Source organism: Lachnospira sp. CLA-JM-H23 (genome assembly GCF_040096425.1).
Classification (GTDB): domain Bacteria; phylum Bacillota; class Clostridia; order Lachnospirales; family Lachnospiraceae; genus Lachnospira; species Lachnospira rogosae.
On record NZ_JBBMET010000002.1, the window covers coordinates 346,028 to 441,001 of the forward strand.

The following is a 94,974-nucleotide window of genomic DNA, read 5'->3' on the forward strand; positions in this document are numbered from 1 at the left end:
CTTTTTCTGCCTCTTTATCCGGCTCTAATCTTGATAATATGTAGACTATTCTTGCAAAGTTAATTCTATCATCCTGATTTCTAATTAATTCAAGCAGATTATATAAGAAATTAATTCCCCTTTCTCCAGCATCGTCAAAAAATTCTCTGATACAGTTATATTTTTCTGCTATTACTTCGTCTACCAGCTCATTCCATCCAAATGTGCCATCGCTTATATTCATATAATATCCATCTTGTCCTAATTCTTTATGCTTAACACCATCTTCAAATAATGTTACAGCTGCTTTTCCGGCTTTACTCTTGGACATAGACTCCATATCAGCCACTTCTTCCGCTATTACACTTATTGGATAATTATGTCTGTATATTCCTATTCCTGCCGATAATGTTAATGTCCCTTCTGTATATAAAGCAAATTTTTTCTGGATATCTATTGCCAATTCAATAATCTCATTCCAAGCACCAACAATAAACAAATCATCACCACCCGAATAACATATCACAGCATTTCTTATTATTGTTTTTTTGCCTTCTGAATTATCTTCTATTGTATATTCACCCTCTCTTAGTATACTGTTAATATACAACTTAAAAAATAATGATAGCTGTCTTGATAACGTAGCAGTTCTTGATAATGTTACATATCTGTTGTTATTTGCCTCATTATTAAATCCTGATACGAAAGCTATTCCCAAATTATCTACATCGGCTCTTAACACACCTATTCTCTTTATTCCCTTTGAACAGTCCGCCATATCTTCAAATGTATTACAATCTGAGTGATAATTACCAACCCATAACTTATTAGACACTCTTTTGCCTGTATACATCTTATTCTTTCCATAAGTTCTTACAAATGTCTTATCGTTATTTAATAAACGTTCCGTAAGATTTTTTTCATCTTCTGCTATAAGATAATAATCCAATGGTAATTTTAACGCCCCTGGTTCTTTTTCTGATACAACCGTAAAAAATGCATATTTTTCATCAAGTATTTTAGATGACAGCAGTTTTAGTGCTGAACAAGTAGGACATAATCCATCATCATCTACTTTACTGACATTTTTACATATTCTACATTCTCTTGAATAATCTTTTTCACGTATTTTATTTAGATTAATTATCTGTTCTGCTGTATATCTTGAAGCCTTTTGTTCTGATATTTTTTTACTAATATTTTTAAATATTTCTGCGTAACTGCCTTCTGGGATATTTTTCAAGGAATTACTGCTACATTCGCTATATCCACTAGATATGTATAATGAAACTTTATAATTATCTAAAAACCATTGATTTATTTCAAAATTATATTTTTCTACAATTGTTCTTACTTCTTCAGTATTAGGAATTAAAATATAGCAGTGTCCACCACCTGAATATATTAAATTAGCTCTTGAAAGATGTAATCTGTCTAACAAACAGTCAATAATATGTTCCATCATTATCTCAAGATAAAACGACTTGGATCTTAATATTTTCATAGCATTTTCTGAATGTATAGTATAGATAAACTTCTGAATTCCAGATATATCCATCGAATAGAGCATAAATACATTCTTTTCATAAAAAGACTTTCCATCAATAAATAATTCCTGTTTATAGTTATCAATATTATTAGCTGTCAAATATTGATATATGCACGATGCAATAGCCGCTGTTAGCTTAACGTGGTCAAAAAGCGATATATCAGCAATTTCATTTTTTGATGTCGATGAAGGCACATACGATAAGTTAGCTTCCATAACTTCTATTAGTGAATTAATATAATCTTTATTATAATTCATTCCTTTAAGATTATTGGTTATATTAGCTTTTATTTTATTATAATAATGCCTATCAAACATTGTTTTAGTATTAGAAGGATAATTAATATCATCCTCAGGATTAAGAAATGAAGGCTTATAATACATATGTCCATCGTTATGGTTAAGTATATTAAAAACACTCTCAAGTGGTGCTGATATCTCAAATCCTTTTTCTTCTTCCATTCTTTCTCTTCTATCTGTTGCAGATGCTATATTATCAGCCATATAGACTATGTAGGATAATGAATTATCTTCAATGTCTGCATTTCTTAAGCTTTGTGCATGATGATATTTTACTGCATCAAGAATTTCTTTATCTGTTATTCCTGTTTCCTTTAAATAATCATATCCACTAATACTATGCTTTCTGACATCATTACCTTCTCTATATATTACTTTGCCAATATCGTGCAATATAGCTGCAATAATTAATTTTGTTTCTTTTTCGTTCATTATAATCCCCCTCTACTTTAAATCATTTAATAGTTTCAATGCTCCCATACCAATCGAAGATTTTATGCCAATTCCCGAATATTCTCCAAATGAAAATAATAATCTGGCATATCTTGATATTGTATCATTTCCATGAAGTCTTATAGATAAACTACCCTTATAAGAAGGTATCACTACTCCCTCTAATGGAAACACTGTACTTTGCAATCTATATCTGGTTATTTCACTACTTTCAATAAGCTGCTCCAGTGTATCCTCATCATACATATCCATATCTGTAGATGACGCACTATATTTTTTCATAAGACTTTTATACATAAGTCTCAAATCGGGAAATATCATATATCTGCCATTGCTTTTAAATGAAGTTGGCGTTATAAATTGTATATTATAATACTTATCACCTTTCACATTATAAAACTCTTCAAGAAACAAATTTTTACTTTTTTTCTGTATTCTTTTTTCTGTTATTTTAATAGGTGTTTCTCTATTTTTAATTGTAAATTCATTAAATTTATCATCTAATAACCTCTGTATTATCTTATCGTATGCTTTTTCGTCCAATGTATTAATACACCAGATAACCTTATTATCCTTTGTATATACATACTGACTATATGGATTATATCCCTGCGTATGTAAAATATCTGCATACTCATTATCTATATTTTCCATTATTACACCTTGTAAATTTGATGAATTCTTATAATCTATCTCTTTACTATCTAAAGTTAATTCTAATCTTCCGACCATATATTCCCCCATATTCACGAACTTTTTAATGATAATGTCATTATACATTACATTTGTCTAAAAAGAAAGAATTATCTGATAATTTTTATATTGCCACAATTCCGTATTACCTTATTTTAAACTGTTAACCATTTCATACTATACAAAAAACCGCCAGCAAAAATGTCATTTCCAACATTTCCACCAGCGGTTTTTATAATTTTAATTTACTCGATTACCCTGCAATTAATTCTGCTTATGAATAATCTTCTTAGGACACTTCTCAGCACACTTGCCACAGCCAACACACTTAGACTGGTCGATGTGTGCGATATTGTTCTCTACAGTGATAGCACCATACTCGCACTGCTTTGTACATAACATACAGCCGATACATCCAACTGAACATACCTGCATAACATCTTTACCCTTATTCTGTGAAGAACAGTTGACTGCATAAGATGCCTTGTATGGAATAAGTTCGATAAGGTGTCTTGGACATGTAGCAACACACTTGCCACAAGCCTTACACTTTTCCTTATCTACTACAGCTACACCGTTAACTACGTGAATAGCATCGAAAGGACAAGCTTTAACGCATGAGCCATAACCCATACATCCGTATGTACATCCCTTAGGACCACCATTAGGTGCTATATTCATCATAGTACAATCCTGTACACCAGAATATACATAGTTATTCTTAGCCTTGTCACAGTCTCCGCCACACTTAACGAATGCTGTCATACGCTCCTGGCTTCCTGCCTCAGCACCCATGATAGCTGCTATCTTTGCTGCTACCGGAGCACCACCAACTGGACATGCACCACAGTCAGCTTCACCTGCTGCAATAGCCTTTGCAAGTGCATCACAACCTGCGTATCCACAACCACCACAGTTGTTACCTGGAAGCTCTGCTCTTACATCTATTTCCTTCTGGTCAACCTCAACTGCAAACTTCTTTCCCATAAATCCAAGGAAGAGTCCAAGAAGAAGACCTGTTACACCTACGGCACAAGCCGCAATAATAATACCTGTCATTATTCAATATCCTCCTTAGATTATTCCTGAAAATCCGAAAAATGCAATTGACATAAGTCCTGCTGTTAAAAGAACGATAGGCATTCCCTTAAAACTTTCTGGAACATCATTGTCCTCTGTACGCTCACGTACACCAGCCATTATTACGATAGCTATTGTAAAACCAACAGCTGTACCAAGACCACTTACAAATGATTCGATTAAGTTGTATGAATTCTGTACATTTGTTAAAGCAATACCAAGTACGGCACAGTTAGTTGTGATAAGTGGAAGGTATACACCAAGTGCCTCATATAAAGGTGGCATACACTTCTTAAGTACCATTTCAACAAACTGAACTAATGTTGCTATTACAAGAATGAATACTACAGTATTCAGGTATGTAAGGTTAAGTGGTGTTAATATAAAATCATATATAAGGCTGCATATGATTGATGATATAGAGATAACACCAATAACAGCGCCACCCATTCCGGCAGCTGTGTTTATTTTCTTTGATACACCAAGGAAAGGACACAGACCTAAGAACTGGCTTAATACAACGTTGTTAACAAGCGCTGTGCTTATAGCGATAACTAATAAATTCATCTTTTACTCTCCTCCCTTAGTTCTCTTTTTCTTCATCTGAAACATAGTCTGGAACCTCAGCAGGCTTCATTCCATGCTTTCTCTTTACTCTGTTCATAACAGCTACACACATAGCAAGTACGAAGAATGCACCAGGTGCAAGGATAAATATACTAGCTGGTGTATAACCAAAGTTAGAAAGATCTACAAGTGCTGAACTACCTGTTGAAAGGATTGTTCCGCCACCAAGTAACTCTCTGATTGCACCAAGGATTGTGATAGCACATGTGAAACCAAGTCCCATTCCGATACCATCAAACATTGATGGAAGTGCTGGGTTCTTAGAAGCATATGACTCTGCACGTCCTAAGATAATACAGTTAACAACGATAAGTGGTATATAGATACCAAGTGCATCATATATAGATGGCACAAAGCCCTGTAATAAGAACTGTATTATTGTAACAAATGATGCAACGATCACGATATAAGCTGGCATTCTTACGCTGTCTGGAATAACCTTTCTAAGTAATGAAATGAAAAGGTTAGAAAGCATAAGAACTGCTGTTGTAGAAAGTCCCATTCCGATACCATTGATTGCTGATGTAGTAACCGCAAGTGTAGGACACATACCAAGTGTTAAAACCAGAGTAGGATTCTCTTTGATAATACCATTATAAAGTCTTTCAACACATTTATTCAACTGAAACACCTCCTACTGTCTTAACATTAGCCTTAGCAAGGTCTGCATATACAGCTAATGCTGCATTAACACCCTTTGTTATAGCCTTAGATGTAACTGTAGAACCACCGATTGCATCAATAGAGCTGTCTGATGATGAACCTGTTCCATCTGTTACTACCTTATATTCTGAAGTCTTAGTTCCGTTAAACTGTGCTAAGAATGAAGGATCCTGCTTAGCTCTCATACCAAGACCTGCTGTTTCACTTATTGTAAGAATAGATGTTCCAAGATATGTTCCATCTGTTGAAAGTCCAACAGAGAACTTGATATCTCCGCCGTAACCATCATGTGCAACAACTGTTACTACGAAACCTATAATCTTACCATTCTTAATACCAGCAACTACCTCTGATACATCATCCTTAGAGAAATCTGTTGCAGAAGCTGAAAGTACTGCCTTAGCTGTTTCTGCTACCTTATCAGAAGCATAACTTCCATCAAGTGCTTCAAACTTATCAGCATCAGCAATAACCTCCTGGTAAGCCTTCTGCTTAGCCTTCTCGTTCTGCTGTGCGATAGGGTCTTTAGTTACATTATATACAAGACCAAGAAGGATACCTGCAACAAGTGTAATTGCGAATAATATACATGCGTCTTTTATTATATTCTTCATCTTATGCAGCCTCCTTTGCCTTTTTTTCCGGCTTTTTCTTGCCAAATGACTTAGGTACTGTAACTCTTTCGATAAGAGGTACTAAGAGGTTACAGAAGATGATTGCGTATGAAACGCCTTCTGCTGAACCACCAAACATTCTGAATATGAATGTAAGTAAACCTAAGCAGACACCGAATACTAACTTACCATTAGGTGTGATAGGTGATGTAACATAATCAGTTGCCATAAAGAAAGCACCAAGAATAAGACCACCACCACAGATTTCCTGTAACATATACATAGCATCAAACTGATGTCCTGGTGCGAAAAGGAATATAAGCACTGCAAATGTTCCAATGTAAGAAAGTGGAATTCTTAAAGAAATAATCTTTCTTACAACAAGATATATAGCACCAATAAGAAGACATATAACTGATGTCTCACCGATAACACCGCTTGTCTTACCAATAAACATAGTAAGAAGTGTAGGAGCTGTCTGTCCTACAACCTCTGAACCTGGCTTTAATATAGCAAGAGGTGTAGCTCCGGAATATGCATCACATACGAAGTTAGTCATTGGACCTGTATATGCAATAAGAAGGAAACATCTTGCTGCAAGTGCAGGGTTCATAAAGTTTTGACCAATTCCGCCAAATAACTGCTTAACAATAATAATTGCAAATACACAGCCAACAATCTCAAAACCAATGTTTAGAGTTGATGGAATGTTAAGTGCAATAAGAAGACCTGTAACAGCAGCACTAAGGTCCATAACTGTTATCTTCTTATGCATAAAATACTCATATACTGCTTCAGAAGCCATACACACTACAATACCAACTATGATACGAATAAGTGCCTGAACTCCGAAGTTATAAATACCAAATATACTAGCAGGGGCTAACGCTATAAGTACGTCTCTCATAATAGTCTGAGTAGTATCCTTGCTACGTACATGTGGATTAGTTGATACGTTAAAAATCTCGCTCACTTTTAATCCTCCCTTATTTCTTTCTTCTGTTAGCCAGAACGATACTTCTCATAGCCTTAATCTGCTGTGTTAATGGTCTCTTAGCTGGACAGACATATGAACAGCTTCCGCACATTACACACTCCATACCATCAAACTTAACGAAACCAGCTTCATCGTTCTTAGCTGCAAATGAAGCAAGCTTAGCTGGAAGTAAATGGCTTGGACATCCTTCACCACATCTTCCACAACGGATACATGCTGTCTCTTCAAGCTTAGATACAACATCATTCTGGAATACAAGAAGTGATGAGCTTCCCTTTATAACTGGTACATCGAGACTATACATAGCAAATCCCATCATAGGACCACCCGATATGTACTTCTCTGGTTCGCCAACTACACCACCGACTGCTTCAAGAAGCTGTCTGTAGTTCATACCAAGCCATACATAGAAGTTGCCTGGTTCTTTAACACCATCACCTGTAACAGTAACGATTCTCTTAGTAAGTGGCTTTCCTTCAATAACAGCCATATATATGCTGTATATTGTATCTACGTTATGTACGATACATCCTGCATCTGCTGGAAGCATAGTTGAGTTGATGCTTCTGCCTGTTGTAGCATAGATAAGACTACGCTCACCACCCTGAGGATACTTGGTCTTTAAAACCTTAACCTCGATATCTGGCTCAGAGGCAACTGCTGCCTGCATAACTTTAATGGCTTCAGGCTTATTATCTTCAATACCAATAATACCCTTAGCGTGATCAAAGATGCTTAATGCAACCTTTAAGCCAAGTACAATCTTGTCTGACTCTTCAAGAAGTCTTCTGTAATCGGATGTAAGGTATGGTTCACATTCAGCACCATTTACTATAATATAATCAATTCCTTCTGGATTCTTAGGGCTTAACTTTACGTTAGTAGGGAAGCCTGCACCACCCATACCTACTACACCTGCATCCTTAATTCTTTGTAATACTTCTTCTTTAGAAAGTTCTTCTAACTTCTTCGGAGTATACTCAACTTCCTTAAATTCTCCATCATTCTCAATGATGATTGAATTGCACTTTCCACCTGTGGCTAGCGTTCTTGGCTCTATAGCCTTAACTGTACCAGAAACAGATGAATGGATATTAGCTGATACGAATCCACCAGCCTCAGCAATCAACTGTCCAGCAAGGACGTAATCACCTTTGGCAACTACTGGAACTGCCGGCGCACCGATGTGCTGTGAAAGTGGGAAAACCATCTCTCCTACAGCAGGGAACAACTCTTTTATAGGCTTATCCTTTGATAATTCCTTGCCGTCATATGGATGTATTCCACCTTTAAATGTACACTTTCCCATGACATATTTCTCCTTATAAAATAATATATGTTATCATCCAAAGCAATGCAAAAACAGATAGACAACCATAAAACCCAAGCTTAATGATTGTGTATCTGATTTATAATAATTATGAACGATAATTAATATATTAATATAATATATCATTTATCATTAAAAATCTACTTTTTTTTGTGTATATATTCGTATATAATAAACAAAAACTGACATTTTTTTAACGTATACTTTTTGTAATCAAAGGATTTATAATTAATGAAGACTATAACTAAAACATTTAATCTAAACGATATACACAACAACGACAGCAATACTAATAATACTGCTGATAATTTTATCAATAATTCTCTCTGCAGCGAGCATACAATATTTTTTGATATTGAAACAACCGGCTTTTCGCACAAGACAAGCTTCTGTTATTTAATCGGCACTGCTTATATAAAGAATTCCATACTTACCATAATACAGTGGCTTGCCCAGTCCAAGGCTGACGAAGTGCAGGTAATAGCAAGCTTTCTTAATGCTGCCGCTTCATTTGATACACTGGTGCATTTTAATGGAGACAATTTTGACATTCCATTTATTAAAGACAGAGCCGCACACCTTAACATTCCGTACACACTTGATAAGCTCTTAAGCTATGATTTATACAAATGTGTACGTCCATTAAAGGCATTACTAAAGCTTGAAAGCTGTAACCAGAAGTCTGTTGAGCAATTCCTTAACATAAGCCGTGATGATGAATTCTCTGGCGGCGAGCTTATCAAGGTATACAACGACTATGTTAAGACTGGAGAAGCTTCTTACGAAGAACTGCTTCTGCTTCATAATTATGATGATGTATACGGACTTATCCAGCTTTCATCTATAACTGCCTACAATGCTGTATTAGAAGAAAATGTAACCTATACTGGATATTCTGTCGAATATTCCGATGATACTAATAAAAATGGAGATTTAATAATTAACTATACCCTGCCCTGTGCAGTTCCCATACCCGTTATTCATCTTGATAATAATGGATATGCCATAAGAATCAATGGCAATACTATGAAAATCAAACTGCCATTAATAACTGATAATCTCAGATTATATTATAGTGATTATAAGAATTACTACTATCTTCCATACGAAGATACTGCCATTCACAAAAGTGTAGCTGCTTATGTTGATGCTGAATATAAAGTGAAAGCAACCAGAGAAACAGCATACACTAAAAAATTCGCTTCGTTTATCAAACTGCCTTGTTACAATACAGACAGTCTCCAGACTTCTGAATATATATTCAGATATGAGTATAATGATGCTAATATATACCTTTTATACGATAAAAAAGAACTGCCTGAAGACATAATTCTTCAGGCAGTACATATACTGATTACTTTTTTCTGTAGAAAAACAACTCACTAGATTCATAACCAAGGTCTTTATAATTGATAATCTGCTCTGTATTACCAACAAATAAACAGCCGCCCTTAACTAATGAATCATTGAATTTCTTATATATCTCTAACTTGGCATCTTCTGTAAAATAGATAAGTACATTTCGGCAAACTATAAGATGACAGCTCTGAGGATATGAGTCTTTTAAAAGATTAGACTTCTTGAACTCAACGCACTTCTTAATCTCATCTGAAATCTTATAGTACTTATCTCCCATTTTTTCAAAATATTTATTCTTATACTCATCAGGAAGTCCCTTTAAGCTGTTGGCTGAATACACGCCATCTTTGGCCTTTTCAAGAACCTGGTCATCTATATCGGTAGCATATATCTTTATATCTTTAAGTGGGACTTTCTTTGCAAGCACCATTGCAAGTGAATATGGCTCATCACCTGTTGAACAAGCAGCACTCCATATCTTAAGTCTTGGTCCAAACTTCTTAATCAGGTCTGGAAGGATAATCTCATCAAGCTTCTTCCATAACGCTGGATTTCTATAGAATTCTGACACATTAATTGTAAGATAATTAACGAATTCATCAAGCATCTGGGCATCATTCTTTATCGCATTGCAATAACTGTCATAACCTGTATGCTTATTCCTTGCTATAAGTGTATCTATTCTTCTCTTCATCTGCTTTTCTTTATAAGCATTAAGGTCAATTCCTGTAAGTCCTAACACAAATTTCTTAAAATCTTCATAATCTTTAACCATATTGATATCCTCTGTTCTTTCCTGTAACATATTCCGCAGTTGTTGCAATCCCTTAGCTTTATATGGATTTTATCACACAATATTAATTGTGTCAAAATTTTATCATTATATAAAAAATATAAAAACATTACATAAAATATCTAATTACCATATCCAATTAAGCTTACCATTATATTCAATTTTACAATATTCTGGATTTTACAACTCATTCTGCCAATATTGAATTTGCCAATATATTAAACATCGTATTAGACATATATAATTAATTACATTATAATAAACATTAATTTACTATATCAATTTAATCTAAGCACAATGAGCACATATCACCAATTTATAAAATAGAAGGAATTAACACAATGAACGAAGAACAGCTTTTAAAAAGAAAAATAATAGATACTGCCAATCAGGCTTTCAACCACAATATATATACTTACACTAATTTTTTAAGTATAAATGAACTGTCGTCTGTCAACAAAATGAGCAATGAATTATCATTTATACCATATGATGAATGGGGTGGCAATCCTGTATGTGAACGCAAAATAATACGTTTCGGCTCTGAGGAACTCTATGGCTATGATGCCGGTTACCCTATCTCAACTATCCGAATAAGCCCATTATCCGTCAAATTTGCTGAACAGCTTAACCACCGTGATTACCTTGGTGCAATTATGAACCTTGGAATTGAACGCGAACTAGTCGGTGACATTATAATTAAAGTGCCTGATGCTTATGTATACTGCCTTTCGCACATAGCTGATTATATATGTGATAATCTGGACTCTATTAAACACACACACATAAGATGTACAATATGCACTGATGAGATTGAAGCAATCAAACCAGAACTTGAAGAGATACGAATAATTGCTGCTTCTAAGCGGATTGATGCAGTTGTTGCTTCCCTCACCAGATTATCACGCAGTAATTCCAATGAGCTATTTACGTCAAAGAAAATATTCCTCAATGGAATATGTACCGAGAATAAAAGCCAGAACTTAAAGAAAGATGATGTACTTGTAATCCGTGGACATGGAAAGTATATCTTTATAGGTGATGAAGCCGAAACCCGCAAAGGACGAAGCTATCTGACACTTATGCAATATAAGTAATTATTCTTCTAATATAATTCGCACCCCAGATTTTGACAGAAAGCTTAAGGAAATTTAACAAGAGCTGTACACCAACATTGTATATATACTTTCTACCGGTTCTACCCGGCATAGAAAGTATATATCACACTAAGGTGTACAGCTCTTATATTATCAAATATTAAGTTACAGCCAATCATCAGAACATCTGACAATTAATTATTAAATTATTCTTCTGTAGCCTCTTCCTGTGGTTCTGCATCATCTAATAATGCTTTCATACTAAGGCTGATCTTCTTGTCAGCTTCGTTAAGGTCTACAACCTTAGCTTCAATTTCCTGACCAATCTTTAATACATCTTCTGGCTTGTTGATGTGTTCCTTAGAAATCTGTGATACGTGAAGTAAAGCATCAATGCCGTCTTCAAGCTGAACAAAAGCACCAAAGTCAGTCATTCTTGCTACCTTACCAGTAACAACATTACCTACAGCATACTTTGTTGAAGCATCATTCCAAGGGTTCTGGTCTGGATATTTAACTGAAAGTGCAATCTTGTCACCATTGATTTCCTTGATGAAGCACTTAACTGAATCGCCAACCTTATATACCTTCTTAGGGTTCTCTGTTCTTCCCCAAGACATCTCTGAAATATGAAGAAGTCCGTCTACACCACCAAGGTCAATGAATGCACCAAAATCTGTTACATTCTTAACTGTACCTTCGATTGTATCTCCTTCTTTAATCTTAGAAAGAAGTTCTTCCTGAGCTGCCTTCTTCTTAGCTACGATAAGCTGCTTGCAGTCACCAATCACCTTTCTGTTCTTTGGATCATATTCTGTTAATACAAATGTAATCTCCTTACCATTGTATTCTGAGAAATCCTTAACATAAGAATCTGATACAAGGCTTGCTGGAATGAAGATTCTTGTCTCATCAACAACAACTTCAAGACCACCCTTAATAACTCTTGATACATTAGCTGTTATAGCTTCTTTGTTATTAAATGCTTCTTCAAGTCTCTTGCTTCCACTCTCTGCAACAAGCTTTCTATATGTAAGAAGAACCTGTCCTTCTCCATCATTAAGCTTAAGCACCTTTGCCTTCATCTCATCTCCAACAGAAACAACTGTTGTTAAATCGATACCTGGTGTTGATGAATATTCACTTCTTGTGATAATTCCATCGTGCTTATAGCCTATGTTAAGAACGATATGGTCTTCTTTAACTGCTATTACAGTGCCATCAACAACTTCTCCTGTATGAATTTCCTTCCACTCTTCGTTAGCTAACATCTCTGCAAAATTCTCTGACATTAGTATAAACCTCCTCAATGATATTGTTCGGGGTCGATGCCCCAGCTGTAATACCTATGCTGTCTATGAATCTTAAATCGTTAAGATTAAGATCTCTTAGAGTTTGAATGTAAAATGTATCCTCACATTCGCCTTTACAAATCTCATACAGTTTTCTCGTATTGGAACTACTCTTGTCACCAATGACAATCATCGCACTAACTTTCCGTGCAATATCTCTTGCCTCTGTCTGACGTTCTTCCGTGGCATTACAAATAGTATTTTTAATGGTAATATTGTAACTCTTTTTGTTGATAATTTCAACTAATTCTTGAAATTTATTGTAATTAAATGTCGTTTGGGATACAACAACCACTTCTTTTGCCCTGTCAAGCTCAAGATTTTGTGCTTTTTCGATAGAATCCACTATATATACAGGACTTACTGACCACCCTTTAATGCCCTCAACTTCCGGGTGTTTCTCATTGCCTATTATTACAATCTGCTTTCCTGCCTTGCTCTCCTGCTCAACTATTCTGTGTATTTTAAGAACAAATGGACAGGTTGCATCTACAACTTCATAATTCTTTGTCTTTATGCTCTCATACACATTTTTAGATACACCATGCGACCTTATTATGACAGTAGCATTATCAATACCGTCAAGCTGTGCTACATCTGATATTGCCTTGACCCCTTTGCTTTCAAGGTCCTTTACAACTTCATCGTTATGTATGATAGGTCCGTATGTGTATACATTTTCCATTCCTGTTCTTTCATACACTGTATCCACTGCACGGTGAACTCCAAAGCAGAAACCAGCAGACCTGGCAAGTATAACTTCTGCCTCTTTCATATATCCTCCAAATCACTACTTTGCTTTATTAATAACTGTCTTGATGGCTTCCACCACCTCATCAATTCCCATATCAGAACTGTCTACAAGAACTGCATCATCTGCCTGCTTTAATGGTGAAATATCCCTGTGCATATCCTGATAATCTCTCTGTTCAATATCCTCTTTTATCTTCTGTAAATCACATTCTTCACCCTTTGCCTTAAGTTCGTCATATCTTCTTCTGGCTCTGGCATCAGAACTTGCAGTAAGATATATCTTTACATTGGCATCTGGAAGAACTGTTGTGCCAATATCACGTCCATCCATAACAACATTTTCTGCTGCCGCAAGCTCTCTTTGCAAATCAACAAGCTTGCTTCTTACAGCCTTATACTTAGATGTCTTTGAAGCCATATTGCCTGTTGCCTCAGTTCTTAAAAGACTGGTTACATTCTCGCCGTTAAGGATAACCTGCTGTTCGCCGTCTTTATATTCTATTGTTATCTTTACATTATCGACTGCCGCATTAATCGCAGCTTCATCTGCGGGGTCAATATTATTCTGGTTAAAATATACCGCCATTGCCCTGTACATAGCACCGGTATCTACATATATATAACCCATCTGCTTAGATATAAGCTTTGCTATTGTACTCTTGCCAGCTCCTGCCGGTCCATCAATTGCTACTGAATAAGACATAATAATCCTCTTTTCTGCCTGTGTTATAAAACACGCTGGCATTATTTAATTATTCAAATGCATTGCTGCAGCATACGCACTCGACCACGCTACCTGCAAGTTAAAACCGCCTGTAACCGCATCTACATCAAGCACCTCTCCTGCAAAATACACATTTTTAACTAACTTTGACTCCATAGTTGTCGGATTGATTTCTTTAACATCAACACCGCCCTGTGTAATTATAGCTTCATTAAAGCCTCTTGTACCGGTTATTGTCATTTCAAAATGCTTTAACAGATGTACAAGCCTTAATCTTTCTTCCCTTGTTATCTCATTAACCTGTTTATCTTTATTGATATCACTGAGCCTTACTATAACAGGGATAAGTTTCTTAGGAAGCAGCTTATCAAGTGAATTACGGAAGGTTTTATTCTTTTCCTCTGAGAAATCCCTAAGAACTCTCTCATCAAGCTGTTCCTCTGATAAAGCTGGCTTTAAATCTATCACAAGCTTAAGCGGTCTTTTTCTTAATATTGCTGTTGTATAACTGCTCGCACTAAGAATAACTGGCCCGCTCACACCAAAATGCGTAAATAGCATTTCACCAAAGTCACTATACAGCTCTTTACGGCTGTCACCCATACTGTCATATATGCTTATTGCTATATTCTTAAGGCTCAGTCCCATAAGCTCTGAAGCCCATTCTTCTCTTACTGTGAGAGGAACTAATGCCGGTATAATAGGTGTAACATTATGTGAAAGTGCCTTTGCAAATCTATAGCCATCGCCTGTTGAACCAGTGCTTGAATAAGAATTACCACCTGTTGCTATAATGCAGGAATCAGCTTTTATAACCTGCTTTCTGCCAGTAGATAACTCCTTAACTTCAACACTTACAAACTGCGATATATATTCTGGCTCTTTTTTCTTAGATTTAGGTTCTTTTTTCTTGGATTTATACTTTTTTTCAAGTTTTACACTATCATTTGCTATATTCTCTGATACTGCATTGCAAGATACTATTTTCCCTGACACTGCATTTTCTGATACTACATTCTCTGATAATTCCCTGGCTGTAACATCAACAACCTCTGTGCTAAGCATAATATCCACTTTGCATTTTCTTAATTCTCTTGCCAATGTGCCGATTACATCTGATGAATGGTCTGACTCTGGAAAACAGCGGTTACCTCGTTCTATTTTAAACTTAAGTCCAAGTTCATCAAAGAATCCCATTACATCATAATTAGAAAAGCCTTTAAATGAACTGTACATAAATTTAGGGTTGGTTACAACACTATTTTTAATGTCGTCCTCATCACCAGCATTAGTAAAATTACAGCGGCCTTTTCCTGTTATAAAAAGCTTCTTTCCAAGCTTATCATTCTTTTCTATAAGAGTTACTGTATGTCCATTTCTGGCGGCTATAATAGAAGCCATCATACCTGCCGCCCCGCCTCCAATAACTACAACTTTACTCATAGGAAACCTCTCTATCCTCTTTATTCCTGAACCAAAAGTTCTTTGAAATATGGTAACTCAAGTGCCCAGTCACAGAATGTATGCCATTCTGCAAGCTTATGGTTTCTTCTTGAATAATACATTCCTGCAAGATTTTCATAATTAAATGTGCAGGTACGCATCTGATTATAGCTTTCTGGAAGCAACTGAATCATACTATACCAAAGGTCTTTATCCTTAGTTTCTATGAACTTCTGGCGTATTGTTTCAAGAAAATCTATATTCTTCTGCATCATATCTAACGCCTCAGAAGTACAATGGTCAACGCTGAAATCTTCCATTTCAAATGACTTGCTGTGGATTTTATGCATTGTACTTGTTGAATTGGCAACTGTTCCAACCTTATATGTATCGTATTCCTTCCACCAGTAGATTGGTGCTGTTATATCTACTGTTACAAATATCTGTCTTATAAACTTTCTATGGTCTGAACCAGCCTTGCAGAGCCTTTTCGCTAAATCTAAATCATTAGGTCCAAATGTGAATACTCCATTTTCTGTCTTACTATCCATTCTAGCCCAGCTATTAAGCGGATTTCTCGCTCCTCTCATAGCATTTTCAAAATTCATAACTTCAAATCTTTCAAGCTTAATCATCTATTCAAATACCTTTCTGTGTTTATTAGTAAAGTATATTGTGACATTATTATAAATAACGCATACATATTTATATTACACTATTATTAATGCAAAGTATATAGTTGACTTAAAATAATAAAATTGACCTTTAGAAGCCATAATATACCTCCAAAGGTCAATCTTATTTTAGTTCATAATATTTATGTAATTAATTCTTACAATAATTACATTATCAATTCCTGCAATATAATATTAATAACACAATATTAATTAAAGAAGGCTCTTGCGTAATTCTGCTCCATCCTTAGCACTAAGATATGCAGGTGCAATATCAAATACTGTCTTACAACCGCTCTGACCTTCCTTATAAAGACGATAAGCTGCTCTTGCATATGCTACGATAACGCAAGATGTGAATTCTGGGTTAGAATCAAGCTTTAAGCTGTATTCTATAACGTGATTGTTCTCTTTGTTCCAGCCTGTCTTTCCTGTACGGATAACAAATCCTCCGTGAGGAATTCCACTGTGGTTTTTCTTTAATTCTTCTTCACTGATAAAGTGTACTGTTGTATCGTAATCAGCGAAATAGTTAGGCATATTCTTGATTGTTTCTTCTACCTTTGCAGCATCAGCACCTTCCTCTAATACTACAAAACATTCTCTTGTATGCTTCTGTCTTGTTGTAAGCTCTGGATTCTCGCCATTTCTTACAGCTTCTAAGGCTGCCTCAACTGGAATTGTATACTGCTTGCCATCCTTGACGCCCTCAACTCTTCTGATAGCGTCTGAATGTCCCTGACTTACGCCCTTACCCCAGAATGTATAATCTTTGCCTTCTGGTAAAATAGCATTGGCATACATACGGTTTAAAGAGAACATACCTGGATCCCAGCCTACTGATATAATTCCAACATGTCCGCTCTTCTTAGCCGCAGAATCAACATTTTCAAAATGTTCTGGAATTCTTGCGTGTGTATCAAAGCTGTCAACTACGTTAAACATCTCTGCAAACTTTGGTGTCTGTACTGGTAAATCTGTAGCACTTCCACCGCAAAGAATCATTACGTCTATCTTATCCTTCCACTGCTCTACCTCATCTACTGAGCATACTAAAGCACCCTCTGTCAATATAGATACGCTTTCTGGTGCACGTCTTGTAAATACTGCTACAAGCTCCATATCTGGATTTTGCCTGATAGCACACTCAACGCCTCTTCCAAGATTTCCGTATCCAATAATACCTATTCTCATATTCTGCCTCCATTTTATACATATTTACTGTATTTCACATATAATTAGTGTGAACAAACACTTCTTTAATATTACTTTTTGAAAATACATATGTCAACTCTCATTCAGGCAGTTTTTTATCAATAAATATTATTACTGTTCTTTCTTTAGCTTACCAGCCATTAAAATTGTAAATCCAATGCCCATTAATGATAATACTAATAAATATCCTGCCCAGTATATATGTGTCATATCTCCTGTCTGTGGTGTTTCAACTGTATTACCTGCGGCTTCTGTTACATTTTCTACTGATGTGCCTGGTAAACTTATATCTGATGAACTGCTTGTAATCTGCTGTTTTGTAATAAGATATGTTGAGCAGTGATCCTGTTCTACTGTCATATAACCATCATTATCAACTACAGCTGACATCATACTAATTATTGTTCCATCATCTAAGAGCTGGCTGTAATAAAGTGTCTGGCCTGCATATGCTTTTCCAACATTTAACTTAATACTTGCCGTTGCTGGAAGCACGCCGGAATAATTGTATACAATCTTAGATACGAATATATCCTCTGTTACATCTGCCGGCATATCTCCTGCTTCTTTTATATCAGAAGTAATTGCTGTTGAGAAGTCATATATTGCAACCTGTGATACTTCTGACATTGTTCCTTTTGCAAATGTAAATGTAACATCATTGTTAGATTTGATAACAACATCATTCACCTTGTTATCTTCAATAATCTTTCTGATTTCATCAGCCTTAATAGTTGTGCTGCCGTCTGATACATCTACTACTGTATTAGTGGTGCTTGACTCTGGTGTCGATGGCTTCTCATCTGCTGGTGTATCTGTTGTGTTGTCAGATGGATTATTGGTTGTGTCTCCTTTTGAATTATCTGTCGTATTATCACTAGATGATTTAGCTGTAAATGTAAGCCTATCTGCTACACATTCAACATTATAAAGACCTTCTATCTCTGTACCGTCATACTTGTATCCGTCTGGAAGATTATCACTTCCCACTACAGGATTGTATGTTGCTACAGGATTGTCATAATCAATAAGCCATAATTCATCATTGCTTCGTTCATCTACACCAAGCTTTTCAAGAAGCTTACATATTCTATAATATGATGTTTTATTTTCATAAACATATGCAGATACATACTTTTCATTTGTTGCTGTATTGATTATAACCTGACTTGTTCCGCCGCTTCCACTGTCTGACTCATAATATGAAATTGGATTGTCTAATGTGGTCTTGGTATATCCAGCAGGGATATTATCATATTCACCTACTTTGTCAGCATAATATACATCGCCCATAGCTTTCTTTGTAGTAAGCTTATATAATGTATAAGTCACTTTAGCAGGTTCAATATATGTCAGCTCTTTAATATAATATAATGAAGTATTATCTGTCTCGTTCTTATATACTATATTAGTTGTATAAGGGTCGTACTCATAATACCTGGCACATAATCTTGATATTTCCAGCGGATGTGAAACATTATATGTCACATTTTCCTTTAATGTTCCATTATCCTTAATTGGCTTGTTAGTGAGATTATCGCTTGTATACACTACTGCCTTTGAACCAGAATATATTGTAACATTACAGGTGTCTGCAACTGAAAGCACCGAATTAGTTCCCTCAGCAAAGAAAGCTATTCCATAATCATCTGATTTGTCTGCATTAATTACCAAAGAACCATTACCACTTATATTGATTGAACCGCCCCAGGCATCACCATATGAACCTATACTTCTGATTTCATTATCACCAACAAGGTTAATCTTGAAATCGTCACCCATCATATTAGTAACTATTACTGTTGTAGAGCTTTTATAATTATTTAATGTAAGTGTATTAGACTCTCTGTCATAAGACATTCCATCTATGGAATTAGTGCCTTCTGATGAGAATAGCAGATTACTTTCCTCTCCATTTCTTACATTAATATAAGCATAAGCCCAATCACCAGTATCACATGGTCCATTGGCAGCTTTTACTTGTGGTACTGCAAATGAAACTGCTGCCGATACAGCAAGCACAACAGCTGTAACTAATGCTGCCATTTTCTTACTATGACATTTTTTGTTTTTCACCATAAACTTTGTTCCTCCTGTTTCTTATATTTTTATGCTGCTATATTACTTTATTTATCCTTATAATTACAGTTGTCATATATCCCAATCTGCCAGAAAATGACAAAAATGGGCGTGGGACTAACGTCCCACGCCCATTTTTTCACTTAAAACCACCAGTTGTTGCGAGTTCTACGAAAAAACAAATCATACCGCTAGCTATTAAACTGGATATGCCTTATTCTCTGTATCAGCCTTAGCAGGGTCAACCTTCTTCTGCTGTGCTTCTCTATACTTGAAGAACTCAGTAGCAACTGCTGGGAATAATGCGTATGAAAGCACATCTTCATCCTGCTGCTTGTACTGCTGTACGACTGGGTCATTCTTGAACTTCTCAAGCTGTGGCTCAATAAGATCTGCCGGACGGCAGGTAATAGGTGTAGCATCACCTATAGCCTTCTTCTGTACTTCTGGGTTGAATGGCTTAATTGTCTGTCCGAATTCACCCATAAGAACCTTCTTAGATTCCTTAGTAATCATCTTATAACGCTCGCCCTGTAATACATTAAGAACAGCCTGTGTACCAACAATCTGTGATGATGGTGTAACAAGAGGTGGTTCACCAAAGTCCTTACGAACCTTAGGAATTTCCTCAAGAACTGCCTGATACTTATCTTCTGCACCAGCTTCCTTAAGCTGTGATACAAGGTTAGAAAGCATACCACCAGGTACCTGATATAATAATGTCTTAATATTAACACCAAGAACCTTAGTATTCATAAGACCTGACTTTAATGCTTCTTCTCTCATTGGCTGGAAGTAAGCAGCTATCTCTGCAAGAAGGTTCTGGTCAAGACCTGTATCGTACTCTGTACCCTTAAATGCCTCTACCATAACTTCTGTAGCCGGCTGTGATGTTCCCATTGAGAATGGTGACATAGCTGTATCGATAATATCAGCACCTGCTTCAACAGCCTTCATATATGTCATTGAAGCAACGCCTGATGTATAATGTGTATGCATCTGGATAGGAAGTGAAGAACCATCCTTTAATGCCTGTACAAGCTCTGTAGCCTTAGCAGGAACAAGTAAACCTGCCATATCCTTGATACAGATAGAATCTGCACCCATATCCTCAATTCTCTTAGCTGTTTCTTTCCAGTAATCAAGAGTATATGCATCACCAAGTGTATAGCAAAGTGCTATCTGTGCGTGAGCATTAGGATTTTCTTTCTTAACAAGCTTAACTGCCTCTACTGATGACTTAAGATTTCTTAAATCATTGAAACAGTCAAATATTCTGATTATATCAATACCATTAGCAATAGACTTCTGTACGAAATATTCTACAACGTCATCTGCATAATGATTGTATCCGAGGATATTCTGTCCTCTGAATAACATCTGTAACTTTGTATTCTTAAAACCATCTCTTAACTTACGAAGTCTTTCCCAAGGGTCTTCCTTAAGGAAACGAAGTGATGCATCAAATGTAGCACCGCCCCAGCACTCAACTGAATGATATCCAACCTTATCCATCTTGTCTATGATTGGAAGCATCTGCTCTGTAGTCATTCTTGTAGCAATAAGTGACTGATGAGCATCTCTTAATACAGTCTCAGTTATCTTTAATGGTTTCTTAACCTGATCTGCCATCTTAAACTCCTCCTATATATTCCTATATATAAAGTAAATAAACTCTAATTAAGCTGCGTAAGTAACTTCTATTCAGACTTAGAAGGTCTTATCATATATAGCCCTTCTTCCGTCCACAACGAAGTTGCGTAAGCAACTTCTATACAGACTTAGAGGGTCTTAGCTCGCGTATTGTGCGAGCTTAGAGCCTCTTAGTCTGTTTTACATAACACCAAACATCGCCATAAATGTACCAGCCGCAACCGCTGTACCAATAACACCGGCTACGTTAGGTCCCATAGCGTGCATCAAAAGGAAGTTAGAAGGATCTGCTTCTGAACCAACCTTCTGTGAAACTCTGGCTGCCATTGGAACTGCAGATACACCTGCTGAACCAATAAGTGGATTAACCTTACCGTGTGTAGCCTTACACATAATCTTACCAAATATAACACCTGCCGCTGTACCAAAGCAGAATGCAATAAGACCTAATGCAACAATCTTTAATGTATCAAGATTGAGGAAGGCTTCTGCACTTGTTGTAGCACCAACTGATGTACCAAGAATAATAACAACTATATACATAAGTGCATTGGATGCTGTTTCTGTAAGCTGCTTAACAACTCCTGACTCTCTAAAAAGGTTACCAAGCATAAGCATACCAACAAGTGGTGCTGTTGTAGGAAGAATTAATACTACAACGATTGTAACGATAATAGGGAAAAGAATTTTCTCAAGCTTAGATACAGGTCTTAGCTGTTCCATCTTAATCTTTCTTTCCTTTTCAGTTGTTAATAACTTCATAATAGGTGGCTGGATAATTGGTACAAGTGACATATATGAATATGCTGCAACCGCTATTGGTCCAAGGTAATTAGTCTGTCCTAATTTACCAGCAAGGAATATTGATGTAGGACCATCAGCACCACCAATAATAGATATTGCTGCTGCTGCCTTATCTGGGAATCCCATAAATATAGCCATAATGTAAGCAGCGAATATACCAAACTGTGCTGCTGCACCTAAAAGGAAACTCTTAGGATTAGCGATAAGTGGACCAAAGTCTGTCATCGCACCAACACCAAGGAAGATAAGTGATGGCAGAATACTCCATTCATCTAATAAATAAAAATAATGTAACAAACCACCTACGCCATTGCTTGAATCTTCAATAGATAACATAATATCCGGGAAAAGATTAACAAGTAACATACCAAATGAAATAGGTACTAAAAGCAGAGGTTCATATTCTTTTTTGATTGCCAAATACATGAAAAACAGCGCAACCAGAATCATCAGATAATTACCCCAAGTGAGGTTAAAGAATGCTGTCTGGTGAACGAGGTTTCCCAATGTTGATAAAATATATTCCATTTTTTACCTCCGTATATTATCTCTACACAACTAATTGATATATCAATTAGTTCATAGAAACTAATACTTTACCTGACTCTACTGAATCACCAGCTGCACACTCAACTGTAGCAACTGTACCATCCTGTGGTGCACAGATTTCATTTTCCATCTTCATAGCTTCAAGAACGAGTAATACATCACCCTTCTTAACTGCTGCGCCCGCATTAACGTTAACCTTAAGAATCTTACCAGGCATTGGTGCATTAACCTTTACTGCACCCTGTGCGCCTGCTGGTGCTGCAGCCTTTGGCGCTGCCTTAGGAGCTGCTGCTTTTGGTGCTGCTGCCTTAGCTGCACCTGCTGTGCTTCCTGTTCCTTCTTCTACAGTAACATCATATACATTTCCATTAACTGTTATTGTATAATTCTTCATAATTTATTTCCTCCTGCTATTAACCTTTCTAATTGAACGAACTACAAGTCCGTCTGTAGATGTATTCTCTGATGCAGCAATAGCTGCTGTTATAACTGCTATAAGTTCAAGATCATCAACTTCTTCATCCTGCTCTTCGCTTGAAACTATCTGAGCAATAGCATTATCAACACCCTGGGCATCATTAGATGCTTCATTCTTAGCCTTATTTTTGTTCTCAAACTTATTGATGTACTTAAATAATGAAATAATGAATGAAATAAATATAAGTACAACGAATACTGTTCCCATACCGATAAGAGTATTCATTACTGCTTTATACATCTTCTGTCCTGTAGTATATGATGGATTGATAGCACCATTTTCAAGTGTATAGTCATCATTAATTACGAATTCAAATGTACATTTATCATTCTTCTCATATGAAGTATCAACTGTAATAGTACATAACTCACCTGTCTTGCTGTTGAGTTCTACATTAATTTCATTGATACTCTTTAAAGCACCTAACTCACCTCTTGTGCTATTCCAGCTATTATAAAAAGCTATTGTCTTAACACTAATTCCACTCTGGTCAACAATGTATAACTTATTATTTACCATTGTAAGTGATTGAGCTGCCTCTGCATCCGCTGTTATCTTAGCAGAATCATTCTTATCAAGATATGTAATCATATCTTTAACCCAGTCTACAAGATAAGCCTCACTGGCATCAAGCTGCTGCTGTTTTAATTCTGTCTTGGCACTTGCTGTTGATATAGTGCCATTAGATGAACTGCAGGCTGTCATACAGAATACACAGATAAGTAATGAGAATAACACTAAGAACTTTTTAAACTTAATTTTCTTCATATTATCACCTCTTCAATTATACTGTGCCATGCTTCTTATCTGCACGAACCTCTCTTTTATCAAACAACATTTCAAATGCTGCAATAATGTACTTTCTTGTATCTTCTGGGTTAATAATTGTATCAACATAACCTCTTGCAGCTGCCTGCTCAACGCTTGACTGTAATGCTGCATATTCAGAAGCCTTTTCATTAATCTTAGCTGTAACATCATCTGCTGCTGCGATTTCATCAGCATACATAATCTTAGCAGCTAAAGAAGCATCCATCATACCGATGCTTGCCTGTGACCAGGCATATACCATATCTGCACCTACTGACTTAGAATTCATAGCTACATATGCACTTCCATAAGCTTCACCTGTAATTACATTAACCTTTGGCACATCTGCGTTAGAAAATGCATATACTAACTTAGCAGCTGCCTTGGCAATTGTCTTCTCAGCTCTTACATTAGCTTCAAAGCCCTTAACATTAGTAAGTGAAAGCACTGGTATTTCAAATGCGTTACAGAATGTTACGAATTCGGCTGCCTTATAAGCTCCATCTGTAGTTAATACAGCTGCAAACTCTTCTGCCTTTTCGCCATTCTCATCATATATTGCTGTTCTGTTAGCAACAGCACCAACTGTAACTCCATCAAGCTGAATGAAGCCAGTTACCATTTCCTTAGCATATTCAGCCTTAACTTCTACAAATAATCCATCATCTGAAATATCTGTAAGAGCAAGTGCAGCATCAGCTATCTCTGCTGACATATCAGCGCATACTCTGTTAAGGTCGTCCTGATTATCTGTGTATACAGCACCTTCCTCATTATTAGATGGAAGCATTGATACAAGCTGTCTTACTCCATTAGCGATTGTTTCTTCATCACCAATGAAATCTGCAACACCTGCTTTAGCCATAAATTCTGCACTTGATGTATCAAGCTTAGATTCATAGTTGCCATCTAATGCGTTAGGACTGTTAACAAATAACTTAGCCTTCTTTTCTTCCACAAATACGAAATCTGAAAGTTCTGCAAGAACAGCAAGACCTCCACCACATTCACCGTATACGGCTGTAATCTGTGGAACAATTCCAGAAGCTAATGACATATTCTTATAAATCTGTCCAAAGCCGTCAAGGGCGTCTGTTGCTTCCTGAAGTCTTAAACCTGCGCAGTCAATCAGACCAATCACAGGAGCTCCCATTTTCATTGCCTTCTCATAAAGATTAGCAATCTTCTTGGCATGCATCTCACCAATTGTTCCGCCTAACACAGCAGCATCCTGGCTATACACATACACAAGATTTCCATTGATAACTCCATATCCTGTGATTACACCATCAGATGGAGCCTTTTTTTCCTGCATGTTAAAATCTGTTGCTCTTGCTGTAACAGCCGCTCCGATTTCAACAAAACTGCTATCATCAAGAATTGCTTCGATTCTTGATAAAGCCTGTGTAGTATTACTCATCACCGAGACCTCCTCTTTGTTATATATTGCTTAATGCAAACAACTATTGTTTATTTTATAACAATGTAAGTTAAATTACAAGAGATTTGTTGTTGCTTTCCACGTTATTTTGTTAATTTTATACGCATTTTTCATTAATTTTGCACATAGGACATATATGTTATTAATCTTTTGTTTCAAGAACTATAATAAGTCCTTTATGAACCTTAATTATTCCCTGTTCATCTTCCACTTCGTTGCTCTGGCATATACTTAATCCCTGCTTTAATTCATAATTATCAAGCGTATATTTAAATCCCTCAAGGCTTAAACTGACATTTTCTGACATAGGAATAATTGACACATATCTTCCATACTGGCTGTCTTTACGAATTATATGTATTCCATCAGCCTCACTTAAAAGATATATATAATTGTGCTCATCAACTATATGGCAGTCCTTTCCACAATCAGCCGCCACCTTCATATTTCCTATATTGGTAATTGTGTGATCCATTCTTGTTCCTGTCGCACCAAGTATATATATGTCTGTTGCACCCTTTTTAAGTGCTGTCATAATCGCAAGATGTGTGTCGGTATAATCTTTTTCTTTAGGATATATCTCAAATTCAGTATTACTCTTATATCTGTCAAGCACATCTTTATCTACTGAATCGTAATCTCCAAGCAGAAAATCCACCTTCAATCCAAGCTTATCAGCATACTCAAGACCGCTGTCAGCCGCTATGCAATAATCAAATGTCTGATTATCAAGCCATTCTTTCGCCCACGCAACATTAATACTTCCACCTGTAACAATAAGAGTCTTGCTCATCTTCTATAACCTCCTTTTTAATTATCAATCTTTTAAATTTTCTGCCCATGTTCTTTAATTTTTCACATTTATACTTTATAATTAACCAAATAGTAATTAAGCGTATATATTTTAATAAGCAGACAGCATTTTCATTCTGCTTACATCTGGTAATAGTACCACATTTTACTGATTATATATAGTTTAATTTACGCAAAGCATTTTAATGCTACATATTACATATTATTCATATGCATAGAAAGGAGATTATTGTGAGCAGCTTAAATTCACAGTCAGACAATACAGTTGATGAACACATCATTGACGAAGTTAAGCAATCTGGCATTTCTGAAAAAGAAGCCAAAAATATTATCGAGGAAGAAGAAGGCATTGAGCTTTTACAGCACTCTGGCAATCTGTATGAGTCAACAGATGACAAATATAAAGATAACTTGTCGTCTGCAATAACTTTTTTTGTATGCGGTGCTGCTGGAATTATAATTCTTATTCTTAATGACATCGGAATATTAAAGTTTGTAACAAAAGGTAGTTCTAATTTCATACTTGTAAATGTTGTTCTTGGTCTTTTATTTGTTGGATTTATCGCAATAGGTTTCTGGTCATTAAAGTATTCCAAGAAAATCAAGTCAAACGCCTCTATCGAAAATGAAGCAACGGACACTATTATCAACTGGCTTAATGACAATGTAACCAAAGAAGACATTGAAGGTTCTTACAACAATGATATTGCAGAAGAAATGAAATATTTCAACAGAAGTGATTACATCAAAAATGCTATTATGAAACAGTTCCCTGACACGTCCGAAGGGTTATGTGACACTATCTCTGATAAATACATTGACAGCATTTTCAATATGTAAATCAACTTTACAAAAACAAAAAGAATATACAGGCTTCTATAAAAAGCATACAATCAGCTTTATAAAAATACTGGCTTCCATAGAACCATACAGTCTGCTATAAAATCACACAGCCTGTCAATGCTAAATATTACCCAGCTATAATCAGGCTATAACATAAGATAAACAAAAGCTGTTGATTTATTATCTAAACACTGATAATAAATCAACAGCTTTTTACTATTATTGCAAATATAATTACTTACTTTGAAAGGTACTCATCAATACCCTTAGCAGCAGCTTTACCAGCTCCCATAGCAAGAATAACTGTTGCAGCACCTGTAACAGCATCACCACCAGCGTATACGCCTTCCTTAGATGTCTGTCCATTAGCTTCTTCTGCTACAATACATTTCCTCTTATTAATCTCAAGACCCTTAGTTGTAGATGAGATAAGTGGGTTAGGTGATGTACCAAGTGACATTATAACTGCATCAAGATCCATTACGAATTCTGAATCAGGGACTTCAACAGGCTTTCTTCTTCCAGAAGCATCTGGTTCGCCAAGTTCCATCTTAACACACTTAATACCTGTAACATTACCCTTATCATCAGTAAGGACTTCTGTTGGGTTAGTAAGAAGGTCAAATATAATACCCTCTTCTTTAGCGTGATGTACTTCTTCTGCTCTTGCAGGAAGTTCTTCCTCACTTCTTCTGTATACAATATGTACCTCAGCACCAAGTCTTAATGCTGTTCTTGCGGCATCCATAGCAACGTTACCACCACCAACGACAGCAACCTTCTTAAATCTTGCTATTGGTGTATCATAATCCTCTCTGAAAGCTTTCATAAGATTGCTTCTTGTAAGGTATTCATTAGCTGAGAATACTTCATTAGCATTTTCTCCTGGGATACCCATAAATCTTGGAAGACCAGCACCTGAACCGATAAATACAGCATCAAAACCTTCTTCATTAATAAGCTGGTCAATTGTCATTGACTTACCGATTACTACGTTAGTTTCAATCTTAACGCCAAGCTTCTTAACATTTTCAATCTCTGATGCAACAACTGTCTTCTTTGGAAGACGGAATTCTGGAATGCCATATACTAATACTCCACCAGCTTCGTGAAGTGCTTCAAATATTGTAACATCATATCCCATCTTAGCAAGGTCACCGGCACAAGTAAGTCCTGAAGGACCTGAACCGATAACAGCCACTTTCTTACCCTTCTTCTCTGTTGGCATCTCTGGTGATACATTGTTCTCTCTAGCCCAGTCAGCTACGAATCTTTCAAGCTTACCAATTGATATAGCTTCGCCCTTAATTCCTCTTATACACTGACCTTCACACTGTGTTTCCTGTGGACATACACGGCCACATACAGCAGGTAATGCAGATGACTTTCCAATAACCTTGTAAGCTTCTTCAAAATTACCTTCTTTTACATTATGTATGAATTCCGGAATATTGATTGATACTGGACATCCCTGTACACATTTAGCATTCTTACAATTAAGGCAACGTGTTGCTTCTTCCTGTGCCTCTTCTGCATTATATCCAAGGCATACCTCATCAAAGTTCTTATTCCTTACATCTGGAGCCTGTTCCCTTACTGGAACTTTCTTCATAACATCCATTATATATACCTCTTTTCCGTTGATTAATTACATTGTCCACATCCACCGTGATGCGTATCTCCTTCAAGGGCTGCAAGCATAGCTCTGCCCTCTTCTGTCTTATATGTCTGCTGACGTTTCATAGCCTGGTCAAAGTCTACTAAATGTCCATCGAACTCCGGTCCGTCTACACAAGCGAACTTAATCTCATCACCAACCTGAAGTCTGCATGCACCACACATACCTGTACCATCAACCATAATAGGGTTCATACTTACAACTGTAGGTATACCTAATTCCTTAGTTAAAAGACAGACGAATTTCATCATAATCAATGGTCCAATCGCTATACATTTGTCATACTTCTTACCCTGTGCATAAAGATCTTTAAGTACATCTGTACCCATACCTTTTCTTACATAGCTGCCATCATCAGTTGTTATATAAAGATTACCTGCCACTGCCTTCATCTCTTCTTCTAATAAGATAAGGTCTTTGTTCTTAGCTCCAACGATAACATCAACATCTACACCATGCTCATGAAGCCATTTTACCTGAGGATATACTGGTGCTGTACCTACACCACCTGCTATAAATACGATATTCTGCTTCTTTAAATCCTCAATATTCTCGTGAATTAATTCTGAAGGGCATCCTAATGGACCAACGAAATCACTAAAAGCATCGCCTGCTTTAAGGTGAGACATTTTTTCTGTTGATGCTCCTACTATCTGGAATACAATTGTTATTGTTCCAGCTTCTCTGTCATAATCACAGATTGTAAGAGGAATTCTCTCTCCTTTTTCATCCATTTTAACAATTATGAACTGGCCAGGTTCACAGTGCTTAGCAACTCTTGGTGCTTCAACATCCATAAGAAAAATCTTTTCTGCTAATTTTTCAGCCTTAAGAATCTTGTACATTTTATTACCCCTTTCAGTTATATATTATCTGAAGTGTTAATCACACATCAAAACTTAATTATATGCGGCTGCACTATATGCTCCGCCATTCTGTGTCACTGTATAGCAGTCACCTGTCTTAGTCGCGACACCATAATAACCAGCTGTAGAAGTCTTACCCGTCTTAGATGTCACATCATATCTTACAACGAACATCTCAACTCCATCTACAGTTGTCCTTGACTGATATACAAATGTAACTGTAGAACCATCAGCAGCTGTAGTTCCATCTGACTTAAGCACTCCCTTTGATATAAGCTTTCCTTTTAATATCTCAAGTGCCTCATTATATACATATGTCTTAGCCTTGTTGACAACATAGTTACGCTTAACAACACTGCTTGACTGGTTATGCGAATCAATTATAACAACAGATATTACATTATTACCTGTTGGAATTGTAAATGGTTCAGAGTATTCCTCCGAATTCTTAGTTGGTGTAGAACCATCTAATGTATAATACGCTGTACTGCCAACTGGAATATTATCTATTGTCACAGTCTGTCCTTCCTCATATGTTCCTGAGGCAGGACCTACTGTTGGTGCAGATGGCTTCTTAAAGTCAACTGTATACTCCAGCTCCACAACATCACTGCACACTCCTATGTCACTAATAGCAATAGCCTTTATTGTAGTAGTACCACTCTGTATTTCTATTGCTGTACCTGTGTAACGTTTACTTTTCTTATCTGGCTCAGTCTTATCTGTTGTGTAATATATTGTTGAACTGCTGTTCTCTGTAAATTGTAACTTAATCACATCATCATAGCTTCCAGCTTCAACTGATGGCTTAGGGGTTTCAACAACATAATCTGTAAGATATTTGTAACCCTGTTTATCCTTATAATCTTTAATAAGCTTATTAAGACTTGTTCCATCTTTCTTAGTATTATATATTGAAGCTAATGCTTTTATAGCTTTCTCATTATTCTCATCAAATGATAAAATATCCTTTAACACTTCAATTGACATATCTGTATTATCTGTTGCAGCATAACACTGATACAATGTATATTTTAAATCTACATTTTTCTTGCCTTCAGATAACTTGGAAGCTTTAGCAAGATACTTAATAGCATTATCATAATCCTTGTTCTGATAAGAACTCATTCCTTTATCATAATTATATTGGTACGAATTCTTATTCTTATTATTAAGAACAACTCCGACAACTATACCTATAATGACTACTAAAGCAGCTACTACACAGGAAACAGCTATAATCATCTTTTTCCTCTTAGCATCCATAGGCTTCTTAGCCTTTTCCTGCACGCTGTCATCTTTCTCATTATTACCATTATCCATATGTGCATCAGAACACTTATCCTGCTGTTCTGCCATATTATATTCTGTTACCGGTTCTGACTCCCTGACTTTATTGTATTCTTTTACTCTGCTGGTATCATCTATATTATTCTGTTCTTTATTGGATTGAAGTTTTTTGTCTGCATTCAAATCACTGATATTAATTGTAGCATCACTTACTTTAGTGAGCATATCATCTGTGACCTTAGGTATAACCCTTGTCTTACCCATTGTTTCATCACCAGACTCATCATCTTCGTCTGGCAACTCATTCTGGGTATCTATGAACGCCTTAGCAACGTTAGTTTCTTCTTCAACAAGCTTTTTCATTGATTTAATTAACTCATCATCTAACTCATCTTTGTCATTGCTATTCATACTTATTCCCCTGCCTTTATATTTTAACGAATAAATTCTAACATATTGATACTCAATAATCAATAAATTAACAAATTAAACTTTTTGAACTTTATAGCTGCTATCCATTTGATATATATTATTTTATTATTTTGTTAATTCTTTTTATCGTTCTTTCATAAATAAGACATACTTTGCACACAATTACAGGTTATATTAATAATCAGATAGCAAAGTTAATTCTTTCTATCTCCCCCTCATATTAAATAATAAAGAACAGGCACCATAAGAATAATCTTATAGTGCCTGTTTCTTTTTATATTGTCTATTTTGTTCTATAAGCCGTTTATTATTACAGTCAGTTCCATTATGTTCTGATAACAGTCAAAATATTATATAAAGAATGGTTATGCCAGACTTGAATGTCTGGCATAACCATCTTTAAGTTCTATAATATCTTTAAAGCTTATATCAAGAATTGAAATTTTCCAGCAGCATTACCTGATGTTAGTAACTGTTACCGTACAGCTAAGTGTCTTATTATGAACTGTAGCTGTTACTGTAGCTGTTCCTGCCCGTCTACCTATAACTTCACCTGATGATGAAACCGTACATACTCTTGGATTAGAACTTCTCCAGGTAACAGCATCTTCTGTACCTATTACATCTAGATTAAATCTATCGTACTGCTCCAATCTCACTCGTGATGTACTCATAGCAAGCGAATGTACCGTACATGAAGCTTCTACACTGCTGTTATTGCTTATAACAAACACATCTGCAGTACCAGGACCAACGGTTGTGATTACACCATTCTGGTCTACCTGTACAATTCCTGTATCTGTTGAATACCACTCATAAGAATCTGTATTATTAACAGGTCTTACAATTACTGATAACTGTCTAGCTCGTCCAGAAAGCATATATATTTCTTTAGAGTTAATTCTTAATGATGATATGTTAACAACTGGTGTTACATATACCCAGCATACACCCTTAACTTCGTTACCGTCTTGTGATGTAGCTGTTATCTTACATTTACCAGTACTAAGGGCAAATATTTCTCCCGACTCATCTACTGTTGCAATAGCTTCATTAGATGATGTCCATGATACATCTTTGACAGTTGCACTATCTGGTGTTATGACTGCTGTAACCTTAGCTGAATCACCAACAAGAAGCCTTACTGTATCTGGTTCAACTGTAATTCCTATTACAGGATCAACAACCTTTACAATACAAGAAGCACTAACACCACTTCCGTCTGCCGCTGTTGCTGTAATAACTGCATTACCAACTGAGTTGGCACTTAAGTTACCATTGCCATCTACATAACATATATCATAATTAGAAGATGACCATACTATATTCTTATTAGTAGCTGTATCCGTTCCAACAGAAGCAACAAGCGTTCCTGTTGAACCAACATTCATAAATTTATCAGTTTCACTAAGAGTTATTGATGATACATACTCTTTTACTACAATCGTACACGCCGCCGTTAACTTATTAACTTCGGTTGTCACTTCAATTATACAACTTCCACCCTTTAATGCTGTAACAACACCATTTTCATCTACTGTTGCTACTGATGGATCACTTGATAAATATGTAACATTCTTATTCTCAGCATCATAAGGTTCAACTACCGGTATGATTGCATATTTAGCTCCAACCCATAATTCCTGATAATCTGAGTTAAGCGAAATTCCTGTTACCGGCTGTGTAACCGTTACAACACAATATGCTGTAAGTCCTGTATCAACATTGGTTGCAATAATAGATGTTGTACCAGCACCTACTGCTGTAACCTTACCATCGCTCTCAACTGTACACACGCTCTCATCACGGCTTTCCCAGCTGATAATCTTATTATCTGCATTCTCTGGAAGACAAGTAGCATTAAGCCAGAATACCTGACCCTGTCTTACAGTTATATCTGTTGTATTAAGTATAACCTGTGTTACAGGCTGTTTAACATATATATTACACATTGCTGTGTAGTTACCGTCCAATGACTTACAAAGGATTGTACAGCTTCCTGTTCCAACTGCCTCTACAAGACCATTAGAATCTACGATACACACATTAGTATTAGAAGATTCCCATACTACTGTTCTATTAGTAGCTGTTACCGGAAGAACCTCTGCTGTAATTCTTAATGTACTGCCTATTGACATTATCTCATCAGTATAATCAAGTTTAATCTGCTCTACTGGTATGCTTATGATAAAGTTACAAGTAGCTATATATGCTCCATCTGTTGTCTTACATACGATTGTACAATATCCTGGCTTAACATACTTAACAAGACCATTCTCATCTACTGTTGCAACCGATGGATCTGATGATGTCCATGTTACAGCACGGTCAACACCTTCGCCTGCTGGAAGAACAGTTGCAACGAGCTGATACTGACCAACTGCCATCGATGATTCAACTGTTGTTGCATTAAGTACAAGACCTGTTACAGGTTCTCTTACATATACATCACAAGTTGCTACTTTAAGTCCGTCTTCTGTTATGACCGTAATTGTTGTTGTACCACCAGATACACCAGTAATTGTAGCTGTATAGCTGTCACCTTCTACTGTTGCAACATCTGTATTAGATGATGACCATAATACTTTATTATTAGTTGGTGCTGATGGGTTAAATATAAGCTGTACAGTATCAGATGAACCTCTGTCTACTGTAAGTGATGAAGGATTAATAGTAATCTCACCCACTGGTGTTGTAACATATACAACACAGGTTGCTTTCTTAATAACGCCATTAACATTCTGTGTCACCTTAATATGTGCTATACCTGATGCAATACCTGTTACCTTGAATGTTCTTCCGTCTTCTGACTGAACTACATTAATTAAAGTCTCAGTTGGAACAACTCCTGCTGCATCTGGCTGATTCTCTACTGTAAATGTAATATCATCCTTGCTTGGATTATTAGTTACAAGTGCTACAAGGTTCTGTGTATCACCTATATTAACACTCATTGATGTAAGGCTTAAGCCAAATCCATCGATAACTGTAATCTCATAAGAAAGTTGATTATTAAGCTTGTACTTTGTTGAAAGTTCATCATCAACTCTTGTTGCATATATAGTAGCTTTACCAGCTCCCATTGCTGTAACAAGACCTGTTGTTGCATCAACCTGAAGTACGCTGTTATCAGATGTTGACCAGGTAACCTCTGTTGATTTAGCAGAAGTCTTAAGCTGTATTGAGTCACCCACATTCATATTACTTACATCATTGCCAAGCTTCTTAAATGGTACAACAACATTAACTGCATCTTTGGTCGCCCAGCCTATGTTACCCTGTACATCAATACTTGCAACACCTGCTGTTGCCTGGGCTACACCTGCGTTAACACCTTTTACGCTACCAGCCTTATATGTAATTACGTCTGTATCTGATGATACATATGTAACACCTGCTGTTGCTGGATACTTAATATTAGAAGGAATTGCTTCTTCTTTAAAGTCTTCAAAATCTTTATCTGATAATGTAATAAATCTTGTACCATCAGAAAGCTTCTGAATAGAATGTCCTTCTGAGTTAGCAACTCCATCAGTGTATTCGACCTTTGATGTTATCTGGTATGTTGCTGTAAGAGAATTGATACCATCACCATCTGCTGTTCTTACTTTAAGATTAGTTCTACCACCACCGACAATCTTAAGTGTTACTTTAGCACCTGAAGATGATACTTTCTCTACAATACCATCTTTAGAAAGACTTCCTGTCTTATCATTGTCTGTTTCAACAAATATTTTATTAGTATCATTGGCATTAGATGTTATCTCAATAATATCTCCTACCTGATAACAAAGCATTTCTTCTTTTGTAAGCTCTACACCATTTCTGTATGCCTTAAAGCTGTTAATCTTTAAAGGAACGATGATATCTACAGAGTCATTTCCAAGCTCTTCTTCATAAGTAATGCTACCGTCTGGTCCGTAAGCCTTAGTATAATATGTAGCCGTAATTGTTGCCTTACCTGCTCTATTACCATATATTGTAGGATTGGCAGTGCCTTCTGCTGTGTCTGCATATTTAGTTCCCGCACTATCACTTACGACAAATTTAATAATATCAGAGTTGGATACTGTCCATTTAAGATTTCTTACTGCCGGCTTATAATTATCCGGTGAATCCTGACTGACATTATTCTCATCTCTTCCCGACATAGTTGCCACGATGCTGTTCGACTCTGTGCCCTGATTAACAATTGTTGCTGTCGTTGTCACTGATACAGTGACACTGGAATCAGCTTTAGCAAATACCATATATCCGCCAAATACGAATATAACAAGCATTGCTGAAAGCAATATTTTCCATTGGATTTTGAGTTTTCTTAACTTCTTGATATTGCTCATATATATGCCTCATTTCATAAATATTATTCATTGGTATACTATTTTAGAAATATTTTACAATATCTCCACAATATTTTCAATAAGCAAAAAGTTCTATTTTCAATAATTATGTATATTTTTTTAACATTTCACTTTTTATAAATTGCATTACATCTTACATAATACATTATATTTCAATTTATATATAATGTAACTTACCAATATTCTTTTTAATCAGTGGAAAATTGACAGCTTTATACAAAACTTTACTTAAATATATAGATTAAATCTAAATTATATGTTAATATGATTATGTAAAAATTTATTTGGAGGTATCTAAAAAATGAAATTAAATTTAAGACCAGCTGAAGAATGCACATTTGATGCTGTATCTTTAGGTGAAGTAATGCTTCGTCTTGATCCAGGTGAAGGAAGAATTCGTACAGCAAGAAGCTTTAGAGCATGGGAAGGTGGCGGAGAATATAACGTTATCCGTGGTCTTCACAAGTGCTTCGGTATGAGAACTGCTGTTATCACATCTTTCGCTGATAACGAAGTAGGTCTTCTTATGAAGGACTTCATCGAACAGGGTGGTGTTGATACATCCCTTATCTGCTGGAAGAAGACAGATGGTATCGGTCGTCTTTGCAGAAATGGTCTCAACTTCACAGAAAGAGGATTCGGTATCCGTGGTGCCAAGGGTTGCTCAGATAGAGCTAACACAGCTATTTCTCAGGCTACTCCAGAAGATTTCGACTTTGATTACATCTTCAAGAACAAGAGCGATGGTGGCTTAGGTGTTCGTTGGTTACATACAGGTGGTATCTATGCTGCTCTTTCTGAACAGGCTTGTGAAACTGTTATTGCAGCTTGTAAGGCAGCTAAGAAGTACGGTACAATCGTATCTTACGATCTTAACTACAGACCATCTATGTGGGAAGCTATTGGCGGTTTAGCTAAGGCTCAGGAAGTTAATAAAGAAGTTGCTAAGTATGTTGACGTTATGATTGGTAACGAAGAAGACTTCACAGCTTGCCTTGGTTTCGAAATCGAAGGTAACGATGAGAACCTTAAGACTCTTAACCTTGATGGTTACAAGAAGATGATTAACGAAGCTGCTGCTACATACCCTAACTTCAAGGCTGTTGCTACAACTCTTCGTCAGGTTAAGACAGCTACAGTTAATGACTGGTCAGCAATCTGCTGGGCTGATGGTGAAATCTACAAAGCTGCTCAGTATGATGGACTTGAAATCATGGATAGAGTTGGTGGCGGAGATTCATTCGCTTCAGGTCTTGTATATGGTCTTATGACATTTGAAGACGCTGAAAAGGCTGTTAACTATGGTGCTGCTCATGGTGCATTAGCTATGACAACTCCTGGTGATACAACAATGGCTTCTCTTAAGGAAGTTGAAGGTATCGTTGGTGGAGCTGGTGCCAGAGTTCAGAGATAATTAAACATTGTTTTAGTTAATCCATTTAAACTTATGCTTTTAAGCATAAAAAGGAGGTATACAGAATTCCGTATACCTCCTTTTTCAGTTATATAACACAATAATTGAAATAAATCAGCTAATTAACACTATTTATCATATCAACCAACATTTTTCAACGCGAACAATGTAAATTTCTATGGAATTTTATCAAAAAGAAATATATAATAACGTAAGTATTAATTGTTAGAAGTGGAGATTACTATGAAGATTGCCGTATGTGATGATGACCAATACGAATTAGGTATAATAAGAGAACTTTTAGATAATTATGAAGCCTCATCTAATATCAGCTTCACAGTGAAATATTATAACAGCAGTGTCGAGCTTGCTTCTACTGCCGGATTTGAGAAGTTTGACATATATTTTCTTGACATTATTATGCCAGTAATGAACGGACTTGCACTCGCTAATGAAATCCGTACCTTTGATAAAGCCGCACCTATAATATTCTTAACTTCATCTTCCGAATTTGCAGTAGACAGCTATGAAGTCAAGGCATTTAATTATCTGTTAAAGCCCGTGAACAAAGAACGCCTGTATACTACGCTTGATGATTTAATAGACTTCTTTAACATCGAACAGACAAACAACATAATTATTAAGAACAATTCAGGTATACACAAAATCCGTACAGCTGATATTGTCTATGCGGAAGCATTAAACCGCAAGGTAACTATTCATCTTAAAAATGGAGAACACATAACATCAACCGACGTATTCTCCTCAATATGTGATACACTTAGTATTCACAAAGAATTTACGCTTCCACACCGTTCATATATTGTAAATATGAACTACATAAGTACTATTATTAGTAATGAAATTCATCTGAGCAATAACAAAACAGTTCCATTGGCACAACGCCGTGTCGTTGAAATCAAGAAGCAGTATTTAACTTTCCAGATGGAAGAATAACAGGGGGCTATATGGATATTTCTACTTTATTAAATCTTATTAATTATATCTTTGTTCTTATCTTTGGCATTATTGTATCATTTTATTTTGCTGATATACGCTTGGAAGATAACCATAAGCTGTTTATATATACAACTCTCACATTTGCGTTATTTCAGGCTGTATGCTATCTGCTACTTGGTCAGAATGTGCTTTATAAAAGCTATCCTTTCCTTATACATATACCTTTAATTCTTGTCATAAGATTTGTCTGCCATAAGAATATATACATTTCATCAATTGCAGTTCTGTCGGCTTATCTTATGTGTACCCCAAGAAAATGGTTCGGCACTGCTGCCGCTTACATTTTCAAAGATATTCCTATGATATCAGATATTGTAACTATTATTATTACAATCCCACTTATATTTATTGTAATTAAATACATTTCTCCTTACATAATAAGGCTTAAGAACGAATCAAAGACCATTATATCAATGTTCTTTCTCCTGCCTCTTACTTATTATATTTTAGAGTACGCATTCACTGTATACACAGACCTGTTATACCGCGGAGAAGCTGTTGTTATAGAATTTATGGACAGCTTTATTGTCATACTCTATTTTATATTATCAACAGTTATACTGGCTCTGTTAAATAAGAAAAATACCGCCGAGCGTGAAAATATCATTCTCTTGGCTGCAGCTGCACAGGCAGAAAAAGAGATTGCCCAGTTATCGGACTATCAGAAACAGGCAGCTATATACCGCCACGACCTTCGACACCATATGAACTTTATACAAAGCTGTCTTAATGATAACAGCTACGCACAGGCACAGGATTATATCAGGGAGATATGTACCAGTCTTAACAACAGCCAAATAACAAGATACTGCGCTAATGAAGCTGTCAACCTTATATTATCTTCCTATATTGCCAAAGCTGACAAATATAATATCACCACACAAGTGTCAGTTACTGCCGCCAACCTTTCTGACTACAAGCCAACTGACCTTTGCAGTCTATTTGCAAATGCCATTGAAAATGCCATAAATGCCTGCAAGCTTGTACAGACTGCCAGGACATCTATTAATAATTCATATAACAGCATATCCGACACTGCTTCTGACTACAATTCCGGCTGCACTTCTGACTACGGCGAGGTTAATTCAAACCGTATTATCACAGTAAAGGTGTTTGATAAAAACAATAAATTATGTATTAATATCACCAATACTTATGCTGTTGAACCTATATTTGTAAATAATACTCCTGTATCGGATAAAGCCGGCCACGGTATCGGTATTAGAAGCATAATATCTGTGATTGAGAAATATAACGGTGTATATGATTTCTTTACTGAGGATGGGTTGTTTTATTTTCAGGCGTGTATATAAATATACACCACCATAAAAAGGACTGTCATTTATGATGACAGTCCTTTTTCATTATATTAATTGTTTTTCAATAATTTATTTAATTTCTTATCAAAAGTTTTAATATCGTATCCCTTCATATACTAATAATTATATCTATATATATTATACCCACAAAATGCCTTTACAGCAACTACCAAATTAGTGAAATTATATTGCTTTCAATATCTAAACATTAAATATTTACAAATCTAAATATATATAATATACTATGTATGTACAGAAAGGTGGTATTCTATGATTTCATACAAAAAATTATTTCTACTAATGGAAGAACAGGAAATCACAAAAGAAAAGCTAAAAAATAAAATCGGAATTTCCTCAGCAACTATGGCAAAGCTCTCCAAAAATGAAGATGTTTCAATGTCAACAATTCAAAGTCTTTGCGATTTTTTTGACTGCCAGCCCGGTGCTATTCTGTCATATGAAAAAGAAATTGATAAAAATACTACTCTTTTCAGACTTCGTGAAGAAATGGAAATGAAACTAAAAGGGGGTCTATATCATCAGACCCAGATACGCATAGCTTATAATTCAAATCATATGGAAGGAAGCCGGTTGACAGAAGAACAGACACGAAGTATCTATGAAACCAAGACTATAGGTATTACTGATGGCGTTGAAAAAGTAGATGACATCATAGAAACTGTTAATCATTTCAGATGTTTTGATTATATTTTAAAAATTGCGGATAAAGAACTTTCCGAAGATATTATAAAACATATTCATCTCTTATTAAAAAGCGGAACAACGGATAGTCAAAAAGAATGGTTTGCAGTTGGCGATTATAAGAAACGCCCTAATGTCATTGGTGATATGATTGAAACAACACACCCTTCCAAAGTCCCCGCCGCTATCAAGAGTCTATTAAAAGACTATAGGGAAAACAGCAATATAACCTTTGAGGATATAATTGATTTTCATTATAAATTTGAAAAAATACACCCATTTCAGGACGGAAATGGACGTGTTGGCAGACTTATAATGTTTAAAGAATGTCTGAAAAATAACATCTGCCCTTTTATTATTGATGATACTATGAAAGATTATTATAGACGAGGCTTAAATGAATACAATGATGAAAAAGGTTATTTACTAGAAACCTGCCGTGCCTCGCAGGATGAATATAGGAAATTGTTGGAATATTTTGAATATATTTAAAAGAGCTATGTCATTAAATAGCATATAACATATACCCCTAGATTTTGAAACACTTTAAAATCTAGGGGTATATTATAAAATGCACTTGTTATTAATACATTTTTATTTGTGTACACTAATCATTCCACAAAGGCATTTTACGATAGTTATAACCGTCAAATAAGAAATGATATTCGCTTCCATCAGGATATACAACAATCCATTGCTGTGTCTTTGCAGTAATTTTTCCACTTGTTTTAGGATATCTTATCTGTATGCTTCGTAAGATATCATTAGATACATCATTATTATTTCCTGCTAATTGTGATTGTTCGTCTAACTCCGAAGTTTCTTTCGCGGCTTCTGTGTCATCTTCTTGTTGCTACACCAGATAATATGAAGGATATAATGATAGAACAGGATGTACTTGACAGGATACAACAATTGCTTACATTTAAACATTGGTCTTTATACAAACTAGCTAAGCAATCTGATATTCCATATTCAAGCCTTAATAACATTTTTAACAGGCAAACCTGTCCTACTATGGGTAACTTTAGAAAAAATATGCCACGGTTTTAATATAAGCTTATCCGAATTCTTTTCTTTTGAAAGCAATCCTTTAAGAAATGAATTACTTTCCGATGATGAAGAAGAATTACTTAACACCTATAAAGAATTATCTGTTCAAAATAAAAAATTACTCAAAGCATATCTTGACGGTCTATGCAAACGCTGAAATTCAAAAAGACTTCCGTTAGAAATCTCCCCAATGGTTACATCAACCTTTCAACTACATTCCCAACGAAAGTCTTTTTATATTTCTTTTTATATTATATTTTTGTATTTTCTATTTATATAATTTATACTCTGCCATATCGGTCTATATCTTACTCCACGCCCTTAAATATCACGTTTCTCACCGGATTAAGTGCGAATAAAAGCAACATTCCAATAACACCACACACTATGAATTCACTTGCTCCGATTGTCACAAAGAACATAGCAAATACGCCCTCTGAACCATAAGCATATCTTAATACAAATGGTACTATAAGTGTATTCGCAATAATCGGTGGTAATGGTGCAAGCCACTTATTCTTCCTTAACGCATAAGTTCCTATTGCACCAATAAGTGTCGCAATACTTCCAAATATTATATCCCATATAGCCGCACCGCCTAAGATGTTAGATAACAGACAACCTACGAACAATCCCGGTATCGCCGCTGGTGTAAAATATGGCAGAATTGTAAGTGCCTCTGCTATTCTGAACTGTATAGGTCCGAAGCTTCAATAGTTAAACATAATAACAAGCACAACATAAAGTGCCGCAATCACGGCCGCCTGTGTAATAAACGCAACCTTAAACTGTGCACTTTTAGTATTTCTATTACCGCTGTTATTTTTATTATTATTTTCAATAATATCTTTATTCTTATCCTCTTTACCTTGATTTAATGTATCCATTTTATTCTCCTTTAGTTTTGTTTTATGTGTGGAAGGTTTCGAACACACATTACTATAATCTCTGCATATATGAAACATATCACTGACACATTCCGTATAAACAGCATTCACAGACACATTATAAGACGGACAGAAATGTAAATATCTGCCCGCCTTAATCTTATATGTCACTATATTTATATGCTGTTATTCAGAGCCACGCAAAATCTGAAAGATACACAACTGCCTCTGAAAAACAATTAACACAATCCTTAAAATTTGTTAATTAGAGAGTTACACCCTGCTTAAAGATAGCTAAATCGTGGAAGCCAGCGATTTCAGCCTTTACCTTCTTACCAGAAGCAACATCTAATACAAGCTGGAAGAGTTCCTTAGCTGCATCTTCAAGTGGAAGGTCATCTGTTACAATTCTTCCTGCGTTGAAGTCTATCCAGTTGCTCTTATTGCCAGCAAGTCTTGAGTTAGTAGCAATCTTTACTGTAGGTACTGGTGATGCAAATGGTGTTCCACGTCCTGTTGTGAAAAGAACCATCTGTGCTCCTGCTGCTGCACAAGCTGTTGAAGCAACAAGGTCATTACCAGGTGCACTAAGAAGGTTAAGTCCCTTATCAGATACTCTTTCACCATAAGCTAATACACCCTTTACAAGTGATGAACCAGACTTCTGTGTACATCCAAGTGACTTATCTTCAAGTGTTGTGATACCACCATCCTTGTTTCCTGGTGATGGATTCTCATAGATTTCCTGACCATTCTTGATGAAGTATTCCTTAAAGTCATTGATAAGGTGAACTGTCTTCTCGAAAAGTTCCTTGTTAGCACATCTATTCATAAGGATAGTCTCTGCACCGAACATTTCTGGAACTTCTGTAAGGATAGTTGTACCACCCTTAGATACGAGCATATCTGAGAAAAGACCTACTGTTGGGTTAGCTGTGATACCTGATAAACCATCAGAACCACCGCACTTCATACCAACGATAAGATGCTTAGCACTAACCTTTTCTCTCTTAAATGTAGCAGCGTAAGACATAAGTTCCTTCATAATACCTTCAGCAGCTTCCTGCTCATTTTCTACATCCTGAACCTGTAAGAACTTAACTCTGTCTGGGTTAACTTCACCGATATAATCCTTAAGAACTTCAATACGGCTGTTCTCGCAACCAAGACCAAGTACAAGTACTGCACCAGCATTAGGATGGTTGATAAGGTCAGCAAGTACGTGTCTTGTATTCTCCTGATCCTCTGTTACCTGTGAACATCCGTATGGATGTGGGAAAGCAACAACTTCATCAACACCTTCTGGCTTGTTAGCTCTTGCTGTAGCTTCGATTGCTCTTGCTATTGAATTAACACAGCCAACTGTTGGGATAATCCATACTTCATTTCTTACACCAACTGTACCATTTTCACGCATATATCCTTCAAAGAACGCTTCCTCTGTTGGCTCAACGTCCTTATGTCCTTCTGGATTGTATGTGTATTCAAGAAGTTCACCGAGAGCTGTCTTTAAGTTGTGTGTATGAACCCAGCCACCAACTTCAATATCAGACTGTGCGAAACCGATTCTGAAACCATACTTTATAACTGCATCACCCTTCTTGATAGGCTTGATAACAAACTTATGTCCCTGAGGGATATCTTCTATTGTAGTAACTTCTGTACCAGCAACATTAAGTGTTGTGCCCTTAGCGATTGGCTTAAGAGCTACTGCAACATTATCATCTTTATTAATCTTAATAAAATCCTGCATAACTACCTCCTGTAATTAATATAATCTCTATGTATCATTAACCACGTACATCATAGAATTATGAAATTCAATGATTACATTCATATCATAACATTTTTATTATAACAATAAAAGGGTATAAATACACAATACCTCTTACATAACTTAAGGGCGGATGAAAAAGAACACCCGCCCTTATTAATGCTTTAAAATACGATATAAATCAATGCCGAAACTTATATTCAGCTAAGGCTTATAAATACTTTGCTGCAAACTGCCAACGCAATTATGCTAACTTTTCATCATCAAGAGCTAAATCGTTAACTACAGCTCTCATGCCTCTTTCTCTGATATCTGTAATATATCCTGTGATAACTTCTTCAAGGTCAAGAACCTTAGTAAGGTCTTCGCCACCGAAGAACTTAGTATTGCTTAAGTAAGCATGTGCGAATTCAGCTGGTGTCTTACCAGAGTTATCTCTGAAGAAATCAAGTACAGCCTTATCATCTGTGATGTTGTACTCTTCACCGTTTCTGTCACCCTTTAATACAATACCACCGTTGAACTCAGCTTCTGTCTGTGATGTATAGAAGCTCATAAGTGCTGCGATAGAGAATGTAAGGTACTTAGGAAGCTTGTTAAACTTCTTAACGTATCCTAAGAATGAAGGAAGACATCTAGCTTCCCACTTAGATACAGAGTTAAGTGAAATGCTTAATAATCTGTGATCTACGAATGGGTTAAGGAATCTGTCGATAACAGCCTTAGCGAATTCTTCACAATCTTCCTTAGAAAGTGAAAGTGTAGGAATAACTTCATTGTAAAGTGTTTCTTCCATATACTTTCTGATAACTGGATCCTTCATAGAGTTCTCTACGTTATCGTTACCAGCAAGGAATGATGCTAATACGAATGATGTATGTGAACCATTAAGGATTCTTACCTTTCTTTCCTTATATGGATGATGATCCTTTGTAAATACTACATTAAGTCCAGCTTCCTTGAATGGAAGTTCCTTCTCAAGCTGTTCAAGTGGAAGGTTAGAATCACTTTCTACAACCCAGAGACCGAATACCTCAGCTCTGTCGATAAGCTGATCTTCATAGCCCCACTCTTCGCAAAGCTTAGCAGCATCTTCTCTTGGATAACCTGGAACAATTCTATCAACAAGTGTTGGGCAGAATGAGCAGTAATTGTTAACCCAGTCCTTGAATCCATCTTCAAGACCCCAGAGTTCTATAAACTTCATAATGCACTTCTTTAATTCGATACCATTATCAGCGATAAGTTCGCAAGGAAGTAAGATAAGTCCCTTATCTGCTGCTCCGTTGAACTTCTGGTATCTCTTGTAAAGAAGCTGTGTAAGCTTACCAGGATATGTCTTAGGAGGACGAGCATTAGGATCGTTATCTGTCTCGTCAAATACGATACCTGCTTCTGTTGTATTAGAAACGATAAATCTAAGTGTTTCACTTGTACCATATTCAATGTACTTGTCATAATCTTCGATAGCTGCTACAGCATCAACAACAGATGTAATCTGACGTGTGATTTCCTTAGGCTGTCCATCTACGAAACCTCTTAACTGAAGTGTGTACTGGCATTCCTGATCGTGGAATCTTTCAAGTGTACCAAACTCGATTGGCTTAACGATAACAACACCACCATTAAAATCTGTCTTTTCGTTAGTAACATCGAAGATATAATCTACGAATGCTCTAAGGAAGTTACCTTCACCAAACTGCATAACCTTTACAGGTCTGTCAACTGCATGTGTAATACTCTTGTTTAATCTCTGCATATTATTCCTCCATTCCGCCCACTTTAAGGGCATCTCAGCTCCACGCAGGGCGTAGACACTGACTATGAAATATCCCAGTGTTAATTAAAATATTAAGATATTCCATATTTAACATTATTATAGCGCAGTATCACTCAGCTTTGCCGGACTACGCATTCTTAACCAGTAAATGGTATCCAAAGCGTATGTAAGCGCTTTCATTATCTTTCACAGATTATGATATACTTAAAAACATTTTTAGTCAATACTTATTTTTGTATACATTATTGTCTGTTAAATTTAATTATCAGTTATTGTTCTTCACTCATTACTAAACAATTGCACAACTCTTTAATGGTAATAATTAAGTACAATAAAAATACACTTTACATACTTGCTTTTATAATAATACCATTGTATAATCAGTTTATCAATATGTAAGTGCTTACATTAAGTGTTTTTTATGATATTTTACTACTTTTATAATTACACAATTCTGTTAATTATAATTATTCATCATAATTAATGGCCTAATGATCAACTGCACCTATATATTACATTAATGCAAGCGTTGTCCAGAGCTTACAAGAATGAGGTTAATTTATGAATATATATGATGTTTCCAATAAAGCAGGAGTATCTATTGCCACTGTTTCCCGTGTTCTTAATGGTAATGCCAAAGTATCATCAGCTACAAGAAACAAAGTATTAGATGCTATGAAAGAGCTTGATTATACACCAAATGTATTTGCAAGAGGCTTAGGACTTAATACAATGAAGACCATAGGTATAATGTGTATTGACTCCTCTGATATTTACCTTGCTAATGCTGTATATTATCTTGAACAGGAATTAAGAAAGCATGGTTATGACTCCATACTCTGCTGTACAGGTAAGGATTATACTAATAAGAAGAAATATCTTGAACTCCTGTTAAGCAAAAGAGTTGACGGCATAATACTTGCCGGTTCACAGTTTGTTGAGAATACCAATATCCACAATAATGATTACATAATTAATGCAGCTAAGGATATACCTATTGTCTTAGTGAATGGATACCTTGATGCACCTAATATATATTCTGTTATGTGCAATGATGAAATTGCCATATATAATGCAACTAACCTCTTGATTAATAATGGACATCGTAATATAGTCTACTTATACACAAGCAAGTCATACAGTGGTATGAACAAATATGCAGGATATATAAAAGCTTTGAAAGAAGCAGACATTTCACTTCCTGAAGATTACAGACATCTATGTGGCAAGAACATTTCGCACGCCAAGGAATACCTTAATTATCTTTATAATAAAGGTATCGAATTTGATGCTGTAGTAACCTCTGATGACTCACTTGCAGCTGGGGCAGTTAAATATGCACACGCCCACTCTATCAGTGTTCCTGATGAGCTTGAGATTATAGGGTTTAACAACTCGGTTCTTTCCATATGCACTGAACCAGAGCTTACATCTATTGACAGCCACGTTGAACAGCTTTCAACTAAAGCAGTAGATGTTCTTATGAAGGTATTGTGCGGTGAATCTGCTGATAAACACAGCATTATCACTGCTGATATTATAAAACGCAATACAACACATTTTTAATTCACAGGAGGATTAAGAACTATGAAACAATTCATGGACAAAGACTTTTTACTTTCAACACCTACAGCACAGCATCTCTTCCACGACTATGCTGACAAGATGCCTATCGTTGATTATCACTGTCATATCAACCCTAAGGAAATCGCAGAAGACAGAAAGTTCGAGAATATTACACAGGTATGGCTCGGCGGTGACCACTATAAGTGGCGTCAGATGAGAACTAATGGTGTTGATGAGAAGTATATCACAGGTGATGCTTCTGATCGTGAAAAGTTCCAGAAATGGGCTGAAACACTTGAAATGGCTATCGGTAATCCACTTTACCATTGGAGCCACCTTGAACTTCAGAGATATTTCGGTTACAACGGTATCTTAAATGGTGATACAGCCGAAGAAGTATGGAATCTTTGCAACGCTAAGTTACAGGAAGATTCTATGTCAGTTAGAAATCTTATAAAGCAGTCAAATGTTAAATTAATCTGTACAACAGATGATCCAGTTGATTCACTTGAATGGCACAAGAAGCTTGCAGAAGATGATACATTTGATGTACAGGTACTCCCAGCCTGGAGACCTGACAAGGCTATGAACATCGAAAAGCCTGAATATCTTGACTACCTTAACACATTATCAGATGTAAGTGGAATCAAGGTTAACTCTTTTGCTTCTCTTATGGATGCTTTAAGAAACAGAATGCAGTTCTTTGATTCAATGGGATGCTCAGTATCTGACCATGCTCTTGAATATGTTATGTATAAGCCATACACAGATGAAGAAATCGAAGCTTTATTTGCTAAGAGATTATCTGGTAAAGCTATCACAACAGAAGAGATGAACAAGTTCAAGACAGCATTTATGGTATCTGTTGGTAAGGAATACAACAAGCTTAACTGGGTAATGCAGTTACATTATGGTACTATCCGTGATAACAACGTATTCAGATACAATCAGTTAGGTCCTGATACAGGCTTTGACTGCATCAACACTTATGACTGTTCAGCAGAGATGGCTCAGTTCCTTAACGCTCTTAACAGCACAGATGAACTTCCTAAGACTATCATCTACTCACTTAATCCATCAGTTAATGCTGCTATCGGTACTGTTATTGGATGTTTTCAGGATTCTAAGGCTGTTGGTAAGATCCAGCAGGGTTCAGCATGGTGGTTCAATGATCATAAGGTTGGTATGACTAACCAGATGACAAGTCTCGCTAACTTAAGCTTACTTGGCAACTTCATCGGTATGCTTACAGATTCAAGAAGCTTCTTATCTTATACAAGACATGAATACTTCAGAAGAATTATGTGCGAGCTTATTGGTGGATGGGTTGAGAACGGTGAATACCCTAACGATGAGAAGGCTCTTAAGAAGATTGTTGAAGGCATCTCTTACAACAATGCAGTTCGTTACTTTGGTTTCGACTTATAAAATCAAGCACGGACAAATAGTATTATAGACATTCATTTGTTAATAATATTAAACTAAAATCCGCTGTATATTGAAATGTAAAATCAATATACAGCGGATTTTTATATCTTTAATCCTTAAGGCTCTTTGGCAATAGCTGACAAAGAGTCTTAGGGATTATTCTTTTTGTTTCATTATTTCTTATCTTTTCTTCTCATTGCAACTGGTTTTCTTGATACATTCTTCATCTCACTCTCATCAAGTGTATGCATCTTGCCATTGTAATCCATCTTATGCTTTGGCTTCTCTCCAACATATACCATAGATGAATTATCCCTGCTAAGCTTAGCTGAACACTCCGGACAAAATCTTCCGTATCTTATCTCTGCACCACACATCTGGCACTTAATATATGAACCAGAACCATCTGGTATCTCAATACGGCCCTGATATAAGAACTTCTGTATAGTCTTAACGCTTACACCTGTTGCATCAGCTATTGTGACTGCATTCTGTGGTCCGTGCTTTTCAAGATAATCTCTTATCTTGCCAAATTCAGTAAATTCTTTATTACCACATTTAGGACATTCATATACCTCTCCATATGCATATATCATTCTCGTGCCACACTTAGGACATTCCTTAAGCATTGTATAATGCTCATCAAGTTCTGCCCTCATATTAATCTTCATCTTTTCGTCGTCATTGATATTCTGTCTGTTGTCAACAACTCTTTTATTATTATTCTCCAATTTTACCCCTTCTTTCTTTTACCCTGTTTCTTGTTGTCCTGATTTGCCTGTGCTGCCTTTAGTGCTGATTCATATTGTGTAGGTTCTCTTAAAGACCTCTTTAGTGCTTCCTTATTAGATTCCCCTGAACTACGTGAACTACGGCTTGCAGCAAGGAACTGTCTTTGCTTCTCATTGATATAACGTGCCACATCAATATTGCAGGATGTAAGTGTACAGCCATAGATAATCTTCTTCTCACCTACTGTAACCTTTCTTACAATATTTCCAATAAGGCTTATACCTGTCTTCATATCATTAAACACCAGTCTTACAGGAAGATTCTCTGCATCTATATCTTCAATTTCAACAAATGAGAAACCATTCTCACTTATATCCTTAAGAATAACATTAACAGCTTTCTTATTAGAACCTATCTGGACAACCGCTCCCAGACCAAGAAACAATCTAAACGACTCTCTTCGGTTCATCTCAAATCCTTCCCCTGATGCAACTATCTTGTATACATTCTTTCCATTATTCTGGACAGTCGTTATTCCGACACCTTTCCATACTATAGGATTCTTTTCTTCTCTTAAATATATTAAATTAACCATCAAATGCCCTTCACTATTAAATGATAGTATCTTACCATCTATCCTTATCGGCTGGGCATATATATAATTCACTCCTGATTCTACACACTGTGAGTGAAATTCCAACTTTCTTTCCTTAAGACTGACCTCAATAGTTAAATTACCTTCAGCCGGAACTTCCTTAATTATCATTAATCATCTCCAGAAATATATAAATATCCATATATTCAATTAAACGTAATCAAAAATATTTAATTAAATAATAACATTTTTCACGCTTATTGAAAAGTTGTTTTTTGACATTTTAGACAACATTTTAGACATTTTCCACACATTCTATTGGAATTTCCTATTACATAAAATAAAGACTGCTAATATATACTAACATACCAGCAGCCTTTTTATCATAAACACATATAACCATAAAATGATATATAATCATCTAATGGCTACGCTATATTGTTATTATTCCTCGTCCTCAATTGGCTCGTCCCAATTGTGGTATACATTCTGAACATCATCTTCTTCATCAAGAAGTGCTAATATTCTTCTCATCTTCTTAATATCATCTTCTGATGTGAGCTCTACCATTGTCTGTGGAATCATTGTAACTTCTGCTGAAGCAAATGTAATTCCTTCGTTAGAAAGTGCATCACTTACTGTGCCAAAATCATCTGGAGCTGTAGTAATCTCATAGCTGTCTTCTTCTTCATTGAAGTCATCTGCACCTGCATCAAGGGCAATCATCATAAGATCATCTGCATCCTTATCACAATCTTCCTTAGCAACGATAATCTGTCCCTTGTTATCGAACATAAATGATACACAGCCAGGTGTTCCTACATTACCGCCACCCTTAGTGAATGCATTTCTGATGTTAGAAGCAGCTCTGTTTCTATTGTCTGTTAATGCCTCAACTATAATAGCTGTTCCGTTAGGACCATATCCTTCATATGTAACTGATTCAAAGTTAGACATATCTGTACTTGCAGCCTTCTTAATAGCTCTTTCAATTGTATCATTAGGCATATTAGCAGCCTTACACTTAGTAACAACCTGTCTTAACTTACTATTATTATTAACATCAGGTCCACCTTCTTTAACGGCAACCATAATCTCCTTACCAAGTCTTGTAAAAATCTTACCCTTAGCAGCATCATTTGCAGCTTTCTTATGGGCTATGTTAGCAAATTTTGAATGTCCTGACATTTTATTTCTCCTTTAATCTACTTATCTTCTTATTTCTAATCTAAAAATACACCGACAAATATTCTATCACTATCTGGCTGAATTTTCAAGCAATTTAGCAAATTCTTCAATAGGCATAGGTTTATAATAATAGTAGCCCTGTGCATACATACAGCCATTCTCCTTTAAGAAATCAGCCTGCTCTTTTGTCTCAACACCTTCTGCAATCATATCTATTCCAAGTTCATTAATCATTCTTATGACATTGCCAAGAAGTACTTTTCCTTTATCTGTTGCTATATCATCAACAAAGGTCTTGTCTATCTTAACTTCATCTACACGCTCGCTCTTTAACATTCCAAGAGAAGAATATCCCGAACCGAAATCGTCCATTGAGAACTTAAAGCCATATCCCTGCAATGACTGAACCTTCTTAAAAAGACTGCCCTCTTCCTTAGTAAACGCACTTTCTGTTATCTCTAGCGGAATATACTTAGGATCTATACCATATTCACCGGCCATATTCTTTAAATTCTCTGTGAACTTTTCCTGATATACATGCATTCTTGATACATTAACTGATATAGGAACCGGTTCAATACCTTTATCTTCCATCATCTTAATACAGGCACATACTTTGTTCCATATAAAATTATCCACATCAATTACATATCCATTCTTCTCAAGAACAGGTATGAACTGGTCAGGATATATCATCTCCTTATCGTTCTGCCATCTTACAAGTGCCTCTCCGCCAATAATATGCCCATTGTGCATATCAACCTTGGGCTGTACATATGCTTTTATGTAGTCATTCTTAAGTGCCGGAAGCACATCATTTTCTATCTTCTTCTCCAAAAGCATAGACTCACGCATAGCATTATCATAAAACTCATATGTCTTAAATACCTTGCCCTTAATCTTCTTAATCGCAAGATCTGCGTAATCACACATAAGGCTTACATCCATATTATTATGATTAATACATATTCCAAATGCGGGAAGAACTTTGCACTGTATATTATACTGGTCTATTCTACTCCTAATCGAGTTAACAATATCAATAAGCTCCTGCTTGTCATCAAATGATGTGCATAACACAAATATGTCAGCCCTGAAATGACCTGCAACACAGAATTCCCCCTCATAATCACAAAACAATCCTGATATGTACTTAAGCAGCTTATCCGCTTCTTCACGTCCACAAAACTCATTAACTGTCTTAAAATGGTATATATCCATTCTTATAACAGCGAACTTCTTATCACTGTTATTCTTCATAAGTTCATTAGCTTCATAAAAGAATGCCTTAATTCCATATAGACCTGTAAGCGGCGATTCATTCTTCTTAGCGTTAAGATCAGCCATCTTCTTCAACGAATAAAGATATAATTCATCACTCACAATCTTAGAATTTGTAGTATTATCTTTAGTATTATCTCCCGCATTTCCCATATTAATCTCCGTTCCTACATCTTTCTATAAATGTATATCAAGATTACTTATTGCAAATAATATCATATTACATTAAAAAAAGCAAAAAATATTGTGATATTGCATAAATTTTATACCAATATCACAATATTTTGTATACATTCTTATATTTTCTGCAAAAGCAGCAGAATTATATGTTAAAACACCACTTAATCTTAAAGGTTAGCTTTAATCTTCTCAATCATAGCAGCATATTCTTCATCTGTAAGGTATTTCTTATCTGGATTCATAAGGAATACTCCACCCCATTCATATTCGTCCTTATACTTAGGACAAAGGTGGAAGTGAAGATGATGTCCTGTATCTCCATAAGCACCATAGTTAACCTTATCTGGGTTAAACGCTTTCATAATTGCTCTTGCAACTCTTGCAACATCCTCAAAGTAAGCTGCTCTTTCTTCTGCTGTAAGCTCGTTCATATCACCTACATGCTTCTTATGCGCAACGATACATCTTCCCGGATGGCTCTGCTCCTTGAAAAGATATACCTTAGATGTCTCTAATTCGCATATCTTAATACCGAACTTTGCAACAAGTTCACCTTCCATACAGTATGCACAATTCTGATCTACCATATCTGTATCCTCCTTATAATTAAAATCACTATAAATAACTAATAAGCAGTCAAGCCAGCAGGTCAAACTGCTTATCAGTTAATATCTTTATATATCAATTATTAAATGTCTGAACTATTAATTATTCAGCATCCTTGATTGAGAAGCTTATCCTTCCCATCTTATCCTTACCCATACACTTACACTTGACAACGTCACCAAGAGTAAGAACATCTTCTACCATATTAATTCTTTCCTTAGAAATCTTAGAAATGTGAACCATTCCTTCCTTTCCAGGTGCGAACTCAACAAATGCACCGAATTCCTTAATACTTACAACTTTACCTTCGTATATCTTTCCTTCTTCAAATTCATCAACAATAGTTCTGATATACTTCATAGCCTTATCCATACCAGCCTGGTCAACACCACATACTGATACAAAGCCGTCATCTGTGATATCAATCTTAACACCACATTCTTCGATGATGGCATTGATAACCTTACCACGCTGTCCAACAACTTCACCAATCTTAGCCGGATCAATTGTAGTCTGGATAATCTTAGGTGCGAATTCACCTACAGTCTTTCTTGGTTCAGCGATAGCTGGCTTCATACAAGTATCCATAATGAAAAGTCTTGCTTCTCTTGTTCTTCTTATAGCTTCTTCTACGATAGGACGTGTAAGACCATGAATCTTAATATCCATCTGGATAGCTGTTATACCTTCTGTTGTACCAGTTACCTTAAAGTCCATATCTCCGAAGAAATCTTCAAGACCCTGAATATCTGTAAGAACAACATAATCATCATCTGTATCACCTGTTACAAGGCCACAAGAGATACCTGCAACCATACTCTTAATTGGAACACCAGCAGCCATAAGTGACATACAAGATGCACAAGTTGAAGCCATTGATGTAGAACCATTAGACTCGAATGTCTCTGATACAGCACGTATTGCATATGGGAATTCCTTTTCTGAAGGAAGTACTGGAATAAGTGCTCTCTCGGCTAAAGCTCCGTGTCCAATCTCTCTACGTCCTGGTCCTCTTGAAGGCTTTGTCTCACCTACGGAGTATGAAGGGAAATTGTAGTGATGTATATATCTCTTAGTTGTAACATTATCATCAAGTCCATCCACCTTCTGCGCTTCTGATAAAGGAGCAAGTGTTACAACGTCACATATCTGTGTCTGTCCTCTTGTAAACATAGCAGAACCATGAACTCTAGGAATGATATCAACCTCTGCTGCAAGCGGTCTTATCTGGTTGATTGCACGTCCATCAGGTCTCTTATGGTCTTTTAAGATCATCTTGCGGACAGTCTTCTTCTGATACTGGTAAAGAGCTTCACCAAGTAATGCAAGATATTCTTCATTATCAGCAAATGCTTCTTTCATCTTTTCCATTATCTCATCAATGTTCTTATCTCTAGTCTGCTTGTCATCTGTGAATACAGCAACTTCCATTTCTTCTGGAGATACTACCTGTTTCATAGCTTCAAACATCTCTGCTGGAATAGCACAGCTCTCATATGAGTGCTTTTCTTTTCCAACTTCTGATACAATCTTCTCAATAAATGCAATGATTGTCTGGTTGATATCGTGAGCCATATATATAGCTTCAATCATCTTGTCCTCTGGAATGATATTAGCACCGGCTTCAATCATAATAACCTTCTGCTTAGTAGAAGCTACTGTAAGCTGAAGATCACCTTCCTGCCACTGAGCCTGTGATGGGTTAATAATGAATTCTCCGTCAATCATACCAACCTGTGTCATAGCACAAGGACCGTCAAATGGAATATCTGATATACAAGTTGCAATAGAGGCTCCAATCATAGCAACAAGCTCTGGACGGCACTCTGGATCTACTGCCATAACCATATTATTAAGTGTAACATCATTACGGTAATCCTTAGGGAATAAAGGTCTCATAGGTCTGTCTATTACTCTTGATGTAAGAATAGCATTCTCAGAAGCCTTTCCCTCTCTCTTATTAAATCCGCCAGGTATCTTGCCTACGGCATACATCTTTTCTTCAAATTCAACACTTAATGGGAAGAAATCAATTCCTTCTCTTGGCTCCTTAGATGCAGTAGCTGTTGAAAGTACCACTGTATCACCATAGTGCATAAGAGCTGCTCCGTTAGCCTGTGCACATACTCTGCCGACATCAACTCTTAATGTTCTGCCAGCTAATTCCATTGTGTACTGTTTAAACATAAATTTCCTCGTTTCCGCCTGTTATGGCTTGCTTAATTGTATTAACAGAAAGTCCGAAACAACTCAAAAACCCACTTAATTAAGTACGCTTTTGAGTGGTCTCGGTGAAATCTTTCTGTTATTAGCTTAATAATAAGTAATTACTGCCTGATTTGCAAGCATATTACCAAAAGAAAAAGGCGAAGTTATACAACTCCGCCATAAATAATTAATTACTTTCTGATTCCTAAACGTTCGATTAAGTTTCTGTAACTTTCGATGTCGTTCTTCTTTAAGTAAGAAAGTAAAGCTCTTCTCTTACCAACCATCTTTAAAAGACCTCTTCTTGAGTGATGATCCTTCTGGTTAATCTTTAAATGTTCTGTTAATTCAGCAATTCTTTCTGTTAAGATTGCAATCTGAACTTCTGGAGAACCTGTATCTCCTGCTTTTCTTCCGTAATTAGCAATAATTTCTGCTTTCTTTTCCTTAGATATCATTGTTGATTCCTCCTAAATATTAATCACCTGCCACCAAGCCTGGGGTCGGAGTGTCCCGTATCTGAGTGACGGCTCATACGTTGATAATATATCATAACACCAATATGAAATCAAGTGGATTTACAAAATAATTTCAAGATTTCAAGACATTTTCAAAATTTAATTTTAATTTAATTTTATCAAAATCACTTCAAAAATATCTTTTCAAAAACAATCTCAAAATATTTCCATTTATCTTTTACTGTATAAGAAACATCTCTTTAGCAAAGCTTGCATCACTTTCCATCTGCTTCTTTAATGCCTCAACATTTTCAAACTTCATTTCCTGCCTTAAGAAATGATAAAGTGCCACCTCAACCCTGTTTCCGTATACATCTTTATCAAAGTCAAATACATTAGTCTCAACGCTCACTTCATATCCATCACTTATTGTCGGCTTAGTACCAAGATTAGTAACACCATAATACCAGACACCATCTATTAATATTCTGGATGCATACACTCCGTTCGGTGGAAGAAGCTTAATCTCTGTAGGATATACATTAATGGTAGGTATCTCTAACTTCCTGCCAAGCTGATTACCCTTGGCAACAATTCCTGTTATCGAATAAGGTCTGTTAAGGAGCACATTGACTGTCTCCATATGACCTAACTTTAATTCTTCCCTTACATATGTACTGCTTATATCTTTATCCTGAAACTTCTCTTTCTCTACAACAATGGTTTCATAGCCATATTTAGCTGCATTACTTATAAGAAATTCCACATTGCCGCTTCTATCCCTGCCAAAGCAATAATCAGTTCCAACGACAATTACCTTTGCTTTCAATTTATTAATCAATATATCACTTACGAATTCTTCTGGTTCCATATTCATAAGTGTTGTAGTAAATGGATACTCAACCTCGACATCTATTCCATAATTCTCGCATAACATTCTTCTCTCCGAATTAGTAGATAAAAAATGCTGGTTCTTCTGAGGACAGATACTAAGCGGAATTCTGTCAAATGTAAACATAACCGACAAAAGTCCCTGTTCCTCTGCTTTCTCTTTAACTATGGATATAAGCTTCTGATGTCCAAGATGAACACCATCAAACTTGCCAAGCGTTACAGCGCTGGACCTTTCCAGCTTGAAATCCTCCGTTCCGTGTATGTATTCCATACTGGTCTACACCGCCTTTCAGGTACATCATTTATCCTTCATAAAACATCTTCTCAAGGACAAACTGTCCCGCAATATACTGATATATGCCAACAAATGTATTGCCAGAATCATATATCCTGAATTTCTCCATATCAAGAAACTCACAATCTTCATTAACAACCGCTTCTAAAGGAAGCTTATTGCCATTATACAAAAGCTTGTTGTAAGCTTCATCTACTGTAAGTCTGGTATATGACGGAAACATAGAATCAATGCTGATAATATGTTCTTCCATCTCTCCCTTAATCATATAAGCTGCTATCTGATTAAGTGTAAGAGTATCATCAATAAGAAAATCCCCCACTCTTGTTCTTATAAGCTCCATCATACAAGCTCCACAGCCAAGTTTCTCTCCTATATCCTGACACAACGTCCTTATATAGGTTCCTTTGGAGCAGTCTACAGTAATTGTAACCGTCTTAATATCATCTTCAAGGTTAATATCATTAACCCTCAAAGAATTAATCTTTATACGGCGCGGTTTTCTCTCAACCTCTACCCCTGCTCTTGCAAGCTCATAAAGCTTCTTTCCATTAACCTTAAGTGCCGAATACATTGGGGGAATCTGATCATATTCTCCCTCAAAGCTGCTGCAAACTTCCAATATCTGTCTTTTAGTGACATTAACCTCTCTTGTCTTAAGAACAGTTCCCGATGTATCCTGAGTATCAGTAACTGTACCAAGAAGCATTACAGCCTCATAGGTCTTAGTCCAGTCTGTAATCATGGAACACAGACCCGTTCCTTTACCAAGACACACCGGAAGCACGCCAACTGCATCAGGGTCAAGTGTACCGGTATGACCTATTTTTTTCATATGAAGAATTCCACGAAGTTTTGCAACCACATCGTGTGATGTGAAACCTTTTTCTTTGTATACATTAATAATTCCGTTCATACCAACTTAACCTTTCTTAGTGATTACTCCTGTGCATACTGCTGTTCAATCATTTCGCCTATTCTGTTGACGATTTCATATACAGTGCCTTTAGCATTAAAGCCGGCAGCCCTTATATGTCCGCCGCCGCCAAAGCATGCAGCTATCCTGCTTACATCAATCTCTTTCTTAGAACGAAGACTTACCTTATATTCATTATCGCCTGTTTCATATAAGAATATTGCAACTTCAACTCCATCAGTAAGCCTTAACTGTTCAATAATTCCTCCGAGCTCCCTGCCAGTAACTCCATAGAAATCCATTTCATCTCTTGTCACGCTTGAGAATATACATTTTCCGTCATAAAAAAGCACGCTTTCAAGAAGCGCCCTTCCAAGAATCTGGTTCTGTACATAAGACTTCTTATAAAAGCTATTATCTATTATATCAGAATAATCTATTCCCATCTGCATCATCTTTCCTGCTATCTCCATAGTGTGGAGTGATGTGCAGCTATATTTGAATACACCTGTATCGTGTATAATACCTGTGTATATACATTCAGCAGTATTCCTGCTTACTTTACCGGCATCAAATGTGTCATAAAGCACTTCACACGCTGAACTCGCTGTTGGAATAACATTATTAACATCTGCAAAACTGTCATTACTTATATGATGATCTATACATATAGTCTTATCCGCATTCTTAAAGCCGTCTGCGAATGGCTCTATTCTGTCTATTGAACTGCAATCAAGAACAATAAATGCATCAAACTTCTTATCCGGCTCAATAACATTTTTTATAGCATCAAAACCATTAAGATATGATAATTTGTCTGATGGCTGTTCAAGATAAACATTTACATCTATATCTGGTGCATTATCCTTTAAATAATTATACAGACCAAGCACTGAACCTGTGCAGTCACCATCTGGTCTTATATGCCCTGTTATACCAACTACTTTTGCAGCACCTAACTCTTCAATAATATTCATATATTACACCTTCTTACTTATTATGACTATCACTATCTTTCTGTGTAACTTCGTCTATAAGCTTAGACATATTAATTCCGTACTCAATTGACTGGTCAAGAATGAACTTGATTTCTGGTGTATTTCTTAAATTCACTGTTCTAGCAAGTTCTCTTCTTATATAGCCTTCCGCACTCTTAAGTCCTGTAATAGTGTCCTTTTGTGACTGCTCATCGCCAAGTACACTTATATATGCCTTACAAGTCTTTAAATCTGGTGCGACCTCAACAGATACAACCGATGTCATCGGATTGATTCTTGGGTCTTTGATTTCACTACGGATTATATTGCTTAGCTCTTTTAATACTTCCCCATTAATGCGGGTATTCTTAACACTATTTTTACGCATATACTCCTACTTTCTAATATATAATTATATCACTGTCAAAACCATATAGTCCAGAAAATTCAATTTTCTGGACTATCGGATAACTCTATCTAGGTACTTCTACCATTATATGAGCTTCTACAAGATCGCCTTCCTGAATCTGGCCAAAGTTCTCAAATACCATACCACATTCAGAACCGCCCTTAACTTCCTTAACATCATCCTTGAAATGCTTAAGTGTAGCGATAGGACCTTCGTATATCTGCTCTTTATCTCTTGTAATTCTTACAATTGAATCCTTAGTAATTCTACCCTCTGTAACGATAGCACCGGCAATATTACCAACACCAGAAGCCTTGAATATCTGTCTTATCTCAGCATGACCGATAATCTTTTCCTCATATATAGGCTCAAGCATACCCTTAAGAGCTGCCTCAACATCTTCAATTGCATTGTAGATTACACTGTAAAGTCTTAAATCAACCTTTTCTCTCTCAGCAACTATTCTCGCCTGATTATCAGGCTTAACATTAAAGCCGATGATAATAGCATTAGAAGCAGAAGCTAACACAACGTCTGACTCATTAATATTACCAACGCCGCCATGGATAACCTTAACGATAACTTCTTCATTAGAAAGCTTAACAAGACTCTGCTTAACAGCCTCGACTGAACCCTGTACATCAGCCTTGATAATAAGGTCGAGTTCCTTCATATTACCAGCCTGAATCTGCTCGAACAATGCATCAAGTGATACTTTATGCTTAGTATCATCAAGAAGCTTCTTCTTGCCTTCTGCAATAAATGTATCAGCAATATTTCTTGCTTCCTTCTCACTCTCTGTAGCCATAATAATTTCACCAGCATTAGGAACATCATTAAGACCGAGAATCTCTACAGGCATAGATGGAGTAGCTTCCTTAACTCTTCTTCCAGTATCATCAATCATAGCTCTTATCTTACCATAACAAGAACCTGCAGCAACTGCATCACCAACTCTTAATGTACCCTTCTGTACAAGGATAGTCGCAACTGGACCACGTCCTTTATCAAGCTCCGCTTCAATTACGATACCTCTTGCCTTACGGTTAGGGTTAGCCTTTAACTCATTAACCTCTGCTGTAAGAAGAATCATCTCAAGAAGTTCGTCAATACCTTCCTTAGTGTGAGCTGATACTGGAACAAATGTAGTTGAACCACCCCAGTCTTCTGCGATAAGTTCATATTCTGTAAGTTCCTGCTTAACCTTCTCGATATTAGCATTAGGCTTATCAATCTTATTAACAGCAACGATAATTTCAACGCCCGCTGCCTTAGCGTGGTTAATAGCTTCGATTGTCTGTGGCATAACGCCATCATCAGCTGCTACTACAAGAATAGCAATATCTGTAGCCTGTGCACCACGCATACGCATAGCTGTAAACGCTTCGTGTCCAGGAGTATCAAGGAATGTAATCTTCTGTCCATCGACATCCACCATATAAGCACCGATCTTCTGTGTAATACCGCCTGATTCCTTAGCTGTTACATGTGTTTCCCTGATTGCATCAAGTAAAGATGTCTTACCATGGTCAACGTGTCCCATAACACAGACAACTGGTGGTCTTGCAACCATATCGTCCTCTGACTCCTCATCTTCCTTAAGAAGTTCTGCAATAACATCAACCTTAACTTCGTGGTCACATATGCAGTTGAACTCAAGTGCTATTTCTTCTGCTGTATCATAATCAACTTCCTGGTTAATTGTTACAACCTTGCCCTGTAAGAAAAGCTTCTTAACAATTGCAGATGGCTGAACCTTCATCTTATCAGCAAGTTCCTTGATAGTAAGGCTGTCTGGTAAAATGAGCTGCTTAATTGTCTCTTCTTCCTTCTTCTCCTGCTTTGGAGCCGGTTTCTTCTCTAACTTGCTGTTAGCAAATTTAAGATTTTCCTTTGCCTCATTATCTTTCTTTCTGTCATTCTTTCTTGAATCATTCTTTCTTGAGTCTGGTCTTCTTGAATCTGGCTTTGTCTCAAAAATGAAATCGTCCTTAGGTGCTGAAGAACCTCTGTCATTTCTTCTCTGACCAGAGAATCCCTGACCATCTCTTCCTGAGCGTCCGCCGTTCTGGCCGTTATTATCCCTGTTCTGGTAACCGCCATTACGGTCATTGTTTCGATCGTTTCTATAACCGCCGTTATTACGGTCATTTCTATAACCATCTCTGTTCTGGCCGTTATTGTCCCTGTTCTGGTAACCGCCATTACGGTCATTGTTTCTATCATTTCTATAACCGCCGTTGTTTCGATCATTTCTATAACCATCTCTGTTCTGGCCGCTATTATCCCTGTTCTGGTAACCGCTATTACGGTCATTGTTTCGATCGTTTCTATAACCGCCGTTGTTTCGGTCATTTCTATAACCATCTCTGTTCTGGCTGTTATTGTCCCTGTTCTGGTAACTGCCATTGCGGTCATTGTTTCTATCATTTCTATAACCGCCGTTGTTTCGGTCATTTCTATAACCATCTCTGTTCTGACCGTTATTGTCCCTGTTCTGGTAACTGCCATTGCGGTCATTGTTTCTATCATTTCTATAACCGCCGTTATTACGGTCATTTCTATAACCATCTCTGTTATTTCTATTCTGGTTATTATCTCTATTATTATTTCTATCTCTTGAATCAGTCTTCTGGCTGTTCTGTGGGAAGTACACCTGAGAAATGTGCTTCTTATCTACATCCTTAGATGTGTTTGCTGCTTTAGTATCCTGTGTATTCTGTTCTGACTTATTACCAGTCTTATCCTGTGCCTTAATATTCTTATTCTCCTCTGATTTCACTTGTTTTTCTTCTGCCTTTTTAGGTCCTGATTTATTAGCTGTATTTCCAGCTGCTTTTGTAAACTTGCTCTTTACACTGTTTATTTCACTTTCACCAAGTCCGCTCATAGCTGTATATTTCTTGTCAGCATTGCTTAACATATCAGTTATCGCTTTTGATGAAATATTTAATTCTTTCGCCAACTCATGAACTCTCATATTTGCCATTTAACCTCTTTTCCAATACAGGAATAATATTTCTGTATTATTTACACCGATTATCTCTAATCTTGTTTAAAATGTTTCTCAATACTATTCTTAAACCCTTCATCAAGGATTGCGAGTGATGCTCTGAATTCTTTACCTATAGCATGCCCTAAGTCATCCTTATTGCTAAAGAAATACACTGGCACTTTATAATATTCACACATATTCTTAAAATTCTTTTTGGTATTATCAGATGAATCATCTGCTACTATTACCATATATGCCTTATGCTCTTTTACAGCCTTTTCAGTAGAGAACTCACCGCTTGCTACTTTTCCAGCCTTCTGTGCAAGACCTATCATTGATAATGCTCTTTTATTGTCCAAGATTATTCATCTCCTTTTCTAACTCATCATAAACAGATGCATCAACAGCCATCTTAAAAGCTCTTTCAAGTCCTCTTGACTTTCTTGCTTTCTTAAGACACTCTGCATCAGGACATATATACGCCCCTCTTCCGTTCTTCTTGCCTGTTATATCTATTATTATCTGTTCATCCTGAGTCTTTAATATCCGTATAAGCTGCTTTTTGTCTTTCATCTCATTACAGCCTATACACTGTCTTTGTGGAATCTTCTTTACTGCTGCCAAACTATCACTCTCCAATAATATTATTCTTCTACAACTTCTGTGTCAGAGGCTGCATCTTCGTTATAGTCTTCATTCAATGACATTACATTATCTGCCTGATTGTCATCATATCCTTCACTGTCTTCACCATATACGATTTCTGCGTTGTCTTTATCCATATCAGCAAATGCTTCTGGATCAGCTTCGCTCTTAATATCAATTCCGTAACCTGTAAGCTTAGCTGCAAGTCTTACATTCTGTCCTGACTTACCGATTGCAAGTGATAACTGCTGTTCTGAAACAATTATCTTAGCCTTCTTCTCTTCTTCATCTGCTACTGCTGATACAACCTTTGCCGGGCTTAAAGCATTAACGATTAACTGTGCTGGATTGTCATCCCACTCAACAATATCAATCTGTTCATTGCCAAGTTCATTAACGATATTCTTAACCCTCGCACCGTTAATACCTACGCACGCACCAACTGGATCTACATGAGGAACATTAGCTCTTACAGCCATCTTAGTTCTTGAACCTGCTTCTCTTGCGATAGCCATAATCTCAACTGTGCCGTCTTTAATCTCTGTAACTTCTTCTTCAAAAAGCTTTTTTACAAGTTCCTGTGACTTTCTTGAAATCTTAACTGATAAACCGCTTCTTTCTCTGTTGCTTACGCTTGCAACATATACCTTAATTCTGTCTCCGCATTTGAACTGCTTATCCTTAAAGTTATCATCTGCCTTAAGAACCGCCTGTGTTCTTCCAATATCAATAGTCATATCACCATTGTCGTTAATTCTCTGTACAACACCTGTAACGATTTCCTTCTCCTTAGCGTGAAGCTCGTTGTAGAGTGCATTCTTTTCCTGTTCTCTTATAGTCTGAACAATTGTATTCTTGGCATTCTTAGCTGCTTTTCTTGAGAATTCTTCTGACTTTACTTCTATAGTAATAACATCACCAAGCTGACAGGCCGGCTTAATCTTTCTTGCATCTGCAAGTGCGATTTCTGTACCAGATACATACTTTCCTTTCTTAGTATCAAGGAACTCTGGAACTTCCACTTCTTCAACTACAGTTCTGTCTGAATAAATGTGGAAATCACCTGTTCTTCTGTCAAGTACTACCCTGCCATTATCTGCCTTGTCAAATTCAGCCTTATATTCGTCCATTAATGACTTTTCTATAGCATCAAACATAATCTCTTTGTCGATTCCATTTTCTTTCTCTAAGGCTTCAATCGCAAGTATCAATTCTTTATTCATCTTCTTATCCTCCATTATTAACGACTTTAGTTATATATCTATTCAACATATGCCCATCTAATCATTGCAAGATTGCTTCTCTCAATCTTTATAAGATTATCATCAATCTCTATTGTAATGTTGTCTTTATCGTATTCCTTAAGAACGCCTGTATATTCCTTTAAGCCTTCAACAGCTTTGTAAAGCTTAATATCTATAAGTTTCCCAATACTCTTTGCATAATCCTTCTCTTTCTTTAAAGGTCTTGTAAGTCCCGGTGAACTCACTTCAAAAATGTACTGGTCAGTAATATAGTTCTCCTTATCAAGTATCTCATTAAAAGCTCTGCTTACAGCCTGACAGTCATCAATTGTAACTCCACCTTCTTTATCTATGTAGACACGCAGATACCAGTCCTGACCCTCTTTAATGTAATCCACATCAAAAAGTTCTACATTATTAGCTTCAACAATTGGCATTATAAGCTTTTCTGTCTTAGCTTCATAATCTTCTCTCTTACCCATTACTACCTCTTTCTTTTAATAATATTCAGTTTTCATTCTGCATTAATCAAACAATAATTATATTGCAAAAACGAAAGAGTGGACATAAAGCCCACTCTTTCGAATCAATTATAACGCAGAATAGCTTATAGGGGAGTCGAACCCCTGTCTTCGCCGTGAGAGGGCGACGTCTTAACCACTTGACCAATAAGCCATATCTTAAGTCTTGCTTTGTGTTAGCTGCTATCGCAAAGCACTTCATTATAATACACGACCCAATGTAATTCGTCAAGCACTTTTTTGAAGAAATTTCAAAAAAATTTAAAATAAATCTTTATATGTGCTGAAAGCCGCTAAAACACTGGGTTCGTGCCTTACATTTTTTATTTAAGCTTGCTATATTGCTCATCTGTCACTGGCTCGCACCATTCATTAGATATCTCCTCGCCAGGTACTTCAACTGCCAGATATGAGAACCAGCTGTCTGGTGCTGCTCCGTGCCAATGCTTAACTTCTGCTGGAATATTAATGCAGTCGCCCGGATTGAGTTCTACAGCCTCTTTTCCTTCTTCCTGATAGTAACCACGTCCAGATACGCATACAAGAATCTGTCCGCCGCCACTCTTTGCGTGATGTATATGCCAGTTATTTCTACAGCCCGGTTCAAATGTTACATTAAAAATTCCCACCTGACTTGTAGATACAGGTGCAAGATAACTCTTTCCTATAAAATACTGTGCATATGCTTCATTTGGTGCTCCGATAGGAAATACCATTTCTTTTGCGTGTGCTCTCATAGCTTCATCTTCATAAGGCAAATCACCTTCATTTACATTCCATACTTCCTTGTCAAGATTAAATACTGCCCACGCTTTTGGCCAGCCTGCGTAAAATGCAACGTGTGTTATAACAGCCACGATTTCCTTCTGAGTTACGCCGTGTGTCTTGGCATTCTGTAAATGGAACTTAAGTGAAGAATCTGTAATTCCCATAGACATAAGTGAAACTACTGTTATAATGCTTCTTGTCTTTACATCAATATCCTGATTATTCCAGTTCTCACCAAAAAGCACATCATCATTAAAATGTGCAAACTGTGGAGCATATTCTCCTAAAGCTGTTCTTCCTGCTGTCTGTACTATTTTATCCATAACAATCCTCTATTAATATATTTCTCTAATTAAATTTTACCAATTTCACTAATTAAAGTTTACCGCCATATACTGGGAAGCCACTGCTCTCACCATAATTTTCAATTTTCTTGAAATTCTTAAGAGCTTCCATATCCTCTGCACTGATTTCAAAATTTACTTCTGCATTACTCTTCATATGCTCAGGATCAGCTGTCTTTGGAAGTGCTATTGCTCCAAGCTGTAATGTATATCTGATGCAAAGCTGTGGAATGGTAACACCATATTTATCAGCTATCACTTTAATCTCTGGCTGGTTAAGAATTTCACCGTGTGCTATAGGTGAATATGCTTCTACTACTATTCCCCGCTTCTGGCAGTATTCTACAAGTTCTAATGGCGTGTTGCTTATATGAAGAAGAATCTGGTTAACCATCGGCTTAACCTCTGCTGTTTCTAAAAGACTTTCAATATCACCAATCTGGAAATTAGATATACCAATTGCCTTAAGCTTTCCTTCCTTATAAGCATCTTCCAATGCCCTCCATGCAGCTCTGTTACCTTCTACATATCTGTCATCACTCTGATTAACCTCTAACCAAGGCTGTGGTGAATGAATAATCATCATATCAAGGTAATCAAGTCCCATTTTTTCAAGTGTCTCATCAATACCAGCTTTAGCTTCCTTGTATGTCTTATGTTCAGCGGCAACCTTTGATACTACAAAAAGTTTCTCTCTTGAAACTCCGCAATTACGCACTCCTTCACCGACACCTCTTTCATTGCCATATGCCTGTGCTGTATCAATATGTCTGTATCCAAGCTTTACCGCTTCTTTTACAGCATCTGCAACCTTTGCATCGTCAATAAACCAAGTACCAAGTCCAAGCTGTGGAATTTTCGCTCCATTGTTAAGTGTTAAAGTATTATTATACATTCCCATTGCTCCTTTTCTAAAATGTATTATCGTTTATGTGTTTATCTTAATACTTTGACTTAACTCCAAGTCAAGGGGGGGGGTGGTGAGAAATTTCATTACAATATTTATCTACATAATCTTGTTACCAACTTTTGAATATTTCAGACATTCTTTGCAATATATTGACATATTAACTATCCAGATAAGACACACAACAAATGAAGGGAGAAAACCAATTCCAAACATAAGTGCACTGATTGCAAGAATAACTGCAAGTACACTGCACATACTATTCGTTATATTAAATGCTTTAAATGCACATTTCCCAACTATAATCTTCTCTGCTTCATCACAGGTTTCAAGCCATTTCTTCTGGAACTTCATATCATATACCGATGCCGTCTTTTCAGGATTCATTATCTTTACACAGTCAACACTTTTCTGTTGTATAATAACAACCTCTGCCATAATCCCTAAAAATGCTGCAATGCTAACAGTTAATCCTATCATATTGTTAACACTTTCAAACATTGCTGTACCACCTGAATATGATGCCGCAATAAGAAAATATGAAATTATAAGTGCTCCACTTGAAACCCATTGAATTATAGAAAGCTTCTCTTCGACACCATCTGATACTTCTTCGTCTTCACCATCCCACTGTGATAACTGCTTCTTAGCCTTCCTGTAGTATGGCACTAATACTATAGGAATTATAACTGCAATAGCAAGCATAATCCAAGGTGCAGTTAATTCAACATAATTACTAACTACCACTTTAAAATCCCCTGACATTGTATCAATTCCATTTGCTCCAACAAGATACCCAGCTACACCTCCGATTAAAGCTCCTACAATACAAAGCAATATGAACTTAGGCAATGCCTTTCTGTTTGCTTTCTTAATTTCTTCATTTCCCATCATTATCTTCCTCCTGTAAATAAAATACTTCTTCCACAGTAACGCCGCATACTTTTGCAATCGTTAATGCAAGAGTGACAGACGGCGAATAATCGCCCCTTTCTATAAGACTGATTGTCTGTCTTGACACTCCGCACAGTCTTCCCATCTCCTGCTGATTGACATCCAGCGCAGCTCTGCGTTCTTTCAGCCGATTTCGCAGTATCATACTACACCTCCATATGACAACTTTTATTATTAATCTGACAACTTTCATTGCTATAACGACAACTTTTTTTGTCATTTTGCATTATACTCTTGTCATTATACACTGTCAATACCAAATAACCAAAACGATACTCAATTTTAAATAATTCCTGAAGCCACTTATCACACCAGCTTGATATTGGAAGAAGCTCTCTTAGAGAGGCTATGAAGCTTCTTGCCTCCCGCAATATTGTAACTATCAAACAGGGGTCTGGAACATATGTAGCCTCATCACCTGGTATAGTAGACGATCCTTTTGGCTTTACATTCATATCAGATAAGAAGAAGCTTGTGCAGGATCTGCTGGAAATACGTTTTTTACTTGAGCCTTCTATTGCTGCTATGTCAGCAACCTATGCTGATAAGAATGACATCAGCAAAATCATCAGATTATGTGATGAGGTTGAGGAGCTTATGGAACAAAAAAAAGACCATACACAAAAAGATATAGAATTCCACACCGCTATTGCTATGGGAAGCAAGAATCTTGTCATTCCAAGATTAATCCCAATAATAAACAGCTCTATCCCTCTTTTTGTTGAAACAACCGGCAACATCCTTAAAACTGAAACCATCGAAACTCATCGTGAAATAGCGGAGGCTATCGCAGAACATAATGCTGTCCGTGCCCAGGATGCTATGTATATGCATCTTATGTACAATAAAAGGTGTATTAATTCTTCAAAATAATACACCTTTATTAAACATTATACATTTTATTCAATTTAGCTTTAACCTATAATCTCATATATATACTTCATATCCATATTCTCACGGATCACATCTGCCAGCTTATCATATTCTCTCTGCTTGTATTCATCAAAGCTTATTCTGACACCACTCTTTGATGTAATACCATACCTTGCACAGAGCATATTGATTAAGCTGTCGCAGAATTCCTGTCCATCGAATATCCCATGCATATAAGTTCCTGCTGTATTGCCCCGTACACAGCCATCCATATATTCGGTCTTATCAACAGTATTGAATATTCTTGCAAATGGATTCGCACCATCTTCACTTATTGTACTTTCACCCATATGTATTTCATAGCCTTTACATTTCTTCTGTCCAAGCATTTCCCACATTCCAGATTGTATACAAGTTATCCCCTGCACTCTTGTACGATGTTTATTCTTTGAAAATTTGGTTGTTACCGGAAGCAGTCCCATTCCTGCTACAACTTCTCCAGTTTCTGCACCACACGAATCATCAATGACATTTCCTAACATTTGAAAGCCACCGCATATTCCAAATACCGGAATATCCTGTCTCGAACATTTTATAATCTGTGCTTCCATCCCATTTTTACGAAGCCATTTTAAATCATTAATTGTATTCTTGCTTCCCGGAAGAATTATGAGGTCGGGATTTCCAATCTGTTCTGCCTTGTCTGCATAACGCAGATTGACCTCTTCAATACGCTCAAGTGCATTAAAATCCGTAAAATTAGAAATGTGAGGCACACGTATTACTACTATGTCGAACTGCTCATCTGACATATGTGCATTGTAGGCTGATGGCTCAATCCGTGAAGCAAGGCTGTCTTCATCATCAATGTCAAACTTAACATAAGGAATTACACCTGCAACCGGAATTGGACATATATCATATAACTGTTTTATGCCCGGCTCTAATATTCTCTTATCTCCACGGAACTTATTCATAACAAGACCTTTTACACGCCTGCGTTCTTCTTCCTCTAACAGCATAATTGTTCCAACAAGCTGTGCAAATACACCACCTCTGTCAATATCACCTACAAGCAGAACAGGTGCATCTACAAGCTTTGCCATTCCCATATTAACAATATCATCTTTTTTAAGGTTAATCTCTGCCGGACTGCCAGCACCCTCAAGAACAATAATGTCATACGCACTGGCAAGCTTATTATACGCTTCTAATATATCTGGAATGAGCTGCTTTTTGTACTGGAAATATTCTTTAGCCGGCATATTCTTTAATGGTATTCCATTTACAATTACCTGAGAACCAACATCACTTGTCGGTTTTAAAAGTATCGGATTCATCTCTACACAAGGGGATATCCCAGCCGCCTCTGCCTGCATAACCTGTGCCCTTCCCATCTCCAGGCCATCGGCTGTTATATATGAATTAAGTGCCATATTCTGTGACTTAAATGGTGCTACACTGTAGCCATCCTGTTTTAACACTCTTAATATTCCTGCTGTTATAATGCTCTTTCCTGCATTGGACATCGTTCCCTGAATCATCAGATTTCTTGCCATAATCACTGCACCTTCCCTGTTATCTATGTTAAATTCCTATCCTAATTAACTTTGTTATAATATTTATATATAATAATAATTTGTCCGTTATTGATATCTATGGATATATTGCCATTTTACAATTACCTATTCTTAATCTATATTATACATTTTGTTAATATATTGCTTATAAAATCAATAAGAATTTCATTATCTGTATGCTTCTTTACTGCTATGCGATAGCAGTCTGGCGGCATATTGCGGTAGCTTTGACACGAACGGATAAGAACTCCATTTTTTAATAATTCGTCCTGCAGCTGACAGCCAGCCTTATCTGACGGAAGCCTGAAAGTTATATAGTCTGCCTCAGACGGATATACGATACATTCCATAGCCGATAATTTATCTGTAAGAAATTCCCGTTCCTTCTCGATAAGCCTATATGTGTGCTCCTCGTAATCTTTATCCTTAAATGCCGCAATTCCTGCACGCTGTGCCACTGTTGATATATTCCACTCTGGAAGCTGTAAAGATATGTTGTCGATTAATTCATCATTATAACTCATCAGATATCCAAGCCTTATTCCTGCCATTGCATAGAACTTGGTATACGCATTTATTATTACAAGATTATTATAATCCTTTAGAAAACGCTTACAGCTTATCTTCTCATAATTACGGTTAAATCTTAAAAAGCACTCATCCACAACAACTATAATATTTCTTCTTCTGCATATGTCTAATATATTGATAAGAATATTTTCAGGTATAATATTCCCTGTCGGATTGTTCGGATTGCATATAAAACATAGCTGGACATCAAGCTGTTCTAATCGTCCACTTACATATTCATAGCTAAAGCCATTATTACTGTCAAGCTCATAATATACAATCCCTGCTCCATACGCCTTAACTGCACGCTCATAGCCTGAAAATGAAGGTGCAGCAATGGCACATTTTTCTGGATGGACAGCCCTTACAACTGCCATTATAAGTTCTGAAGCACCATTACCACAGAGTATATTCTTAGCATTAATATTAACCTTATAAATGTTATCTGCATTAATACTCTCTTTGCAGGCAATTGCATTTCTTAATGCCGTATACTTAATGTCTGGATATGTCTGATAACCACCAATATCCTGCGTAATCGCATTACACACTTCCTGCGGCATTCCTAAAGGGTTAATATTAACCGAATAATCAAGTGTTATTTCTTTGTTGTATATATTTTTATCATATATATTTCCACCGTGTATCTGCTGTTCCATAGCTGTAACCTCTCATCTGCCTGACAATCTCTTTATCAGTATGCAATCCCCGTATCAATATGCCAATCTGATTAAAATATAATTATCTGACTGCCAACATTATTATCAATCTTATTAATAACACAATAATTACCATAAGAAATGCAGTAATATATAATAAAATATTACTTCTTCCTATATCACCAGCTTCCAGCGGACGTATTGCCTCTCCTATCTGTGGCTTATGCACAAGCTTTCCAAAATAATAATTATCGCCTGATAATGCTACTTTTAAAGCTCCTGCACAGGCCGACTCTGTCTGGGCGGCATTAGGACTGCTGTGCTTTTTTCTGTCACTTTTAAATATCTTCCACGCATTCCCTATACTATAGTGTGAATTTGTTTTATCCTTTGTATTACATTTTTCTGCAAGCTGTGCAATTCCTGCTGACACAACCATAAGACAGCCGCCTATTCTTGCCGGAATAAAGTTCACAACATCATCTAACTTCGCCGCAAATCTTCCAAAGTACAAATATTTATCATTCTTATAACCTATCATTGAATCCATTGTATTAACAGCCTTATATACAAAACCGCCAGCCGCCCCGAATAACATCATATAAAATAATGGTGCAATAACTCCGTCTGATGTATTCTCTGCGACAGTTTCAACAGCTGCCCTTACAACGCCGTGTTCATCAAGCTGTTTCGTATCCCTGCCGACTATCATTGCAACGGCATTACGTGCCTGCTGTAACCCTTCTTTATCCAAAGCATAATATACCTTCATACTTTCTACTTTGAGCGATTTTACTGCCAGTATCTGATAACACATTATTGTTTCAATTACACAGCCAAGTATCATATTAATATGATAACCAACAACCAGAATAGATACAATAACAATACCCGTTATTAACGGCGTTAATATTGCAAGCACCATACCCTTTCTGTACTTCTTAGCAGATGTATCTTTTTCTTTTAATAAAATACTTTCTAACAACGAAATAAGATTACCTATAAGGCGTACCGGATGATACAGCCAGTGAGGGTCGCCAATAAGCAGATCCAGTATATAACCACAGCCAATTGCTATTGTCTGGCATATAAATAAATTCATAAACTCCTCATTCCTTCACACGCTATTACTCAGAATAAACTCATACTTTAACATATAATAGACACACATATTTATTTATAACAAACACATATTTTACTCAAGATAAATACATATCTTTACTCATAGAATACGCATATTTTTACTCACAACGTAAAAGTTCTGTATAATTATTAATGCTTCCATCTAAAGCCACATCACATATATACCCATCACCATTGCCACAATGATAATCATAATAGCCACCACCATATATCTCTGACATTACTGACATTATTGTGCCGCCGTGAATTACACATGCAATGTCCGAATAATTCAATAAACGGCATTGTTTAATCATATCATACCAGCCCTTAACACTTCTTTTCTTAAAATCCGCAACATCTTCTCCTTGTGGAAATGGTATCGTTGCATTACTGTCAATCCATCTCTGGTACTGCTCATTGCCAGAAAGTTCTTTATAATTCTTTCCTTCAAATATGCCAAAATCACATTCCCTGAAATCTGGCACTATATGCTGTTTATATTCAGGATATATAAGCTCTGCCGTCTGCCTGCACCTTTTCATAGGACTTACATATACTGCCTGTACCCCTTGGTAATAACCTGCCTTAATATTATTATGTATGCTCTCAATCCCAGAAGCACATAAGTCCTCATCAGTTATGCCTATATACCTTTTTTTGATATTACCTGCTGTTGCACCATGTCTGATTAATACAATCTTCATATTATTCACCTTTCAGGCATTGTCCTATGCCACACGCTATACGCTCTACCCTGTCAGCCTTTTTTACAGCCCTGCAAAGCATACGCCCAACTGTTTCACGGTATATTCTGTCCTCTTTTTCCAAAGGAACTATGCCACTGCCAATCTCATCGCATATTATTATAATTGATGGATTGCCAGCATAAATGGTATCTATAAGCGTATCTGTACATTTCCCATCTTTAAGCAGTCTTTTTATAAGCAGATGAAAATGATTTAATATACAGGCATTTTTTATATCTTCAATACTGCAATATGCTCCATCAGCTATATTATTATTGCATATTTTATTTTTAATGTACTTATCATCTTCTGAATATATATTACTCATTGTATCTTCTGCATTACCACACAATTCTTTAACTATATTTTTCCTGCCACATACATAATCAAGCTTTCCCTGATAAGCTCCGCCAAAATATAATTCCATATTATTCCTCGTTTCTGTGCACATTTTTATTCACTAAAGCAATGCTATAACAGCAACAGCTATTGTCATACACAGTTCACTTACACATAGCAGATACCCTGCAAGGTCGCCCGTCACTCCACCGAACTGCTTATATGCCATATATCTGTAATACAATAAAACCACGAATGCCACAACGATAACTACAACAGCACCTGTAACACTGCAAAGGCACATAAGTATAACACATATAATTAACTGTACCGCAAGCATTACATTTACACATTTTACTGCTGTTGCACTTGTAAATGTATGCAACATTCCATTGTTCCTTGCTCCTCGGAAATTAACTGCTGCCAGACCACTTATAATTCTTGACAGATAAAACGTAAGTGCCAGAAGCAAAAGTCTCATATTATCTGGCTTCTGCACAATAATATATGCCGCCGCATAATATACCGCAGAATACATAAGTAATCTTATAACTGCAAATGCTCCAATATGCGAATCCTTTAATATATCCAGCTTCTTCTCCCTGTCACCATATGAATTAAGTGCATCACTTGTATCCATATAGCCGTCAATGTGTATTCCCCCTGTTATCAGTACAGGAATTACTACAAGAACAAGTGTCCTGCTGATATCCGGCACATTTAGCAGACCGCTGATATACACCCAGCCATATATGACTGCACCTATAACAAGACCTGCTAACGGAAAGAAGCCCATTACATATCTCATATCTTTTTCTTCTAATTCCAAATGCGGCATTGGTATTTTAGAATACATTGAAAATGCAATTACCAATGATTTAATTACCGACATAACTGATATCCCCCTTTAATACTACAGGAATAGTGTATACAACCTCAACAACTGTGTCTGCTGCCTTTGCAAGCTTTACATTAAGCTCTCCAAGCCGTCTTATATAATCAGTTGTGCTATCATCATATTCACACCCGTCTGAAAACACTTCATTAGTCACAATTACAAGGTGACTGCACTCTGAATACAACTGCATACATTCAGCAAATATATTATCTGGATGTCCGTTTTCTTCAAAGCATTCATTAGCAAGAAGATTAGACATACACTCAACCAATACTACCGGTTTTGTATCTCTTTTACATCCTTTAAGTGCACCACCTATATTCTGATACTGCTCTATCGTTTCAAAGCCTTTGCCATCACGCTGCAGCTTGTGCTTCTTAACCCTGCTTCTGCCGTCTTCTCCATATGGATACATAGTAGCCACATAATATTTTTTATTGTCCTTTGCAAGCTGACAGCTTATCTGCTCGGCATATTCTGACTTGCCACTGCCGCTTACTCCTGTAACCATAATCAACATTTTTCGTAATCCTCATAGGCAGTTATGCGTATATCATCAAATGTAGTATTTTCCCTGTACACCTGCAAAGCCATATCAAGAAGAGAAAACATCATAACCGCACCTGTTCCCTCTCCAAGTGCAAGCTCTCCGTGTATAACAGCCTTCCTTCCAAGTTCGTTAAGCAGAGCTTTCATCGCAGGCTCTTTTCCCTGATGTGAAGCTATTATGTAATCACCAATCTGACTATTCAACCTTACTGCAATAAGTGCCGCAACTGCCGAGATAACACCATCTATAACAACAGGTATTCCATAAAGTGCACAACCAATATATACTCCGACAAGCCCTGCAATATCGAGTCCGCCTATATTCTGTAAAAGACCTAATGGATTGTCCTGGCAGCTTCCATACATTTCTTTAGCTCTGGTAATAACTTCTATCTTTTTCTTAAGACCTTTATCATCAAGCCCTGCACCTCTGCCTGTTGCCATATGTGGCTCAAGATTTAAAAGTATGCAGGCAAGTGCCGTGCTTGTGGTTGTATTGCCTATTCCCATCTCTCCTGTTGCAAGAATATTATACTTCTGTTCCTTACACTCCTTAACCTGTGTAATTCCTGCATATATAGCCTGTATAAGCTGTTCCTCTGACATTGCCGGCTCTTTAAGGAAATTATTAGTGCCAGACATAACCCTCTTATTGACAAGCCCCTTATAAGTTCCTACATCTGTTCCGTCCTCAAGCGTATCCATGGCAATTCCAACATTCACAGGAATAACATCTGCATTGGCATATGCCGCCATTCTGCATACACTTGATATTCCGTCTGCCATATTACAGCTCACTATCGCGGTTACCTCCTGTCCTGTCTGGGTAACACTTTCTTCAACTATGCCATTGTCTGCACACATTACAATAACAGCACGTCTGTCAATATTGACATCTGCTGTATGCTCGATTCCTGCTATCTGGCTTATTATTTCCTCCATAAGTCCAAGTCCGTGCAGTGGCTTTGCTATCCCATTCCAATGACTACGTGCTTTTTGTACACTATCTTTACTGCTTGCCTTTATCTTTGACAGTTCTGGAATAAGACTTTTAATATCAGAACCTAATTCTGGAATAAAACTTTTAATATCATGACCTTCAAGCCTGTCATTATATTTTTTATAATTCTTTCTATAGCGGACACAGGCATTTATGAAATTATCTGCCACCTGTTCATTGCCATAGAAATATATATGTGGAAATCCAGCATACAACGTATCACTTCCATAACCTGCTGTTGCTATACTGTTATCTGAAGCTTTCTTTATCTCATAATCTTCACCAGGGCAGTCACTATTCCAATAGTGGAATTCGTGTGCACGAAAGCTTTCATTTGCAGAGGCAATCAGTGTATCTTTCTTTGCCGTAAGCGTCATATAGCCAAAACGCTGTAGTCTTCCTGCATTATATCCCATTCCTTTTATAATTCCCGCCATAGGATATTTATCTTTTTCTGGTGTTTCTAAGTATTCGTGCAGATAAAGAAATCCTCCACATTCTGCTATGCAGGGAAGTCCTTCTTTTATCTTCTTTGCAATATCATTCCTCATTGATACATTTTCTGACAACGCTTTGGCGTGAAGCTCTGGATAACCGCCATATAGTAACAACCCGTCTATATTATCCGGAAGCTTATTATCTGCAAGTGGACTAAAATACACTATCTCACAACCGCACTGCCTTAGATAATCTATATTATCATCATAAAGAAAACAGAAAGCTTCATCTTTTGCAACTGCAATCCTTACATCTTTTTTATCTATGTTCTTATGTATGGCTTCCAGCTTTGAAGCATTTTCTGCAATTCTAAGTATTCCTTCTATATCAACGCTTTCCCTCATCTGCTCTGCAATACTGTTGATTTTTTCCTGAAAATGTTCCACCTCTGCCGAGGTCACAAGACCAAGATGACGGCTTTCAAGCACAGCATTTTTCTTATATGGCATATAGCCTAGTGGTTCTATCCCCATATCTTTAACTATGCGTGCGGCATTACCATATAACCTGTCTGAAAGATTATTAAAGATTACACCTTTGATATTATTGTTCTTTTCATATCCAAGATAACCCTTTACAACTGCGCCGATTGAATTACTCATTCCACGGCAGTTCACTATAAGAATAACCGGCGTATCTGTAATGTCTGCTATCTCATAAGAACTTCCCTTTGTGCTAAAGCCCTGTCCGTCATAGTAGCCCATAACTCCCTCTACAATAGTTATATCACTCTTATCCTCTTTACCTGCAAGCAGATATTTTATTGTTGCATTATCACAAAACCAGCTGTCAAGATTACCTGTGCTCATATTTAACACACGCGAATGAAACATAGAATCTATATAATCAGGCCCGCATTTTAACGCTGATATATTAAGTCCCATATCTTTAAAACACTGGCATAGACCGCAGACAATTGTTGTCTTGCCACTTCCACTGCCTGTCCCTGCTATCATTATACGGCTCACTTTGCACCTCTTCCTTCTATAATAAATACTGGATTATTCGCAGACATCATATGATATCTGCCCCTTTTCTTTACCTCTGTCACTGCAATCTGGACTATATCAAGGACATTCACACCATTCTTTTCCATTAATGAAATAGTATTGTTAAGTGTTTCTAATGTCACTGCCGTAACCACAATATGGACATATGGATTTTTCTTAAGAATACTGCTGAAAATGTATTCTAACTCTCCACCGCTTCCACCAATAAATACTTTATCGGGTACTGGCAGACTATCAATAACAGCCGCCGCATTGCCGTGTATAATCTCTATATTATTAAGTCCGAATTTTTCTGCATTTTTAGCTATAAGACTACAGCCCTCTTCTGTCCTCTCAACTGCATACACTGTTCCGTAAAGTGCGTGAAGTGCAAGCTCCACTGTGACAGAGCCTGTTCCTGCACCTATATCATATACGCAGGAATTCTTAGATACCGCCATTCGGCTTACAACGCTTGCACGGATTTCCCTTTTCGTCATCGGCACATCAGAACGGATAAAACTGCTGTCAGCAATTCCTGTTATTGAAAATGCACGCGAATGTTCATTATAAACTGCCAATACCGTAAGTCCTTCTGAAATATATTCAGTAAATTCAGACACATTTCCATTAGTTATCTTCTCATTATCATATGAAAGATTTTCACCAATCCATATATGTGCCTGTCCAAGTCCTGCCCTATAAAGCTCCTGGCATATCTGTGATACATTTCCCTGTGTCAGAAAATATGTCAATTCATTTTGTAAAACTACAGGTATATAGCTTTGTTTCTTGCCGTGCAGGCTTACAAAAGCTGCGTTCTCCCAAGACTTTCCTATCTTTGCCGCAAGATATATTACAGAAGATACACCTGCCATAATGCTGTATTCATACTTTCCAGCAAGTACCTCTGCAAGCTTCTTTGCACCGCTGTAAAAGCCTGTATCACCTGACATAAGCACAACGTAGTTATTGGCATTTTCATTATCAATAATATCTATTATGTCTTTTGCTGTTACTGCATAAAATGTCTTCTTATCTGTGTATTCTTCTATCAGCCTTTTAGAACCAATCAGCACCTCTGAATTATCAATTGCTTCCTTTACTTCCTCTGTAAGACAGCTTTTACTGCCCGGCCCCACACCAGCTATAATTACCCTTTTCATTATTCACTCCACCTTAATTCATTAACATTATAGACAGCCATTTTCCTAAAACTTTATAACTCTAAAACCACATAGCTTTTAGGCTTTATAACCCTTTTGTCTTAAGATATTTAATAAGCTCTGGCAGGCTTACTCCATTTTCTTCTACTGGACGTTTTATTACTATACAGTCAATGCCTGTATTCTCTGTGGCAGACACCTTTTCTTCATATCCGCCATTACTGCCAGACTCCTTTGTCACAAGAACACCTATATTAAACTGTCTTATTACTGCCTCATTTAATTCCTGTGAAAATGGTCCCTGCATACCTATTAAATGTGACGGCATAATCCCTGCTTCTATTGCACTCTGTAACATTTCAGGATTAGGAAGAAGCCTTAAATATACTCTCTCTTTATAATCTGTAATATAGACATACTCTGGTATATTCTTACTGCCTGTCGTCATAAGAATATTTTTACTATTATGCTGTTCACTGTTAAGTAGTTCTACTACATCTTTTATTGACTTAACATATGTAATGTTATCTGACTTAAACTCTGGCTTTTTGTCATTATCTTCCCTTAATACCCTCACATAAGAAATGTTCTTGCTGTCACACACATTTTTAATATTATGTGTAACCTGTGTAGCATATGGGTGTGTGGCATCAATAACTATATATGGCTTTTTAGCTTCTAACTCCTTTAGCATATCAGCCTCATCCATTCTACCAGTATGTATATGCACATTATCAGCCTGCGGCAGTAATTCCCTGCCATATTCAGTCGTTACATATACATAAGTGTCACAGTTCTTTCCTGTAAGATATTCACATAACTTTCTGCCCTCTGTTGTCCCCGCAAAAAGCATTATCGTCTTTCTCATACAACCTTATATCCTCTTGGTGTAACCATTTTCCCATTAATTACCTTAGTATGGCTGTTGCCTATGTATATTGTTGTAAACATATCCGCTTTAAAATCCGCAAGCTCCTTTAATGTAAGAATTCCTGTAGTTTCGTTCTCTCTTCCTATGTTTCTTACATAACCGCACACTGTATCCGGTGACTGTACCTTTAATACAATATCGCAGGCTTCCTTTAAATATCCGCTTCTTCTGCGGCTTGATGGGTTATATATGCACATTACCATATCGCTGTCAGCCATCGCCTTTATTCTTTTCTTAATAAGCTCCCAAGGTGTCATACAGTCACTTAAGCTGATAACCGCAAAATCGTGTGACAATGGTGCACCAAGGCAGGCTGAACCACTGCTTGCGGCTGTTACACCTGATATAACCTTAATATCCAGATTATCCTCTGCAAGCTCATATACAAGGCTTGCCATACCATATATACCGCTATCTCCACTGCATACAAGCACTACCTCTTTTCCTTCTTTAGCTGTATCTATTGCATACTGACAGCGTTCCTTTTCCTGCATCATATTAGTTGAATAGTACTCTTTATCAGGAAAATACTGCTTTAATATATCAACATATGTAGTATATCCAACTATCAGGTCAGCACCAGCTATTGCGACTGATGCCTCCAGTGTCATATTATCTTTTGCTCCGCTTCCAAAACCTACTATCTTAAGCATAATCTACTCCTTATTTTTCTGTGCCACTCTGTAAATAGCTACTGTAACTCCGTTATCTGCTGTCTTTCCTACAAGCTTTTCTCCACCAGAAGACGCGGCACCCGCACTGCGTTCACATACATTTCCTACACCTATCTGTTCTTCAACAAAAGCTGAAGATACAAAGTCACCTTCAACATCTCTTAAATATTCAGGCGTATATGTCTTATATGGCACTTTACATTTTCTTGCAAATTCAATTATTCCTGCTTCATCTGCTTTTCTGTCAACCGAAGCCACAACAGCAATTGCTTCCAGCAAAAGCCCTGCTTTATCAAATGTTTTCTTGACAGCCCGCTCTATTTCATGTGCTGACTTGCCTTTTTTACAGCCAATTCCTACAGCAAGCTCCTGTGGTACAAGCTTTAATGTGCGCTTAAATACTATTTTATCGTCTTTGCCTGTAATTATCTGTACACCGCTTTCATACTCATTATTACTATTATCAGTATATTTAATCTGTCCGTTCCAGCGTTCTTCTGTTACTTTTAACAGGTTCTTATATTTATCATTGCCTGTTATTCCAACAGGCTCATTATTTAATATCCTGCCTGATATGTCTTTTATCATAACCGGATTAACTATTCTCATATTATGTTCCGTGGCAAATATATCAACTGCAAACATTCCTCTTGCATCGGTCGCTGTAGTAATTACCGGCATTGCACCTATCCTGACAGCAAGCTTACTGCACCACTCATTAGCTCTGCCAATATGACCTGATAGAAGTGATATAAGATACTTTCCGCCCTCATCTGCAACAAGCACCGCCGGGTCTGTAACCTTGCTTTTAAGGTATGGTGCTATAGTTCTTACAGCTATTGCAACAGCACACACAAATAATATTCTGTCACTTACTGCAAACTCGCTCTTTATAACACTTCCAACTGCCACAAATGGTACTGCCTCATTCTTATAAGTATCTGCACATCTTTGGTGACAGTATATTATTACTTCACCGTCCATTGCCTCACTGGCTTTCTTTGCTACCTTCATCCCCTCGTGTGTGAAGGTTATTATAATTGTTCTCATTTTCTATACTCCGTAGTGAACTCTGGGTCATACAATTTAGAAAAACTATATTTGTCCCCAAGAAATTCCCCGACCAATACAAGTGCAGTTCTTGTAATGCCTGCTTTCCTTGCTTCACTGTCAAGATCTTTCAATGTTGTGCGTATGCATTTCTCATCTTCCCAGCTTACCTTATAACATAACGCACAAGGCGTGTCTGGTGTAAATGCTCCTTTATATAATTCTTCTTTAAGTTCCTCTAAATGTGATGAGCTTAAGAATACCGCCATTGATGTACCGTGCTGTGCAAGCTTTGCTATGCTCTCATTATCTGGAACCGGGGTTCTGCCCGGCATTCTTGTAATAATTACTGTCTGTGCTACATCTGGAACTGTATACTCACATTTAACTGCCGCCGCGGCCGCAAGGAAACTGCTCACTCCAGGACATATCTCACAGGTAATTCCGTATTTGGCAAGTTCTTCAATCTGCTCTCTTATTGCACCATATAATGACGGATCTCCTGTATGAAGGCGCACTATATTCTTTCCCTCGCCCTCTGCTTTTACAATCACATCAATAACTTCCCTGAGGTTCATATATGCACTGTTATATATCTCACAATCCTTCTTTGCATACTCTAATAATTCCTCATTTACAAGTGAACCTGCGTATATAATTACATCCGCTTCATTAAGCATACGCATACCTCTGACTGTAATTAAATCCTTCGCTCCCGGTCCTGCTCCGACTATTTTTACCATATTTATTCTCCTGTGTCTGCTCTATATTAATTCATAATTTATGTCTATCATACATAATTCACAATTTAACTGCTTTTTATGATTTTTAACTGCTTTTTATAAGTTCCAACAGCTTATCTGCCGCCGGTGTTTTCCCTAATATTCCATATTCATTTGAAAATACAATTGCTCCAATTACTATCTTGCCACTGCTTCTTCTTTGCAATACATCTTCTATACGAAGCGTAAGCTGATACATAGTCTTCTCTAGTATGTCTGATTTCTTCAAAATTTCAAGTGCCGCCTCTGTCGTAATACAATCAAGTATCTTTAATGCTGTATCATTATCTGCACCTGCCCTTATTGCACAGGCTGACAGAACTTCCATTCGTCCGTCTGCCACTTTGGAATGTGTATTCATTATTCCTGCACCTAATTTTACAAGCTTTCCTATATGCCCCACAAGAAGCATTGCCTTAGCACCTGCATCACACACCATATCTATTGTATCGCCAATATAATTACTGCATTTTATGCTTCTTTTCAGCTCAATATTAAGTGTATTAAGCAGAAAATCCTGTCCATAATTACCCGGTGCAACAAGAAGCACTTTCTCTCCCTGTGCTATGTGCATATTAATCTCTGTCTTAATTGTATCAATAAGTGCCTGTTCACTCATAGGCTCTACAATTCCTGTTGTTCCAAGAATTGATATGCCCCCTGTAATTCCAAGGTTCGGATTAAACGTCTTCTTGGCAATATCAACTCCTTTGGGTGCTGATATTATAACTTTAAGGCTTCCCTCATAAGAATAACTTTCTGCTGCCTCTGCTACCGCCTCTTTAATCATCTTAAGAGGTACTGGATTGATTGCCGCTTCTCCAACAGCACATTTCAAGCCCTTCTTAGTAACACGTCCTACTCCTATTCCACCATCTACAATTACCCCGTCAGTATTTATAGTTCTCATTATATCTTCTTTAACATAAGTAACCTGTGCATATATCTTTATTCCATTGGTCACATCAGGGTCATCCCCACTGTCTTTCTTAATTGCACATATTACCTTATCCTCTTTAATATCTATGTCAATAACCGGAAGTGTAAGTGATACTCCCATAGGAGTTATCACTTTAATCTCTTTTACTTCCCTGCCTGACAGAAGCATATATGCCGCAGCTTTGGCGGCGGCACAGGCACAGGTTCCTGTTGTATATCCGCAGCGCATTTTCTTTTGATTTTTGTATACATATCTTTCTAACATCTGCGCCACTCTTTATCATCATCTGCCGCCATATAGAACAGTGCATTCATAATGGCGGCGGCAACATTGCTTCCGCCCTTTCTGCCCCTTGCTACTATATATGACATTCCGCTTTCTATAATTTCTTCCTTTGCACTGGCTACATTTACGAAACCAACTGGAACTCCAATAACAAGTCTTGGCACAAATATGCCCTCATCATAAAGCTCTCTTATTCTCATAAGAGCTGTTGGCGCATTGCCTACAACCATAATACAGTCTGGATTATCCTTTGCCGCCTTCTCCACGCTGACTGTTGCTCTTGTAACCTCACGCTTTGCCGCTTCACTGGCAACATCACTGTCTGCCATATAACAATTAAGCGAACAGGAAAACTTCTCTGCCATTTTGTGGCTTATTCCTGACTTCGCCATATTGGTATCTGTAACAATATCCACACCTTCTTTAATAGCTTTAAGTGCTTCCTCAATAACTCCTTTGGAAAATGTCATACTTGTTTCGTATGAGAAGTCCGCCGTTGTATGAATAACACGTTTGACAACCGGCTTATATTCAGCTGGAATATCAGTTGTCAGTTCTTTCTCGATTATTGCAAATGACTCTTTTTCAATATCCATTGGTTTCATAATATCTATTCTCCTTAGAATAATGATTTCATTGTATCTATGTCTGGCTTTGTAAGAATTCTCTTATTCTTCTTTTCTGCGTAATCTAATAATTCTTTCATTGCACTGTTAATACTGCCGATTGGACAGCCTGTATCTATAACATAATCTGCCTCATCAATTCTTTTACAGGCTTTATCTAATGTCTCTTTTCCTATAGGCTCAAACATTTTCTCTGTGACAATATCTGCCGCAAGTGCTTTGGCTATCGGATAATCACAGTCATTTTCATAAAGAATCCCTGCTGTAAATGCAATACCAATACGCTGTAATTCCCTGTATATTAATATTCCAGTTCCAGCACCGCCAGCTACGAATACCTTCGGTGTACCCTCCGGCTTCTTTAATTCTGTACTTCCATACATACAATTATACGTTCCGTGTGTTAATCCGTAAAGCCTGCTTATGCGTTCATCTGTAAATATCTTTTCTGGTCTTCCAAATTCTATCTTTCTATCTGCACCAACACACATAACATAGTCTGCTATCTTAGCCGCAAGTTCTATTTCGTGTAAAGATACAATAACGGCGACATTATCCTTAACAGCCATCTCCTGCAGTATATCCAGAAGCTCAATTTTATGTCTTATGTCAAGAAATGAAGTCGGCTCATCAAGCACTATGACCTCAGGCTTCTGGCATATTGCCCTTGCAAGCATAATTCTCTGGCGCTGTCCATCACTAATCTGTGAAAAATCATTATCTGCTATATCAATTGCTGATACCTTCTTTAATGACTCATTTACTATCTGTTCATCTTCTTTGGTAAGTCTTCCAAAATAATTAGTGTACGGATATCTTCCCATTGCGACAACATCACGGCACGTCATCATCTCGGTCTTAATCTTTTCTGTAAGCACAACAGACATAGTCTTAGCGTATTCTTTACTTGTGTAATCGCTTATTTTCCTGCCTTTTATATATATATTGCCACCTATAGGACTCATTTCCTTTATAAGATTCTTTATTATTGTAGATTTTCCTGCACCATTAGGTCCGATTAATACAAGAATTTCACCTTTATTAACCTTAAGTGCTATATCTGACAGAAGCACTTTTTTATGATAACCTACACTTAAATCCTCTGTCTGTACATATATCTGTTCCATATATTTCTCAACTTTCCATTTCCTTACAACAATTATCTCTTCTGCTTTACCATAAGCCATATAACAACCGGTGCACCAAATACTGCTGTGACTGTTCCTATCGCAAGCTCTGATGGTGAGAATATTGTTCTTGCAATAAGGTCACAGAACATACAAAACACCGAACCGCATAAGAATATTGCAGGAATTGTAACAATCGGCTTTGTTGTCTTAAGTGATAATCTTGTAATATGTGGAACTGCAATTCCAACGAACGATATAGGACCCGCCAGTGCTGTAACACAAGCTGAAAGGAGGCTCGAAAGCAGTACAATACATACCCTGAAGAACTTTATATTAATTCCCATACTCTGCGCATATCCCTCACCTAAAAGATAAGCGCTGATTGGCTTAGAAAAAAGAAATGTAATAACTGCTGTTGGAAATACAACTACAGCCGCAAGCTTTACTGTTGGCCACGAACTTCCTGAAAAGCTTCCCATAGCCCAGTGTGTGAGATTGGCAATGTCTGAATCATTCGCAAATGTAATACAAAGGTCTGTTATTGCAGAACATATATAGCTAATCATAATTCCCACAACCAGGAGCATAGACATGCTCTTAACTTTATTAGCAAATATAAGTACATAAAGCATTGCAAGCAGTGAACCGACAAATGCCGCCGCAACCTGTGCCCAGAGCGGCATACCTGATACATACTTTAAAAGAAATATCATTGTGATTGCAACAAACATTTTCGCACCAGATGAAATCCCAAGCACGAATGGTCCTGCTATTGGATTTCTGAAAAATGTCTGTAACAGAAATCCTGACAATGACAAAGCACCGCCCAAAATAGCCGCCATACATAATCGTGGAAGTCGTATTTTCCAGATAATATTGTATTCAGGTGTTCCCATATCACCCTTTAAAAATATAATTCTGAAAATTCTCGCAGGAGATATATGGATATTACCTGTATTAATATTTAATATAACCGCCACAACAAGTAATACTGCAAGCAGTATATATACAAGCTGGTAGCGGAGTATCTGTTTTATCTGCATATTTTCTCCATTCTGATAATTACTGCAATTTGCGTTATTATTGTAATTTTTAATATTATTGCATTTCTAATATTATTGTAATTCTAATATCATTGCATTTTTAATATTATTGCAAAATGACTGCCCCATTAAGTATAATACCATATGCTCTGCACGGTTTTCAGTGCATTGTGGCTACAAAGTAGTCATATTATATCATATGCCCTGCGTTGCTTTTCCACGCATCCGAAGTTTCGAAGAAACTTCTAAGTGACTACGAAGTAGTCATATTATAGCTTATGCCATGCGTTGCTTTTCCACGCATATGAAGTTTCGAAGAAACTTCTAAGTGACTACGAAGTAGTCATATTATATCTTAATGTGACAGTCTCTTTTATAAATAGATTTTTAAGTGAGTATACCTCACTCATCATTTTATTTTAACTTCTTTAAATATGTAAGCTCTGTTGTATTGGAATCAGCATTTAACATAAGGTTGATATCGTTAATCATACTTCCGATTGTATCTGCAATCTGGAAGAAATCTGGTGTTGTACACCATACATTTCCATCCTTAACAGCCTTTAAATCAGAAAGAACACTGTTATAACCTGTGAAATCACTAAGTGTTGATGGCTTACCGCCAAGATTCCATACATAGATTACATAATCTGCATCTTTGGCTTTCTCATAAAAGCTTTCGATACCCATCTCCTGTGTTCCTGTCTTATCTGTATTAAGGTCAGAGAACACATAATTACCACCTGCTATATTTACCATCTGTGCAAGATAATCTCCTGCATTTCTTACATAAAGCTTGCCCTTAGATGTAATGTAGAATACTGCAACTGACTTACCTGTATTTTCAGCCTTTGAAAGAGTATCTACATATGCTGCCTGTGCATTATACATCTGTGTTGCAGACTCTTCTTTATCACAAAGTGCCGCATAAAGCTTAGCCCATTCTACTCTTCCTAATGGATGATCTTCATATGTAGACTGGTCCAATATATAGTTAATTCCTAATTCCTTTAACTTCTCTGCTACATCTGGAACACTTGTAAGCATTGTTGAGAATATTGCAAGTGTTGGTGCTCCTGCTATTATTGTTTCATAATCAGGTGCTTTGTAATCGCCAACATAAGTAAGCTTTCCATCATCAAATGCCTGCTTAACTGCATCTATATACCACGATTTCTTTTCGTAAGTAACCTGGCTTATGCTGTCAAGACAATCACTTGCGCTCATAAGTGATGTTACTGGTGTAGATGATACAAGCATATTAGTTACAGGTGCATTTAATACTACAGTGTCAGAATCAATTCCTGATGGTGTAGACATTCCCTCTGGAACAAGTAAAAGCTTTGACTGCTTAGATACAATTGCTGTATCTTCATCTCTGTTAGTTATTGTAATAAGCTTATAACCGCCCTTGTAATAATCTACAGAGAAAAGCTTTGCATACTGTAATTCCATTGAATGGTCATACACAAGCTCTCCATCATAGTTACCATTAGCTGACTGGTTCTGTGTTCCACATCCACTCATTGCAAGTGTAGACACAAGCATTACGATTGTGAGCAGAAGTGACAGAAATCTTTTTTTCTTCATTTTCGTTCTCCTTTTCTTTTCTTATGAAGTGCTTTGATGATTACGTTATTATCAGCAGAAAAGGAACAGACACATATGTGTCTTAACAATCCGGAATAAAACTTCCTAATTGCCTAAGAAAGAATCCTGCTTCGCAGGATTCTCCGCCTGCGGCGGGACGCTTTAGCGGCATCTACATTACCGCCGCAGTACGAACCTGCCCGGAGGGCTTTTTATGCAATAGGAAATTCCAGAGGATTTCCTATTGCATAAAAAACAATAGTCTGTTGTTCTCGCAACGACTATTATAACTCTGCCTGTAAGCCGGTCTTCTGACTCACAGATCATAAGCAATATCCGCCTTCCCAGAACAGCTTATATAAAGCTTATTCCAGTGGCATATATGGATATCGCCTCCCTGTATACAGCAGCGGAACTGTTCAGGATTCACACCTGATTCCCTGAAATACTTATCGTACTTCGCTTACAGTGATTATTTCGTTATCATCTGGATTTATATCCAGCGTTCATTATTTCATATTATTACTAGAAATGCAATTATTAATTTCAATTGTTTTTCTTTTTTCTTTTTACTATAACGGTTGTGAGATATACATCAGCATTTTCAAGTTCTTCAAGGCTGTGATATACTTTTTCACTATCCATTCCACAGTTAGATACTGCATTTATCTCATACATTTCTCCTGCTTCCTGTCGTGCGCGCAGTGCCTTAACTAACTGCTTAAGACCTCTTCCTGACTTCATATATATAAGTGTTCCGTTATATGAAAATGTATTCTCTATATTATCTGATGATGGAATAATATGTATCTCTTCGCCCTTCTCGCCTAAAGATATGCCAAGCCTTGCCGCAACAGCACAAAATGACGGAACTCCGCTTACTATCTCAGCCCTCCATCCATTAGCCCTCGCACGCTTATGCATATACATATATGTAGAATATATGCTTGGGTCTCCGATTGTAATCATTCCAATCTTCTTACCCTGATAAAGATATTCTTCAATGGCTTCATATATCTTATTATGTGAAATTTCAAGCTTTCCTTCATCCTTAATCATAGGAAACGGCATACACAAAACTGGCTTCGTGGAAATTTCACTACAAGCCTGCTCTGCTATGCGGTACGCATAACATTCTTCCTTGGATACTGCTGGAATAACTATTAAATCGCACGACTTAATCACTTCCAGTTCCTGTAATGTCATCTGCTTAGGATTGCCTGTACCCACTCCAATGCCATATAATATTCCACTCTTTTTATCAGGCAAATTATCTGTATCTGATACATTTTCTAATGCTTTCACTGCCTTTTGCAAATGTGATAAATACACCTGACGTACTGCTGGATATTCACCTATACCCTTTATAACACATTGTGGTGTGTATCCATTAGCTTTTAATATAGTGGCAAAGGACTCATCATCTCCTGCCATATCATTATTAGCGTGGTCACCTGCAACTAACATAAGCGGTGCAAGAAAAACGCCAGTATTGACAATTCCTTCTTCTCTCATATCGTTAATTACATCTTGAATTGTTCTCTTTCCCTCGACTGTCGCAATATAGACAGGCTTTCTGGCATATGCCCTTAATGCCTGTTCCATTACCCTGTAACTGCTGTCAGCCATATGCTCTGTTCCGTGTCCCATAAATATCAATACTGAATTACCAGTAAGCTCTTTTAACGACTCCCACAAAGCCTTGGCAACATCTGTATAATCATCAGCATTTGCCAAAAGTGCATCAGCTACAACTATCTTATCAAATAAATGCCTGCACTCCTCTACTGCATTTTTCATCTGGTTATTCTCAATTCCGTCTATTACGTGTGTTGGAAATACAACAACCTGTGTTACGTCCTGCTCTTTTAAGCTTATAAGTGCCTCAAGCGGACTTTTCGCATTAATATATTCCTTCTCCTGCATATGCTTTCTTACAATTGTGCTTGATACTGCCTCTTCTACAATTGTATCCGGATAAAGCATACTTACCTGTTGCTTAATAGCTGTAATATTCTTAGTTCTTGTATCTGTATAAGTTGTTCCAAAACTTACAATTAAAATAGCTTTCTTCATCGTCTTTCTTACCCTTTATCTCATCTTTTTTGATAAAAATTGTATTATATAATCATAATTTTCAGGAATATGTGGAAATGTACAATTCGTACAATCCTTTATCCGTCTGCCACTATCTCTTGTTATATAATTAGGCGTACCAGGACAGTCGTCATAACAATTCATAGGACAATAACAAAAAAGGCAGTTAAAATCCTGCCCTTCTTCTATCTTATGGCAAGGGTAATACTTACACTGGTCATTCTTAAAATACCTGTAACTGTTCTCCATTACATCTGTCTCCTTATGTATTATGCTTAATACTATACTCTGCCACGCTATTTTAATGCAATACCATAATAATATTTTATTGCTGGTTACTCAAACTGTGCATTTCTTATGTTTTAATAATACCAGTTCTTATATATCAGCAAACCTTTCTAAAAATGGGATAAAACAGCCACGACTTCTGTTAAGTCAGATGCAAAATATATATCTTTCTGACGTTCATTAGTTGACAATCCCATTGCAATCATATGAGACAGAAATTCTTTAATACTGTCATAATATCCATTAAGATTGTAGAATATGCACGGTGCTGAAAGCTGGTTAAGAGATAACTTTGACATAACTTCAGTTATCTCTTCAAGCGTACCTGTTCCACCCGGAAATGCTATAAAAGCATCACCAAGTTCTATCATCTTTGTCTTTCTCTCTGTCATATCTTTAGTTACAATCAGTTCTGTTATCTCGTCATACTGAACTTCTGCCTCTACAAAGAACTGTGGCTCAACGCCGGTTACTCTGCCACCTTCCATAAGCACACTTTCTGCAAGTTCGCCCATAAGCCCTGTCTTAGAACCACCATATATTAAAGTGTGTCCATTTGCTCCTATCCATTTTCCAAGTTCCCTTACAGCTATTGAAAATGTATCATCTATGCCTTTGTTAGCTCCTAAATACACTGTTATGTTCACTTTGTTATCCACCTATTCTTTATTAATTCAGGTTATTTGTTTGGCACTGATATGTAATTATCTTCATTAATATCGCTTCATTTTTTCAGAGAGTGCTTCAGCTTCTATTTTATCTTTCTCCAGCCCTTTTTCTAACATCATACTTTTATCTCCATTCTGTAAAAATCACGCTTTTATAAAATGATACTTAATAAATTACTTAACGCAAATCTCTATATTCTGCTTTTTACAACAATTATTTTTTTAATTATATCAAGATACATTTATCTTGTCACGGCTTTTTGTAACAAATGGCACGAAATAATAAATAATCCCAAATACAGCTATACAAAGACAAAATGGATGCCACCTGTGCAATACAGGATAGCATCCATGCGTTCAGCCTAATTCATAAATATTATTCTGGTTTCATTTCATACATAAATTAATTCTACTTTCAGTTTTATTTGTTTTATGAACCTGTTCTATACTATCTGATCATAATAGGCAAAAGCATTTCTCATGAATTTCCTATATTTTCTCGTTTTTAATGTTAGATTCCACCAAAACATTCCCTAATTTTCTTGGAAATATCAAAATCAACAAAACCTTTCTGTGCCATGTCATCGAGCATCTCACACGTTTTTTCGTGCGATAAACCTTTCTTATATGGTCTGTCCTCGGTTAATGCCTGATAAATATCAATACATGCCATAATACGTTCCGGTTCATTTAATTCAGCTGCGGTTTTTCCAAAAGGATACCCTTTTCCATTTAATTTTTCATGATGGAAAGACGCCCAATCTCGTATTTCTTCAAAATCTTCAACTTCTGATAATATAATATATGTATAACCAGCATGATTCTTCATTTTTGAAAATTCATCATCCGTAAGCTTATCCGGTTTTTCTAAAATTTCATTGTCTACTGCCATTTTCCCAATATCATGCAGTGCACCAGCCAGATACATTTTTTGCACATTAATAGAATCAAATCCTATATATTGAGCAAAAAGAGCTGCTTTTTCAGCCACTCCTATAGAATGTCTGCTTGTAAAAGAAGATTTATAATCTACAATCTTTGCAAAAAAATCTGCGACATTTTTACACGTTTTCCAATCGAAAACCTGTTTTTGTCTTGGGATAATCTCCCATAGCTTCATTTCAAAAGAATTATCACTTAAACACGTAAAAGATTCGAAATGTGTGAATGCATGAAAAAAGGCATTCACACATTCTGAATCGAATAATCCATCCTTATTTTTCAAAAGAAACTGACATATAAAATTCCAACTGTTATTTCCAGTTTCCATGTTATTTCCTATAATATCAATGGTATCTGCAAGATGAATAATCCTTGCAAACAACGGAATTTCATTCCACTTTTTTTGAAAAGGACCTGTTCCATCGGCATGTTCATGATGATACAAAATCACATTTGACACATCTGTTTTAAATGGAATTTTAGTAATATTTTTTTCTCCATAAATACAATGAAGATTTGTTTTTTTCTCGGATAAATCTTTTTTACAATTAATGACGGAATCCTTTTTCAGTTCTTCCGAAATATATTGTGTCAAAGCATTATCATGCAGTAAAGCACACATGGCTAAATCTTGTAACTCATCACCTTGAATTTTCCAATATTCTGCCATACGTATACTTATATAAGCCACTCTTTTTCCATGTTTGTTTTTGATATTTACAAACTCTGCTTCTATACAGTCCAAAGCATAAGAACAGGCTCCTGCAAGTCCGATGATATCTATACTTAATTCTTCTTTCATTGGTATAATCCTATCTTAATACATTTATGCTTCTTTAGCGGTCAATATAAACAGTCCATAACTCAACTTATACATTGCTTTCCTATCCATACTGTTCCTCCTTTACCTTCTCCCTGCATTTCGGGCAAATACCTTTAAATGAAATATCATAATCCACAAATTCAATTCCATGAGTGTTATGAATTCTTTCCAGCAAATCCGGTATTTGATCCATATCCACATCAAAAATTTCACCGCACTTTATACATCTTACATGGTAATGATTTTTCAATGTAAAATCAAATCGGTTTGGTCCATCCGGAACTTCAACCTTTCTTAATGCACCTTCCTCTACCAATATATCAAGATTTCTATATACAGTTCCTTTTCCAATTGTTGGATATTCTTCTTTTATAAATTCATACACTTCATTTGCCGTAACGTGTCTTTTCATCTCATACACAGCGTTTCGTACTAAATCTTTTTGAATGGTATTTCTCCTACTTGTCATCTGTCCTCCTTGTTAGGATTAATTCTTAATAAGGATTATATACCACTATTATCCTGTTGTCAATAAAATAGGAATAATTCTCATTATTATAAAAGTTGCCAAACTGAGCATCTTTTACCTGAATAACTATTTTATTTTGTGTTCAAATACATATTCTGAATCTGAAGATAAATCAGACCTAAACGAATATCCGAGTCTGTCAAATTTCTGAATCTCCACTGGATTTTCAATATTATTTTCCGCTATGAATCTGACCATTTCACCACGAGCCATCTTGGCATAGGTACCTTTTGTCACCAATTTATCTCCGGATAACTCACAAAATACAATCGTAATATATCTGTCCTGTGGTGTCAGATACTTTTCTATACATTTTGAGTATTCTTTTGATGCAAGATTAATGATAATCCTACTGTCATCGATTACTGAGCGATATAACAAGTCTCTCCAGTACTCATACAGATTTTTTGCATCTCCAATTCCAACCTTTGCCTGCATTTCAAGACGATAAGGAGTCACACCATCCATTGGTTTTAAAATGCCATAAAACGCAGACAGGATTCTTAAATGATTTTGCAAATACTCAAACTGCTGGATTTCAAACACAGATGGTGCCATATATTGAAATGCAATCCCTTCATATGCTAAAACAGCCGGAGTAAGCCTGTTATAAAGATCCATATTTTCCAATCTGTTAAAGTTCTGCTCTGCAATCTTGTCATTACATTTCCAGATAACTTTCAATTCTTCTTTTGATTTGCTTTTCATCCAGTTTAATACTTCTGCTGTCTTATCAATATAGACAGGCAGTTCAACCGGTGCTAAGTTATCGGTATCTACAATCATCTTTTTTGCAGGTGATAAAATAATCTTCATTATGCCAATTCCTTAAGCATATTTTCAGGATCATCTGCCGCCTTGACTTTATCATTTGCCTTTATAATGATTCCCTGCTCATCAATAAGATATGTAGTTCTTACTACACCCATAGATACTTTTCCATAATTTTTCTTTTCTTTCCAGACATCATATGCTTCAATAACTTTGCGCTCCGGATCTGCTAATAACGTAAATGCCAGTCCGTATTTTTCTTCAAATCTCTTGTGAGACGCTACAGAGTCATTGCTTACTCCGAGAATAACAGCTCCCTTCTCAGTAAACTGTGGATAACGCTCAGAAAAGCCACATGCCTGCTTCGTACATCCTGGTGTATTATCCTTTGGATAAAAATATAAGATCACTTTTTTTCCTGCATAATCGCTTAATTTATGCATTTCTCCATTCTGATCCGGCAATTCAAAGTCCGGTGCTTTTTTTCCTACTTCTAACATATTATTCCTCCACTTCTTTCAATTCCATCTGTTTTCTTGTCCTCTTATTGCCAGAAATCATTTTATGACCAGAATAGACTGCCATAATCAAGCATATCAGAGAGCCAAACGCAAAGTATTTGTGTGCTGCTTTTAACCCTTTATATCCTGTATAAAAAGTTCCAACCATTGTAACTATTGCTCCAATTGACCAATATTTATGTGCTTTCATAATACACCTCCATATTTTATTATCAACATCATAATACAACAATTTATTATTGTGAACTACCCATTGTCTTAAGCCAATAGGCTTCCTGCTTCATCGACCTCGTAACCTACTATCTCCACAGGCGTTAATTTGGGCAGTCCCTGCCCTATATATTTCTTTATGCTATTTGTCTTAATCCTTCTGTCAGTATATTTTTTGCGGCATTGATATCCCTGTCATGTTCTGCTCCGCATTTCGGACATATCCATGT

86 protein-coding genes, 1 tRNA gene, 2 pseudogenes and 1 riboswitch (1 of these 90 running past the window's edge) are annotated in these 94,974 nt (G+C 36.6%); of the genes and pseudogenes, 12 read left to right on the plus strand and 77 right to left on the minus strand.

Annotation, left to right across the window (positions count from 1 at the left end):
* The 8 genes from cas10 to rsxC all read right to left on the minus strand — a co-directional run.
* On the minus strand, nucleotides 1-2,260 hold the 5' portion of the coding sequence (gene cas10, locus WMO42_RS04015) for a type III-A CRISPR-associated protein Cas10/Csm1 (protein WP_349191613.1). Its footprint begins 164 nt before the window's first position; only the first 2,260 of its 2,424 coding nucleotides appear in the window; the start codon lies at nucleotides 2,258-2,260; its stop codon lies off the left edge, out of view.
* A gap of 12 nt (nucleotides 2,261-2,272) precedes the next feature.
* A complete protein-coding gene (gene cas6 / locus WMO42_RS04020) occupies nucleotides 2,273-3,013 on the minus strand; it encodes a CRISPR-associated endoribonuclease Cas6 (RefSeq protein WP_022501996.1) in 741 nt (246 codons plus the stop codon).
* A gap of 225 nt (nucleotides 3,014-3,238) precedes the next feature.
* On the minus strand, nucleotides 3,239-4,036 hold the full coding sequence (locus WMO42_RS04025) for an RnfABCDGE type electron transport complex subunit B (RefSeq protein WP_055174535.1): 798 nt from the start codon (nucleotides 4,034-4,036) through the stop codon (nucleotides 3,239-3,241).
* Nucleotides 4,037-4,048: 12 nt separating this feature from the next.
* On the minus strand, nucleotides 4,049-4,621 hold the full coding sequence (gene rsxA / locus WMO42_RS04030; protein WP_022203743.1) for an electron transport complex subunit RsxA: 573 nt from the start codon (nucleotides 4,619-4,621) through the stop codon (nucleotides 4,049-4,051).
* 16 nt (nucleotides 4,622-4,637) lie between these two features.
* Entirely contained in the window at nucleotides 4,638-5,303 is a 666-nt protein-coding gene (locus WMO42_RS04035) for an electron transport complex subunit E (protein WP_022203742.1), read from the minus strand.
* Nucleotides 5,296-5,958 carry an RnfABCDGE type electron transport complex subunit G gene (locus WMO42_RS04040; protein ID WP_022501997.1) on the minus strand — a complete coding sequence of 221 codons (663 nt, stop codon included), beginning with the start codon at nucleotides 5,956-5,958 and terminating at the stop codon, nucleotides 5,296-5,298. Before WMO42_RS04040 ends, WMO42_RS04035 begins: the two co-directional genes overlap by 8 nt.
* A 1-nt stretch (nucleotide 5,959) precedes the next feature.
* Entirely contained in the window at nucleotides 5,960-6,931 is a 972-nt protein-coding gene (locus WMO42_RS04045; protein ID WP_022203740.1) for an RnfABCDGE type electron transport complex subunit D, read from the minus strand.
* A 13-nt stretch (nucleotides 6,932-6,944) separates the two neighbouring features.
* Nucleotides 6,945-8,264 (minus strand): electron transport complex subunit RsxC, encoded by a 1,320-nt coding sequence (rsxC, locus tag WMO42_RS04050; protein WP_022501999.1) that lies wholly within the window; start codon nucleotides 8,262-8,264, stop codon nucleotides 6,945-6,947.
* Nucleotides 8,265-8,516: 252 nt separating this feature from the next.
* Here rsxC and WMO42_RS04055 point away from each other — a divergent pair, with 252 nt between their 5' ends.
* Nucleotides 8,517-9,671 (plus strand): ribonuclease H-like domain-containing protein, encoded by a 1,155-nt coding sequence (locus WMO42_RS04055; RefSeq protein WP_349191614.1) that lies wholly within the window; start codon nucleotides 8,517-8,519, stop codon nucleotides 9,669-9,671.
* On the opposite strand, the gene WMO42_RS04060 is transcribed toward WMO42_RS04055, so the two are convergent.
* Nucleotides 9,640-10,419 carry a protein-glutamate O-methyltransferase CheR gene (locus tag WMO42_RS04060; protein ID WP_022502001.1) on the minus strand — a complete coding sequence of 260 codons (780 nt, stop codon included), beginning with the start codon at nucleotides 10,417-10,419 and terminating at the stop codon, nucleotides 9,640-9,642. The genes WMO42_RS04055 and WMO42_RS04060 overlap by 32 nt on opposite strands.
* Nucleotides 10,420-10,778: 359 nt before the next feature.
* Between WMO42_RS04060 and WMO42_RS04065 the strand changes: the two genes are divergently transcribed.
* The gene (locus WMO42_RS04065; RefSeq protein ID WP_022502002.1) at nucleotides 10,779-11,534 is read left to right on the plus strand and encodes a YlmH/Sll1252 family protein; all 756 of its coding nucleotides are present in this window, start codon (nucleotides 10,779-10,781) and stop codon (nucleotides 11,532-11,534) included.
* 206 nt (nucleotides 11,535-11,740) lie between these two features.
* Here the strand turns inward: WMO42_RS04065 and rpsA are convergent, their stop codons facing one another.
* From rpsA to WMO42_RS04130, 13 genes are all read right to left on the minus strand, one after another.
* Nucleotides 11,741-12,826, minus strand: a complete 1,086-nt coding sequence (gene rpsA / locus WMO42_RS04070) for a 30S ribosomal protein S1 (protein ID WP_022502003.1) — start codon at nucleotides 12,824-12,826, stop codon at nucleotides 11,741-11,743.
* Nucleotides 12,795-13,661 (minus strand): 4-hydroxy-3-methylbut-2-enyl diphosphate reductase, encoded by an 867-nt coding sequence (gene ispH, locus WMO42_RS04075; RefSeq protein WP_022502004.1) that lies wholly within the window; start codon nucleotides 13,659-13,661, stop codon nucleotides 12,795-12,797. The genes rpsA and ispH overlap by 32 nt, the downstream gene beginning before the upstream one ends.
* Before the next feature lie 15 nt (nucleotides 13,662-13,676).
* Nucleotides 13,677-14,342 (minus strand): (d)CMP kinase, encoded by a 666-nt coding sequence (cmk, locus tag WMO42_RS04080; RefSeq protein ID WP_055174529.1) that lies wholly within the window; start codon nucleotides 14,340-14,342, stop codon nucleotides 13,677-13,679.
* 45 nt (nucleotides 14,343-14,387) lie between these two features.
* On the minus strand, nucleotides 14,388-15,806 hold the full coding sequence (locus tag WMO42_RS04085) for an NAD(P)/FAD-dependent oxidoreductase (protein ID WP_055174527.1): 1,419 nt from the start codon (nucleotides 15,804-15,806) through the stop codon (nucleotides 14,388-14,390).
* Between the two features lie 20 nt (nucleotides 15,807-15,826).
* Complete coding sequence (locus tag WMO42_RS04090) at nucleotides 15,827-16,441, minus strand: hypothetical protein (protein WP_055174525.1); 615 nt, start codon at nucleotides 16,439-16,441, stop codon at nucleotides 15,827-15,829.
* Between the two features lie 252 nt (nucleotides 16,442-16,693).
* On the minus strand, nucleotides 16,694-17,674 hold the full coding sequence (locus WMO42_RS04095) for a diaminopimelate dehydrogenase (protein WP_022502008.1): 981 nt from the start codon (nucleotides 17,672-17,674) through the stop codon (nucleotides 16,694-16,696).
* A 132-nt stretch (nucleotides 17,675-17,806) separates the two neighbouring features.
* Nucleotides 17,807-19,774 carry a hypothetical protein gene (locus WMO42_RS04100; RefSeq protein WP_349191615.1) on the minus strand — a complete coding sequence of 656 codons (1,968 nt, stop codon included), beginning with the start codon at nucleotides 19,772-19,774 and terminating at the stop codon, nucleotides 17,807-17,809.
* A gap of 198 nt (nucleotides 19,775-19,972) precedes the next feature.
* Nucleotides 19,973-21,406: an oxaloacetate decarboxylase subunit alpha gene (locus WMO42_RS04105; RefSeq protein WP_022502010.1), complete on the minus strand. Its 1,434-nt coding sequence runs from the start codon at nucleotides 21,404-21,406 to the stop codon at nucleotides 19,973-19,975.
* A gap of 201 nt (nucleotides 21,407-21,607) precedes the next feature.
* Nucleotides 21,608-22,759, minus strand: coding sequence for a sodium ion-translocating decarboxylase subunit beta (locus WMO42_RS04110; RefSeq protein WP_055306551.1), 1,152 nt, complete (start codon nucleotides 22,757-22,759; stop codon nucleotides 21,608-21,610).
* A gap of 46 nt (nucleotides 22,760-22,805) precedes the next feature.
* Nucleotides 22,806-23,174, minus strand: a complete 369-nt coding sequence (locus WMO42_RS04115) for a biotin/lipoyl-containing protein (RefSeq protein ID WP_055174518.1) — start codon at nucleotides 23,172-23,174, stop codon at nucleotides 22,806-22,808.
* A 3-nt stretch (nucleotides 23,175-23,177) separates the two neighbouring features.
* Complete coding sequence (locus WMO42_RS04120; protein WP_022502013.1) at nucleotides 23,178-24,026, minus strand: OadG family protein; 849 nt, start codon at nucleotides 24,024-24,026, stop codon at nucleotides 23,178-23,180.
* A 16-nt stretch (nucleotides 24,027-24,042) separates the two neighbouring features.
* The gene (locus tag WMO42_RS04125) at nucleotides 24,043-25,488 is read right to left on the minus strand and encodes a carboxyl transferase domain-containing protein (RefSeq protein ID WP_055174514.1); all 1,446 of its coding nucleotides are present in this window, start codon (nucleotides 25,486-25,488) and stop codon (nucleotides 24,043-24,045) included.
* Between the two features lie 163 nt (nucleotides 25,489-25,651).
* Nucleotides 25,652-26,302 (minus strand): thiamine diphosphokinase, encoded by a 651-nt coding sequence (locus WMO42_RS04130; protein ID WP_055306548.1) that lies wholly within the window; start codon nucleotides 26,300-26,302, stop codon nucleotides 25,652-25,654.
* A gap of 251 nt (nucleotides 26,303-26,553) precedes the next feature.
* On the opposite strand from WMO42_RS04130, the gene WMO42_RS04135 reads away from it, so the two are divergent.
* Nucleotides 26,554-27,162, plus strand: a complete 609-nt coding sequence (locus WMO42_RS04135; RefSeq protein ID WP_349191616.1) for a hypothetical protein — start codon at nucleotides 26,554-26,556, stop codon at nucleotides 27,160-27,162.
* A gap of 241 nt (nucleotides 27,163-27,403) precedes the next feature.
* Here WMO42_RS04135 and gltA read toward each other — a convergent pair whose 3' ends face one another.
* From gltA to WMO42_RS04155, 4 genes are all read right to left on the minus strand, one after another.
* Nucleotides 27,404-28,789 (minus strand): NADPH-dependent glutamate synthase, encoded by a 1,386-nt coding sequence (gene gltA, locus WMO42_RS04140; RefSeq protein ID WP_055174508.1) that lies wholly within the window; start codon nucleotides 28,787-28,789, stop codon nucleotides 27,404-27,406.
* A gap of 20 nt (nucleotides 28,790-28,809) precedes the next feature.
* A complete protein-coding gene (locus tag WMO42_RS04145) occupies nucleotides 28,810-29,688 on the minus strand; it encodes a sulfide/dihydroorotate dehydrogenase-like FAD/NAD-binding protein (RefSeq protein WP_022502018.1) in 879 nt (292 codons plus the stop codon).
* A gap of 54 nt (nucleotides 29,689-29,742) precedes the next feature.
* Nucleotides 29,743-31,410, minus strand: coding sequence for a chitobiase/beta-hexosaminidase C-terminal domain-containing protein (locus WMO42_RS04150; protein ID WP_349191617.1), 1,668 nt, complete (start codon nucleotides 31,408-31,410; stop codon nucleotides 29,743-29,745).
* A 476-nt stretch (nucleotides 31,411-31,886) separates the two neighbouring features.
* Nucleotides 31,887-35,771 (minus strand): Ig-like domain-containing protein, encoded by a 3,885-nt coding sequence (locus tag WMO42_RS04155; RefSeq protein ID WP_022502020.1) that lies wholly within the window; start codon nucleotides 35,769-35,771, stop codon nucleotides 31,887-31,889.
* Between the two features lie 322 nt (nucleotides 35,772-36,093).
* Here WMO42_RS04155 and WMO42_RS04160 point away from each other — a divergent pair, with 322 nt between their 5' ends.
* From WMO42_RS04160 to WMO42_RS04180, 5 genes are all read left to right on the plus strand, one after another.
* Nucleotides 36,094-37,206, plus strand: a complete 1,113-nt coding sequence (locus WMO42_RS04160; RefSeq protein ID WP_012739150.1) for a sugar kinase — start codon at nucleotides 36,094-36,096, stop codon at nucleotides 37,204-37,206.
* A 243-nt stretch (nucleotides 37,207-37,449) separates the two neighbouring features.
* Nucleotides 37,450-38,163: a LytTR family DNA-binding domain-containing protein gene (locus WMO42_RS04165; protein WP_349191618.1), complete on the plus strand. Its 714-nt coding sequence runs from the start codon at nucleotides 37,450-37,452 to the stop codon at nucleotides 38,161-38,163.
* 11 nt (nucleotides 38,164-38,174) lie between these two features.
* Nucleotides 38,175-39,539 (plus strand): GHKL domain-containing protein, encoded by a 1,365-nt coding sequence (locus WMO42_RS04170; protein ID WP_349191619.1) that lies wholly within the window; start codon nucleotides 38,175-38,177, stop codon nucleotides 39,537-39,539.
* Between the two features lie 276 nt (nucleotides 39,540-39,815).
* Nucleotides 39,816-40,739: a Fic family protein gene (locus WMO42_RS04175; protein ID WP_349172068.1), complete on the plus strand. Its 924-nt coding sequence runs from the start codon at nucleotides 39,816-39,818 to the stop codon at nucleotides 40,737-40,739.
* Nucleotides 40,740-41,126: 387 nt separating this feature from the next.
* Nucleotides 41,127-41,300 carry a helix-turn-helix transcriptional regulator gene (locus WMO42_RS04180; protein ID WP_349191621.1) on the plus strand — a complete coding sequence of 58 codons (174 nt, stop codon included), beginning with the start codon at nucleotides 41,127-41,129 and terminating at the stop codon, nucleotides 41,298-41,300.
* A 308-nt stretch (nucleotides 41,301-41,608) separates the two neighbouring features.
* On the opposite strand, the pseudogene WMO42_RS04185 reads toward WMO42_RS04180, so the two are convergent.
* The 3 genes and pseudogenes from WMO42_RS04185 to WMO42_RS04195 all read right to left on the minus strand — a co-directional run bounded on the left by WMO42_RS04185 (nucleotide 41,609) and on the right by WMO42_RS04195 (nucleotide 45,720).
* A pseudogene (locus WMO42_RS04185) lies at nucleotides 41,609-42,073 on the minus strand (QueT transporter family protein).
* A gap of 379 nt (nucleotides 42,074-42,452) precedes the next feature.
* The gene (locus WMO42_RS04190; protein ID WP_022502025.1) at nucleotides 42,453-43,940 is read right to left on the minus strand and encodes an altronate dehydratase family protein; all 1,488 of its coding nucleotides are present in this window, start codon (nucleotides 43,938-43,940) and stop codon (nucleotides 42,453-42,455) included.
* Between the two features lie 265 nt (nucleotides 43,941-44,205).
* On the minus strand, nucleotides 44,206-45,720 hold the full coding sequence (locus WMO42_RS04195) for a tagaturonate reductase (RefSeq protein WP_022502026.1): 1,515 nt from the start codon (nucleotides 45,718-45,720) through the stop codon (nucleotides 44,206-44,208).
* A gap of 582 nt (nucleotides 45,721-46,302) precedes the next feature.
* On the opposite strand from WMO42_RS04195, the gene WMO42_RS04200 reads away from it, so the two are divergent.
* The gene (locus tag WMO42_RS04200) at nucleotides 46,303-47,307 is read left to right on the plus strand and encodes a LacI family DNA-binding transcriptional regulator (protein ID WP_055174496.1); all 1,005 of its coding nucleotides are present in this window, start codon (nucleotides 46,303-46,305) and stop codon (nucleotides 47,305-47,307) included.
* A gap of 21 nt (nucleotides 47,308-47,328) precedes the next feature.
* Nucleotides 47,329-48,735, plus strand: coding sequence for a glucuronate isomerase (gene uxaC / locus WMO42_RS04205; protein WP_349191623.1), 1,407 nt, complete (start codon nucleotides 47,329-47,331; stop codon nucleotides 48,733-48,735).
* A 173-nt stretch (nucleotides 48,736-48,908) separates the two neighbouring features.
* On the opposite strand, the gene WMO42_RS04210 is transcribed toward uxaC, so the two are convergent.
* The 21 genes from WMO42_RS04210 to WMO42_RS04310 all read right to left on the minus strand — a co-directional run bounded on the left by WMO42_RS04210 (nucleotide 48,909) and on the right by WMO42_RS04310 (nucleotide 67,997).
* Nucleotides 48,909-49,466 carry a hypothetical protein gene (locus tag WMO42_RS04210; protein ID WP_022502029.1) on the minus strand — a complete coding sequence of 186 codons (558 nt, stop codon included), beginning with the start codon at nucleotides 49,464-49,466 and terminating at the stop codon, nucleotides 48,909-48,911.
* 2 nt (nucleotides 49,467-49,468) lie between these two features.
* A complete protein-coding gene (locus WMO42_RS04215) occupies nucleotides 49,469-50,233 on the minus strand; it encodes a PilZ domain-containing protein (protein WP_349191625.1) in 765 nt (254 codons plus the stop codon).
* Between the two features lie 273 nt (nucleotides 50,234-50,506).
* On the minus strand, nucleotides 50,507-51,250 hold the full coding sequence (locus WMO42_RS04220) for a YebC/PmpR family DNA-binding transcriptional regulator (protein ID WP_022502031.1): 744 nt from the start codon (nucleotides 51,248-51,250) through the stop codon (nucleotides 50,507-50,509).
* 69 nt (nucleotides 51,251-51,319) lie between these two features.
* The gene (locus WMO42_RS04225) at nucleotides 51,320-52,684 is read right to left on the minus strand and encodes a GGDEF domain-containing phosphodiesterase (RefSeq protein ID WP_055174492.1); all 1,365 of its coding nucleotides are present in this window, start codon (nucleotides 52,682-52,684) and stop codon (nucleotides 51,320-51,322) included.
* Between the two features lie 194 nt (nucleotides 52,685-52,878).
* Nucleotides 52,879-53,298 (minus strand): HIT family protein, encoded by a 420-nt coding sequence (locus WMO42_RS04230; RefSeq protein ID WP_022502033.1) that lies wholly within the window; start codon nucleotides 53,296-53,298, stop codon nucleotides 52,879-52,881.
* Nucleotides 53,299-53,419: 121 nt separating this feature from the next.
* Nucleotides 53,420-55,504 carry a polyribonucleotide nucleotidyltransferase gene (locus WMO42_RS04235; protein ID WP_055174490.1) on the minus strand — a complete coding sequence of 695 codons (2,085 nt, stop codon included), beginning with the start codon at nucleotides 55,502-55,504 and terminating at the stop codon, nucleotides 53,420-53,422.
* Nucleotides 55,505-55,716: 212 nt separating this feature from the next.
* A complete protein-coding gene (gene rpsO, locus WMO42_RS04240; protein WP_022502035.1) occupies nucleotides 55,717-55,983 on the minus strand; it encodes a 30S ribosomal protein S15 in 267 nt (88 codons plus the stop codon).
* Nucleotides 55,984-56,221: 238 nt separating this feature from the next.
* Nucleotides 56,222-57,148, minus strand: coding sequence for a bifunctional riboflavin kinase/FAD synthetase (locus WMO42_RS04245; protein WP_022502036.1), 927 nt, complete (start codon nucleotides 57,146-57,148; stop codon nucleotides 56,222-56,224).
* A gap of 31 nt (nucleotides 57,149-57,179) precedes the next feature.
* Nucleotides 57,180-58,088, minus strand: coding sequence for a tRNA pseudouridine(55) synthase TruB (gene truB / locus WMO42_RS04250; RefSeq protein WP_055174488.1), 909 nt, complete (start codon nucleotides 58,086-58,088; stop codon nucleotides 57,180-57,182).
* A gap of 23 nt (nucleotides 58,089-58,111) precedes the next feature.
* Nucleotides 58,112-59,065 carry a bifunctional oligoribonuclease/PAP phosphatase NrnA gene (locus tag WMO42_RS04255; RefSeq protein WP_022502038.1) on the minus strand — a complete coding sequence of 318 codons (954 nt, stop codon included), beginning with the start codon at nucleotides 59,063-59,065 and terminating at the stop codon, nucleotides 58,112-58,114.
* Between the two features lie 13 nt (nucleotides 59,066-59,078).
* Complete coding sequence (gene rbfA, locus WMO42_RS04260) at nucleotides 59,079-59,453, minus strand: 30S ribosome-binding factor RbfA (RefSeq protein WP_022502039.1); 375 nt, start codon at nucleotides 59,451-59,453, stop codon at nucleotides 59,079-59,081.
* An 85-nt stretch (nucleotides 59,454-59,538) separates the two neighbouring features.
* The gene (gene infB / locus WMO42_RS04265) at nucleotides 59,539-62,463 is read right to left on the minus strand and encodes a translation initiation factor IF-2 (protein ID WP_349191626.1); all 2,925 of its coding nucleotides are present in this window, start codon (nucleotides 62,461-62,463) and stop codon (nucleotides 59,539-59,541) included.
* Between the two features lie 56 nt (nucleotides 62,464-62,519).
* Nucleotides 62,520-62,828 carry a ribosomal L7Ae/L30e/S12e/Gadd45 family protein gene (locus tag WMO42_RS04270; RefSeq protein WP_022502041.1) on the minus strand — a complete coding sequence of 103 codons (309 nt, stop codon included), beginning with the start codon at nucleotides 62,826-62,828 and terminating at the stop codon, nucleotides 62,520-62,522.
* Nucleotides 62,818-63,093: a YlxR family protein gene (locus WMO42_RS04275; protein ID WP_022502042.1), complete on the minus strand. Its 276-nt coding sequence runs from the start codon at nucleotides 63,091-63,093 to the stop codon at nucleotides 62,818-62,820. The genes WMO42_RS04270 and WMO42_RS04275 overlap by 11 nt, the downstream gene beginning before the upstream one ends.
* 20 nt (nucleotides 63,094-63,113) lie before the next feature.
* Nucleotides 63,114-64,337, minus strand: a complete 1,224-nt coding sequence (gene nusA / locus WMO42_RS04280) for a transcription termination factor NusA (protein WP_116443503.1) — start codon at nucleotides 64,335-64,337, stop codon at nucleotides 63,114-63,116.
* A gap of 38 nt (nucleotides 64,338-64,375) precedes the next feature.
* A complete protein-coding gene (gene rimP / locus WMO42_RS04285; RefSeq protein ID WP_116443504.1) occupies nucleotides 64,376-64,840 on the minus strand; it encodes a ribosome maturation factor RimP in 465 nt (154 codons plus the stop codon).
* Nucleotides 64,841-64,961: 121 nt separating this feature from the next.
* Nucleotides 64,962-65,033: transfer RNA gene (locus WMO42_RS04290), tRNA-Glu, on the minus strand.
* 169 nt (nucleotides 65,034-65,202) lie between these two features.
* On the minus strand, nucleotides 65,203-65,970 hold the full coding sequence (locus tag WMO42_RS04295) for a carboxymuconolactone decarboxylase family protein (protein ID WP_349191627.1): 768 nt from the start codon (nucleotides 65,968-65,970) through the stop codon (nucleotides 65,203-65,205).
* Between the two features lie 52 nt (nucleotides 65,971-66,022).
* A complete protein-coding gene (locus tag WMO42_RS04300; protein ID WP_022502046.1) occupies nucleotides 66,023-66,886 on the minus strand; it encodes an aldo/keto reductase in 864 nt (287 codons plus the stop codon).
* A gap of 111 nt (nucleotides 66,887-66,997) precedes the next feature.
* A complete protein-coding gene (locus WMO42_RS04305) occupies nucleotides 66,998-67,792 on the minus strand; it encodes a DUF3169 family protein (RefSeq protein WP_242854109.1) in 795 nt (264 codons plus the stop codon).
* Nucleotides 67,779-67,997 (minus strand): helix-turn-helix transcriptional regulator, encoded by a 219-nt coding sequence (locus tag WMO42_RS04310; RefSeq protein ID WP_055174479.1) that lies wholly within the window; start codon nucleotides 67,995-67,997, stop codon nucleotides 67,779-67,781. The genes WMO42_RS04305 and WMO42_RS04310 overlap by 14 nt, the downstream gene beginning before the upstream one ends.
* Before the next feature lie 167 nt (nucleotides 67,998-68,164).
* On the opposite strand from WMO42_RS04310, the pseudogene WMO42_RS04315 reads away from it, so the two are divergent.
* Together WMO42_RS04315 and WMO42_RS04320 are read left to right on the plus strand one after the other, a co-directional pair.
* Nucleotides 68,165-68,248, plus strand: a pseudogene (locus WMO42_RS04315) (FadR family transcriptional regulator); the annotation flags it as partial.
* A gap of 78 nt (nucleotides 68,249-68,326) precedes the next feature.
* A complete protein-coding gene (locus WMO42_RS04320) occupies nucleotides 68,327-68,725 on the plus strand; it encodes an FCD domain-containing protein (protein ID WP_318295536.1) in 399 nt (132 codons plus the stop codon).
* A gap of 41 nt (nucleotides 68,726-68,766) precedes the next feature.
* On the opposite strand, the gene WMO42_RS04325 is transcribed toward WMO42_RS04320, so the two are convergent.
* The 27 genes from WMO42_RS04325 to WMO42_RS04455 form a co-directional block, all read right to left on the minus strand.
* Nucleotides 68,767-70,284 carry a cobyric acid synthase gene (locus tag WMO42_RS04325; protein ID WP_116443507.1) on the minus strand — a complete coding sequence of 506 codons (1,518 nt, stop codon included), beginning with the start codon at nucleotides 70,282-70,284 and terminating at the stop codon, nucleotides 68,767-68,769.
* A 137-nt stretch (nucleotides 70,285-70,421) separates the two neighbouring features.
* Nucleotides 70,422-71,534 (minus strand): histidinol-phosphate transaminase, encoded by a 1,113-nt coding sequence (locus WMO42_RS04330; RefSeq protein ID WP_349191628.1) that lies wholly within the window; start codon nucleotides 71,532-71,534, stop codon nucleotides 70,422-70,424.
* Between the two features lie 82 nt (nucleotides 71,535-71,616).
* Complete coding sequence (cbiB, locus tag WMO42_RS04335) at nucleotides 71,617-72,636, minus strand: adenosylcobinamide-phosphate synthase CbiB (RefSeq protein WP_349191630.1); 1,020 nt, start codon at nucleotides 72,634-72,636, stop codon at nucleotides 71,617-71,619.
* Between the two features lie 139 nt (nucleotides 72,637-72,775).
* Nucleotides 72,776-73,363, minus strand: coding sequence for a histidine phosphatase family protein (locus WMO42_RS04340; protein ID WP_022502051.1), 588 nt, complete (start codon nucleotides 73,361-73,363; stop codon nucleotides 72,776-72,778).
* A 1-nt stretch (nucleotide 73,364) separates the two neighbouring features.
* The gene (locus WMO42_RS04345; protein ID WP_022502052.1) at nucleotides 73,365-73,832 is read right to left on the minus strand and encodes a bifunctional adenosylcobinamide kinase/adenosylcobinamide-phosphate guanylyltransferase; all 468 of its coding nucleotides are present in this window, start codon (nucleotides 73,830-73,832) and stop codon (nucleotides 73,365-73,367) included.
* A 33-nt stretch (nucleotides 73,833-73,865) separates the two neighbouring features.
* On the minus strand, nucleotides 73,866-74,636 hold the full coding sequence (locus tag WMO42_RS04350) for an adenosylcobinamide-GDP ribazoletransferase (RefSeq protein ID WP_055174461.1): 771 nt from the start codon (nucleotides 74,634-74,636) through the stop codon (nucleotides 73,866-73,868).
* A complete protein-coding gene (locus WMO42_RS04355; RefSeq protein ID WP_022502054.1) occupies nucleotides 74,623-75,162 on the minus strand; it encodes a bifunctional adenosylcobinamide kinase/adenosylcobinamide-phosphate guanylyltransferase in 540 nt (179 codons plus the stop codon). The genes WMO42_RS04350 and WMO42_RS04355 overlap by 14 nt, the downstream gene beginning before the upstream one ends.
* Nucleotides 75,156-77,657 carry a cobyrinate a,c-diamide synthase gene (locus tag WMO42_RS04360; protein WP_349191631.1) on the minus strand — a complete coding sequence of 834 codons (2,502 nt, stop codon included), beginning with the start codon at nucleotides 77,655-77,657 and terminating at the stop codon, nucleotides 75,156-75,158. The genes WMO42_RS04355 and WMO42_RS04360 overlap by 7 nt, the downstream gene beginning before the upstream one ends.
* Nucleotides 77,654-78,844 (minus strand): precorrin-6y C5,15-methyltransferase (decarboxylating) subunit CbiE, encoded by a 1,191-nt coding sequence (gene cbiE / locus WMO42_RS04365; RefSeq protein ID WP_349191632.1) that lies wholly within the window; start codon nucleotides 78,842-78,844, stop codon nucleotides 77,654-77,656. Before cbiE ends, WMO42_RS04360 begins: the two co-directional genes overlap by 4 nt.
* 85 nt (nucleotides 78,845-78,929) lie before the next feature.
* On the minus strand, nucleotides 78,930-79,712 hold the full coding sequence (gene cobK, locus WMO42_RS04370) for a precorrin-6A reductase (protein ID WP_022502057.1): 783 nt from the start codon (nucleotides 79,710-79,712) through the stop codon (nucleotides 78,930-78,932).
* On the minus strand, nucleotides 79,709-80,428 hold the full coding sequence (gene cobJ / locus WMO42_RS04375; RefSeq protein ID WP_055306533.1) for a precorrin-3B C(17)-methyltransferase: 720 nt from the start codon (nucleotides 80,426-80,428) through the stop codon (nucleotides 79,709-79,711). The genes cobK and cobJ overlap by 4 nt, the downstream gene beginning before the upstream one ends.
* Before the next feature lie 3 nt (nucleotides 80,429-80,431).
* The gene (locus WMO42_RS04380) at nucleotides 80,432-81,499 is read right to left on the minus strand and encodes a cobalt-precorrin 5A hydrolase (protein WP_055174454.1); all 1,068 of its coding nucleotides are present in this window, start codon (nucleotides 81,497-81,499) and stop codon (nucleotides 80,432-80,434) included.
* Nucleotides 81,496-82,242 (minus strand): precorrin-4 C(11)-methyltransferase, encoded by a 747-nt coding sequence (cobM, locus tag WMO42_RS04385; RefSeq protein WP_022502060.1) that lies wholly within the window; start codon nucleotides 82,240-82,242, stop codon nucleotides 81,496-81,498. The genes WMO42_RS04380 and cobM overlap by 4 nt, the downstream gene beginning before the upstream one ends.
* Nucleotides 82,243-82,327: 85 nt before the next feature.
* Nucleotides 82,328-83,485, minus strand: coding sequence for a cobalt-precorrin-5B (C(1))-methyltransferase CbiD (gene cbiD / locus WMO42_RS04390; protein WP_055306532.1), 1,158 nt, complete (start codon nucleotides 83,483-83,485; stop codon nucleotides 82,328-82,330).
* Nucleotides 83,479-84,111, minus strand: a complete 633-nt coding sequence (locus tag WMO42_RS04395; protein WP_022502062.1) for a precorrin-8X methylmutase — start codon at nucleotides 84,109-84,111, stop codon at nucleotides 83,479-83,481. Before WMO42_RS04395 ends, cbiD begins: the two co-directional genes overlap by 7 nt.
* Nucleotides 84,112-84,125: 14 nt before the next feature.
* Nucleotides 84,126-85,319, minus strand: coding sequence for an ABC transporter ATP-binding protein (locus WMO42_RS04400; protein ID WP_349191633.1), 1,194 nt, complete (start codon nucleotides 85,317-85,319; stop codon nucleotides 84,126-84,128).
* Nucleotides 85,292-86,305: an iron ABC transporter permease gene (locus WMO42_RS04405; protein WP_022502064.1), complete on the minus strand. Its 1,014-nt coding sequence runs from the start codon at nucleotides 86,303-86,305 to the stop codon at nucleotides 85,292-85,294. The genes WMO42_RS04400 and WMO42_RS04405 overlap by 28 nt, the downstream gene beginning before the upstream one ends.
* A 414-nt stretch (nucleotides 86,306-86,719) precedes the next feature.
* On the minus strand, nucleotides 86,720-87,895 hold the full coding sequence (locus tag WMO42_RS04410) for an ABC transporter substrate-binding protein (RefSeq protein WP_090141209.1): 1,176 nt from the start codon (nucleotides 87,893-87,895) through the stop codon (nucleotides 86,720-86,722).
* Nucleotides 87,896-88,178: 283 nt separating this feature from the next.
* Nucleotides 88,179-88,377, minus strand: a riboswitch (cobalamin riboswitch).
* Between the two features lie 64 nt (nucleotides 88,378-88,441).
* Nucleotides 88,442-89,971 carry a precorrin-2 C(20)-methyltransferase gene (cobI, locus tag WMO42_RS04415; protein WP_116443512.1) on the minus strand — a complete coding sequence of 510 codons (1,530 nt, stop codon included), beginning with the start codon at nucleotides 89,969-89,971 and terminating at the stop codon, nucleotides 88,442-88,444.
* Between the two features lie 15 nt (nucleotides 89,972-89,986).
* Nucleotides 89,987-90,241, minus strand: a complete 255-nt coding sequence (locus WMO42_RS04420; RefSeq protein WP_022502067.1) for a cysteine-rich small domain-containing protein — start codon at nucleotides 90,239-90,241, stop codon at nucleotides 89,987-89,989.
* A gap of 149 nt (nucleotides 90,242-90,390) precedes the next feature.
* A complete protein-coding gene (locus WMO42_RS04425) occupies nucleotides 90,391-90,927 on the minus strand; it encodes a TIGR00730 family Rossman fold protein (RefSeq protein WP_090141213.1) in 537 nt (178 codons plus the stop codon).
* A gap of 532 nt (nucleotides 90,928-91,459) precedes the next feature.
* Complete coding sequence (locus WMO42_RS04430) at nucleotides 91,460-92,692, minus strand: HD domain-containing phosphohydrolase (RefSeq protein ID WP_349191635.1); 1,233 nt, start codon at nucleotides 92,690-92,692, stop codon at nucleotides 91,460-91,462.
* An 82-nt stretch (nucleotides 92,693-92,774) separates the two neighbouring features.
* A complete protein-coding gene (locus WMO42_RS04435; RefSeq protein WP_055174441.1) occupies nucleotides 92,775-93,182 on the minus strand; it encodes a transcriptional repressor in 408 nt (135 codons plus the stop codon).
* A gap of 126 nt (nucleotides 93,183-93,308) precedes the next feature.
* Entirely contained in the window at nucleotides 93,309-94,058 is a 750-nt protein-coding gene (gene yaaA / locus WMO42_RS04440; protein WP_349191637.1) for a peroxide stress protein YaaA, read from the minus strand.
* Nucleotides 94,058-94,513, minus strand: coding sequence for a thioredoxin-dependent thiol peroxidase (bcp, locus tag WMO42_RS04445; protein WP_349191638.1), 456 nt, complete (start codon nucleotides 94,511-94,513; stop codon nucleotides 94,058-94,060). Before bcp ends, yaaA begins: the two co-directional genes overlap by 1 nt.
* 1 nt (nucleotide 94,514) lies before the next feature.
* A complete protein-coding gene (locus WMO42_RS04450) occupies nucleotides 94,515-94,724 on the minus strand; it encodes a DUF6219 family protein (RefSeq protein WP_116443514.1) in 210 nt (69 codons plus the stop codon).
* A 157-nt stretch (nucleotides 94,725-94,881) separates the two neighbouring features.
* On the minus strand, nucleotides 94,882-94,974 hold a 93-nt coding region (locus tag WMO42_RS04455; RefSeq protein WP_349191645.1), incomplete at its 5' end, for a zinc ribbon domain-containing protein.

Coding starts and splice junctions, on each gene's coding strand:
- cas6 (WP_022501996.1), bottom strand. CDS start 3,013: ATGGTCGGAAGATTAGAATTAACTTTAGATAGTAAAGAGATAGATTAT.
- rsxA (WP_022203743.1), bottom strand. CDS start 4,621: ATGAATTTATTAGTTATCGCTATAAGCACAGCGCTTGTTAACAACGTT.
- WMO42_RS04040 (WP_022501997.1), bottom strand. CDS start 5,958: ATGAAGAATATAATAAAAGACGCATGTATATTATTCGCAATTACACTT.
- rsxC (WP_022501999.1), bottom strand. CDS start 8,264: ATGGGAAAGTGTACATTTAAAGGTGGAATACATCCATATGACGGCAAG.
- WMO42_RS04055 (WP_349191614.1), top strand. CDS start 8,517: ATGAAGACTATAACTAAAACATTTAATCTAAACGATATACACAACAAC.
- WMO42_RS04060 (WP_022502001.1), bottom strand. CDS start 10,419: ATGGTTAAAGATTATGAAGATTTTAAGAAATTTGTGTTAGGACTTACA.
- WMO42_RS04065 (WP_022502002.1), top strand. CDS start 10,779: ATGAACGAAGAACAGCTTTTAAAAAGAAAAATAATAGATACTGCCAAT.
- rpsA (WP_022502003.1), bottom strand. CDS start 12,826: ATGTCAGAGAATTTTGCAGAGATGTTAGCTAACGAAGAGTGGAAGGAA.
- ispH (WP_022502004.1), bottom strand. CDS start 13,661: ATGAAAGAGGCAGAAGTTATACTTGCCAGGTCTGCTGGTTTCTGCTTT.
- cmk (WP_055174529.1), bottom strand. CDS start 14,342: ATGTCTTATTCAGTAGCAATTGATGGACCGGCAGGAGCTGGCAAGAGT.
- WMO42_RS04085 (WP_055174527.1), bottom strand. CDS start 15,806: ATGAGTAAAGTTGTAGTTATTGGAGGCGGGGCGGCAGGTATGATGGCT.
- WMO42_RS04090 (WP_055174525.1), bottom strand. CDS start 16,441: ATGATTAAGCTTGAAAGATTTGAAGTTATGAATTTTGAAAATGCTATG.
- WMO42_RS04095 (WP_022502008.1), bottom strand. CDS start 17,674: ATGAGAATAGGTATTATTGGATACGGAAATCTTGGAAGAGGCGTTGAG.
- WMO42_RS04100 (WP_349191615.1), bottom strand. CDS start 19,774: ATGGTGAAAAACAAAAAATGTCATAGTAAGAAAATGGCAGCATTAGTT.
- WMO42_RS04105 (WP_022502010.1), bottom strand. CDS start 21,406: ATGGCAGATCAGGTTAAGAAACCATTAAAGATAACTGAGACTGTATTA.
- WMO42_RS04110 (WP_055306551.1), bottom strand. CDS start 22,759: ATGGAATATATTTTATCAACATTGGGAAACCTCGTTCACCAGACAGCA.
- WMO42_RS04115 (WP_055174518.1), bottom strand. CDS start 23,174: ATGAAGAATTATACAATAACAGTTAATGGAAATGTATATGATGTTACT.
- WMO42_RS04120 (WP_022502013.1), bottom strand. CDS start 24,026: ATGAAGAAAATTAAGTTTAAAAAGTTCTTAGTGTTATTCTCATTACTT.
- WMO42_RS04125 (WP_055174514.1), bottom strand. CDS start 25,488: ATGAGTAATACTACACAGGCTTTATCAAGAATCGAAGCAATTCTTGAT.
- WMO42_RS04130 (WP_055306548.1), bottom strand. CDS start 26,302: ATGAGCAAGACTCTTATTGTTACAGGTGGAAGTATTAATGTTGCGTGG.
- WMO42_RS04145 (WP_022502018.1), bottom strand. CDS start 29,688: ATGTACAAGATTCTTAAGGCTGAAAAATTAGCAGAAAAGATTTTTCTT.
- WMO42_RS04150 (WP_349191617.1), bottom strand. CDS start 31,410: ATGAATAGCAATGACAAAGATGAGTTAGATGATGAGTTAATTAAATCA.
- WMO42_RS04155 (WP_022502020.1), bottom strand. CDS start 35,771: ATGAGCAATATCAAGAAGTTAAGAAAACTCAAAATCCAATGGAAAATA.
- WMO42_RS04160 (WP_012739150.1), top strand. CDS start 36,094: ATGAAATTAAATTTAAGACCAGCTGAAGAATGCACATTTGATGCTGTA.
- WMO42_RS04165 (WP_349191618.1), top strand. CDS start 37,450: ATGAAGATTGCCGTATGTGATGATGACCAATACGAATTAGGTATAATA.
- WMO42_RS04170 (WP_349191619.1), top strand. CDS start 38,175: ATGGATATTTCTACTTTATTAAATCTTATTAATTATATCTTTGTTCTT.
- WMO42_RS04175 (WP_349172068.1), top strand. CDS start 39,816: ATGATTTCATACAAAAAATTATTTCTACTAATGGAAGAACAGGAAATC.
- WMO42_RS04180 (WP_349191621.1), top strand. CDS start 41,127: ATGATAGAACAGGATGTACTTGACAGGATACAACAATTGCTTACATTT.
- WMO42_RS04190 (WP_022502025.1), bottom strand. CDS start 43,940: ATGCAGGATTTTATTAAGATTAATAAAGATGATAATGTTGCAGTAGCT.
- WMO42_RS04195 (WP_022502026.1), bottom strand. CDS start 45,720: ATGCAGAGATTAAACAAGAGTATTACACATGCAGTTGACAGACCTGTA.
- WMO42_RS04200 (WP_055174496.1), top strand. CDS start 46,303: ATGAATATATATGATGTTTCCAATAAAGCAGGAGTATCTATTGCCACT.
- uxaC (WP_349191623.1), top strand. CDS start 47,329: ATGAAACAATTCATGGACAAAGACTTTTTACTTTCAACACCTACAGCA.
- WMO42_RS04215 (WP_349191625.1), bottom strand. CDS start 50,233: ATGATAATTAAGGAAGTTCCGGCTGAAGGTAATTTAACTATTGAGGTC.
- WMO42_RS04220 (WP_022502031.1), bottom strand. CDS start 51,250: ATGTCAGGACATTCAAAATTTGCTAACATAGCCCATAAGAAAGCTGCA.
- WMO42_RS04225 (WP_055174492.1), bottom strand. CDS start 52,684: ATGGGAAATGCGGGAGATAATACTAAAGATAATACTACAAATTCTAAG.
- WMO42_RS04230 (WP_022502033.1), bottom strand. CDS start 53,298: ATGGTAGATCAGAATTGTGCATACTGTATGGAAGGTGAACTTGTTGCA.
- WMO42_RS04235 (WP_055174490.1), bottom strand. CDS start 55,504: ATGTTTAAACAGTACACAATGGAATTAGCTGGCAGAACATTAAGAGTT.
- rpsO (WP_022502035.1), bottom strand. CDS start 55,983: ATGATATCTAAGGAAAAGAAAGCAGAAATTATTGCTAATTACGGAAGA.
- WMO42_RS04245 (WP_022502036.1), bottom strand. CDS start 57,148: ATGGAATACATACACGGAACGGAGGATTTCAAGCTGGAAAGGTCCAGC.
- truB (WP_055174488.1), bottom strand. CDS start 58,088: ATGAACGGAATTATTAATGTATACAAAGAAAAAGGTTTCACATCACAC.
- WMO42_RS04255 (WP_022502038.1), bottom strand. CDS start 59,065: ATGAATATTATTGAAGAGTTAGGTGCTGCAAAAGTAGTTGGTATAACA.
- rbfA (WP_022502039.1), bottom strand. CDS start 59,453: ATGCGTAAAAATAGTGTTAAGAATACCCGCATTAATGGGGAAGTATTA.
- infB (WP_349191626.1), bottom strand. CDS start 62,463: ATGGCAAATATGAGAGTTCATGAGTTGGCGAAAGAATTAAATATTTCA.
- nusA (WP_116443503.1), bottom strand. CDS start 64,337: ATGAATAAAGAATTGATACTTGCGATTGAAGCCTTAGAGAAAGAAAAT.
- rimP (WP_116443504.1), bottom strand. CDS start 64,840: ATGGGTAAGAGAGAAGATTATGAAGCTAAGACAGAAAAGCTTATAATG.
- WMO42_RS04295 (WP_349191627.1), bottom strand. CDS start 65,970: ATGGATAAAATAGTACAGACAGCAGGAAGAACAGCTTTAGGAGAATAT.
- WMO42_RS04300 (WP_022502046.1), bottom strand. CDS start 66,886: ATGTATAATAATACTTTAACACTTAACAATGGAGCGAAAATTCCACAG.
- WMO42_RS04305 (WP_242854109.1), bottom strand. CDS start 67,792: ATGATGGGAAATGAAGAAATTAAGAAAGCAAACAGAAAGGCATTGCCT.
- WMO42_RS04310 (WP_055174479.1), bottom strand. CDS start 67,997: ATGATACTGCGAAATCGGCTGAAAGAACGCAGAGCTGCGCTGGATGTC.
- WMO42_RS04325 (WP_116443507.1), bottom strand. CDS start 70,284: ATGGCAAGAAATCTGATGATTCAGGGAACGATGTCCAATGCAGGAAAG.
- WMO42_RS04330 (WP_349191628.1), bottom strand. CDS start 71,534: ATGGAACAGCAGATACACGGTGGAAATATATATGATAAAAATATATAC.
- cbiB (WP_349191630.1), bottom strand. CDS start 72,636: ATGAATTTATTTATATGCCAGACAATAGCAATTGGCTGTGGTTATATA.
- WMO42_RS04340 (WP_022502051.1), bottom strand. CDS start 73,363: ATGAAGATTGTATTAATCAGACATGGTGCAACAGCAGGTAATATCAAA.
- WMO42_RS04345 (WP_022502052.1), bottom strand. CDS start 73,832: ATGGAATTATATTTTGGCGGAGCTTATCAGGGAAAGCTTGATTATGTA.
- WMO42_RS04350 (WP_055174461.1), bottom strand. CDS start 74,636: ATGTCGGTAATTAAATCATTGGTAATTGCATTTTCAATGTATTCTAAA.
- WMO42_RS04355 (WP_022502054.1), bottom strand. CDS start 75,162: ATGTTGATTATGGTTACAGGAGTAAGCGGCAGTGGCAAGTCAGAATAT.
- cbiE (WP_349191632.1), bottom strand. CDS start 78,844: ATGAAAAGGGTAATTATAGCTGGTGTGGGGCCGGGCAGTAAAAGCTGT.
- cobK (WP_022502057.1), bottom strand. CDS start 79,712: ATGAGAAAGACGATAATGCTTTTTGCGGGGACAACAGAGGGCAGAAAG.
- cobJ (WP_055306533.1), bottom strand. CDS start 80,428: ATGCTTAAGATAGTAGGTTTTGGAAGCGGAGCAAAAGATAATATGACA.
- WMO42_RS04380 (WP_055174454.1), bottom strand. CDS start 81,499: ATGAGAACAATTATAATAACCTTCACACACGAGGGGATGAAGGTAGCA.
- cobM (WP_022502060.1), bottom strand. CDS start 82,242: ATGGTAAAAATAGTCGGAGCAGGACCGGGAGCGAAGGATTTAATTACA.
- cbiD (WP_055306532.1), bottom strand. CDS start 83,485: ATGTTAGAAAGATATGTATACAAAAATCAAAAGAAAATGCGCTGCGGA.
- WMO42_RS04395 (WP_022502062.1), bottom strand. CDS start 84,111: ATGAAACCAATGGATATTGAAAAAGAGTCATTTGCAATAATCGAGAAA.
- WMO42_RS04400 (WP_349191633.1), bottom strand. CDS start 85,319: ATGGCTTATGGTAAAGCAGAAGAGATAATTGTTGTAAGGAAATGGAAA.
- WMO42_RS04405 (WP_022502064.1), bottom strand. CDS start 86,305: ATGCAGATAAAACAGATACTCCGCTACCAGCTTGTATATATACTGCTT.
- WMO42_RS04410 (WP_090141209.1), bottom strand. CDS start 87,895: ATGAAGAAAAAAAGATTTCTGTCACTTCTGCTCACAATCGTAATGCTT.
- cobI (WP_116443512.1), bottom strand. CDS start 89,971: ATGAAGAAAGCTATTTTAATTGTAAGTTTTGGAACAACTTATACAGAT.
- WMO42_RS04420 (WP_022502067.1), bottom strand. CDS start 90,241: ATGGAGAACAGTTACAGGTATTTTAAGAATGACCAGTGTAAGTATTAC.
- WMO42_RS04430 (WP_349191635.1), bottom strand. CDS start 92,692: ATGAAAGAAGAATTAAGTATAGATATCATCGGACTTGCAGGAGCCTGT.
- WMO42_RS04435 (WP_055174441.1), bottom strand. CDS start 93,182: ATGACAAGTAGGAGAAATACCATTCAAAAAGATTTAGTACGAAACGCT.
- yaaA (WP_349191637.1), bottom strand. CDS start 94,058: ATGAAGATTATTTTATCACCTGCAAAAAAGATGATTGTAGATACCGAT.
- bcp (WP_349191638.1), bottom strand. CDS start 94,513: ATGTTAGAAGTAGGAAAAAAAGCACCGGACTTTGAATTGCCGGATCAG.
- WMO42_RS04450 (WP_116443514.1), bottom strand. CDS start 94,724: ATGAAAGCACATAAATATTGGTCAATTGGAGCAATAGTTACAATGGTT.